This window comes from Lysinibacillus capsici (genome assembly GCF_003367505.1).
GTDB classification, from domain to species: Bacteria; Bacillota; Bacilli; order Bacillales_A; family Planococcaceae; genus Lysinibacillus; species Lysinibacillus capsici.
Map to the genome: position 1 here is coordinate 173015 of NZ_PXXX01000015.1, position 113916 is coordinate 286930.

At 39.8% G+C, this 113916-nt stretch carries 130 protein-coding genes (2 of these 130 only partly in view); 103 read left to right on the forward strand and 27 right to left on the reverse strand.

The window, feature by feature from the left end:
* From C7B89_RS14200 to C7B89_RS14240, 9 genes are all read left to right on the forward strand, one after another.
* A protein-coding gene (locus tag C7B89_RS14200) for an iron-hydroxamate ABC transporter substrate-binding protein (protein ID WP_048390303.1) crosses the window boundary here: on the forward strand, positions 1-407 show its end. It extends 520 nt beyond the left edge of the window; the window shows 407 of its 927 coding nt (coding positions 521-927); the start codon falls outside the window, past its left edge; its stop codon occupies positions 405-407.
* 23 nt (positions 408-430) lie between these two features.
* A complete protein-coding gene (locus tag C7B89_RS14205; protein WP_103117845.1) occupies positions 431-1432 on the forward strand; it encodes a FecCD family ABC transporter permease in 1002 nt (333 codons plus the stop codon).
* The gene (locus tag C7B89_RS14210) at positions 1425-2432 is read left to right on the forward strand and encodes a FecCD family ABC transporter permease (RefSeq protein WP_115673962.1); all 1008 of its coding nucleotides are present in this window, start codon (positions 1425-1427) and stop codon (positions 2430-2432) included. Before C7B89_RS14205 ends, C7B89_RS14210 begins: the two co-directional genes overlap by 8 nt.
* 157 nt (positions 2433-2589) lie before the next feature.
* Positions 2590-3531 carry a nuclease-related domain-containing protein gene (locus tag C7B89_RS14215; protein WP_115673963.1) on the forward strand — a complete coding sequence of 314 codons (942 nt, stop codon included), beginning with the start codon at positions 2590-2592 and terminating at the stop codon, positions 3529-3531.
* Positions 3532-3869: 338 nt separating this feature from the next.
* Positions 3870-4289: a MarR family winged helix-turn-helix transcriptional regulator gene (locus C7B89_RS14220; RefSeq protein WP_054550884.1), complete on the forward strand. Its 420-nt coding sequence runs from the start codon at positions 3870-3872 to the stop codon at positions 4287-4289.
* Between the two features lie 11 nt (positions 4290-4300).
* Positions 4301-5500, forward strand: coding sequence for an MFS transporter (locus C7B89_RS14225; protein ID WP_054550885.1), 1200 nt, complete (start codon positions 4301-4303; stop codon positions 5498-5500).
* Positions 5501-5662: 162 nt separating this feature from the next.
* Positions 5663-6532, forward strand: coding sequence for an iron uptake system protein EfeO (gene efeO / locus C7B89_RS14230; RefSeq protein WP_048390316.1), 870 nt, complete (start codon positions 5663-5665; stop codon positions 6530-6532).
* A gap of 9 nt (positions 6533-6541) precedes the next feature.
* Positions 6542-7801, forward strand: coding sequence for an iron uptake transporter deferrochelatase/peroxidase subunit (gene efeB, locus C7B89_RS14235; protein ID WP_048390318.1), 1260 nt, complete (start codon positions 6542-6544; stop codon positions 7799-7801).
* The gene (locus C7B89_RS14240; protein ID WP_115673964.1) at positions 7776-9491 is read left to right on the forward strand and encodes an FTR1 family iron permease; all 1716 of its coding nucleotides are present in this window, start codon (positions 7776-7778) and stop codon (positions 9489-9491) included. Before efeB ends, C7B89_RS14240 begins: the two co-directional genes overlap by 26 nt.
* A gap of 41 nt (positions 9492-9532) precedes the next feature.
* Here C7B89_RS14240 and C7B89_RS14245 read toward each other — a convergent pair whose 3' ends face one another.
* On the reverse strand, positions 9533-10378 hold the full coding sequence (locus C7B89_RS14245; RefSeq protein WP_115673965.1) for a pentapeptide repeat-containing protein: 846 nt from the start codon (positions 10376-10378) through the stop codon (positions 9533-9535).
* 138 nt (positions 10379-10516) lie between these two features.
* Here C7B89_RS14245 and C7B89_RS14250 point away from each other — a divergent pair, with 138 nt between their 5' ends.
* The 4 genes from C7B89_RS14250 to C7B89_RS14265 all read left to right on the forward strand — a co-directional run bounded on the left by C7B89_RS14250 (position 10517) and on the right by C7B89_RS14265 (position 16162).
* The gene (locus C7B89_RS14250) at positions 10517-12121 is read left to right on the forward strand and encodes a PucR family transcriptional regulator (RefSeq protein WP_115673966.1); all 1605 of its coding nucleotides are present in this window, start codon (positions 10517-10519) and stop codon (positions 12119-12121) included.
* Positions 12122-12250: 129 nt separating this feature from the next.
* Positions 12251-13519 carry a cytosine permease gene (locus tag C7B89_RS14255; RefSeq protein ID WP_112117837.1) on the forward strand — a complete coding sequence of 423 codons (1269 nt, stop codon included), beginning with the start codon at positions 12251-12253 and terminating at the stop codon, positions 13517-13519.
* A complete protein-coding gene (locus tag C7B89_RS14260) occupies positions 13516-14619 on the forward strand; it encodes a DUF917 domain-containing protein (RefSeq protein ID WP_103117851.1) in 1104 nt (367 codons plus the stop codon). The genes C7B89_RS14255 and C7B89_RS14260 overlap by 4 nt, the downstream gene beginning before the upstream one ends.
* Positions 14612-16162 (forward strand): hydantoinase/oxoprolinase N-terminal domain-containing protein, encoded by a 1551-nt coding sequence (locus C7B89_RS14265; protein WP_054550891.1) that lies wholly within the window; start codon positions 14612-14614, stop codon positions 16160-16162. Before C7B89_RS14260 ends, C7B89_RS14265 begins: the two co-directional genes overlap by 8 nt.
* A gap of 17 nt (positions 16163-16179) precedes the next feature.
* Here C7B89_RS14265 and C7B89_RS14270 read toward each other — a convergent pair whose 3' ends face one another.
* Positions 16180-16854 carry an HAD family hydrolase gene (locus C7B89_RS14270; RefSeq protein ID WP_115673967.1) on the reverse strand — a complete coding sequence of 225 codons (675 nt, stop codon included), beginning with the start codon at positions 16852-16854 and terminating at the stop codon, positions 16180-16182.
* 6 nt (positions 16855-16860) lie between these two features.
* The gene (locus C7B89_RS14275; protein ID WP_115673968.1) at positions 16861-17094 is read right to left on the reverse strand and encodes a cyclase; all 234 of its coding nucleotides are present in this window, start codon (positions 17092-17094) and stop codon (positions 16861-16863) included.
* A gap of 190 nt (positions 17095-17284) precedes the next feature.
* Between C7B89_RS14275 and C7B89_RS14280 the strand changes: the two genes are divergently transcribed.
* The 11 genes from C7B89_RS14280 (at position 17285) to ptsP (ending at position 27912) form a co-directional block, all read left to right on the forward strand.
* Positions 17285-18061, forward strand: coding sequence for a hypothetical protein (locus tag C7B89_RS14280; RefSeq protein WP_115673969.1), 777 nt, complete (start codon positions 17285-17287; stop codon positions 18059-18061).
* Entirely contained in the window at positions 18058-18414 is a 357-nt protein-coding gene (locus tag C7B89_RS14285) for a GntR family transcriptional regulator (protein WP_048390347.1), read from the forward strand. Before C7B89_RS14280 ends, C7B89_RS14285 begins: the two co-directional genes overlap by 4 nt.
* Before the next feature lie 9 nt (positions 18415-18423).
* Positions 18424-19131 carry an ABC transporter ATP-binding protein gene (locus C7B89_RS14290; protein WP_066037440.1) on the forward strand — a complete coding sequence of 236 codons (708 nt, stop codon included), beginning with the start codon at positions 18424-18426 and terminating at the stop codon, positions 19129-19131.
* Positions 19132-19218: 87 nt separating this feature from the next.
* Entirely contained in the window at positions 19219-20139 is a 921-nt protein-coding gene (locus C7B89_RS14295; RefSeq protein WP_009370928.1) for an ABC transporter ATP-binding protein, read from the forward strand.
* Positions 20117-21058, forward strand: coding sequence for an ABC transporter permease (locus tag C7B89_RS14300; protein ID WP_115673970.1), 942 nt, complete (start codon positions 20117-20119; stop codon positions 21056-21058). Before C7B89_RS14295 ends, C7B89_RS14300 begins: the two co-directional genes overlap by 23 nt.
* Positions 21059-21236: 178 nt before the next feature.
* Entirely contained in the window at positions 21237-23180 is a 1944-nt protein-coding gene (gene nagE, locus C7B89_RS14305; protein ID WP_115673971.1) for an N-acetylglucosamine-specific PTS transporter subunit IIBC, read from the forward strand.
* Between the two features lie 97 nt (positions 23181-23277).
* On the forward strand, positions 23278-24438 hold the full coding sequence (nagA, locus tag C7B89_RS14310) for an N-acetylglucosamine-6-phosphate deacetylase (RefSeq protein ID WP_115673972.1): 1161 nt from the start codon (positions 23278-23280) through the stop codon (positions 24436-24438).
* A gap of 66 nt (positions 24439-24504) precedes the next feature.
* Positions 24505-25215 (forward strand): sugar isomerase domain-containing protein, encoded by a 711-nt coding sequence (locus C7B89_RS14315; protein WP_103117860.1) that lies wholly within the window; start codon positions 24505-24507, stop codon positions 25213-25215.
* 20 nt (positions 25216-25235) lie between these two features.
* Positions 25236-25940: a glucosamine-6-phosphate deaminase gene (locus tag C7B89_RS14320; protein ID WP_103117861.1), complete on the forward strand. Its 705-nt coding sequence runs from the start codon at positions 25236-25238 to the stop codon at positions 25938-25940.
* The gene (locus C7B89_RS14325; RefSeq protein ID WP_004229305.1) at positions 25937-26203 is read left to right on the forward strand and encodes an HPr family phosphocarrier protein; all 267 of its coding nucleotides are present in this window, start codon (positions 25937-25939) and stop codon (positions 26201-26203) included. Before C7B89_RS14320 ends, C7B89_RS14325 begins: the two co-directional genes overlap by 4 nt.
* Entirely contained in the window at positions 26200-27912 is a 1713-nt protein-coding gene (gene ptsP / locus C7B89_RS14330; RefSeq protein WP_115673973.1) for a phosphoenolpyruvate--protein phosphotransferase, read from the forward strand. The genes C7B89_RS14325 and ptsP overlap by 4 nt, the downstream gene beginning before the upstream one ends.
* A 44-nt stretch (positions 27913-27956) precedes the next feature.
* Here ptsP and C7B89_RS14335 read toward each other — a convergent pair whose 3' ends face one another.
* Positions 27957-28622 (reverse strand): HAD family hydrolase, encoded by a 666-nt coding sequence (locus tag C7B89_RS14335; RefSeq protein WP_115674036.1) that lies wholly within the window; start codon positions 28620-28622, stop codon positions 27957-27959.
* 71 nt (positions 28623-28693) lie between these two features.
* On the reverse strand, positions 28694-29461 hold the full coding sequence (locus C7B89_RS14340) for a sporulation protein (protein ID WP_115673974.1): 768 nt from the start codon (positions 29459-29461) through the stop codon (positions 28694-28696).
* Between the two features lie 111 nt (positions 29462-29572).
* On the opposite strand from C7B89_RS14340, the gene C7B89_RS14345 reads away from it, so the two are divergent.
* From C7B89_RS14345 to C7B89_RS14355, 3 genes are all read left to right on the forward strand, one after another.
* Entirely contained in the window at positions 29573-30427 is an 855-nt protein-coding gene (locus C7B89_RS14345; protein ID WP_115673975.1) for a LysR family transcriptional regulator, read from the forward strand.
* 76 nt (positions 30428-30503) lie between these two features.
* Entirely contained in the window at positions 30504-31238 is a 735-nt protein-coding gene (locus tag C7B89_RS14350) for an urease accessory protein UreH domain-containing protein (RefSeq protein WP_115673976.1), read from the forward strand.
* Positions 31239-31279: 41 nt separating this feature from the next.
* The gene (locus C7B89_RS14355; RefSeq protein ID WP_004229297.1) at positions 31280-31600 is read left to right on the forward strand and encodes a YnfA family protein; all 321 of its coding nucleotides are present in this window, start codon (positions 31280-31282) and stop codon (positions 31598-31600) included.
* Positions 31601-31644: 44 nt separating this feature from the next.
* Here the strand turns inward: C7B89_RS14355 and C7B89_RS14360 are convergent, their stop codons facing one another.
* From C7B89_RS14360 to C7B89_RS14370, 3 genes are all read right to left on the reverse strand, one after another.
* Positions 31645-32409, reverse strand: coding sequence for a class I SAM-dependent methyltransferase (locus tag C7B89_RS14360; RefSeq protein ID WP_066037450.1), 765 nt, complete (start codon positions 32407-32409; stop codon positions 31645-31647).
* Positions 32410-32671: 262 nt separating this feature from the next.
* On the reverse strand, positions 32672-34048 hold the full coding sequence (gene nhaC / locus C7B89_RS14365; RefSeq protein ID WP_115673977.1) for a Na+/H+ antiporter NhaC: 1377 nt from the start codon (positions 34046-34048) through the stop codon (positions 32672-32674).
* Between the two features lie 101 nt (positions 34049-34149).
* Complete coding sequence (locus C7B89_RS14370) at positions 34150-34914, reverse strand: sulfite exporter TauE/SafE family protein (RefSeq protein WP_115673978.1); 765 nt, start codon at positions 34912-34914, stop codon at positions 34150-34152.
* Between the two features lie 390 nt (positions 34915-35304).
* On the opposite strand from C7B89_RS14370, the gene C7B89_RS14375 reads away from it, so the two are divergent.
* The 8 genes from C7B89_RS14375 (at position 35305) to C7B89_RS14410 (ending at position 42994) form a co-directional block, all read left to right on the forward strand.
* Complete coding sequence (locus C7B89_RS14375) at positions 35305-35925, forward strand: DUF47 domain-containing protein (protein WP_004229078.1); 621 nt, start codon at positions 35305-35307, stop codon at positions 35923-35925.
* A 15-nt stretch (positions 35926-35940) separates the two neighbouring features.
* Positions 35941-36957: an inorganic phosphate transporter gene (locus tag C7B89_RS14380; protein ID WP_004229076.1), complete on the forward strand. Its 1017-nt coding sequence runs from the start codon at positions 35941-35943 to the stop codon at positions 36955-36957.
* Positions 36958-37345: 388 nt separating this feature from the next.
* Positions 37346-38044: a response regulator transcription factor gene (locus tag C7B89_RS14385; RefSeq protein WP_054550906.1), complete on the forward strand. Its 699-nt coding sequence runs from the start codon at positions 37346-37348 to the stop codon at positions 38042-38044.
* The gene (locus tag C7B89_RS14390) at positions 38041-39489 is read left to right on the forward strand and encodes a HAMP domain-containing sensor histidine kinase (RefSeq protein ID WP_115673979.1); all 1449 of its coding nucleotides are present in this window, start codon (positions 38041-38043) and stop codon (positions 39487-39489) included. Before C7B89_RS14385 ends, C7B89_RS14390 begins: the two co-directional genes overlap by 4 nt.
* On the forward strand, positions 39489-40559 hold the full coding sequence (locus tag C7B89_RS14395; protein WP_048390502.1) for a LolA family protein: 1071 nt from the start codon (positions 39489-39491) through the stop codon (positions 40557-40559). The genes C7B89_RS14390 and C7B89_RS14395 overlap by 1 nt, the downstream gene beginning before the upstream one ends.
* A 9-nt stretch (positions 40560-40568) precedes the next feature.
* A complete protein-coding gene (locus C7B89_RS14400; RefSeq protein ID WP_004229062.1) occupies positions 40569-40790 on the forward strand; it encodes a hypothetical protein in 222 nt (73 codons plus the stop codon).
* A 109-nt stretch (positions 40791-40899) separates the two neighbouring features.
* On the forward strand, positions 40900-41115 hold the full coding sequence (locus C7B89_RS14405) for a hypothetical protein (RefSeq protein WP_048390387.1): 216 nt from the start codon (positions 40900-40902) through the stop codon (positions 41113-41115).
* 103 nt (positions 41116-41218) lie between these two features.
* Complete coding sequence (locus C7B89_RS14410; RefSeq protein ID WP_115673980.1) at positions 41219-42994, forward strand: cation:proton antiporter; 1776 nt, start codon at positions 41219-41221, stop codon at positions 42992-42994.
* A 232-nt stretch (positions 42995-43226) separates the two neighbouring features.
* Here the strand turns inward: C7B89_RS14410 and C7B89_RS14415 are convergent, their stop codons facing one another.
* Both C7B89_RS14415 and C7B89_RS14420 read right to left on the reverse strand, forming a co-directional pair.
* Positions 43227-43580: a DUF4260 domain-containing protein gene (locus C7B89_RS14415; RefSeq protein WP_048390391.1), complete on the reverse strand. Its 354-nt coding sequence runs from the start codon at positions 43578-43580 to the stop codon at positions 43227-43229.
* Positions 43581-44006, reverse strand: a complete 426-nt coding sequence (locus C7B89_RS14420; RefSeq protein ID WP_048390393.1) for a MerR family transcriptional regulator — start codon at positions 44004-44006, stop codon at positions 43581-43583.
* 123 nt (positions 44007-44129) lie between these two features.
* On the opposite strand from C7B89_RS14420, the gene C7B89_RS14425 reads away from it, so the two are divergent.
* The 3 genes from C7B89_RS14425 to C7B89_RS14435 all read left to right on the forward strand — a co-directional run bounded on the left by C7B89_RS14425 (position 44130) and on the right by C7B89_RS14435 (position 47489).
* Positions 44130-44636, forward strand: coding sequence for a sigma-70 family RNA polymerase sigma factor (locus C7B89_RS14425; RefSeq protein ID WP_115673981.1), 507 nt, complete (start codon positions 44130-44132; stop codon positions 44634-44636).
* Positions 44629-45819, forward strand: a complete 1191-nt coding sequence (locus C7B89_RS14430; protein ID WP_115673982.1) for a hypothetical protein — start codon at positions 44629-44631, stop codon at positions 45817-45819. The genes C7B89_RS14425 and C7B89_RS14430 overlap by 8 nt, the downstream gene beginning before the upstream one ends.
* A gap of 221 nt (positions 45820-46040) precedes the next feature.
* A complete protein-coding gene (locus C7B89_RS14435) occupies positions 46041-47489 on the forward strand; it encodes a tetratricopeptide repeat-containing diguanylate cyclase (protein WP_115673983.1) in 1449 nt (482 codons plus the stop codon).
* 51 nt (positions 47490-47540) lie between these two features.
* Here C7B89_RS14435 and C7B89_RS14440 read toward each other — a convergent pair whose 3' ends face one another.
* Positions 47541-48089 (reverse strand): GNAT family N-acetyltransferase, encoded by a 549-nt coding sequence (locus tag C7B89_RS14440; protein WP_115673984.1) that lies wholly within the window; start codon positions 48087-48089, stop codon positions 47541-47543.
* Positions 48090-48254: 165 nt separating this feature from the next.
* Between C7B89_RS14440 and C7B89_RS14445 the strand changes: the two genes are divergently transcribed.
* From C7B89_RS14445 to C7B89_RS14485, 9 genes are all read left to right on the forward strand, one after another.
* The gene (locus C7B89_RS14445; RefSeq protein ID WP_048390401.1) at positions 48255-48725 is read left to right on the forward strand and encodes a DUF2975 domain-containing protein; all 471 of its coding nucleotides are present in this window, start codon (positions 48255-48257) and stop codon (positions 48723-48725) included.
* A 10-nt stretch (positions 48726-48735) separates the two neighbouring features.
* Positions 48736-48957: a helix-turn-helix domain-containing protein gene (locus C7B89_RS14450; protein ID WP_004229042.1), complete on the forward strand. Its 222-nt coding sequence runs from the start codon at positions 48736-48738 to the stop codon at positions 48955-48957.
* A 118-nt stretch (positions 48958-49075) separates the two neighbouring features.
* On the forward strand, positions 49076-49726 hold the full coding sequence (locus tag C7B89_RS14455; protein WP_115673985.1) for a TetR/AcrR family transcriptional regulator: 651 nt from the start codon (positions 49076-49078) through the stop codon (positions 49724-49726).
* Between the two features lie 56 nt (positions 49727-49782).
* The gene (locus C7B89_RS14460; RefSeq protein WP_115673986.1) at positions 49783-52101 is read left to right on the forward strand and encodes an ABC transporter permease; all 2319 of its coding nucleotides are present in this window, start codon (positions 49783-49785) and stop codon (positions 52099-52101) included.
* 5 nt (positions 52102-52106) lie between these two features.
* Entirely contained in the window at positions 52107-52862 is a 756-nt protein-coding gene (locus C7B89_RS14465) for an ABC transporter ATP-binding protein (protein WP_115673987.1), read from the forward strand.
* 104 nt (positions 52863-52966) lie between these two features.
* The gene (locus C7B89_RS14470; RefSeq protein WP_115673988.1) at positions 52967-53485 is read left to right on the forward strand and encodes a sigma-70 family RNA polymerase sigma factor; all 519 of its coding nucleotides are present in this window, start codon (positions 52967-52969) and stop codon (positions 53483-53485) included.
* Positions 53472-54134, forward strand: a complete 663-nt coding sequence (locus C7B89_RS14475) for a TIGR04104 family putative zinc finger protein (protein ID WP_115673989.1) — start codon at positions 53472-53474, stop codon at positions 54132-54134. The genes C7B89_RS14470 and C7B89_RS14475 overlap by 14 nt, the downstream gene beginning before the upstream one ends.
* Before the next feature lie 141 nt (positions 54135-54275).
* Positions 54276-54827, forward strand: a complete 552-nt coding sequence (locus tag C7B89_RS14480; protein ID WP_004229030.1) for a biotin transporter BioY — start codon at positions 54276-54278, stop codon at positions 54825-54827.
* 18 nt (positions 54828-54845) lie between these two features.
* Positions 54846-56411, forward strand: a complete 1566-nt coding sequence (locus C7B89_RS14485) for an amidohydrolase (RefSeq protein WP_115673990.1) — start codon at positions 54846-54848, stop codon at positions 56409-56411.
* Between the two features lie 34 nt (positions 56412-56445).
* Here the strand turns inward: C7B89_RS14485 and C7B89_RS14490 are convergent, their stop codons facing one another.
* Positions 56446-56655 (reverse strand): hypothetical protein, encoded by a 210-nt coding sequence (locus C7B89_RS14490; protein WP_048390417.1) that lies wholly within the window; start codon positions 56653-56655, stop codon positions 56446-56448.
* Between the two features lie 212 nt (positions 56656-56867).
* Here C7B89_RS14490 and C7B89_RS14495 point away from each other — a divergent pair, with 212 nt between their 5' ends.
* The 23 genes from C7B89_RS14495 to C7B89_RS14605 all read left to right on the forward strand — a co-directional run bounded on the left by C7B89_RS14495 (position 56868) and on the right by C7B89_RS14605 (position 75899).
* A complete protein-coding gene (locus C7B89_RS14495; RefSeq protein WP_115673991.1) occupies positions 56868-58637 on the forward strand; it encodes a glycerophosphoryl diester phosphodiesterase membrane domain-containing protein in 1770 nt (589 codons plus the stop codon).
* A gap of 216 nt (positions 58638-58853) precedes the next feature.
* Positions 58854-59810 (forward strand): stalk domain-containing protein, encoded by a 957-nt coding sequence (locus C7B89_RS14500; RefSeq protein WP_115673992.1) that lies wholly within the window; start codon positions 58854-58856, stop codon positions 59808-59810.
* 318 nt (positions 59811-60128) lie between these two features.
* Positions 60129-60920 carry a DeoR/GlpR family DNA-binding transcription regulator gene (locus C7B89_RS14505; protein WP_004229022.1) on the forward strand — a complete coding sequence of 264 codons (792 nt, stop codon included), beginning with the start codon at positions 60129-60131 and terminating at the stop codon, positions 60918-60920.
* Between the two features lie 13 nt (positions 60921-60933).
* The gene (locus C7B89_RS14510; protein WP_004229019.1) at positions 60934-62199 is read left to right on the forward strand and encodes a class-III pyridoxal-phosphate-dependent aminotransferase; all 1266 of its coding nucleotides are present in this window, start codon (positions 60934-60936) and stop codon (positions 62197-62199) included.
* Positions 62200-62242: 43 nt separating this feature from the next.
* Complete coding sequence (locus C7B89_RS14515) at positions 62243-63262, forward strand: phosphotransferase enzyme family protein (protein WP_054550922.1); 1020 nt, start codon at positions 62243-62245, stop codon at positions 63260-63262.
* Between the two features lie 25 nt (positions 63263-63287).
* Entirely contained in the window at positions 63288-64694 is a 1407-nt protein-coding gene (eat, locus tag C7B89_RS14520) for an ethanolamine permease (RefSeq protein WP_115673993.1), read from the forward strand.
* Between the two features lie 20 nt (positions 64695-64714).
* The gene (locus tag C7B89_RS14525; protein ID WP_115673994.1) at positions 64715-65458 is read left to right on the forward strand and encodes an HAD family hydrolase; all 744 of its coding nucleotides are present in this window, start codon (positions 64715-64717) and stop codon (positions 65456-65458) included.
* Positions 65459-65462: 4 nt separating this feature from the next.
* Positions 65463-65753: a hypothetical protein gene (locus C7B89_RS14530; RefSeq protein WP_004229009.1), complete on the forward strand. Its 291-nt coding sequence runs from the start codon at positions 65463-65465 to the stop codon at positions 65751-65753.
* 15 nt (positions 65754-65768) lie between these two features.
* Complete coding sequence (locus C7B89_RS14535; RefSeq protein WP_115673995.1) at positions 65769-67250, forward strand: aldehyde dehydrogenase family protein; 1482 nt, start codon at positions 65769-65771, stop codon at positions 67248-67250.
* A 14-nt stretch (positions 67251-67264) separates the two neighbouring features.
* The gene (locus C7B89_RS14540; RefSeq protein WP_004229005.1) at positions 67265-67546 is read left to right on the forward strand and encodes a BMC domain-containing protein; all 282 of its coding nucleotides are present in this window, start codon (positions 67265-67267) and stop codon (positions 67544-67546) included.
* A 16-nt stretch (positions 67547-67562) separates the two neighbouring features.
* Entirely contained in the window at positions 67563-68177 is a 615-nt protein-coding gene (gene pduL / locus C7B89_RS14545) for a phosphate propanoyltransferase (protein WP_115673996.1), read from the forward strand.
* 5 nt (positions 68178-68182) lie between these two features.
* Entirely contained in the window at positions 68183-68803 is a 621-nt protein-coding gene (locus tag C7B89_RS14550) for a hypothetical protein (RefSeq protein WP_115673997.1), read from the forward strand.
* A gap of 15 nt (positions 68804-68818) precedes the next feature.
* Complete coding sequence (locus C7B89_RS14555; RefSeq protein WP_112117869.1) at positions 68819-69106, forward strand: BMC domain-containing protein; 288 nt, start codon at positions 68819-68821, stop codon at positions 69104-69106.
* Between the two features lie 30 nt (positions 69107-69136).
* Positions 69137-69907, forward strand: coding sequence for a 3-oxoacyl-ACP reductase FabG (fabG, locus tag C7B89_RS14560; RefSeq protein ID WP_016995121.1), 771 nt, complete (start codon positions 69137-69139; stop codon positions 69905-69907).
* Between the two features lie 18 nt (positions 69908-69925).
* Positions 69926-70201, forward strand: a complete 276-nt coding sequence (locus C7B89_RS14565; protein ID WP_048390439.1) for a BMC domain-containing protein — start codon at positions 69926-69928, stop codon at positions 70199-70201.
* A gap of 16 nt (positions 70202-70217) precedes the next feature.
* The gene (pduL, locus tag C7B89_RS14570; protein ID WP_115673998.1) at positions 70218-71060 is read left to right on the forward strand and encodes a phosphate propanoyltransferase; all 843 of its coding nucleotides are present in this window, start codon (positions 70218-70220) and stop codon (positions 71058-71060) included.
* 6 nt (positions 71061-71066) lie between these two features.
* Positions 71067-71336: a EutN/CcmL family microcompartment protein gene (locus C7B89_RS14575; RefSeq protein ID WP_016995124.1), complete on the forward strand. Its 270-nt coding sequence runs from the start codon at positions 71067-71069 to the stop codon at positions 71334-71336.
* Positions 71326-71718, forward strand: a complete 393-nt coding sequence (locus C7B89_RS14580) for a BMC domain-containing protein (RefSeq protein ID WP_112117870.1) — start codon at positions 71326-71328, stop codon at positions 71716-71718. The genes C7B89_RS14575 and C7B89_RS14580 overlap by 11 nt, the downstream gene beginning before the upstream one ends.
* A 48-nt stretch (positions 71719-71766) precedes the next feature.
* Positions 71767-72705: a malate dehydrogenase gene (gene mdh / locus C7B89_RS14585; RefSeq protein ID WP_115673999.1), complete on the forward strand. Its 939-nt coding sequence runs from the start codon at positions 71767-71769 to the stop codon at positions 72703-72705.
* A 171-nt stretch (positions 72706-72876) separates the two neighbouring features.
* A complete protein-coding gene (locus C7B89_RS14590; protein ID WP_103117891.1) occupies positions 72877-73410 on the forward strand; it encodes a cysteine hydrolase family protein in 534 nt (177 codons plus the stop codon).
* Positions 73400-73945, forward strand: a complete 546-nt coding sequence (locus C7B89_RS14595; protein ID WP_115674000.1) for a GNAT family N-acetyltransferase — start codon at positions 73400-73402, stop codon at positions 73943-73945. Before C7B89_RS14590 ends, C7B89_RS14595 begins: the two co-directional genes overlap by 11 nt.
* A 25-nt stretch (positions 73946-73970) precedes the next feature.
* On the forward strand, positions 73971-74840 hold the full coding sequence (locus C7B89_RS14600) for a DMT family transporter (protein WP_004228976.1): 870 nt from the start codon (positions 73971-73973) through the stop codon (positions 74838-74840).
* 636 nt (positions 74841-75476) lie between these two features.
* A complete protein-coding gene (locus tag C7B89_RS14605) occupies positions 75477-75899 on the forward strand; it encodes a hypothetical protein (protein ID WP_115674001.1) in 423 nt (140 codons plus the stop codon).
* A gap of 33 nt (positions 75900-75932) precedes the next feature.
* On the opposite strand, the gene C7B89_RS23270 is transcribed toward C7B89_RS14605, so the two are convergent.
* Positions 75933-76463 (reverse strand): hypothetical protein, encoded by a 531-nt coding sequence (locus C7B89_RS23270; protein WP_244205682.1) that lies wholly within the window; start codon positions 76461-76463, stop codon positions 75933-75935.
* Between the two features lie 187 nt (positions 76464-76650).
* On the opposite strand from C7B89_RS23270, the gene C7B89_RS14615 reads away from it, so the two are divergent.
* From C7B89_RS14615 to C7B89_RS14625, 3 genes are all read left to right on the forward strand, one after another.
* Positions 76651-77208 carry a GNAT family N-acetyltransferase gene (locus C7B89_RS14615; protein WP_115674002.1) on the forward strand — a complete coding sequence of 186 codons (558 nt, stop codon included), beginning with the start codon at positions 76651-76653 and terminating at the stop codon, positions 77206-77208.
* 176 nt (positions 77209-77384) lie between these two features.
* Positions 77385-77984, forward strand: coding sequence for a hypothetical protein (locus tag C7B89_RS14620; protein ID WP_115674003.1), 600 nt, complete (start codon positions 77385-77387; stop codon positions 77982-77984).
* A 47-nt stretch (positions 77985-78031) separates the two neighbouring features.
* On the forward strand, positions 78032-79015 hold the full coding sequence (locus C7B89_RS14625; protein WP_115674004.1) for a hypothetical protein: 984 nt from the start codon (positions 78032-78034) through the stop codon (positions 79013-79015).
* A gap of 251 nt (positions 79016-79266) precedes the next feature.
* On the opposite strand, the gene fumC is transcribed toward C7B89_RS14625, so the two are convergent.
* Positions 79267-80658: a class II fumarate hydratase gene (gene fumC / locus C7B89_RS14630; RefSeq protein ID WP_115674005.1), complete on the reverse strand. Its 1392-nt coding sequence runs from the start codon at positions 80656-80658 to the stop codon at positions 79267-79269.
* Positions 80659-80936: 278 nt separating this feature from the next.
* The gene (locus tag C7B89_RS14635) at positions 80937-81152 is read right to left on the reverse strand and encodes a hypothetical protein (protein ID WP_115674006.1); all 216 of its coding nucleotides are present in this window, start codon (positions 81150-81152) and stop codon (positions 80937-80939) included.
* 386 nt (positions 81153-81538) lie between these two features.
* On the opposite strand from C7B89_RS14635, the gene C7B89_RS14640 reads away from it, so the two are divergent.
* The 3 genes from C7B89_RS14640 to C7B89_RS14650 all read left to right on the forward strand — a co-directional run bounded on the left by C7B89_RS14640 (position 81539) and on the right by C7B89_RS14650 (position 84496).
* On the forward strand, positions 81539-82096 hold the full coding sequence (locus tag C7B89_RS14640) for a hypothetical protein (RefSeq protein WP_115674007.1): 558 nt from the start codon (positions 81539-81541) through the stop codon (positions 82094-82096).
* A 448-nt stretch (positions 82097-82544) separates the two neighbouring features.
* Positions 82545-83276, forward strand: coding sequence for an AAA family ATPase (locus tag C7B89_RS14645; protein WP_115674008.1), 732 nt, complete (start codon positions 82545-82547; stop codon positions 83274-83276).
* Positions 83273-84496, forward strand: a complete 1224-nt coding sequence (locus tag C7B89_RS14650) for a GNAT family N-acetyltransferase (RefSeq protein ID WP_115674009.1) — start codon at positions 83273-83275, stop codon at positions 84494-84496. Before C7B89_RS14645 ends, C7B89_RS14650 begins: the two co-directional genes overlap by 4 nt.
* Before the next feature lie 30 nt (positions 84497-84526).
* Here C7B89_RS14650 and pdxR read toward each other — a convergent pair whose 3' ends face one another.
* Entirely contained in the window at positions 84527-85909 is a 1383-nt protein-coding gene (gene pdxR / locus C7B89_RS14655; RefSeq protein ID WP_115674010.1) for a MocR-like pyridoxine biosynthesis transcription factor PdxR, read from the reverse strand.
* A gap of 110 nt (positions 85910-86019) precedes the next feature.
* Between pdxR and C7B89_RS14660 the strand changes: the two genes are divergently transcribed.
* Positions 86020-86460, forward strand: a complete 441-nt coding sequence (locus C7B89_RS14660) for a GNAT family N-acetyltransferase (protein WP_115674011.1) — start codon at positions 86020-86022, stop codon at positions 86458-86460.
* Between the two features lie 104 nt (positions 86461-86564).
* Here the strand turns inward: C7B89_RS14660 and C7B89_RS14665 are convergent, their stop codons facing one another.
* Positions 86565-87257, reverse strand: coding sequence for a class I SAM-dependent methyltransferase (locus C7B89_RS14665; protein WP_115674012.1), 693 nt, complete (start codon positions 87255-87257; stop codon positions 86565-86567).
* Between the two features lie 232 nt (positions 87258-87489).
* Between C7B89_RS14665 and C7B89_RS14670 the strand changes: the two genes are divergently transcribed.
* From C7B89_RS14670 to C7B89_RS14690, 6 genes are all read left to right on the forward strand, one after another.
* Positions 87490-88092, forward strand: coding sequence for a CPBP family intramembrane glutamic endopeptidase (locus C7B89_RS14670; protein ID WP_004228915.1), 603 nt, complete (start codon positions 87490-87492; stop codon positions 88090-88092).
* A 72-nt stretch (positions 88093-88164) separates the two neighbouring features.
* The gene (locus C7B89_RS14675) at positions 88165-88350 is read left to right on the forward strand and encodes a helix-hairpin-helix domain-containing protein (protein ID WP_048390683.1); all 186 of its coding nucleotides are present in this window, start codon (positions 88165-88167) and stop codon (positions 88348-88350) included.
* Positions 88343-88510 (forward strand): hypothetical protein, encoded by a 168-nt coding sequence (locus tag C7B89_RS23095; protein ID WP_016993359.1) that lies wholly within the window; start codon positions 88343-88345, stop codon positions 88508-88510. Before C7B89_RS14675 ends, C7B89_RS23095 begins: the two co-directional genes overlap by 8 nt.
* 8 nt (positions 88511-88518) lie before the next feature.
* Positions 88519-89151: a hypothetical protein gene (locus C7B89_RS14680; protein ID WP_115674013.1), complete on the forward strand. Its 633-nt coding sequence runs from the start codon at positions 88519-88521 to the stop codon at positions 89149-89151.
* A gap of 81 nt (positions 89152-89232) precedes the next feature.
* Entirely contained in the window at positions 89233-90219 is a 987-nt protein-coding gene (locus C7B89_RS14685) for a helix-turn-helix transcriptional regulator (protein ID WP_115674014.1), read from the forward strand.
* A gap of 45 nt (positions 90220-90264) precedes the next feature.
* Entirely contained in the window at positions 90265-90894 is a 630-nt protein-coding gene (locus C7B89_RS14690; protein ID WP_115674015.1) for a type 1 glutamine amidotransferase family protein, read from the forward strand.
* Positions 90895-90948: 54 nt separating this feature from the next.
* Here the strand turns inward: C7B89_RS14690 and C7B89_RS14695 are convergent, their stop codons facing one another.
* The gene (locus C7B89_RS14695) at positions 90949-91446 is read right to left on the reverse strand and encodes a hypothetical protein (RefSeq protein WP_009370976.1); all 498 of its coding nucleotides are present in this window, start codon (positions 91444-91446) and stop codon (positions 90949-90951) included.
* Positions 91447-91539: 93 nt separating this feature from the next.
* Here C7B89_RS14695 and C7B89_RS14700 point away from each other — a divergent pair, with 93 nt between their 5' ends.
* Both C7B89_RS14700 and C7B89_RS14705 read left to right on the forward strand, forming a co-directional pair.
* Positions 91540-92280 carry a sulfite exporter TauE/SafE family protein gene (locus tag C7B89_RS14700; RefSeq protein ID WP_115674016.1) on the forward strand — a complete coding sequence of 247 codons (741 nt, stop codon included), beginning with the start codon at positions 91540-91542 and terminating at the stop codon, positions 92278-92280.
* A 12-nt stretch (positions 92281-92292) separates the two neighbouring features.
* Positions 92293-93228 (forward strand): PD-(D/E)XK nuclease family protein, encoded by a 936-nt coding sequence (locus C7B89_RS14705; RefSeq protein ID WP_115674038.1) that lies wholly within the window; start codon positions 92293-92295, stop codon positions 93226-93228.
* A 37-nt stretch (positions 93229-93265) separates the two neighbouring features.
* Here the strand turns inward: C7B89_RS14705 and C7B89_RS14710 are convergent, their stop codons facing one another.
* Complete coding sequence (locus tag C7B89_RS14710; RefSeq protein ID WP_066037514.1) at positions 93266-93499, reverse strand: DUF3923 family protein; 234 nt, start codon at positions 93497-93499, stop codon at positions 93266-93268.
* Between the two features lie 226 nt (positions 93500-93725).
* Here C7B89_RS14710 and C7B89_RS14715 point away from each other — a divergent pair, with 226 nt between their 5' ends.
* The 3 genes from C7B89_RS14715 to C7B89_RS14720 all read left to right on the forward strand — a co-directional run bounded on the left by C7B89_RS14715 (position 93726) and on the right by C7B89_RS14720 (position 95997).
* Positions 93726-94379 (forward strand): hypothetical protein, encoded by a 654-nt coding sequence (locus C7B89_RS14715; RefSeq protein WP_115674017.1) that lies wholly within the window; start codon positions 93726-93728, stop codon positions 94377-94379.
* A gap of 125 nt (positions 94380-94504) precedes the next feature.
* A complete protein-coding gene (locus tag C7B89_RS23100; RefSeq protein ID WP_167444836.1) occupies positions 94505-94657 on the forward strand; it encodes a hypothetical protein in 153 nt (50 codons plus the stop codon).
* A 179-nt stretch (positions 94658-94836) separates the two neighbouring features.
* Positions 94837-95997 carry an MFS transporter gene (locus C7B89_RS14720; protein WP_115674018.1) on the forward strand — a complete coding sequence of 387 codons (1161 nt, stop codon included), beginning with the start codon at positions 94837-94839 and terminating at the stop codon, positions 95995-95997.
* 68 nt (positions 95998-96065) lie between these two features.
* Here C7B89_RS14720 and C7B89_RS14725 read toward each other — a convergent pair whose 3' ends face one another.
* The 4 genes from C7B89_RS14725 to C7B89_RS14740 all read right to left on the reverse strand — a co-directional run bounded on the left by C7B89_RS14725 (position 96066) and on the right by C7B89_RS14740 (position 99125).
* A complete protein-coding gene (locus tag C7B89_RS14725) occupies positions 96066-96413 on the reverse strand; it encodes a VOC family protein (protein WP_048390551.1) in 348 nt (115 codons plus the stop codon).
* A gap of 107 nt (positions 96414-96520) precedes the next feature.
* Positions 96521-97687 (reverse strand): Ger(x)C family spore germination protein, encoded by a 1167-nt coding sequence (locus C7B89_RS14730; RefSeq protein ID WP_054548797.1) that lies wholly within the window; start codon positions 97685-97687, stop codon positions 96521-96523.
* Between the two features lie 130 nt (positions 97688-97817).
* Positions 97818-98063, reverse strand: a complete 246-nt coding sequence (locus C7B89_RS14735; protein ID WP_004228871.1) for a YkuS family protein — start codon at positions 98061-98063, stop codon at positions 97818-97820.
* 81 nt (positions 98064-98144) lie between these two features.
* Positions 98145-99125 (reverse strand): dimethylarginine dimethylaminohydrolase family protein, encoded by a 981-nt coding sequence (locus C7B89_RS14740; RefSeq protein WP_115674019.1) that lies wholly within the window; start codon positions 99123-99125, stop codon positions 98145-98147.
* Between the two features lie 118 nt (positions 99126-99243).
* Between C7B89_RS14740 and C7B89_RS14745 the strand changes: the two genes are divergently transcribed.
* On the forward strand, positions 99244-99441 hold the full coding sequence (locus tag C7B89_RS14745; RefSeq protein ID WP_054548795.1) for a transmembrane Fragile-X-F protein: 198 nt from the start codon (positions 99244-99246) through the stop codon (positions 99439-99441).
* Between the two features lie 137 nt (positions 99442-99578).
* Here C7B89_RS14745 and C7B89_RS14750 read toward each other — a convergent pair whose 3' ends face one another.
* Complete coding sequence (locus C7B89_RS14750; RefSeq protein WP_054548794.1) at positions 99579-100154, reverse strand: LOG family protein; 576 nt, start codon at positions 100152-100154, stop codon at positions 99579-99581.
* 79 nt (positions 100155-100233) lie between these two features.
* Between C7B89_RS14750 and C7B89_RS14755 the strand changes: the two genes are divergently transcribed.
* Genes C7B89_RS14755 through C7B89_RS23280 form a run of 3 tightly spaced genes read left to right on the forward strand, consistent with a single transcriptional unit; the run spans position 100234 to position 101010 of the window.
* Positions 100234-100551, forward strand: coding sequence for a MazG nucleotide pyrophosphohydrolase domain-containing protein (locus C7B89_RS14755; RefSeq protein ID WP_054548807.1), 318 nt, complete (start codon positions 100234-100236; stop codon positions 100549-100551).
* A gap of 10 nt (positions 100552-100561) precedes the next feature.
* Positions 100562-100771: a hypothetical protein gene (locus C7B89_RS23275; protein WP_244205684.1), complete on the forward strand. Its 210-nt coding sequence runs from the start codon at positions 100562-100564 to the stop codon at positions 100769-100771.
* On the forward strand, positions 100729-101010 hold the full coding sequence (locus C7B89_RS23280; protein ID WP_244205685.1) for a GNAT family N-acetyltransferase: 282 nt from the start codon (positions 100729-100731) through the stop codon (positions 101008-101010). The genes C7B89_RS23275 and C7B89_RS23280 overlap by 43 nt, the downstream gene beginning before the upstream one ends.
* Positions 101011-101037: 27 nt before the next feature.
* Here the strand turns inward: C7B89_RS23280 and C7B89_RS14765 are convergent, their stop codons facing one another.
* Entirely contained in the window at positions 101038-101490 is a 453-nt protein-coding gene (locus tag C7B89_RS14765; RefSeq protein WP_054548793.1) for an NUDIX domain-containing protein, read from the reverse strand.
* Positions 101491-101585: 95 nt separating this feature from the next.
* Here C7B89_RS14765 and C7B89_RS14770 point away from each other — a divergent pair, with 95 nt between their 5' ends.
* Positions 101586-102086 (forward strand): hypothetical protein, encoded by a 501-nt coding sequence (locus C7B89_RS14770; protein WP_231595564.1) that lies wholly within the window; start codon positions 101586-101588, stop codon positions 102084-102086.
* A gap of 67 nt (positions 102087-102153) precedes the next feature.
* Here the strand turns inward: C7B89_RS14770 and C7B89_RS14775 are convergent, their stop codons facing one another.
* Positions 102154-103326 (reverse strand): multidrug effflux MFS transporter, encoded by a 1173-nt coding sequence (locus C7B89_RS14775; RefSeq protein WP_208644736.1) that lies wholly within the window; start codon positions 103324-103326, stop codon positions 102154-102156.
* Positions 103327-103602: 276 nt separating this feature from the next.
* Here C7B89_RS14775 and C7B89_RS14780 point away from each other — a divergent pair, with 276 nt between their 5' ends.
* The 4 genes from C7B89_RS14780 (at position 103603) to C7B89_RS14795 (ending at position 106383) form a co-directional block, all read left to right on the forward strand.
* The gene (locus C7B89_RS14780) at positions 103603-104454 is read left to right on the forward strand and encodes a GNAT family N-acetyltransferase (RefSeq protein WP_115674021.1); all 852 of its coding nucleotides are present in this window, start codon (positions 103603-103605) and stop codon (positions 104452-104454) included.
* Between the two features lie 103 nt (positions 104455-104557).
* Positions 104558-105091, forward strand: coding sequence for a GNAT family N-acetyltransferase (locus C7B89_RS14785; RefSeq protein ID WP_066037504.1), 534 nt, complete (start codon positions 104558-104560; stop codon positions 105089-105091).
* 160 nt (positions 105092-105251) lie between these two features.
* The gene (locus C7B89_RS14790; protein ID WP_054548789.1) at positions 105252-105467 is read left to right on the forward strand and encodes a hypothetical protein; all 216 of its coding nucleotides are present in this window, start codon (positions 105252-105254) and stop codon (positions 105465-105467) included.
* Positions 105468-105603: 136 nt separating this feature from the next.
* The gene (locus tag C7B89_RS14795; protein WP_115674022.1) at positions 105604-106383 is read left to right on the forward strand and encodes a class I SAM-dependent methyltransferase; all 780 of its coding nucleotides are present in this window, start codon (positions 105604-105606) and stop codon (positions 106381-106383) included.
* A gap of 209 nt (positions 106384-106592) precedes the next feature.
* Here C7B89_RS14795 and C7B89_RS14800 read toward each other — a convergent pair whose 3' ends face one another.
* On the reverse strand, positions 106593-106988 hold the full coding sequence (locus C7B89_RS14800) for a hypothetical protein (protein WP_048390581.1): 396 nt from the start codon (positions 106986-106988) through the stop codon (positions 106593-106595).
* 192 nt (positions 106989-107180) lie between these two features.
* On the opposite strand from C7B89_RS14800, the gene nagZ reads away from it, so the two are divergent.
* The 6 genes from nagZ to trhO all read left to right on the forward strand — a co-directional run.
* A complete protein-coding gene (gene nagZ, locus C7B89_RS14805) occupies positions 107181-108869 on the forward strand; it encodes a beta-N-acetylhexosaminidase (RefSeq protein ID WP_115674023.1) in 1689 nt (562 codons plus the stop codon).
* Positions 108870-108935: 66 nt separating this feature from the next.
* Entirely contained in the window at positions 108936-110372 is a 1437-nt protein-coding gene (locus C7B89_RS14810; RefSeq protein WP_115674024.1) for an AcpB/EbpR/MafR family transcriptional regulator, read from the forward strand.
* 203 nt (positions 110373-110575) lie between these two features.
* Positions 110576-111283, forward strand: a complete 708-nt coding sequence (gene deoD / locus C7B89_RS14815) for a purine-nucleoside phosphorylase (RefSeq protein WP_115674025.1) — start codon at positions 110576-110578, stop codon at positions 111281-111283.
* Positions 111284-111346: 63 nt separating this feature from the next.
* Positions 111347-112528: a NupC/NupG family nucleoside CNT transporter gene (locus C7B89_RS14820; RefSeq protein WP_115674026.1), complete on the forward strand. Its 1182-nt coding sequence runs from the start codon at positions 111347-111349 to the stop codon at positions 112526-112528.
* Between the two features lie 169 nt (positions 112529-112697).
* Complete coding sequence (locus C7B89_RS14825; RefSeq protein ID WP_244205687.1) at positions 112698-113006, forward strand: hypothetical protein; 309 nt, start codon at positions 112698-112700, stop codon at positions 113004-113006.
* A gap of 285 nt (positions 113007-113291) precedes the next feature.
* Positions 113292-113916, forward strand: the 5' portion of a protein-coding gene (gene trhO / locus C7B89_RS14830) for an oxygen-dependent tRNA uridine(34) hydroxylase TrhO (protein WP_115674027.1). 314 nt of this gene lie beyond the right edge of the window; only the first 625 of its 939 coding nucleotides appear in the window; the start codon lies at positions 113292-113294; its stop codon lies beyond the right edge, outside the window.

Genomic DNA, 113916 nt, shown 5'->3' on the forward strand with positions numbered 1-113916 from the left:
AAGCTGGTAAAAAGATTAAAGAAAAAATCGGTGAAGATGCGACTGTAACAGTAGCAGAGAACTTTAATAAACAGTTCTATATTTATGGCGATAACTGGGGTCGTGGAACAGAGATTTTATATCAAGAAATGGGCTTGAAAATGCCTGAGAAAGTAAAAGAAACAGCGTTAGAGCCTGGCTACTATGCTATTTCTCAAGAAGTTTTAGGGGAATATGCAGGTGACTACGTGATCTTCAGTATGTTCCAAGATCAAGATAATTCCTTTACAGATGCAGCATGGTTTAAAGATTTAGAAGCAGTGAAAAATGGTCATTTATTTGAAGTGAATGCAAATGCCTTTTATTTCAATGACCCTATCACATTAGAACATCAACTGAAGTTCTTTGAAGAGAAATTTTTACAATAATTAGTAGAGAGTAGCGAAGGCGAATGACAAAGTTTCGAAAGCTTCCATTTTGGCTTCAAGTATTGCTTGCATTGATTGTATTAATTGGTACTGCTAGTATCTCGCTGTGCTTAGGGGCAGCGAATACAAGCATTCAAGATGTCTTTCAAGCAATTGTCGGACAAAGTGGAGGTAAACATTACACGATTTTACGTGAAATTCGATTTCCTCGTATCATTGCAGCTATTTTTGTTGGGAGTGCCCTCGCAGTTGCTGGGGCGATTATGCAAGGGGTTACACGGAACCCATTAGCTGATCCAGGGCTGCTTGGTTTAACGGCAGGGGCAAATGCTGCCCTTGCTTTAACAATGGCATTTATCCCTAAATTCTCGTATTATACGTTAATTTTAGCCTGCTTTGTTGGGGCGGGAATCGGTATGATGTTAGTTTATGGGATTGGTGCTTCTACTAAAAAAGGCTTTTCCCCTTTAAAGCTTGTTTTAGCTGGTGCGGCTGTCACAGCCTTATTACAGGCAATCGCTGAAGGGACGGGCATTTTATTTCAAATTTCCAAAGATGTTTCGATGTGGACAAGTGGCGGTTTCATTGGCACAACATGGCAGGCATTATTGATCGTACCCGTTATTATTATTGGCTTACTGCTTTCATTTGCTTTTAGTCGTCAATTAACGATTTTAAGCTTAAATGAAGAAGTAGCAGTGGGTGTCGGACAAAATACTACGCTCGTAAAGGGTGTAATGATGTTCGTTGTGGTTATTCTGGCTGGCTCTGCTGTGGCCCTAGTCGGAAATCTAGCTTTCGTTGGCTTAATGGTACCGCATATTGTCCGCGCGTTTGTTGGGACAGACTATCGTTTTGTCTTACCGATGAGTGCCATTGTTGGTGGCTGGTTCATGGTGTTGGCTGATTTCGCAGGGCGCATGATTAACGCACCTTATGAAACGCCAGTTGTCGCTATTATTTCGATTTTAGGTCTTCCATTCTTCCTATTATTAGTGCGGAAGGGAGGACGTCAATTTGTTTAAAGAAGGTCGCAAAAAACAGCGTAAATGGTTACTCATATGGCTTGTGGTAACCTTGTTCATTTTTATTTTAGGGATTTCATTAGGTGCTGCTTCGGTTTCTATTGACCGAATTCTTCCAACCTTATTGGGCGATGGTAGTTTTAAAGAGTCCTTTGTACTCTTTTCAGTCCGTTTACCTAGAATGTTTGTGCTAGCGGCTGCGGGTATGGCATTAGCACTGGCAGGGGCCGTATTACAGGGCGTAACCCGCAATGATTTAGCAGACCCAGGAATTATAGGTATCAGTGCTGGCGCAGGTGTTGGGATTACTGTCTTTTATTTGCTAGTAGATGGCGACCTTCCTCACTTTGCCTATATTTTACCGATTGTCGGCTTTTGTAGTGCCTTAGTGACAGCACTGGGTATTTACTTTTTCTCTTATCAGCGTAATAAGGGTGTCCATCCCGTACAATTTATTTTAGTAGGGGTAGGCGTAGCATCAGCCTTATCAGGGATCATGATGGTATTAATATCCTCTGCTGAGCGGAGCGATGTACAATTTATTGCACAATGGCTAGCCGGAAATGTATGGGGAACAGATTGGCCATTTTTCTGGGCGCTAATGCCTTGGCTTGTACTGGGCATCCCTTACATTTTCTATAAAGCCAACGTTTTAAATGTCTTGGCCATGACGGAGCAAACAGCAGTCGGTCTTGGTATGAACATTGGGCGAGAACGTTTCCGATTATTAATTGTTGCGGTTGCACTAGCGGCTGCCGCGGTATCCGTAACAGGGGGAGTAGCCTTCATCGGTTTGATGGCTCCCCATATTGCAAAACAGCTCGTTGGTCCACGCTACCAATTCTTTTTACCACTGACGCTATTCATTGGCGCAAGCTTGCTAATGCTTGCTGATACCATTGGACGTGTTGCTATTGCAAGTGCAACGGTTCCTGCTGGGATTGTTGTTGCATTTATTGGCGCACCTTATTTTCTATATTTATTACGGAAGAATGTCTAGAAAAGTACTAATCAAAATTGAATGATGCTCGAAAGAAAAGTCTTTTGTTCTAGCGAAAATAGGGGAATTTTTATTTTAGGCATTATATATGGTAAGTTTTTAGGAACCTCATTCATTGAGGTTCTTTTTTTATATAATCATGGCAGGAGGTGATTAGATGATTTTATTAGAACGTCAAACATCAGAGACGCAAAAGATGCTAGAGGCACTTGTACAAAGACTTCCTATATCCCATAGTAAATACACATTATATTGTGAGCATTTAAGGCGCCTACAAGCAGGATTCGCTGGTGAACAGTTCGTTGATGCAAAATGGCTTGAACTTGACTTACCATTCCCCCACTATTTTCTTCATGACTTTCAAACAATGAATGACTTCGGTTCTACCCATCAAATGGACACCGTCTTTCTCTGTCCTCACTTTTTACTAATCCTAGAAATCAAAAATATTACAGGCAAACTTTCATACGATGCTTCGTTCGCTCAATTAACACGTACGACCGCAGATGATACGGTCGAAGGCATGACGGATCCATTTCTTCAGCTGGAACGGCATGTAGTATGGATGAAGAAGCTATTACAGAAGGAACGCATTGATTTACCAGTTTTGCATGCGGTGGTATTGGCAACGAAAAATGGTATTTTGACAAAGGGATTTGACGGGCTGCCTATCTTTCATGTGGCAGGGTTACGATTTTATTTACAAAAATGGATGGAGCGGCATCAACCTAGAGTAAGAGTAGACCTTTTGCGATTCGCCAACCTTTTATTATCCCTGCAAACTAAGTTGAAAAAAGAGGTAGAGGTACCGTTTAAGGAAATAGTGAAAGGTGTGCTATGTCCACAGTGTGTTAATGGGCAGCGATTATCGTATCACTATAAAAAATGGACGTGCCCACGCTGTGGATTGGTGGACGATGATGCATTGGTTCGAACATTAGAGGACTACAGGTTACTAGTCGGGCAGCAGGTAACCAATCGAAGCTTCCGCGAATTCTTTGGCATTGACTCTCCCGATTTAGCGTACAAGTTGATGCAACAACTCCCTTTGAAAGCGGAGGGTGTCAAAAAGTATCGGAAATATTGGATTAAGGAATAGAGAACTAAGCGTTACAATTCAAGCGGTCTGAATTGTAGCTTTTAGTGCTGTAGAGAGAAAGGGCGCTTGAAGTAGGTGGATAGAACAGAGAAAGTGGAGGATACGCTTCGTGTAAGTGGATAGATTGCTGAAAGTGACGGATAGAACAAGGAAAGTAGCGGATAGAACGCGCAAAGTGGTGGATAGAACAGAGAAAGTGTAGGATACGCCTCGTTTAAGTGGATAGAGCAGGATACCACTCACCCCCAAGAGCGATGTTTCGCTTATTTCCTACTAGACAAATAGAGTTTTTAGGTATATAGTTAGCTAGGCTAACTAATATAAAAGGAAGTGATAGTGTGACAATTGAACAGGAATTTTTTAATCAGTACCGCTTAATGTATCGGCCGTTTATTAATCAGCTGAATGTGCAGCTTGAACCCTATCAGTTATATAGCTCACAGTGGGCAGTGCTTCGTTTCTTGAATGATAAGGGTCCACATTCATTTGTAGATATCGCGAATTTCATGTCTATAGAGAAGCCAAGTGTCACGAAGCTTGTACATAAACTGGTGGAGCTAGGCTATGTGGAAACGATGACGGGCAAGGATAAGCGTGAAAAGCTGGTACACCTATCAAAGCATGGGGAAGAGCTTGTGCTGGAAATAAAGTCGCATCTAAATCCATTTTTTGAGCAGGCTTTGGCAGGCGTGCCAAAACAAGATATTGACATTGCGACACAGGTTTTAGCAAGAATTTGTATGAATATTAATCAATAGGAGAGAGCAACGTGGAAGCAACCAGAAAGAAACTATGGACAAAAGATTTTTTAATTGTCTCACTTATTAATTTTACCATTACGTTAATCTTTTATTTATTAATGGTTACGATAGCAGCATATGCGGTGGAGCATTTTAATGCCTCTACAAGTACAGCGGGGCTTGTATCGAGTATTTTTATTATCGGGACACTATTAGGTCGTCTTGGGACAGGGCGTATTATTGGAGACTGGGGTAGCAAAAAAACATTATTTTGTGGACTATTATTATTTATGTTATCAACAATGTCTTATTTTATAGCAGGCAATTTACCACTGCTGATGATCAATCGTTTAGTACAGGGGATTGCACTAGGGATTGCCAGTACAGCAACAGGTACCATTATTGCGCAAATTTTACCAGCTGAGCGTCGTGGAGAAGGGATTGGTTATTATAGCTTAAGCGCTATTCTAGCCACAGCCATTGGCCCATTCATTGGAATATTATTAACACAGCTATTTGCAGATTATCGTATGATTTTTGCAGTTGATTCTGTGTTAGCGATTATTTGTTTCTTTATGTATTATATTGTGACCGTGCCAGATGCACCGAAAAAAGCGAAGGATACAGCTGTAAAGGCTGGGTTTAAAGTGACGAACTTTATTGAAATGCGTGCAGTACCGATTGCCTTTGTGGCACTTGTAATTGGCTTTGCTTATTCAGGTGTGATGTCGTTTATGACGTTTTATGCAAAGGAGCTAGATTTAGTATCAGCAGGTAGCTACTTCTTTATTATCTATGCTATTGTCATTTTGGCTACACGTCCATTTACAGGGAAATTGCTTGATACAAGAGGGGCAAATATCATTATCTATCCATGCTTAGTGTTGTTTGCAATAGGCATGTATGCCTTTAGCTCAGCAACAACTACGATTGCCTTTTTAATCGCTGCCGCTTGTATCGGGATTGGCTATGGAAACTTCAACTCGGTGGCACAGGCAATTGCCATCAAAGTAACACCAAATGAGCGTTTAGGACTTGCGACATCTACGTATTTTATTTTTTATGATTTAGGCTTAGGTGTCGGGCCTTATTTCTTAGGCTTATTTGTACCATCTATGGGCTACAGCTCGATTTTCTTCTCGATGGTCTTTGTTATTTTAGTGTCGATTGTGCTTTATTACCTTTTACATGGAAAACATGAAAATTTGAAACAAGCAAAAATTTTGTAGATTAGAATCATTATATTGTAGAAAAAACGTCTTTTTTCTAGTTGTTCGTAAAGAATAACTGAAAAATGACGTTTTTTTCTATTTACAAAAATAGTTGTTGCAATAGATGATGATAATCATTATCATCACAATATAAAACAAATTCGGAAGTAGGTACGAAGTATGAAAAACAAATCATTTTTGTCGGTATTAGTAGCAGGAGGCATTTTAATGGCTGGCTGTGGCAATACAGAAGAAGTAAAAAAAGAAGATAAGCCAGCAACAGAACAGGCGGAGCAAGCTACAAAAGAGGTGGATTTATCTTCTGAATTATCAGCCTATCAACAATTTGCGTTAGAGCAAATGGATCAATTTTTACTAGATACAGAGAAATTTGTGAACCTATTCAAAGCAGGCGATATTGAAGGGGCAAAGGCAGCGTATGCGCCAGCACGTATGTATTTTGAACGCTCTGAGCCAATTGCGGAAAGCTTCGGTGATCTTGACCCTCGCATCGATGGACGTTTAGCAGATATTCAAGAAGAAGGTAAAGGTGAGGAAGAATGGTCAGGCTACCATAAGCTTGAGTATGCTCTTTGGGAAGAAAATACAACAAAAGGTTATGAGGCTGTAGCAGATCAGCTTCTTGCAGATGCGAAGGAATTGCATGCGCTTGTGCAAACAGTGGAAGTGACACCTGACTTAATGATTACAGGTGCAGTAGATTTATTAAATGAAGTATCAACATCTAAAATTACAGGTGAGGAAGAAATTTACTCTCATACAGACCTTTATGATTTTAAAGCGAATATTGAAGGCGCAGAAAAAATCTTTGAGATTTTACGCTCAAAATTAGAAGCAAAAGATTCTACATTAGTGGCAACACTTGATGAAAAATTCAAAGCAGTAGATGATTTATTAGCACAGCATACAACGGCTGATGGTGGCTATATATCTTACGAAGAATTAACGGAGGAAAACACAAAAGCACTGGCAGCAGCGGTGAATCAGCTTGGAGAACCATTAAGTCAAATGGGTATCATTTTGGAGTGAACATAAACAATGACAACGTCAAACGAGGAAAAATTTATAAATAAAAAAATTTCTAGACGTGATATGTTAAAGCTAACAGGTATCGGTGTGGCAGGTGTTGCCATCGGTGCCTCTGGCTTGGGTGGTGTCATGAAAGCAATGGGCTATGATGTCTTTGAGCCAGTAGCAGATAGCACGACGGCTAGCAATAAGGTCAATTTCTATGGCAAGCATCAGTCAGGTATTGTGACACCTGTACAGACGAATATTTATTTTGCTTCTTTAGATGTATTAGTGACATCAAAGAAGGAACTACAAGCGTTGTTCCAGCAATGGACACCCCTTGTTGTGCGTTTAATGAATGGTGAAGTCATGGTCGATGTATCGACAAATACAAGAGTGCCAACTGGCGATACTGGAGAGGCAGAGGGCTTAGATGCATCTAATCTATCCATTACCATTGGTGTCGGGCCTTCATTATTTGATAAACTGGGCATCCAGCATTTAAAACCAGCGGAGCTAAAGGATTTACCACATTTCCCTAAAGATCAGCTACAGAAAGAATACACAGGTGGTGATTTGTGTATTCAGGCTTGTGCAGATGATCCGCAGGTAGCCTTCCATGCTGTTCGTAATCTAGTACGAGCTGCTTCAGGTAAAGTAGAAATAAAATGGTCACAGGCGGGCTTTAACTCGTTTCCAGCTAGTGGAGGGACACCACGAAACCTCTTCGCCTTTAAGGACGGTACTGTAAATCCAGCCATTACGGATGAAAAAGACTTAAATGAGGTCGTGTGGGTGGATAAAGGCTGGTTAAAGGGTGGCTCTTATTTAATTGCACGTAAAGTTCAAATGCATCTTGAAACTTGGGATCGTACATCATTGAAAGATCAAGAGGCAACATTTGGCCGTTACCGCGACAGTGGGGCACCTTTTGGCAAAACAAAGGAATTCGATGATTTTGATGTAGAGGCAAAGGATGATAAGGGCAATTATATTATGCCTGATACATCACATGTCCATTTGGCGCGGAAATCAGGTGCGCGTATTTTGCGACGCTCTTATTCTTATGCGTCAGGCGTGATGTCGAATACAGGGACCCATGATGCGGGGCTAATCTTTATTTCTTTTCAAAAAGATCCAGCCCAATTTACAACCATCCAAAATAGCTTAGGGCGTATGGATAAAATGAATGAGTACATTACCCATCGAGGCAGTGCCGTGTTTGCTTGCTTCCCTGGTGTACAAAAGGGGAGTTATTTAGGTGAAGCACTTTTTAACGCGCTGTAGTATCGTGTTTGCCCTTATGCTGACTTTAGCTTTACCTGTGCAAGCTGCGCAGTCCTATAGTCATCTCTATATTGCGATTAGTGATGCACTGATGAATACAAAGCAGGATAAAGAGGCAGAGGCCAAGCAGGCACTTGAACAATTTGCTATTGATTGGGCTAAAGTATCTTCAGAGCAGAAAGAGGCAAAAGCAAAGGTTGATGAAATCCTTGCACAGGCTACTGAGGCAACGTCCAAGGATGAACGTTTAGAGGCGCTATCCGCACTATCCAATGCATTGCGTGCATTAGAAAAGCTTGAAAATCCAGTGGATGAAGCGGCACAGCGAGCAGAGTTTGGACAAAAATTTAAGCCGATAATGGCAGACTTTGAAAAAGCTTTAGCAAGTGGTGATATTCAGGCCATTGATGAAGCCTACAAAGATTTTAATAGTAAATGGAATAAAAATGAGCGACCTGTGCGTGAACAAAGTATCGCAATGTACGGGCAAATCGAAACACAAATGGCATTTCTTCGTATCTCTATTTCTGCTGAGGAGCCTGATGTAGCGCTTATGCAATCTCAATTTGCTGCTTTAAAGCAAACGATTGAGGATTTTGTAGCTGGTAAAGAAACAGCCGAAGTGGTAGAGGGGGAGTATTCATTAGCGACATTAATTGCCTATATAGATGAGGCCAATGATTTTGTCAATGCTGGTGATTACCAGGCGGCTTCAAATAAAATACGTGAGTTTATTACCATTTGGCCAAGCGTAGAAATTGAAATCTCCACACGTAATGGTAGTCTTTACACGAAAATTGAAAGTGATATGCCGATTATCGCGAGTGATTTATTAAAATCCAACGTCGATCAGCAAGCTATTACCAAACAATTAAATACATTCCGTACTGAAATTGAGCTAATTCAAGGGGATACCGATTACACCATTTGGGACGCTGCGTTAATTTTATTACGCGAAGGACTAGAGGCATTACTGATTATTTTAGCCTTAGTGTCATTCCTTAATAAATCAGGACAAAACAACATGCGCAAATGGATTTATGTCGGAGCGTTTGTCGGCGTTCTATTATCCGCCGTAGCTGCCATCCTTATGTCGACGATTTTAAATTCGGCAACGATTGATACGAATCGCGAGTTAATGGAAGGCTATGTAGGGTTAATTGCTGCAGCGATGATGATCGGTGTGGGTATTTGGCTGCATAGTAAATCAAGCGTGGTCAGTTGGAATCGCTATATTTCCAAACAAATGGGTAATGCCATTTCGAGTGGCTCTATTTTTGCGATGGCTATGATTAGCTTTTTATCGGTCTTCCGTGAAGGTGCAGAAACACTAGTCTTTTATGCGGGGATTGCACCTAAAATGGAAACGTCGCAGTTTATACTTGGAATTGTGGTGGCACTGCTCATTCTTGCTGTACTTGCAGTTGTGTTATTTAAAGCAAGTGGCAAAATTCCAATTCACAAATTTTTTGCAGTAGCAACTATTTTAATTTATGTGCTAGCCTTTAAAATTATTGGTGTCAGTCTGCATACTTTGCAGCTGACAGATAATCTGTCCACAACGATTGTTGATGGCTTACCTGTTATTAGCTTGATGGGCTTCTATCCAACGGTGGAAACAATCATAGGACAGTCTATTTTACTTGTGTTAGTGGCGGCTACTGTGCTTTATAAAAAGAAACAAGCCTAATGAAAAAGGGTAGATGAGCGTAAAACGCCATCTACCTTTTTTTATTGCCAATGAGCAGGTCGTTTTATATAGGAAGGTAATTTAGTCGAACGATCCCCCTGTGCGGCGTTGATTTGCATTTGGGTTAAAAACAGACTTGTTGAAAGATCAGCACCTCGTAAATTGGTATCTCGCAAATCAGCCCCGATGAAATCTACTCCCTGTAAATTCGCATCTTGAAGATTAGCTGCGATTAAATAACTCCCCCTTAGATCAGTCGCTCGTAAATCCTTGCCTTTTAAATTTTTGCCCATCCAATTAGCCCCACGCTGATTCAAGTTTCTAGAAGCCTTTCCCTTCACACTTTGCTGGCGAATTTGTTCGCTAGTTTGGAGCAATAGTGCATTGATCGGCATACGAATAGCTACCATATCCAATGCTAATAAGGTATCTGCATCCTGAGCTATTGTCTGCTGTAGGTGCTTCAATTGAGCAATTAGCTGTTCATAAAGCATATTATCCACCTGATAGGACAAAGCCTCCGCCACATATGCAATCATTTCGTAAAGCTGTTCCATAATAGGAAAAACACGAAACATCTTGTCAGCATGCTCACGAGATTGTCGCCAATCCTGTCCATGAAATGTCACCTGTGAAACCTGTTGACCTGCGCCTAGGCAATCAAAAACGGTACAGCCCTTAAAACCTGTCTCTCGTAGCTGACTATGTATGTGACAGCTATAGTTATCCTGCAAATTAGGACATGGCGTGCCTGCGGGTTTATTGATCGCAAAATCACTAGAAGCCACAATATTTAAAGCGGTACAGCACAAGCCAAAACAGCTTTGACAATCTGCCTGTAGACTGTGTCGGATTTTTGTACCAATGGTTTTTGTCTGATTAGACATCCTCATTTTCCTCTCTGATCTTATCCATTTAGTTACTATTTTAACACTAACAAGCTACCAGTTAAAATAGAGAGCAAACTGTATTTTGAAAGATAGTAGGGGATATGGTATTCTTCTTCAAAAGAGTTGTAAAGAAAAGTGGTGGTGGAACATGGGGTAACGGTCAATGAATTATTACAATTGCCATCTTTTCGTGGCGCAGAGGTGTTAACAGGGCGAGATAATCTGCACCGTACCGTATCATCTCTATCTGTATTAGAGGTATCGAATGTTGATTTTTATTCGAAAATTATTAACCGTGTACAGGAGGAATGGTATGCAGAGGAGCTTGTCATTAGCTCCTTTTACTCCATTCGAGATAGTGTGGAGCAGCAATGTGAAACGATACAGCATTTACATGATTTAGGAGAGCTGGGGCTTATTTTATATTATGTCGGCATTGTATTGCCTGATATTCCAGAAGAAGTGCTTGCGTTAGCGGAGGCACAAGGCTTTATTATCATTTGTATGCCGCGAAATGATTATTCACTGCGCTATAACGAGGTTATCTATGAGGTTATGGAAGCGATTGTTAGTAATCAAGGCGTTAATGATCATTTTGTCAAAGAGACATTAGAAAAGGTATCGTTACTACCTGAGCATTTAAGAAGTGTTGAAATTACACTGAAAATGCTTTCAGATCGTTTAAAGGCGAATATTGTGCTCACCAATAGTCATTTTGACATTGTGAACCAAGTGATGTGGCCACGAAATTCATCATTAGATGTAGCGAATGTCATTGAAGAATGCTCCCAATCCAATTTTCAGAGGGAAGCAGGCAAGCTCGAGCTGCTAAGAAGTGATGTCGCCTGTGTCGTAGACTATAAAAGAGTACATCAAAAAAATGGCGAGCCGCTATTTTTATTTCTGATTAAAGAAAATACAAAATTACCTGCTAAGACAATTGAAAAAGTAAGTGAGGTTGTGCAAGTAGCCATAAATTTATGGGGAGACAAGCATGATGAGGTTAGTGAATATGCCTTAGTTAAAGCTATTATCAATGACGAAGGGGAGAAAATGAGAAGATTAGCCAATCTTCTTCATATTGATGTTTCCGCCATTCAAATGATGTGGCTTGTCTACATGCATGATTTAGCAGACGAAAAAAGAATTCGCGATGAATTAGAAGAGCAACTGTCCAAATATTATCAAACAAGAGTCATCCAATGCATTGACCATTGTATGATTGTACTGGTAGGCAATTGCTTTTATAAGTATCATGAGTTTGAGATTGCCATTGAATATAGTGAAACTACTCAGTATGATGCCCAAATCGCAGAAATTGTTTATGCACCTAAAATGAGAAATACAAAGTCTGTTCGTCAAATGTATCAATTGGTCAATCAGGTGGGGGACAAAGCCCATACGATTTATCCGATGCGAAAATTGTTTACTGCAGCGGAAGTGCGCTCCATGAAAAGGGCAATTGATGTCAGTAAGCAGGGCGAGGAAATGATTGAAGAATATTTGTCTGTAATTGAACCCATTATACGTGACCATGATGCCTTGCAGACATTGATAACCTTTTTATTAGATGCAAATGCTAGTGTGGAGCGCTGTGCAGAGCTCCTCTATATCCATAAAAACACGGTGAAATACCGCATCAAAAAAATTAGTGAGCTGATTGGCACAGATGTTACCGTATATTCGGAATTTTATGATGCCTACATGGCTTGCATGCTATATCGATTGATTAATGATTAGAATAATCTGAAATTTTGTCATTTTGAACAAAATTTCAGATTATTTTTTTCATTTGCGCAAAAGACTCAACTCCTACCTATCTTCTATAATTAAAAACATTAATCCATCACCAAATAAGGAGGGAGTCACATGCAAAATGAAAATAAAGGTCAATCTTGGTATAGCTTAGGCATTATTTGGGCTGGTGCCATGATTTGTATTCCCAGTTTATTAGTCGGTAACGCACTGATTACCAATATGAGTTTATCAAAGGCACTGGCTGTTGCTTTTGTAGGCTATGCTATTGTCGTGATCATCATGATTTTGCAAGGCATGCAAAGCAGTGATTTAGGAAAGCCCACTGTCCATATAGCAGGACAAGTGTTTGGAAAAAAGGGCTCTCGTACAATATTATCCATTATCTTAGCTATTGCTTGCTTAGGGTGGTTTGGCATTCAGGCCAATGTTTGTGGCGTAGCCTTAGCAAACTTATTAGCAATCTATCATTTGAATATACCCATTCCAATCGCTTCATTCATTAGTGGTATGGTTATGGTCGTATCCGCACTTTATGGGATGAAGGTGTTGCGTATTTTAAGCTATATCGCCGTACCATTGCTCGTCATCATTTGTCTGTATGGTTTAGGTCAAATATTAACTGGTGAGCAACTACAGCTCGTTCGGGATTATCAGCCACAGGGCAATATGAGCTTTATGGATGGTTTAGCTGTAACGATTGGGTCCTTTGCATTAGGGGCTGTTATCGCGGGTGATTATTCGCAATTTTCAAAAAAGCGTTCAGACGTTTTCAAAGCCGCTACATTAGGGATTATTCCTGCAGGGGTGCTAATGATTGCTGTGGGAGCTGTCTTAACGATTGCCTATCAAACAAGTGATATTACAGCAGTCTTTCTGCATATCGCAACACCCTTTATTGGTGGAGTGGGTCTGATTTTAGCAACATGGAAAACCAATTTGGTCAATGCAATTTCAGGTGGAATTGCCTTAATTAATGTATTTGATGTTGCTAAAAACAAAGAACGATTAGCCATAGGTGTGGCGGGTACAATTGGCACAATCTTAGCCGTTGTAGGGATTTTAAATTATTTTACACCTATCATGTCAATTTTATCGGCGATGATTCCGCCTGTTGCAGGGGTGATGATTGCTTCCTACTGGGTCATTCATAAAGGCAAAACAGATAGCTGGCAGGAAGTTGAAGGGGTCAATCGATTAGGTGTATTTTCTTGGCTAGTAGGTGCTGTAATTGCCTGTATGCCAGTGGTATTTTCCTTATTCCCTGCATTGCCAGCACTACCAAACCAACCGATGATTGGCATCATTATTTCATTCGTGATTTATTATGTTGGGTATCGTGTATCTGTACAAAAAACGGTCATATTGGAGGAACATAGATGAGATATTTAGATCAGGCAGCTATTGAACATATTGCCATAGGGGCAGCATTTTTAGGAACAGGTGGGGGAGGAGATCCCTATATTGGAAAATTAATGGCGCTTTCTGCTATCGAAAAAAATGGCCCTGTAAAATTGTATTCAGTGGATGAAATTGCGGATGATGATTTTTTCATTCCAGCCGCAATGATGGGGGCACCATCAGTTTTAGTAGAAAAATTCCCACGTGGCGATGAGTTTGTTAAGGTTTTCCAAAAGCTTGCCCAATATTTAGGGAAAGAAAAAATTGCAGGTACCTATCCAATGGAAGCAGGTGGGGTCAATTCGATGATTCCTATTGTAGTAGCAGCACAGCTTGGCTTACCATTGATTGATTGTGATGGCATGGGGCGTGCATTTCCGGAATTACAAATGGTGACATTCCACTTAGATGGGATTTCGGCAACGCCAATGGCCATCACTGATGAAAAAGGGAATATTGGTATTTTTGAAACCATTGATAATAAATGGACCGAGCGTATCGCCCGAACAGCAACAGTAGAAATGGGCGCTAGTTCTTTAGTGAGCCTCTACCCAACAACGGGTGCGCAAATTAAACAAAGCGGTGTTCATCATATAGTGACGCTTTCTGAAAAAATTGGTGAAATTATTGCCTCGAAAGACCAAGAGGTGAACGATAAGCTACAAAGCCTTTTAAAGCTTACGGATGGATATGAGCTTTTCCAAGGAAAAATAGTGGATGTTATTCGTGAAACGAAGGGTGGCTTTAACCTAGGTAAAATGAATCTTGAAGGTATTGAATCTTATAAAAATGATCAAATGAAGGTTCATTTCCAAAATGAAAACTTATTAGCTGAGAAAAACGAGCAGGTTATAGCGATGACACCAGACTTAATTTGTTTGGTGGATTATGAAACTTTATTGCCTGTTACAACAGAGAGCTTAAAATATGGTAAACGTGTGCGTGTGATTGGCTTACCAGCACATGAAAAATGGCGTACAGCAAAAGGTATTGAAACAGCTGGACCCAAATACTTTGGCTATGAATATGAGTATACGCCAATTGAGGAATTAGTGAAAAAGGAGGTAGCAGAGCATGTATAAAATTGGAATCGATGTAGGTGGAACAAACACAGATGCCATCCTTTTAGACCATAATAGCCAGCTTATTTACAGTGTGAAATCACCAACAAGCTTAGATATTAAAACAGGGATTGAAAAGTCACTGCAACAATTACTAGAGGGTGCAAATATTGACAAAACAAAAATTACCCATGCGATGTTAGGGACAACACAATGCACCAATGCCATTGTTGAACGTAAAAAGCTAGCAAAGGTTGGTGTCATTCGACTAGGTTATCCAGCGACGGCTTCCGTACTCCCTTATACAGCTTGGCCAGCGGATATGATTGATAAATTATCTGGTAATTATGCCATTGCCCATGGTGGTTATGAATATGACGGCCAATTATTGAGTGCGCTTGATCAACAGGAAATTACAAAACTACTAGAGGAATGGCGTGGTCAAGTAGAATCCATTGCGATTGTTGGTGTCTTTTCCTCTATTAAAAATGATCAAGAATTGCAGGTTCGTGAATGGATTCAAGAAGTCTATGGCGAGGAATTTCCAATTTCCTGCTCCTCATTAATAGGTTCAGTCGGGTTAATAGAACGTGAAAATGCTACGATTCTAAATGCTGCATTATGTAAGGTGATTGAGACAACAACACAGGGCTTTGTACAGGCGTTACAAGCGGAAGGCATTTTTGATGTAGAGGTGTATCTATGCCAGAATGACGGTACATTAATGTCTATCGACTACGCCAAGCAATTCCCAATTTTAACAATTGCCTGTGGACCAACAAATAGTATCCGTGGAGCATCGTATTTATCCCAAATTCAAAACACAATGGTATTGGATGTTGGGGGTACCACTTCAGATATCGGTGTATTACAGGATGGTTTCCCGCGAGAATCCTCGGTCGCAGTTGAAGTGGGAGACATTCGGACAAACTTTAGGATGCCAGATATTATTTCAGTCGGACTTGGCGGGGGAAGTATTGTTCGTGTGAACGGCAACAAAATTACAGTTGGGCCGGATAGTGTAGGCTATAAAATCAGTGAGGAGGCCCTTGTTTTCGGTGGCTCGACCTTAACGACAACAGATATCGCTGTCCGTTTAGGCTTAGCAGATGTAGGTGATTCCACGTTAGTGGCACATATTGATGAAGCCTTTGCCAAAGCCGTTCAAGAAGAAATTTCTTCGTTACTAGAACAGGCGATTGATAAGATGAAAACTTCCTCAGAGGATGTGTCACTAGTCTTAGTAGGGGGTGGTGGTATCATTGTGCCAGAAAAGATTCGGGGCGTTTCCACAATTGTAAAATCTGAATACGGTGGTGTTGCGAATGCCATCGGAGCCTCGATTGCACAAATTAGTGGTCAATATGAGCAAATTTATATTTATTCCAAAGAACCGCGTGAGGAATCCTTAAAGGATGCACAAAACAAGGCTGTGAAACAAGCCGTATTAGCAGGTGCTCTTGAGGATACCATTGAGCTAGTGGAAGTAGAAGAAACACCTCTCGCGTATCATCCAGAAAATGCAACAAGATTGAAGGTAAAAGTAGTAGGGAAAATGGTGTAACAGTCAAAGGAAGAGTCCTAGTTAAACAGGGCTCTTCCTTTTATTAATTGCTCAAATGAATGAATCACTGCATCAGGTTTAATGTCAGTAGAATTCGTGAGCCGATGAGGATTGTACCATATGCCCTTCATCCTTGCTTGCTGACAACCAGCAATATCTTTTGCTAAGTCATCCCCAACGAATAAGGCTTCATTTGGCTGAACTTGGAGCTGATGTAGAGCTAATTCAAATATGCGTTTGTCAGGCTTAGTTAAGCCTACTTCCTCAGAAATAAGAATAATATCAAAATAGCTAGCTAAACCTGTATGTGTGATTTTAGCCTTTTGTCGCTGTGTAGAGCCGTTTGTGATAATGCCAACTTGTACTTGCTTCTTAATCGTTTGGAGAACCTTCAACATATGTTGATCGATAGAAAAGCAATATGGAAACTGCTGATCCCAAAAATCTTGCATGTCATGGCGAGGTAATTGAAAGGTTGATGGAAACGCATCAAAAAACGATGATAAAACATTGGTTTTATCGGCAATCCCATAGTCTCTTTTATCGTATTCCTTAAATTTTTCCAGCATGTCCTTTTTGAGCATACCCTGAATAGCACCATAGTATTTTTCCAAAATAATATAAAACAGGTTATCGACAGCATGATCTCGATTAAGTAAGGTATCATCTAAATCAAATAGTATCGCTTTCAACGAGCTTCATGTCCTTTCTTGCTCATCAAGAGGTTTTCGTTTATGTTTTTCATTAATAATTTTTTTGTTTAGGATCGTAACCTTGCCAACCATGAGCAACCTCATATCTTCCACAATATACTTAGCTAGCTCTTCGTCCGATATGTCATCTCCATCAATATCAAGGCGAAAATCCTGCCCTTGTATGCCACCACCATTGGTAAATTCAATTTCAAAATCAAAGACAACTTTTTTATCCATTCAAGTACCACCTTACGCTTAGTGTTAGAGTGCTATCCATATATTCTGTGTTTAATAGGTGAATACCTTCTTTGAGCATAAGCGTAATTGTTGAGTAAACAAAATTTCCTTTTTCTTGTATTTACCACTTGCCAACAAAAAAGTCATAGTGTAATATGTGACTAGTACACTATGACACGAGGTGTTGTGATTGAAAAGCTTTACAGGACTTTTAAAAAAAGAATGGGTACTTTATCGCTCATGGTTTCTAGTAGGGATATTTATGGGACTTATGCTATCTTGGATCGTTCCATATATCTTACATCAGTATGTCGATCTCTTTGCACATGAGCATCAGCTAGCATTTGCATTTACGATGCTCGTCCTTTTTCTAGGTGGATTCTATTCTATCTTACAATTTTTAGCATCGATGCGTTTGGATATTAAAGCAAAGGAGAGCTGGCTCCATTCAACAAGCTCTATCACAAAGCTTATCGGAGCAAAATTGGTTTGCTCATTAGTAGGTTATGTCCTCTTCACTATCCTTTTCACGAGTATAGCCATTTTCAATATTAAGGATGAGCTGATCGCGAGCGCTGGACAAATTTTATTAGTTTTGGTAATAATTGTTATTATATTGGCGATTTTACAATTAATGCTATTTATCGTTCTTTTATTCTTTTTAGCTTTTTATTTGCAATTGAAGCGCATAATAGGTCGTTTTTCAATTGTGCTGACAATGATTGTGTTTTATGTAACCACAGCTGGTTGGGCGCGGGTAACGGAGAGTCAGCTGTATCGAACGATCTTCCTCCATGGAGAAGTTTCGCTTCAAAACATCGAACACTATCTACCAAAAGCGAAAGAAATGACGATGGAATGGATGCTTGGCTCGATATATGTCGTTGAGGAAATAGCCATTACGTTATTATTACTACTGCTGTTTTTAGCAGCATCGAAGTGGCTTGAAAGGGTGGTTTTACGATGACGATGGATTTTTCGCGTGACAAACCCATTTATAGCCAGCTTGTCGATCGAATTTGTGGAGACATTTTGAAGGGGAAGTTGGAGCTAGGTGATCGACTTCCCTCTGTTCGAGAATATGCAGTAGAAACAGGTGTCAATGTCAATACGGTGCAACGTGTATACAAGGAGTTAGAGGCAATGAATATAACGGAAACCAAACGAGGACAGGGTACATTTATTACGAGCAATGAGGAGCGCATTGAGTTATTGCGGGAAGAGATGAAAAATCAGCTGGCTGAAAATTTTTTAACATCGATTGAGGCATTAGGCTTTTCGAAGGAAGAGATGCTTGTGGTTTTGAAAAATAAAGCGTGAGGTGAAGGGATGTTACAGCTATCAAATGTATCTTTTCAATATAAGAAAAAGCCAGTTTTACAGGATCTATCCTTCTCCTTTCCGATTGGACAAATCATTGGACTAGTTGGAGAAAATGGTAGTGGTAAATCTACGCTTATGAAAGTTTTAGCTGGTTTACTGCGACCCACTGCTGGTGAGATCACACTAGAGGGTAAGCCAGTCACACGTAGAAGTGCTGACAAAATTGCTTATTTACCAGATACAGATTTGTTTTTTGAGTACTACACGGGTGAACAGCTTTTCCAGCATTATGCTTCGCAATTTGAAGATTTTTCCTATGACAAAGCCTGTATCGTCGCACAATTTTTACAGGTAGATACGCGCACAAAGCTACGCCAATTATCAAAGGGTAATCGTGGTCGTATGAAAATGGCTGCCACCCTTGGACGAGAGGTTCCTTATTATGTCATGGACGAACCATTTGCTGGGCTAGACCCAATTGTGAGAGAGCAGCTGATTAAAGGCTTAATTCAATTTACGGACATCGAAAATCAAACGATTTTGCTATCCACACATGAATTATATGAGGTAGAGCCTATTTTAGATCAAATTATTTTATTGCAGGCAGGATCAATCATGGCCTACGAGAATGTGGAAACATTACGCGATGTGGCTAATAAGGATGCAGTTGAGTGGATGAAAGGGTTTTATCGTCCTTCAGTAAAAGACAGCTAAAGGTGAAGAAAGAATCGTCAATAAAGCAATGTTGTCGTGCCAGACTGCATAATGCTCAGGCGAAATAGATTAGAAAGGGTGAAAAATATGACAGAACCGATTGTACAATTGCAAAATTTATCGAAAACTATTCGAGGAAAGCAATTAATTCAACAGTTAAACATTGATTTATATCCAGGCCAAATTACAGGATTTTTAGGACCGAATGGAGCGGGGAAAACAACAACAATCCGAATGATGACAGGGCTTATGCATCCAACAGAGGGCAATGTCATCATCGACGGGCTTTCACTGAAGGAGCATTACGAGGAAGCCATTAGTAAGGTTGGTGTGATTGTTGAAAATCCAGAAATGTATAAATTTATGTCAGGCTATAAAAATTTACTACATTTTGCACGTATGCATAAAAATGTAACAAAGGAACGAATTCAGGAGGTCATTCAACAGGTTGGGCTCGAAAATCGTATACATGAAAAGGTCTCTACATATTCACTTGGTATGAGACAACGACTAGGATTAGCCCAGGCGTTATTGCACAGACCGAAATTTTTGATTTTAGATGAGCCGACGAATGGCTTAGACCCTGCTGGTATTCGTGAGTTTCGTATGTACCTGCGTAAGATTGCTTCAGAAGAGGGCGTATCCGTCTTTGTCTCAAGTCACTTGTTATCAGAAATTGAATTGATGTGTGATCGAGTGGCTGTGATTCAAAATGGGCAGCTGATTGATCTGCGCGATATTCATAATGAAAGCTCATCGTTTTATTATGTGGAGGCACAGCCAAAAGAGCAGGTGTCTGCTTATCTGGAACAGTGTGACTTTAACTTTGTAGCAGAGAATCAAGGCTATGTGGTGGAAATGAAGAAAGAGGATGTCCCAGCTATGACTACACAACTAGTCCAAGCGGGTATTCAATTATTTGCTGTACAGCCACATCAAAAAACATTAGAGGATCAATTCTTAGAAATGACTGGAGGCGGACAAATTGCTGAAGCTAATTCAAAATGAGTGGATGAAATTATGGCATAAAAAAGGAACATGGGCAATGGTGGCCATGCTGATTCTTGTCATTCTTGTTCCTGCTGGAATCACCAAATATTATGAAGTAAAATCCCCGACGGAAGGCTCTTGGCAGGACATAGAGCAGGATGCCATTCAATCTTATAAAGAGACGCTAGCAGGTGAAGATTTAACGGAGGAAGATAAGGCATACTTTCAAGAGCAGATGGCTATTTCTGAATATCGTTTAGCGAATGATGCACCAAGTCAAAAAGATAGTAGTCTTGCAAGCTTTATGTCCTTTACAAGTGGTATGCTTACGCTTGTTACTTTATTTACAGTCATTACCGCAGCTAGTATTGTATCGAGCGAATTTTCAGCAGGGACGATTAAAATGCTCTTAACGCGTCCAATGTCCCGTGCAAAAGTGTTAACGTCTAAATTACTGACAACATTCCTTTTTGGTTTGTTATTGTATGTGGTCAATGTTGTGGTAAGTGCCCTTATCGGCTTAGTCTTGTTCGGCATGGGAACAGGTGTGGAATTAGAAATGGTCAATGGACAGGTCGTTGAAAAGGCTGTATGGAGAGATTTAGCCTATCATTACCTATTATCTGGTGGCGATTTTGTGATGTCTACATTATTTGCCTTTTTGATTGGCTCAGTATTCCGTTCAAGCTCATTAGCAATCGGTTTAACGATGTTCCTTTCTTTTACAGGCGGCATGATAGTTATGTTTTTAAGCCGATACGACATCGTCAAATATATTTGGCTCACACATTCTGATTTAACACAGTATGAGCATGGTGGTGGCTCCATGATTGCTGATGTGACGTTGCCCTTCTCATTAACAGTACTTGCTATATACGCAGTAGTTTTCCTTGTCATTAGTTATTCAACCTTTATGAAACGTGATGTCACGGCATAAGCTAAAGAAGAACTGTGCCCTAATTTTGGATTAGGGTGCGTTTTTTTTGTTTAACATCACGAAATATTAAAAAAGTATTTATTTTTTTTTGAATTGCGCCTATAATAATAGCAACTTAGTGAAAACGCTTTTTTTTTACTAAAGTGGTCTAGACAACTATACCAAAGGGGGATAATGAATGTTTGCTTTCTTACAAAAAATCGGTAAGTCGCTCATGTTTCCAATCGCAACATTACCAGCAGCAGCATTACTATTGCGTTTAGGTTCAGCGGATATGCTTGGGGCCGTACCGAATGAAGCCATCCAGTACATTGCTAGTATTATGGCCGCTTCTGGTAATGCTATACTAGGGAATTTACCAATTATTTTTGCTATCGGTATTGCGATGGGGTTTGCACATGATAGCAGTGGTGGCGCAGCTCTAGCAGGTGCGATTGCGCATCTTGTTTTAGTCGCCGTTTTAGGGACTGTTAACGAAGAATTAAATATGGGTGTGTTTGGTGGTATTATTGCCGGTATTACGGCAGGCTTATTATATAACAAATATTATAATGTGAAATTTCCAGAATGGTTATCATTCTTCGGTGGACGGCGCTTTGTACCGATTATTACGTCCATCACCATGGCAATTTTAGGTAGTATTTTAGCGTTTGTTTGGGGACCAATTCAAGGTGGTATTGATGCTGTCGGTAATTGGATGATCGGTGCAGGATCACTTGGCGTAGGGATGTATGGCTTCTTCAACCGTCTATTAATTCCAGTGGGTCTCCACCATGTAATCAATACAATTATTTGGTTTGATTTCGGTGAATTTACAAATGCAGCAGGCGAAATCGTGAAAGGGGATATCAACCGCTTCCTTGCAGGAGACACAACAGCTGGACATTTCCAAGCGGGTTTCTTCCCAATTATGATGTTTGGCTTACCAGCAGCCTGTCTAGCAATGTATTTTGCGGCGAAAAAAGAAAAGCGTCCAATCGTTGGAGGGATGTTCGTTTCTATCGCTTTAACAGCCTTTTTAACGGGTGTTACAGAGCCTATTGAATTTTCCTTTATGTTCTTATCACCAGTTCTTTATGGTATTCATGCTGTATTAACAGGTATTTCTTTGGCTGTGGCCTATCTCGTTGGATTCCGTGACGGCTTTGGGTTCTCTGCAGGCTTAATTGACTACTTACTCAACCTTGGTCTGGCAGATAAACCATGGCTCTTATTACCTTTAGGTTTAGGCTTTGGGGCGATTTACTTTGTGGTATTCTATTTCTTAATCAAAAAATTAGACTTAAAAACACCAGGACGTGAAGACGATGAGGATGAGGATGGCGAAGTAAATGCTATTGCTGATGATGTCGATTTACGTGCATATTATACAATTGAAGCATTAGGTGGAAAAGACAATATTAAGCAAGTGGATTATTGTACAACTCGCCTACGATTATTAGTACAGGATTCTGCTAGCGTCGATGAAAAAACATTGAAGCAAACAGGTGCAAGAGGAGTTATGCGTATTAGTAAAACCAATGTCCAAGTAATCATTGGGACATCCGTGGAGTTTTTAGCTGAAGCCATAAAAGAACGTTTGAAAAAAGGCAATCCAGCACCAGCCAATGTAGGACTTCCATCAGCTCAGCCTGTCATGGAAGAAACGGTGAAGAATGACACGATGACATTCCGTGATTTCGAAATGCCAATGACGGGTGATTTATTGCCTTTAACAGAAGTGCCTGATGAGGCATTTTCAGCAGGCTTGATGGGCCCAGGTTTCGGGATACGTCCGACAGATGGAGCAGTCTATGCACCATTTGATGGTCAAGTAGTGATGGTGTTCCCAACAAAGCATGCAATTGGCTTAAAATCTGATACGGGCATTGAAGTATTAATTCATGTAGGCTTAGATACGGTCAAACTAAATGGTGATGGTTTTGAACTGTTCGTTACAGATGGTCAAAAAGTTAAGCGTGGGGATACGTTATTAAAAGCAGACCTTGTACAGATTGAAGGGCAAGTACCTTCTGTCATCACACCAGTTGTCTTTACAAGCTTAATGGGGCAAGAGATTACACTTGAAAAGACTGGCTATCAACGAGCAGGCTCAACGAATATTATTACAATGAAGAAGTAACAACTAATGGGGCTGTTAGCGAAGGTATACAGAGGCAATGAGCTATTGCACACGGATGCCCTTTCGACAGCCCTTGTTCAAGAAGGAGATGTTTTTCTTGAGTTTACTCATTCGAAATATCACAGTAGTGAATGGCAAGGGACGAGATGAACAGGTAGATGTATGGATGAAGGATGGTAAAATTGCGCAAATTGCTCCTCAGCTTGATATCCACGATGTAGAACAGCTTGATGGTTCAGGGAAATTTTTATTGCCAGGATTTATTGATATGCACATTCATGGATCCGCTCAAATGGATACGATGGATGCTTCTGATGAAGGGCTTCATACGATGGCTCAATCCCTTTTAAAAGAAGGAACAACAAGCTTTTTAGCTACAACGATGACACAAAGCTATGACAACATTGAACGAGCTATTGAAAATGTAGCACAGTTCCAGCCACAGCCAGATGAAGCAGAGGTACTTGGTATTCATATCGAAGGGCCATTTGTTTCAAAGCAGCGAGCAGGGGCACAGCCTCTTGAATATATTGTCGAGCTAGATTTAGATATATGGACAAAATGGCAGCAACTAAGTGGCCATAAAATTAAGCAAATTACGCTAGCACCAGAAGAGCCGAATGGCATGGCAGCTGTGCAAAGTATTTCTGCTAGCGGTGTCATTGTTTCAATTGGTCATTCGGATGCTACCTTTGAGCAAATGCAACAAGCGGCTCAATTAGGTGCCACACAGGGGACACACTTATACAACCAGATGCGTCCATTCCACCATCGAGATCCAGGTGTAGTTGGCGGTGTCCTGCTGCTAGATGCGATTAAGGCAGAACTGATTGTTGACTTTATCCATATGCATGAAGGCGCGGTGGAAATGGCTTATCGCTTAAAGGGAGCAGACGGGCTTATTTTAATTACAGATGCGATGCGCGCAAAGGGAATGCCCTACGGAGCATATGATTTAGGCGGTCAAACAGTTCATGTGACAGAAGCAGGTGCCCATTTGTCAAATGGATCGTTAGCAGGCAGTATTTTAAAAATGGATCAGGCTGTACGGAATATGCATCACATTACGAATTGTACGCTGGAGGAGCTTGTCAAAATGTCCAGCTTTAATGCTGCCGAACAATTGAAGCTAGGTAATAAGGGTCAGCTTATACAAGGCTTTGATGCGGATGCAGTGATTTTAGATGAACAATTAAAGCTCCACCAAACGATTAAGGCGGGCAAGGTCTTATATGATGCAAATTCAAGTGGACAATAGTTACTAATATGCAGCAGGTATACAAACATCTTGCATGAAACGATGGAAATGAAAAGGTGATAGAACATGAATACCTATTTTCAACAAGTAAATCGATATTTAACAATGGTGGCACAGCAGGAAAGCAACCAACTTATGCATATTGCCAAGCAAATTGTTAAACGTCTCACAAAGGGAGGCATTATCCAGCTCTTTGGCTCTGGTCATTCCATGCTATTAGCACAGGAATGTTACTATAGAGCAGGTGGCTTAGTGCCTGTCAAACCGATACACATAGAATCGTTAATGCTACATCAGGGTGCACGGCAATCCTCACAAAATGAAAAAAAACAGGCTTTTTTAGCCACCTATAAGGATCAGCTGCAATTTGATGACCAAGATGTTTGTATCATCATTTCAACCTCTGCCAATAATCCAGTGCCCATTGATATGGCTATCTATGCAAAGGAAGCGGGCGCTTTGACTATTTCACTCCAATCACTGGAATATCAGCACCAGCCGTCGCGCCATCCGTCAGGCAAGCGTTTAGAGCAAGTAGTAGATGAAGTATTGAATACGCATGTGCCATTAGGTGATGGTGTGTTAACCGTTGACCAATTGCAATATGCCCCTGTATCAACGGTGTTAGGTGCGACTTTATTAAATGCTTTATTCGCTCAAATCATTGAGCTTATGCATGCACAGGGCACTAGTGTACCAGTGTTTGGTAGCAGTAATTTAGGGGAAACTAATAACGATGCGCTCATTGATCAGTATGGTCAGCGTATTCATTTCTAGGATACAAAGGAGGATATGTGGTGAAAGTAAAAAGATTTTCCTCAATGGATGATTTATATTCACATGCAGTAGCGACCATCGTGGAAGCCAAAAATAATGGCGCCACAACGTTCGGGTTAGCTACTGGTGGAACAATGGAACCACTATATGCTAAAATCTGTAAAACAGATATTGATTTTTCACATTGTATTAGCTTTAATTTGGATGAGTATGTTGGGCTTGAGGCAACTCATCAGCAAAGCTACGCCTATTATATGAACAAACATTTATTTAACCAAAAACCATTTTTAGCATCGTATTTACCAGATGGATTAGCAGTAGATCCTTTAGTGGAAACAGCTCGCTATGAAGGATTACTGCAACAATATCCCTTAGATTTCCAACTGCTTGGTATCGGTCAAAATGGTCATATCGGCTTCAATGAGCCTGGTACGTCATTTGCTTCTTTAACACATCTTGTAACACTCGAAGAATCTACTCGTCAAGCTAACGCGCGTTTCTTTTCATCCATTGACGAAGTGCCAACACAGGCATACACGATGGGTATTCAATCGATTATGCGGGCAAAATGCATTTTGTTACTCGCAGTGGGAGAAGCTAAGCGTGAGGTGTTAGAGCGTTTACTGGCATCTGATTATACAGAAGACGTACCTGCAACTGCTTTATCGAAACATCCAAATGTAATGGTTTTAACAGACTTACAAGAAGAGGAGAATAAATTATGAAAACACAACAATTTACAGTAGTCGATCCTTTAGGTATTCATGCACGACCAGCGAGCCAGCTTGTGGCAAAAGCAACACCATTTGCTTCATCTATAGAAATACGTACAGAAGAAAAAGCAGCTAACTTGAAATCAATCTTAGGTGTGATGGGATTAGCCTTAAAGCAAGGTTCACAATTTACACTTGTTGTAGAGGGGGAAGACGAAGAGCAAGCATTAGCAGCACTAACGACACTCATCACGGAAATGGGGCTTGCACAATGACACGACTCACTGGTATTGCCGCTTCAGACGGCATTGCCATTGCGAAAGCATATCGTTTCGTCCAACCAGATTTAACATTCGCTAAAACAACTGTTCATGATATCGAGGCAGAGCAGAAACGTTTAGCAGCCGCTCTTGCCAAAGCAGAGCAAGAACTGATTGTCATTCGACAGCAAACATTAGAAAAATTTAGTGCAGAAGAAGCCGCAATTTTTGAGGCACATTTATTAGTGGTTCATGATCCCGAATTAATTGGGCCTATCAATCAAAAAATTGCAGACGAAGCGGTAAATGCGGAGTATGCATTGCATGAAGTAACCTCTATGTTTGTGGCATTATTTGAAGGTATGGATGACGAATACATGAGTGCCCGTGCATCAGATATTAAGGATGTGACAAATCGCATATTAGCACATTTACTCGGAGTACATATTCCAAATCCAAGCAATATTAACGAACAGGTAATTATCGTAGCGAATGATTTGACACCTTCAGAGACAGCCCAATTAGATCGCAACTATGTTCTCGGTTTTATTACCGATATTGGTGGGCGTACATCCCATTCAGCCATCATGGCTCGTAGCTTAGAAATCCCAGCAGTCGTAGGGGCAGGGGTTGCTACGACAACAATTCAGGATGGCGATACTATAATTGTTGACGGTTTGACGGGTCAAGTCCTAGTGAATCCAAGTGCCGATGTGATTGCAGACTATCAGGAAAAGGCACAAAAATATCGGGTACAGCAGGCGGAATGGTCTACTTTAGTGAATGAGCAAACCGTTTCTAAAGATGGCGTGCATGTTGAGCTAGCGGCTAATATTGGATCGCCAAATGATTTGGATGGTGTATTGCGTCATGGAGCAGAGGGAATTGGCTTATATCGAACAGAGTTTTTATATATGGGCAGAGAAAATTTACCCTCTGAGGAAGAACAATTTACAGCGTATAAAACAGTCTTGGAAGGAATGAAGGGCAAGCCCGTTGTTATTCGAACACTCGATATTGGTGGCGACAAGCACCTGCCATATTTACCTTTGCAAGAAGAAATGAATCCATTCCTTGGTCACCGTGCCATTCGTCTATGTCTTGACCAGCAGGAGTTATTCCGCACACAATTGCGAGCACTACTGCGAGCATCTGTCTACGGAAACTTAAAAATTATGTTCCCCATGATAGCGACCATTCAAGAATTCCGTGCGGCTAAAGCCATTTTGCTTGAGGAAAAGGAAAAGCTGATAGCTGGAGGGATTGCAGTAGGCTCTTCCATCGAGGTCGGGATGATGGTTGAAATTCCCTCGACAGCCGTAATGGCAGATATTTTTGCCAAAGAAGTGGATTTCTTCTCCATCGGGACAAATGATTTAATTCAATATACAATGGCGGCAGATCGGATGAATGAAAAAGTTTCCTATTTATATCAACCATATAACCCAGCCATATTACGTTTAATTCAAATGGTCATTAAAGCTGCCCATCAAGAAAAGAAATGGGTAGGAATGTGTGGAGAAATGGCTGGCGATGAGCATGCTGTTCCACTATTGCTAGGCCTAGGCTTAGATGAGTTCTCTATGAGTGCTACGTCTATTTTAAAAACGAGGGCCTTGCTAAAGCAATTATCTGTCCCAGAGATGCAGACTTTAGCAACAGAGGCATTACAGCTAGCGACAGCTGAAGAAGTGCTGGAAAAAGTAAAGCAAGCTGTGAAATAGGATAAAACAAAAACCCATCTACCAACAAGTAGATGGGTTATTTATTATTGGCTGAAAGAGTCAATGAATATCGGTATTTCTAATAAATCCTCCACGATGGCATCCGCTTGAACATGTTGCCATTGTTTATCTTTTTTCCAAATGCCCTTCATTCCCACATGTTGAGCACCTTTGACATCATTCACAGGATGGTCGCCGATAAAAACACATTCATGAGGAAGGACATTCAGCTTTTCGATGGCATTTAAAAACAGTTGAGGATCGGGTTTTTTCATTCCTGCCCATTCCGAAACTAAAATGACATCAAAATAATGTTCAATTGCTAATGCCTTTATATTGTCCATCTGAAAATGCCCATAGCCATTCGTAATCATGCCTAAAGCCAACTGATCCCTTTTCAATTGTTCTAGCATAGGGATAAGGTTAGGAAAAGGGACACAGCTATATTTAAATTCGTTTAGGTAATCTTGAAGAAGTTCTTCCCACGTAATATGAACAAGGTGAAATTCTTCTACCAATTGCTGATAGACATGGTCCTTCCAAACGTAGCCCCGCTTATCTAATTGGATAAAACGAGCTATATATTGTTCTTTTGGAATGGAACCTAGTACTCCCTTTAATCGCTCATATTGCTGCTTAATGAAGAGTTCGACAGATGCATCTCTATTTAATAATGTTCCGTCTAAATCAAATAATGCCGCTTTCATCATCATCCTTTTCGCCCTCCTATTTGATCATAAAAAAAGTAGCTGAAGTTAGGCTTCAACTACTTTTTAGTTCATTAGGCATGTTTTGAAATGATTTGCTGAAGCTTTGTTTGTAGTGTCGGTAGGTCATGCATCGTAATCGTTGTGCGAACATAGCTTTCATCCATATCTAATGCTTCAGCAAAAAAGCTACCAATGCCTTTTACTTTGCGATCAATTTGCATGAAAATCTCTGCAGAATGGTTGGATTGAGAAAGGAAAACTAATTCAAGCTCATCTAAATGGCCTCTATATTGTCCAGTGGTTACAAATTCAAATTCCTGGACAAATGGATAGTAGCCGCGGAAGCGTGAAGGAGCTTGTTCACATTCAGCTTCACGTAAACGGAAACCTAATCCACGAATTGCATCTAATATATGACCTGCTAGTGCTGTTGGCTCGACACGAATATAATCCTTATCACTCGGATCGACCGCATTTTTAATATCAAGACCCGTTTGAATCCATACCTGTGTTTTACCTGCACTAATCGGTGTTTCAAATGGCAATGTTAATGAAATAGGGAAGATTTTTTCCTCGCCGGCGCCCAGTGTGAAAGGCTCTGTTACTTTGACCTTCTGCAGTGCGGCAACCTCTGTATGTTTGTGATCATTCGACTCACGGATATAGGTCGTATTGACGGATAGGTAAATCGTGTCGACCTGTTGCTCAACTTGACCGCCACGCACAATGATTTCACCCTGCATGACCTCTCCAGCACGATAAGTATCCTTCTCCAATCTTGTATCCACTGTCGCTGAACCTATACCAATACTTGCTAATGCTTTATGAAAAAAAGACATCTTTCATTCCTCCTACTGACATCGTTAGCTATACATACGCTTATGTTGAAAAAAGGTTTCAAGACTTACAAATTTTTCGTTATACTAGTTGAAAACGAAAGAGGGATGGCGATGGAGACAGAGTGGCTACGCACATTTATAGTGGCAGCACAAACTGAAAACTTTCGAGAAACAGCTGAAAAACGATTTATTACACAATCGACTGTAACGAAGCATATCCAGCATTTAGAAAGGACATTGCAAACCCCATTATTTAATCGACAGAGCAAACAGGTGACGTTAAATCAGCAGGGTGCTTATTTTCGTCTGCAGGCACAAAAAATCCTGTCCGCTTTAGATGAAGGGCTACAACAAATGGATTCCTTTGTAAAAGGCTACACCGCTAAGCTTACGATTGGCGTTGCTCCGCAAATAGCGAATTCAACATTACCAGCTATTATTACAGCATTCCAGCATCGAAAGCCCTCTACTCAGGTAGTGATAGAACTTTTAAAATCCAATGAAATTGGGGAAGCGGTATTTACTGGTGTAATCGATATGGGCTTATCCAAATTAACCTCAACTCGTGAGCTTCACACGGTAATGCTTGCACAAGAACCATTGCATTTAATTGCTCCTATTGCTAAAAAGGAATATGATGCTTTCACCCTTTTACAGCAGGAAACGCTTTTCACACATGAATATGCGCCCTATTGGCAGGAAGTACAACAGGTGCTACAGCAATTTACTAGCCATCAAACAATGCATATTAATCAAACAGAGGTAATCAAGCATTTCGTCAAGCATGGTCTTGGTATTGCCTTGCTGCCTAAGAGTGTAATTGAACCAGATTGTCAGCAAAATCTTCTACATAGCTATTCAGTAAAAGAATTTTCTCACATTGTATCGGATACTTACTTGCTTACAAAGTATGTCTCGGCTGATTATGATGATTTTTTAGTAGCGTGTAATAGCGTGTATGGGTAAAGCCGTTTTCTGCACTGTTTATTCATAATGTTCCTTTATACTATTTTAGTATAAATAATAGATAGAGGGTGTTTAGATGTATAGTATATTGTCCACCATTAGTCAGTTTATTAGTGAACCGCTTACGCAATTTGTACAGGGCTATGAGCATTCTGCCCTGATGATGGCCATTCTTCTTGGCTTGATAGGTGCCTTTGCTCCATGTCAGTTAACAGGTAATATGAGTGCCATTACATTTTACGGCAATCGAACACTTCAAAAGAGCAGTAATTGGCAAGAAATTATGTTTTTTATAGTGGGGAAAGTGGTTGTTTTTAGTGTGCTTGGCTTTTGTGCTTGGCTTTTTGGGCAATCATTTGAAACAAAGATGACCGGTTATTTTCCAATCTTTCGTCAGGCTATTGGGCCGATGATGCTGCTAACAGGGCTGGTGCTAATCGGTTTATTCAAATTAACCTTTCTACAACGTTTAACATCGCTGCTGCCGCCTGTAGTAAAAGAGGGGAAATTTGGCTCGTTCTTAATGGGTGCTAGTTTTTCTATTGCCTTTTGTCCCACTATGTTTGTTCTATTTTTTGTATGGTTAATGCCCCTTGTGGCGAGCACTTCCTATGGGCTGCTTCTACCTAGTATTTTTGGCGTAGCGACCGCTGTACCGCTCATCATCATGCTTCTGTTGATCTATGTCTTTGATGCCAAGCGTATTATCCTACGAAAAAGTATGAAAATGGGAAGAGCTATTCAAATGACAGCAGGTATCCTATTAATTTTAATCGGAATAACGGACACCATTACATATTGGAGTATGTAGGACATGTATAATAGAGTGAAAATGAGAAAGAGAGATACAGTATGATCGCTATATTATTATTTATTCTTGCGGGAATTGGTGAAATAGGTGGGGGCTATTTAATTTGGCTTTGGTTACGAGAGGGTAAACCTTTTTATTGGGGCATTATTGGCGGTATTGCACTTGCTCTGTACGGCGTTGTTGCAACATTCCAGTCCTTCCCTACCTTTGGCAGAGTTTATGCAGCCTATGGTGGGGTATTCATCGTGTTGTCTATTTTATGGGGGTGGGGCATTGATGGCAAAAAGCCCGATCATTTAGACTTTATTGGCGCAGGGATATGCTTAATAGGCGTCATTGTAATATTGCTGCCTCGCTCTTAGCATTGAAAAAAGGTTACTACAACAGAATAGTAACCTTTTGTAATCTATTTTTTACGAGCAATAAAGCGCAGACGATAATAATCAATGACCCATTCATTCTGTTGGAAACAAGTTGGCTTTAATAATTCCTCACATGTCGCATAAACCTGCTCTTTCTCATCAGCCTTTAAGTGCTGTAGAAGATTTTCACTAAACATGACCAACCAGTTGCGAAGCCCATCCTGCCCTTGAAGTGGTGTAGGGCGTTTATAGAGTGTGATATTCTCGACCTGAAAGCCTGCCTTTTCTAATTTTGATTGATATTCCTCGACGCTTGGAAAATACCAAGGGAAATAGTGGTCGATATAGGGAAATTGTAAAGATTCCATACTTTTTTGCAGAGCCCAAATGATAGATGCAATATTGCCTTGTCCACCCATTTCAGCAACAAAGCGTCCACCGTTCTTCAGTGCACCATAGACATTTTCGATAACTACATCAGGTTCCTTCATCCAATGAAGTGCGGCATTGGAGAAAACGGCATCAAATTGCTGAGAAAAGTGCATCGCTGTAGCTTCCATCGTTTGAAAGTTAATGGCAGGATATTTTTGCTGAGCAGCTAAAATCATTGTAGCCGACGCATCTACTCCGAGCACAGAAGCTCCAAGTGCTGATATGTCATTAGCCAAATCTCCTGTACCACAACCCACATCTAAAATATGTTCATTTTTTTGCGGCGCTAGTAGATTGACTAAGCTTGTACCCAATTTTGACACGAAATCATGCTTTTCATCATATAAATGAGCATTCCATTTTGTTTTTGTTGTCATCCTCTTTCATCTCCTTTAGTAGAGCATAGCAAAGGAGGTCATCCAACAGAAATGCGAAAAATCATGAATTTTGATTCCAAATTGGAATGATAGCTTTCTCTCCAACAGCTAGCTTTACACGCTATCAAATTTCCGAGCCGATAAGGGATTAAAATTATTTTATACAACACATAGTCAAGGTAGTAAGAAATGGTGTTTCCACAAAAATTTTGAGTAAAATAAAAAGGTAGCTGATGTTGTTTTCAGCTACCTTTTGTTATGGTTAAAGCTTTGTTAATGTTTTGCCACTCCAGCCAAACAAGATCGTAAGAATTGGTCCAAGTAAACAGAAGAAGGTGAATGGTAGGTAATCCAGTGTGGAAATACCGAGAACACTTGCGATAAAAATACCACAAACACTCCAAGGCACAAGAGGGTTGACAACCGTACCAGCATCCTCCATGACGCGTGAAAGGTTTTTTGGTGCAAGCCCAACCTTTGCAAATTGTGCCTTAAAGGCCTCCCCAGTTAATAGAATGGATAAGTACTGTTCACCGATCAATGTATTGACACCGATGCCCGTGATGGCAGCACCCGTAATAACAGAACCAGCACTTTTAAATAAGCTTTCGACCTTCGTTAAAATGCTTTGAATAATGCCTAGTGTGAATAAAAGGCCACCCATTGTTAAAGCAAGTAAGACAAGCGCGATTGTAAATAGCATACTATTCATCCCACCACGAGTGAGCAAGGCATCTACCTCTTTATTACCAGTTTGAGAGACATAGCCATCAAACAGAATTTTGAAGACATCTGAAGCGGGAACTGGGTCAAGTAGAGAGCCAAGACCTACTCCAATAATGGACACAACAGCCAATGTAATGACTGCAGGTGCCTTGTAAAAAGTCATGATTACGAGAACAACAATTGGCAATAATGTATACCAATGAATAAGTCCTGTAGACAGTAAACCCCCTTTAAATTGCTCCACTGTCTCAAAGGATGTAGCAGCTCCTGTTGGGGAGATAATAGCATAGAGCACAAAGGAGATAAGAAAAGCAGGGATGGTTGTCCAGCCCATATTTTTAATATGCTCAAAAAGGTCTACACCAACTGTACCAGAAGCAAGATTGGTTGTATCGGATAATGGAGACATTTTATCTCCAAAGAAGGCCCCAGAAACAATCGCTCCAGCTGTAATGGTTAGCGAGATATCCATAGCTCCGGCAATGCCCATAAATGCTACACCAACCGTTGCGACAGTTGTCAGAGAGCTTCCAATTGAAATACCAACGATACTACAAATTAAAAACACGATAGCAAAGAAAAAGTTTGGCGACACAGTTAAAAAGCCATAATAGATAAGGGTTGGGATCGTTCCACCCATAATCCAGCTGGAAATTAAAATGCCAATAAAAAAGAAAATAAAAACGGCGCCAAGTCCAGCGCTAGCACCAGCAATCATACCACCCTCAAGATCGCGAAAGGGTACTTTTTTCAGTAATCCATAAGCCAGTAAAAGGGCAATCACAAGAAAAATCGGGATATGCGGCGTAGCCTTTAAATAGCCAATACTATAAGCCATTATGGCGATAATTAAAATAGTGATAAAGCTTGCCTCAAGAAATCGAGGGTTACTCTTTGCTTCTATTCGAAACATGTGAATCCTCCTAATAAATACTTCTGCGCTTCAATGCGGTGAAGCCCAAAAGTATTATAGCACGCTAATATTTTTTGTCAATTGACTGAAAATTGGCGGTCTCAATGAAAGAAATTATCCCAGGCATTTTTCAAAATCAATAAACATGTCATGACAATAAAGATGACACGCATCATGCTCGTTCCACGCTTCAGCGCAAATTTGGATCCAAGGATTGCCCCAAAGATCATGACAAAGCCCATCGAAAAACCATAGAGAAAATGAACTTCTCCTAAAACTAAAAACATGATTAATGCCGCTAAATTTGAGGTGAAATTAAAAGCTTTCGCATTACCAGCAGCTTGGAGAAAATCATAGCCCATCATTAATAGAATAAAAATAAAAAATGAACCCGTACCTGGTCCAAAAAAGCCATCGTAAAAGCCAATAGCCGCAAATGCACCTATATAGGCTAAATGTTTGGCTGTACTAAGTACACGCTCTTGATATTGCTGTCCCCAATCTTTTTTAAACATTGTATAAGCAGCTACAAGGACGAGCATAACAAGCATAAGTGGTTTTAAAATAGCAGGGGACACAAGATGGACAGTAAAGGCACCGAGTAAAGACCCTACAAAGATAAAGGGGAGGATTTTTCCGATTTTCTTGATATCAACTTTACCTGCACGTAAAAAAGTTAGCATACTTGTACCATTACTAATGGTATTGGCCAGTTTATTTGTGGCAATGGCTGTACTTGGAGGTAAACCAACAGCCATTAATGCAGGTAAGGAGATGAGCCCACCACCTCCAACAATCGCATTTAAAAAAGATGCGATAAAAGCAAGTAGTAATAATATTGTGAGTGAAAGTAAATCAATATCCATAAATATACTCCCATCTTTCCTCATTGCGTTTTAACATAGCGTACTGCGGAAGTCAAAAAATAACAATGAAATTCCAGCATTTTCATGTAAATTTCGTTTACAATTCCTTAACATTTCACAAGACAAACAAATAAGCAGAAAAAAGTTTATTTCAAGTATTTTTATAAAAATAAAAGAAAAAAGGGTCATTTTTAAAGAAAAAATAGTGATTTTTAATATTTGATTTCCAACGTTTACAACTTGCGAAATAGCTTAAAAATAAATGTGGCAAATTTTATATTACAGTTTTGTAAAATCAACATCTTAGTGTTTAAAATTTTGTAGAATTGTGTAAATGTTTTGTTATGATGGTTCAGAAATTGACAATATTTTTTCAACAGGAGGAACAGGATGTTCAACTCAAATAAGCAAGATCCATTTTTTCAGTCACTATTAAAAATCGCGAAAAACGTGAATGAGGGTATCTATTATGCTCATAATGCCCGTATTCAAGATATAGATGCGCTAAAAGAAATTGCAGATACAATGAAGCAATACGAAACAAGTGGCGATAAATTAATCCATGAGCTAATCGTTATGCTGAATAAATCCTTTATGACGCCAATTGAGCGTGAAGATATTTTAGCATTAGCCAATAAATTAGATGATGTGATTGATGGAATGGAAGGCTGTATTGCGCACTTCAATATGTACAACCTAACAGAAGTAACAGAGCCAATGCGTCAATTCCTCACATATATTGCGAAAAGCACGGACGAAATGGTACAAGCCATGGAACTGTTAAATAGTAAAAAGCTTGTGGAAATGCGTAAACATGCTATTCAAATTAAGGACAATGAACGTGAATGTGATGAAATTTTCCGTTCTTCAATGAAGCAATTATTCATCCAAGAAAAAGACCCAATGCGTTTGATTGTTTTCAAGGATATTTATGAGCAATTTGAAGACATTGCGGACAGCTGTCAAACAGTAGCAAACACAATTGAAACAATAATTATGCGTAATGCATAAGATGGAGTGTACGAAATGGATACGATCTTATTAATCACCATATTAGTCGTTATTTTCGCACTTGTGTTCGACTTTATTAACGGCTTCCATGATACAGCCAATGCGATTGCTACCTCTGTATCGACCCGTGCCTTAAAGCCACGTACTGCGGTTTATATGGCAGCAGTAATGAACTTCGTCGGAGCGATTACATTCGTTGGGGTAGCCAAAGCCCTAACAAAAGATATTGTGGACCCATTTTCTTTAAATGCCTATGATGGCGATATTACAGGTTCTGTTGTTATTTTAGCAGCCTTATTATCTGCCATTACATGGAATTTATTAACATGGTATTTTGGGATTCCATCAAGTTCTTCTCATACATTAATAGGTTCGGTTGCAGGGGCAGCTATTGCCGCAGCAGGATTTGATATTTTGAACTATGCTGGGTTTATTAAAATTCTTCAAGCACTTATTTTTTCACCATTACTAGCGTTCGCAGCTGGTTTCCTGATGATGACATTATTAAAAGTCATCTTCAAAGATATGAATTTATATCGAACGAATAAAGGCTTCCGTACAATGCAAATTGGGACAGCAGCCTTACAATCCTTTACACACGGGACAAATGATGCGCAGAAGGCAATGGGTATTATTACCTTGGCGCTAATCGCCGGCGGCCTACACCAAGGAGATGATATTCCTTTCTGGGTACGTTTTGCTGCAGCAACTGCGATGGGTCTTGGTACATCTGTCGGAGGCTATAAAATTATCAAAACGGTTGGCGGTAAAATCATGAAAATCCGCCCAGTAAATGGGGTAGCAGCAGACTTAGCTTCTGCATCGATTATCTTTGGTGCCACATTAATCCATTTACCAGTTTCTACAACACATGTTATTTCTTCATCCATCATGGGTGTCGGAACAGCACACCGTGTTAAAGGCGTTAAATGGGGGATGGCACGTAAAATCGTTACAACATGGGTCATCACGATGCCAATCTCTGCTGTCATGGCAGCATTGATTTACTATATTCTAAGTTTATTTTTCTAGTTCGCTAAGGAATGCACAATCACAGTGCATTCCTTTTTTAATGGGATAAAAATGAAGGATGTAGCGGATAGAACCGGCAAAGTGGCGGATAACCCGGTTAAAGTAGTGGATAGAACGGCAAAATTGGCGGATAGCCCGGTTAAAGTAGTGGATAGAACCGGTAAAGCTGAAGGATAGCCCGGTTAAAGTAGCGGATAGAACCGGCAAAGTGAAGGATAGCCCCACAAAATTGGCGGATAGCCCAGGCAGGAAGAAAACTGCTTCGATGAAATCGGTAGCCTCCTCCCCTTGTATAAAGTGCGGATACGCTCTAAGGTAATTATAAAGAAAGTGTAAAGTTCGGAGAAAATCGTTTTTTCCGTAGTAAGGTGAATGCAGGAGGAAAATGATGAAGGAAAAATTACTACTGATTGAGGATGATACAGCGATTGGGCGCATTGTGAAGGATACGCTAGAACAGGAGGGCTATTGTGTGACATGGGCTACTACGGGCCTTGAGGGACTGGAAGATTTTCAAACGCAACCTTTCGATTTAGTGCTAGTGGATTGGATGCTGCCAGAAATGGATGGGTTAACGGTTTGTCAAAATATCCGTTGGGAGAGTGATGTGCCAATCCTAATGATGAGTGCCCGCAAGGAAGATGCGGATAAGGTGGAGGGCTTGCAGGGGGCAGACGATTATATCGCTAAACCATTTAGCTTAGAAGAATTAAAGGCACGAGTTGCCTCTCATCTTAGACGCTGGCGACGCTACCACAAACAAGACGTGATAGAAGAGCATACTGCCTATGCGAATGGTTTAACAATAGATTGGCAACGACAAATAGTATGTGTTTATCAGCAAGAAATTGCATTAACTCAAAAGGAGTTTGCCCTTGTTAGGCTGCTAGCTAAAAATCCGAGTCAAACCTTTACAAAAGAAGAACTGTATCAGCATATTTGGCAGCAAGCAACGTTAGAGGACACTCATACTGTCACAGTGCATATCAAGGCACTGCGCGAAAAGCTCAAGGATTCTGTGAAAAACCCAAATTTCATTCAAACTGTGTGGGGTAAGGGCTACCGTTTTATTGGTGAACCATTATGAAAATAAAAGCGTGGTTACTAATTATGTTTTTTATTGTAATGGTCATACCCATAGTAGGAGCTTATAGCCTTTATGTGTGGATTAATGCTTATTACCAAGATAAAAATGTGGCGGAGTACTTTGACAAGTGGACAGAGCTAAATCAGGTAAAAGATGTCGTTGACAATCCAGTGCTTTATCAAAAAAATGCCGATTTTGAGGAGATAGAGGAACTTACCAATGAGAAGCTGGCGATTACCCTCTATACGAAATCTGGCTATGTTTTATTTTCCTCCAACCCTTTGCTAACGGGCTATGTAGGGAAAGAGCGCATGTTAAATGGTTTATTTGATTTACAGCAAGCATACAACGCCTTTACATACAAGGAGCCTGTATATCTAAAAGGTGATTTGCTTGGCATCTATGAAATTCAATTAATACGAACAGATTGGGTAAAGGGTGTAGAAAAGCGTTCATGGCTTGTCATCGCAAGCACGATCCTGTTGTTTCTTATCATTTATTTAACTGTCATCTTGTTGCTTCATCGGAAACTGAATCGGCCATTAGGTGAACTGATGCAGCACATGCGTCATTTTGCGAAAGGTCAGCATGTTAAATCAACTCTAAGCGTAAGAAAAGATGAGATTGGGGCACTCGCCAAAACATTTGAGGCGATGCAGGTTGAAATTGAAAAGACTCGGGCTTCCTTAAAAGCGGAACAACAGCAAAAAGAAATGATGATTGCAAGTATTTCCCATGATTTGAAAACACCCCTTACAGCCATCCAAGCCTATGCGGAATCTTTACAAAATAAAGGCTTATCAGAACAGCAGGTGGCAGAATATCAGCAGGTCATCGTTACGAAGGCAGATCGGATGAAGCATATGCTAGAGGATTTAATGATGTTTACCTTACTTCAATCAACGAACTATACATTAGAGCTCATTGCTGTGGATGGAGAAGAATTTTTTGACATGGCCTTGTCTGACTATGAACCGTTATGTGAGGAAGAAGGATTTACATTAAAAGTCTTCTGTGCCGTGGATGGACTCTATGCTGTGCATCCTAAACAACTTCAGCGTGTCATTGATAATTTATTGAGCAACGCCTGGCGTTATGGGGAAAAGGGGACAACAATAGGCTTAGCGGCAGTCAATGCTGGAAATGATCCCGAATGGGGCTTTGATTTCTTGAAGTCTGCTTTAAACAAGCAAGAAGGTATGTATATAATTGTGCAAAATCACGGAAGAGGCATACCACAACAGGACATTGTTAAATTATTCGAGCCAATGTATCAAGCAGATTATGCGAGATCAAAGGCTGGTGAACGAGGAACAGGACTAGGCTTAAATATTACAAAACAAATTATTGAAAAACATGGGGGTACTGTCGAACTGCTTTCTAGAGAGAACATTGGAACAGCGGTAATTTGCTGGCTACCACCTTATAAAGGAGTAAATGAATGATGAATTGGAAAAGATCTTGCCGAGCAGCAGGCTTAATTGCTGTTATGACATTTAGCTTGGTGGGCTGTAATTCAGAGGCAACTTATACACCTCAGGAAATTATCGACCAAGCCCTTCAAGAATCGAAAGAGCCACTCACTTATTATGGCGAATATACGTTAGATATGGGAGAGCTAGGTGGTAAAGCTCAAGTGAAGGAATGGGTAAAGGATAGCAATAGACGGATAGAAATGACAGGCGATAATGGTGAACATGTTATCACAGTTAAAAATGATGCTAAAGTGATTAGCTATGATGTCACTGAAAAGACAGCCTACACAATGGATTATTCACAACCTGAATTAGACAGCTTGCAATCACCTAAAGATCAGGTACAGCTTATTTTTAATATGGTTAAAGATACGCATGATATTAAGATAGCAGGAGAAGAGAAGGTTGCAGGTAGAGATACCTATAAAATCGTCGCAAAAACGAAGAAAACGGAATCGTTATTTGGCGATATCGAAGCATGGATTGACAAAAAAACTTGGCTGACATTAAAAATGAAGACAGATAGTGCAGGGACTCATATGCTCACTGAATATTCTAAGATTAATTTTGGTGAAAAAATAGATGCTCAACAATTTACACTAGATTTACCAAAGGATGTAACGATTCAGGAAATTAGCGGACAGGATACTTCTGAATCCATTTCATTGGACGACGTAAAGCAGCAGCTTGAAAAATTTTTATTAGTACCAGAAGTAAATGGTCTAACGTTAGACAACATATCCATGGTTAAAGGGATAGAGGAACGACCAGAATACTCTTTCGATTATGTTTTAGATGGAGAGCTAGCCTTTTTTGTCACGATTTTTAAAGCAGATGCTAGTGTTGCAGATATTGGTCCCATTTTAAATGAAAAAGAAATAGATATTCGAGGACAAAAAGGCACTGTTATGGATGGTGAAAATTTCCGTTCCCTTGCTTGGCAAGAAAACGGCTACCAATATAGTATGGTTGGACAAAATCCAGAATTAACAGTTGAGGATCTTTTAAGCTATGCGCAACAAATGACCGTTGTACAATGAGGTGATACTATGAAAAAAGCGCAAGGACTAAAATGTCTGGCATTATTTTTATTTACCACTATTTTCTTATATGGGGTAGGAGAAACATATGAGGTGTCTTGGCTACAATTTCACTTTACGGGACAATATCAGGATGTAGGCTTTTATTTCAGTTTTACATCCCTCATTCCAATATTAATTGGATTGTTAATGGTGGGTCTATATGAATCATTGTTAAAAAGATTCATCTAAATAATTTGGAGCAGGATCAGAGTGGAGGATCCTGCTTTTTTTATGGTAGAAATAGAGTTGGTATATTACAATATTTATGTAAAGAGGATATTAATAGGAGGTTTCTTCAATGGCTACATTTCTACATGGCTTTGCTCAACAACTCATTTTCCCCTTGTTTATGATTTTATGCTTTTATTTCACATTAACTTATTTTCATCATCTAAAGACAGGCGATGATCGTGGTATTAAGAACACAAAATGGGCTGCAGTGGTATGTTTAGCTTTCGCTTTGGTTGCACCAGCGCTTTATAATGTGATTACGTTTATGGTCATGATGAGGTAAAGTGATAATTTTGGCACAATACGTACATAATGTAAGGTAACAGGTTTAGTCCTTCTAAAATGAGGGAATATACATTCATCCTAGGATATTGTAGGTGGTACATATGTTTGACAATTTACTATTTCAGTTACCTTTTATTATTTTTATCGGTTTGTTTTCACAGTGGTTAGCATGGCGTTTTCGCATGCCTGCCATTGTCATTATGAGTATCGCTGGGCTAATTATTGGTCCGTTTACAGGGTTAGTGTCTCCAAAAGAGACATTTGGCCCTATTTTTCATACCATTATTTCTCTGGCAGTAGCCGTTATATTATTTGAAGGAAGTTTAAGCCTTGATTTTCGAGAAATACGTGGCTTTAAGAAGTCCATATTGCGTATTTCCACAGTAGGGGCAGCCATCGCTTGGATTGCAGGCTCTACTGCCGCGCATTTTGTTGCAGGGCTATCATGGCCAGTCTCTTTTGTCATTGGTGGATTATTTATTGTGACAGGTCCAACCGTTATTTTGCCTTTATTGAGACAAGCAAAATTGAAGGAGCGACCAGCAGCTATCTTAAAGTGGGAAGGCATCGTTGTAGATCCTTTTGGCGCATTGTTAGCGCTATTTGCGTATCAGGTCGTTTTGGGTATATATCATTTAGAAGGTGGGACATCTCTAACCGTTTTCTTTGTTTCCGCCTTTTTAGCCGCCCTGTTAGGAGGGGTCGTCGGTTATGTAATGGGGCAATGCTTGGAGCGTGGTTTAATTCCAGAGTTTTTGAAATCACCTCTGTTACTTGCTACTATTTTACTTGTTTTTGCCCTAAGCGATGCCATCATGCATGAGACGGGCTTATTGGCTGTGACAGTGATGGGGCTTGTGATGGCAAATATGCATTTAACAAGTCATCATGAGCTGTTGCATTTTAAAGAAAATATTTCGGTTATTTTAATTTCAAGTGTCTTTATTATGCTGACGTCGTCTTTAACCATCGATACGTTATGGCAAATCGTTGATTGGCGTATGCTACTATTCGTGCTAGCAATGATGTTTATTGTTCGACCGTTATCGATTTGGATTGCGACCATTAATACGGGCTTAACATTTGAAGAACGGGCCTTAATTGGGTGGATTGCACCGAGAGGGATTGTAGCATTAACCGTTTCAGGTTACTTTACAACGGCACTACAAGACGTAGGTTTTCAAAGTGCACAATTATTAACAGCGCTCACATTAGCACTTGTTTTTGCGACAGTGGTTGCCCATGGCTTTAGCATTGGCTGGCTTGCGAAAAAATTAGATCTACAAGCTTCCACTGGGAAAGGTATTGTGATTGTAGGCGCTTCTCCATTTACAACACAGCTCGCAACGTCCCTGCAAAATAACGGAATTGATGTGTTGATGATGGATCGTGCATGGGAAGATTTATCTGCTGCTCGACAAAATGGTATTAAGACGGAAACAGGTGATATTTTAAGCGAGCATACTGAGTTTTATGTTGATTTAACCCCATATGATCAATTAATTGTAGCAACAAAGCAGGACGCCTATAATGTCCTTGTTTGTGCAGACTTTGTTCCAGAATTAGGGCGTCTCAATATTTTTCAAACGGCTTTACATTCTACAGACCCCAAAAATTACTCACGGAAGTACGGGGGACAGCTTCTTGTCGATGCACAGCATGATATTCATCAGCTCAATGAACTGATAGAGCAAGGTGCACAACTTCGTCAAACGAAAATTACAGAAGTATTTACATGGAAGGATTATGTAGAACAAAATCCTCATGCCGTCTGGGTGTATGCTATAACACAGGATGGAGCTATCGTGTTGGATATGGTCAATAAATATGACGATATAAAACATGAACCACATACTATTATTAGTTTAATTCGCTAAAACCAGCCACCTGTTTGTGCAGGGCGGCTGGTTTTTTGATGCAAGAGAAAGGAGACTAGTTGACTGAAAATGACCATGCTTGGAATTAGTGTTCTGCCTGTTTTATACAAAACAAGAACAGCTAGCTTAAAGAGAGAATCCTACCCCAAGAGAGCATTTAATTAGGAGATTTTTCTAACCCATTTCTACTAAAAATCGCAGTGTTAAATGGCTAGCCATACTTTCCTCCTCATTACGCAATCTGCTGTAAATGTGTCTTCTTAAAAGCGTCATCATATTTTAAACCATAGCCAAGTGCGCGATCTAAGAAAATATGTGCGAGCCAAATCAGGGCAGCCATCAGAGGTATTGATGTAGTCGTTAGTAAACCAATCACCATCAACATGGCAGGTAGCACAAAACTATGCCCCATATTATAGAAAAGAGCGCCTATTTTTGTATTGATGAGATAGCCAACCATGGTGATGTCTGGGAGCAATAAAAACACAATAAAATAAAGCCATGGAAAATTTAGATGACCATAGAAAGAAGCTGTGATGATGAAAGCAAGGATATATTCGATTGAGATGATTTTACGTAGTGACATTTAACCACGACCTTCCAGTAAATTTTGATACATATCCTCAATGAGTAAGGCAATTTTTTCTTGATTTTCTTCAAATTGTCCGTCAGCCATTAACGTTTTTGTCAGTTGTAACGAATGAAGCGCATGCTGATAGAATCGTAGTTGCTGCTCAATTTGGGCAATCTTTGTGGAAAATAGCTGTACCGTTTCTTCATTACATGCTGTTGAAATAGGCTTTTGTTCGAGTGTCAGTAAATGTTTAATTTCTTGAAGCGTAAAGCCTAGCTGTCGTAAAACGATAATAAATTTCATTGTATGTTCACACATGGCATCATACACACGGTAGCCATTGTCTTGTTTTTGCGGCTGTAAGAGTCCCTCTTTTTCATAGTAGCGAACGGTATCAGTTGTTAATTGAAATTTCTCGGCGAATTGTTTAATTTTCATGTAAGTACCTCCTAAATTCATCCTAACATTGGAGTATGCTCCAAGGTCAAGGTGCTTGAGGAAAAAATTTAAAAAAATGAAACGGTCATTCAGTGGCAGTCGTTTATAGTGTAAGAAGGGGAGGTGGACGGCATACTTGAGGAAATGATCGAAGAACATGCAGCACATTTATTACGTCTCGCCTATTTTTATGTAAAAAACCGACAAACCGCAGAGGATATTGTGCAAGAGGTCTTTATTAAATTTTCTCAGCGTGGTTATGAAGAACGTGGGCAGTTGCGTGCGTATTTATCCACTCTAACGATTAATCAAAGCAAGGATTATTTAAAAAGCTGGCATTATAAGAAATTACTATTACTAGAAAAAATATTTCCTATTCAGGGGAATAGACAACGAGATGAGCTTGTGGCAGCAGAGGAACGGTCACACATTGGTGCAGCTATTTTAAAGCTTTCACTTACCTATCGGGAGCCTATTATCCTTTATTATTTTGAAGAAATGAAAATTCGTGATATTGCCCAGCTACTTGGCATTGCGGAGAATACGGTGAAAACAAGACTGAAGCGGGCAAGAGAAGCATTAAAGCCTCATCTAAAGCAGGAGGAATGGGAGGTGCTTAGACATGAATGAGATACAGAAGGAATTACTCAATGTCGCTGGTGATATGACAGCAAGCAAAGAACGAGTCAAAAAACAAGTACTACAACAGTCTATCAATAGAAGGAAGCCTTTTCGTTTCACTCTATTAACCATCCTACTGACACTTTGTGTGGTGGGGTTTATGATGGTGCAGCTTCTTACGAACGAAACAGAGCAAACAACCTCACTATTTCATGAAAGACAGCTTGAGCATTTCGAACGTATTAATCGGCTAATGTGGCCAGGGAAAGAGCAGGAATTTTATAAAGAGGAAGCCTATCTATCGTATGAGAAGCTCGTTGCCGCCTACTATTTTGCGAAATCATTAGGGATTGATTATTCTAAGGCAGAGCTCGAGGCGGAGAGAAAGAAGCAGGTAGAACAGTTGGAAATGCTTTATCAAGCATCTGAATACGAAGCACTATTTCAGGGATTAGCACCGAAACAGTATGTTGAAACATATCTCGAGCCCCTTCTGCCGATGTATACAACGCGAACAAAGCTATATGCTCTCTATAAAGAAAAATATCCAACTTTTTATGCTTACCAAGAAGTAGCCAATATTGATGCCAAACGATATTTCCAAGCGCACTATACTGATCAGGCAACAGCCTTTCAGGAGGAGCATAACATCGTATTACGGACCAGTTCACATGGCTCTTCGATGGTCGGAACAGTTGCAAAGGTTGAATCGAATGTTTTCTTATTTATTGAAGGAGCGATTCCTGAGGACCTTGATCATATGACGGAAGAACAGCTTGCTGAAAAATATGAACAGGCCAATTGGTATCCTGTGCTGGATGATTTTCCTGTCAAGCAGGGGGATTATATTACTTTAACTTCTATGGGAACAGGCAGTATAGAGGAAAACGGGGTCGTAAGAAAATATGGTTTATTATCTAAACTGGAAAAGCTAGAGCCGACCATTACAAAAAAGCTTGAGCTAGAAAATGACAAAGAGGTCGCTCAGTTTTTACAGGATATCCCTTGGCAGCCCGCAAATTATATGAAAAGGCCACCCGAATATTCATTTGAAGTAGAAGGCGTCCGTATTGAAATGTGGAAGGGCTATGGCGGTTCAATTTATCTCCAAAAGGCTGGAAGCGGAGAAATTCACCTTAGTGCCAACAGAGCGAAGGCATTAATAGCCATCCTAGGCATAGAAGAATCTTAACAAGTCTCTTGAAAGAGGCTTGTTTTTTGTTTAGGGGAAAATTATAGTGAAAGTACCATATTAAAATAACCTTTAATTGAATGTAGGAAAAAATACACAGTGATTTTCTTTATTAGGCTGAATTACTTAATGTTGAAAAAATAAATGAGTCCAAAGAATTGTAATATTTTGAGGTCAAAGGTAGTATTAAAGAAGTAAGGATGAAGAAAAGGAGGGGCGGTATGAACGCACAAGAATTTGAAGAACTATGGATTACGCTTAATGAGTTATATAATGCGGATCGTTTTTTAGAATATATAGAAATAAGTAGTGCCGCAATTGAAAGTGCCATTAAGCTTGAAATGTACGATAAGGCTATCCTTCTATTACGTTATAGCTGTGCCAGTTATTTTCAAACGGGTGATTTACAGCTTTCTATAAGTGTTCTTGAACAATATCGTGAGTTAACCTTTCAACATGGCAACGATATTGATGTAATTCAATATTACAATTTAGCAGCCATTTATTGGGGAACATTTGGTCATTTAAAGAAATCAGAAGAGTTGATGCTGAAAGGCTTAAAAATTGCTGAAGCAATCCAGCACGTGGAGAGCATGGGGAAAATCTATAACAATCTGAGCGACTTAGAAATATCCATGGGAAGCTATCGGACAGCTAAGGAATTTGCCTTAAAAAGTTTATATTATGCGAATGCGTTTGAAATGAAGCATAAAGAGCCTTATACAGGGATTATCCATCCGAAGACAAACCTAGCTGTTGCACTTATTTGGCTTGAAGAATTTGAGGAAGCCAATACGATATTACAAGAATTAATGGCAACGATTCATCATCCACCCTATTCGAAAGTACAACTTGAGGTACTCAATGCCTATGCCTTCCTGTGTGAAAGACAGGGACGTATAAGTGAGGCCATAGATTTATATCAAAAGACAAAGCATTATGCTTTACAAAACAATGACCTTTCTCTACTTCAACTAATTTATAATTCTTTAGTGAAGCTAATTGAGGAGCAAGGCAATAAAATTGTATTATGTGCGATACAAAAGGAATATATAAATATTTTGTTAGAAATCCAGCGTGAAAACTATTCACATGTATTGTTTGAAATGGAATATAACGATCATAAGAAGCAGTTTGAAAAAAATGCCTATATTGATCCTCTGACGAATATTTACAATCGTCGCTATTTTGATGAACAGGCCAAAAAGATGGTCGAAAAGGCGGCTGAAAAACATCAGCAATTGGCCTTGATGATGGTGGATTTAGACCATTTTAAAGAAATCAATGACATGAATGGTCATTTATTTGGCGATGATGCTTTGACGAATACAGCCAAAACTTTACAGGACTATTTTCAGCCCTTTGAGTCCATTGTTGCCCGTTTTGGTGGGGATGAATTCATTGTGTTGAGTCAAGTAAAGGAAGGTGAATCAGTGCAAACATTGGCTGACAACCTGTATCAAACCTTAACGGCACTGTCACTAACAGTGAATAATCAAACGGTTCAGTTGGAATTTAGTATTGGTGTCAGTACGAATGATCATGGCAAAATTCAGAAAGTAGAAGAGCTTATCCAGCATGCGGATGAAGCGCTCTATAAATCAAAGCGTAACGGCCGCAACCAAATTACGCACTATAATCATTATTGCGATGTGGGAAATGGTATTTAAAAGAGAGAGAGGCATATCTACGAGGGAAGTGCCTCTTTCGTAAACGTGTTGCTAGTGTGATGGATTAAGCAAGCCATAAAACACAATATCTTCAAAAGTCCCGTTTTTATAAATATGATCCTTTAAGGTTCCCTCATAGCGCATGCCACATTTCTCCATAATTTTCCCAGAGGCGGGATTGGAATGGAAATACCGGGCATAAATACGATGATACTGTTTCTCCTGAAAGGCAAATTCTATCATCGCTTGAGCAGCTTCTGTTCCGTAGCCATTACCCCAATAAGGCTCTCCAATCCAATAAGCGATTTCTCCTCTTTGATGTTGGGATTGATTTGACAGTCCTATCGCTCCATATAATTGTCCACTTTGTTTGTCTGTTATCGCGAATTCGTAACTTCGATTTTCCTCAAAGTTTTGTTGATGCGTGGAAATCCATGATAATGCACATTCTAATGTATAAGGATAAGGTAAACTCAATGTGCTTTTATAGATCGCATAATTGTTACATAAAACACTTACTTCCTGTGCATCTGCATTCGTAAAAAGTCGAAGTATTAAACGTGTCGTTTCTATCGTCTTTTCGGTTGGCGAATAAATCATCGAATACCCCCTTTTCAATGGTTGGATTGATTATAGCACAATAAAAAGTAAAGTAAACCAAATAATGGGTGTTATAACGCATCTTGAATTGGAATAAAAATTTATTGAAAAACGATAAACTATATGATAAATTAAACAGGAGAATAAATAAAAGAGGTGCGTAAGATGAAACGAGAAACGCTCTTTTTAAAGATAGCTGTTTTTCTAATAGGTATACCCGTTCTTGCCTTATGTGTATGGGTGGTGCCTCGTGTTGCTTTGAATACAGTGGAGCATTCTCCCATTTTAACCATTGTTGCTTTAATTGGCGTCTATGCAACGGCTATTGCTTATTTTGTTGCGCTATTTACGACGATCAAACTATTAAGCTATATTGACCAAAACATTGCATTTTCAGAGCTGTCTGTCAAAGCTTTAATCAAGATCAAATATTGTGCAATTATTATTAGTAGTGTTTACGTGGTTGGCATGCCACTGATATACTATGCTGCGGAAGTAGACGATGCCCCAGGTCTTATACTTATTGGAATGGTCATTATTTTTGCTTCCTTTGTCGTGGCAGTATTTGCTGCTGTGCTGCAAAAGCTTCTAAAAAATGCCATCGATATCAAATCAGAAAATGATCTAACGGTTTGAGGTGAATACTATGGCAATGATCATTAACATTGATGTAATGCTGGCGAAACGAAAAATGAGTGTCACAGAGCTTTCAGAAAAAGTTGGCATCACGATGGCGAACCTTTCGATTTTAAAAAACGGCAAGGCCAAAGCCATCCGCTTTTCAACATTAGAGGCTATTTGTGAGGCATTGGATTGCCAGCCTGGCGATATTTTGGAATATCGGAAGAACGAGGAACTACAAAAATAAGGATCTGCGTAAAGCAGATTCTTTTTTTGTAGAAATTATTGCCAACAGAAGTAGTCCTATGCTAGGATAAAGAAAAGATATATCGACAGGCAGTCGGTCAATTATAAGGAGTTGTCTTATGAGAGAAATAAAAAAAGCGCAAGAACGCAGAAATGAAATATTAGATGCAGCGGATGAATTATTTGCACAGAAGGGATTTGATGGCACTAGTACGAGTAATATTTTGGAAAAAGTAGGCATTGCTCGAGGCACCCTCTATTATCACTTTAAATCTAAGGAAGATATTATGGATGCGCTCATTGAGCGTTATACAAGCACGATGCTAGCAAAGGCAAAAAACGTTGCAGCAGACAAGACTATAGCTGTAAATGAGCGGATATTGCGCGTTGTCATGGCATTGAATATGCAAAATGAACAGGGCGGACAGGAAATGATGGAGCATGTTCATAGGCCGCAAAATGCTTTGATGCACCGTAAAATACAGCAAGTGGTCATCAATCAAGTACCACCAATCCTCACTGCCATTATTCGTGAGGGCATTGAGCAAGGTATTTACCAAACGCCTTATCCCTATGAGTGTATGGAAATGATTATTGCTTATACCAATACGGTGTTCGATGATGATCTCGTCTTGATGACAGATGATGAAAGAGCTGCCCGTATTCCGGCATTGATTTTTAATATTGAACGAATGCTAGGGGTGGAGAATGGTAGCTTATTGTATATGATGCAAATGTTTGGAAATAAAGAAGAAGGCAGTACGAACTAAGTTTTTTAGGTCTTGTTAGGTTTGATGGCGATTAACAATATACAAAGAGGTGACTTATGTATTGGAAAATTGTTCGAAATGATATGGCGAATAGCAAGCTAATTACAGGTATGACCATGCTATTTGTGGCGGTAGCAGCTTTACTTGTCACACTATCAGCAGTACTTATTGTCCATTTGACAAGTGCAATTGACACGCTGATGAAACAAGCAGAAACGTCTCATTTTCTTCAGATGCATGCAGGGGAAATCGATCAAGTGCGGCTGACTGAATTTGCAGAGCAAAATAAATATGTAGATGAATATCAAATGAATGAATTTCTAAATGTGGAGGGCACGAAGATCAATATTGCGGGTACCACCTTGGCACATAGTGTGCAGGACAATGGTTTCAGCACACAAAGTGAGAAATTTGATTATTTACTTGATCTTGATGGTCATGTGATTGAAGTGGCAAATGGTGATATTTATGTACCTGTAAGCTATTGGAAGGACGGTATTGCCGACTTGGGGGATACTGTCATCGTTCAAGATCAAACCTTTACAATAGCTGGATTTCTAAGGGATTCACAGATGAACTCAATGCTGGCTTCCTCCAAACGCTTTCTTGTCAGTGAACAAGATTATGCAGCAATCCAGGAAGCGGGAACAGTTGAATATTTAATTGAGTTTCGTTTGAAAAATTTGGCGGATTTAAAGAATTTTGAGGAAGCCTATACAAGTGCAGGGTTAGAAGCAAATGGACCAACCATTACCTATAAGCTTTTTCAAATGCTGAATGCCATATCAGATGGGCTTATGATTGCTGTGATCTTGCTCATCAGTGTCCTTGTAGTCGCTATTGCGTTTATGTGTATTCGATTTACATTGCTCACTAAAATTGAAGAGGATACTCGAGAAATCGGTGTGATGAAAGCAATTGGCCTACGAGTGGCAGATATTCAGAAAATGTATTTAGCCAAATATGGCGTTATAGCTGTGATTGGTTGTATGCTCGGTTTTGCCTGTTCCTTCTTCCTTCGAGATATTCTATTAGAAAATATCCGTCTGTTCATGGGAGAAACAGACAAAGTTTCACTCATTTGGTTGTTCACGGGTCTGGGGTTGTTGCTCGTGTTTATCGTGATTATGGGCTATGTACAATCGGTACTGAAACAGTTTCGCAAGCTATCAGCCACGCAGGCTCTGCGCTTTGGCACAATGCAAGGAAAAGGGCAACATGCAAAATTATTGAACCTCAGCGCCAATAAAAGGCTACCGATTAATCTTTTCCTTGGCATAAAGGATGTGCTATCAAGAAAAACACTTTATGCGACAATGCTCGCAGTATTAGTATTGGCAACATTTATTATCATCGTCCCTCAAAACTTACACAACACAATTGCAGCTAAAAGCTTTATTACGTATATGGGTATTGGGAACAGTGACATCCGAATTGATATCCCACAAGGCAAGCAAAATGAACAACAGGTTTCAGCGGTGATGGATAGGCTTGAGCATGACACAGCCATTAAGAATTACACTGTTTTGACAACAAAAAAATTCACAACGATTGCTGAGGACGGAACAGCGCAAAACCTAAAAATAGAGCTGGGTGACCATACGATTTTCCCCTTAGAATATGCACACGGAGAGGCTCCAGTTGCTCCTAATGAAGTGGCACTTTCGGTGCTCAATGCAGAGGAGCTTCAAAAAAAGGTTGGCGATAGTTTAGCAGTGGTCATTAATGGACAGAAGAAAAATTTGAGGATTAGCGGTATTTATTCAGATATTACCAATGGAGGCAAGACTGCGAAGGCAGCTTTCTCTGACCATTCTACGGATAGCATGTGGAGTGTCGTCTATAGTACGATGGCAGATCCATCTCTTGTTGCAGATAAAAGGGCGGAATATGCAAAAACCTTCTCATTTGCCAAAGTGTCAGGTATTGATGATTATATTTATCAAACTTTTGGTACGACGATTCATGCCATCGAAAAGGCAGCTCGTGCAGCACTCGTCATTGCCTTATTGCTGTGTGTGCTCGTGACATTATTATTTATGAATATGCTGATTGCGAAGGATCAAGCGCCCATCGCTATCATGAAGGCATTGGGATTCACGAATGTCGATATAGCTACACAATATGCTGCACGTTCGATTTTTGTATTACTGCTTGCTATCTCGATGGGGACGTTGCTCGCAAACACGTTAGGTGAATATTTAACTAGTACGGTCATTGCCTCATTCGGGGCGGCTTCCTTTGATTTTATGATTAATCCACTAGCAGCGTATGTTTTTTGCCCACTAGCGCTTACAAGCGTTGTTCTGCTAGCTACGCTATTTGGTACGTCAAGGGCAGGGCAGGTAAAAATTATTGAGCATATAAAGGAGTAGAACCTATGAATATCGTAAGTGGTGAGCAAATAGCAAAGACGTTTCAGGTAGGTAAAGAACAGCATCCCGTTTTACTGGATGTATCAGTTGCCATCAATCAAGGGGAGTTTATTTCCATCATGGGCCCATCAGGCTGTGGTAAATCGACACTGTTGTATGCCCTTAGCGGGATGGACAGTATTGATCAAGGTCAGGTCATCTTTGATGGAATGGACTTAACGACATTAAGTGACAAAGAACTGGCTGATTTGCGTAGAACGAAAATGGGCTTTGTCTTTCAGCAGCCGACCTTTCTAAAAAGCTTAAATATCCTTGATAATATCCTGTTACCTGCGATGCGTGATGGGCGAAAAAATGTCAGGGCCTTGACAGAAAGGGCACTACAGATCATGAACAAAATGGGGATTGCAGACTTGGCAAAGCGAGATATTACACAAGTGTCTGGTGGGCAGCTTCAACGGGCAGGCATCTGCCGCGCCTTGATTAGCAACCCGCAGGTGATCTTTGGAGATGAACCCACAGGCGCATTGAATTCAACGTCTGCTCAGGAAATCATGGATTTATTAGCCTCCATCAATAGTGAAGGCACAACGGTGATGCTTGTGACCCATGATCCAAAGATTGCCGCAAGAACAGAGCGTATCCTTTTTATGTCTGATGGTGCTATCGTGAATGAATTGAGATTGCCTCGATTCACAGGCGCCGATTTAGACGATCGAATGGTCAAAGTTGTCTCTACTATGCAAAAAATAGGTATTTAGCTTGAAGAAATCCGTAATGATTTAAAAATTACGGATTTTTTTTTGATAAAATGAATCGCATTCGTTATGGCGACCGTCAGTAGTGTAGAAAGTAGGTGAGGGCAATGATGGCTATTGAACAGATAATCGAGGAGCACGGTGATTACTTATTGAAGGTCGCCTATCTATATGTAAAAAATAAGGCAACGGCGGAGGACATCGTGCAGGATGTGTTCATCGCCTTTTATCAAAAGCAGGGACAGTTTCGTCAGGAAGCATCCTTACGTACATATTTAGTGAAAATGACGGTTAATCGAAGTCACGATTATCTACGAAGTTGGAAAAGTAAACGACTGACATTGTTTGAAAAGATCACGGGGCGCACAACAGCTATGACACCTGAAAAGGAGATACTAGAGAAAACTGTAAAAAAAGAGCTGGTGGAAGCACTGTTTACATTATCAGTTGCCTATCGAGAGGTCTTGATTTTGTATTATTTTGAGGAGATGTCGACAGTGGAAATTGCACAGCTTGTACAATGTCCGGAAGCAACGATTCGCACAAGATTACAGCGAGCTCGTAAACAATTAGCAACAGCAATGGGTGACTTTGATTGGGAGGTGCTACGCCATGAATCAATTTAAAGAGGAACTATTAAAGGAGCTACAAGATGTCAAGCTCTCACAGCAGCGCAAACAGGTAATCGCGGAGAAAGCACGACGAAAAGTTCAACGTAAAGCAGATGGTCAATGGACGTATCGCATCGTGTTCGCAACCTTTACTATTTTTGTTATCGGTTTTAGCTATATCCTGACACAACAGAAGGGGCAACAGAGTTCAGGCCATCAGGCGGCTAGCCTACAGTCGGATAATTGGCATTGGTGGTCACTATTTGCTTCGGATTATATAAGAGGAATGATTTTACTGAGCATTTTTATAGGCGCTACATTTATTGTCAAACGCTATCTATTGAAAAAGGGGTATGGTTTACCTGTTTGTATTGAATGTGGGGAGAGTTGGTCTGAGAAGGATGCACGTAAATTATATCGTAAAAATAGTGAAATTGTGTGCCCTCATTGTGGACAAAAACAATACCGCACAAAAAAATCCATGCAAATCAGTGGTGTAATAACGATGCCAGTGCCGCTGCTGATTATGCTGCAGCATGTTTTCCATCATTTTGTTATCGGTCTCATTTTCTTTTTAGTGGGCATGTTCTTCTACCATTATCAAATTGCGCCATATGTGTTTAAGCTACAAGAGAAAGACCCGATGAATGAACCTTTATGGTAATGATTTTGGCAAGAAATTGCTAGGCTAATCTAGCAATTTCTTTTTTTATTCTAAAATAGATTGACAATGGTTTTCATTTGCTTTATCTTTGTGTTAACTTATTTTTATTATTAGTTAACGCACAAGGGGAGGCTTTTTACATTGAAAAAAGGAAGTACATATCAATATGTGTTAGCAGCATTTGGGGCAGCAATAATCGCAGTTTTAGCACAGGTAACAATCCCACTACCACTTATCCCGATTACAGGTCAAACGTTAGCGGTTGGAATTATCGTGACGATTTTAGGGACAAGATTAGGCACGTTATCTGTTCTATTATATATTTTACTAGGGGCAGCAGGTTTACCTGTATTTAGCGGTATGTCAGGTGGACTAGGAATTTTAGTTGGTCCAACAGGTGGATATATTGTAGGCTTCCTTGCCACAGCCATTATTATGGGCTTATACTTAGATAAATTTGGTATTACATTTACTCAAGCTATTATTGCGAATATCATTGGGATGATTGTTACATTAGCGTTTGGGACAGTGTGGTTAAAAATTGTAGCAGATTATACATGGACAGCTGCCTTTATGGGTGGTGTTGCACCATTTATCGTGGTTGGTATCGTCAAAGCGGTACTTGCAGCATGGATTGGTGTGATCGTTCGACGTCGCTTAGAAAGAGCGCACTTAATTGAAGCAATAGCATAGGACATGGGAGGAATTGTTTTGGCAACATTATGGACAGGTGGTAAGATTTACACGATGGCTCAGGTTGGTGAAACAGTGGATGCAGTCCTTGTTGAAGATGGAAAAATTGTGGCGACAGGCTCAGTGGAGAGCTTGTCGCCACTAGCTGCTTCTATCCAACATTTAGAGGGTAATATCATGTATCCAGGCTTTGTCGACAGCCATTTACATATTATTGGCTACGGAGAAAAACTCAAGCATCTTGATGTATCGGCGGTTACGAGTAAAGAGGCGTTACTTGTGAAGCTTCAGGAGCGAATGGCTGAGGCGTCAGCACATGAATGGGTCATTGCGATTGGACTAAATGAAAACCAATTTGAGGAGCCCGTTTTTCCGACCTTAGCAGAGCTAGATGCCCTTGGAGATGCTCATTTAATCATTAAACGGAGCTGTCATCATTTGATTCTAGCCAATTCCAAGGCACTCGCTTTTGCAGGAATTACAAATAGGACTCCTTCGCCAGAGGGGGGTGTCATTGACAAAGTAGATGGTAAGCTCACAGGGATCCTAAAGGATGCTGCATTATATTTAATTGTTAACCAGATGCCACATATTACACCTGCTTATATTGAGGATGCACTGACAAAGGCGGTGACCTCATTGCAATCCTATGGTTTAGTAGGGGGACATTCAGAGGATTTAAGCTATTATGGACCGCCAAGCCAGCCGATTCAGGCTTATCGCAAAATAGTAGAGGCACAGCAATCCTTTAAGGTGCATGTATTACAGCATCATACAGTCTTTGAAGAGGTTGCGAAGATGGATTTATCTTCCTCACCATTTTTGGAGTTTGGTGCGATGAAAATTTTTATTGATGGAGCCTTTGGAGGTCGTACGGCTGCACTACGTCAGCCTTACTGCGATGATTCGGACAATGCAGGGATGCTTATTCATACAACTGAGCAATTAACAAGCTATGTTCAGCTGGCACGTCAATATGGACAAACCGTTGCCGTGCATGCCATTGGGGATTTAGCAATCGACACGATTTTAGACGTTTTTGCGGCATATCCTCCTCAGGAAGGTCAGCTTGATCGCGTAATTCACTGTAGCTTAGTCGATGAGGAACTATTAGCCAAGCTAGCTGCATTACCAGTGGCAGTGGATATGCAGCCGCAGTTTGTACAGGGAGAATACCAAGCAGAGCTATCGAGACTTGGAGAGGAGCGCGCACAGGGCTTACATCCTTTAAAATCGCTTCTTGACAGAGGGCTGATTGTTGCAGGCGGCAGTGATGCGCCAATTGAAGTGCCAAACCCGTTGCATGGTATTTATGCGGCTGTCACTAGAAGAAATTTTGAGGAAACACATGATGGCTATAACCCTCATGAGAAAATTTCCCGATTTGAGGCAGTCCGTTTGTATACAGTAGGAGCGGCTGAAATCATTGGACAGCAATTGATGCGTGGCAAAATTGCAGAAGGCTTTGCTGCAGACTTTACGATTTTACAAGAAGACGTTTTTACGGTAGAGATGGAGCAGCTTCCACACATTCAAGTCGCATGTACGGTTGTGAATGGTCAGATAGTATATGAAAATCGCTGAGAAGGTTATCCTTCCCAGCGATTTTTTTATGGGACTATTGTTTGTCAGTTAATTGTTTTACTTGTTGTTCTAGGGTCGACACACGTTTTGATAAGTCCTCTACTTGCTGTTGCATGGTTGGTGGAGGAGACACAGGGGCAGTGGATTTCATTTTTTTGATCATATGGATCATTACGAAAAAGATCGCTAGAAACATACATAAAAGAACGGTTGTACTAATGATATCACCAAGGTTGAATTTCATGTTTGCGCTCCTTTCTGTAGCGGGTATCTAGTTATATACAGGGTAGCCTGCTAAAAAGTTTCAAAAAAATGGTGAATGTCACGATTAATACAAAAATTGACGCCTACTTTGGTGTAGAGGAGTGCTATTTTATTGGCTTCGAGGAATGGGTCATAGCAGTCAAAACATACGTTAGTAGTGAGCGATTTTAACAGCATGATAGGGGTGAGTATGTGCACAAGGCAGGACAAGTAATGCGACAGGCTGTCCATAATATTTATGTTTATCGATTCGATTATGTACAGGTTTTCGCATTAATTAGAATCTTTCAGTTTTTATTAATGATCCCTGTAACCTCTATCGTTTTGAAGCTCATGCTACGAGTAACAGGGTTTACACATATTACTGAGCAAAATTGGCAAAGCTTTGTGACGCATCCCTTTGTGATGATAATGATTTGTCTATTAATTTTGCTGTTTTTATTATTTGTATATTATGAGATGGGCTTTCTATTTCTCATGGCCTTTCATCAGCAACGAGGACTTCGCTACCGATTTCTTCCTTTATGGCAACAATTAAATCGCAAGGTTGTCTATTTTTTTAGTGTGCAAGTTCTATTTCTCATCGTCTATTTAGCACTATTAATGCCACTAGCTTCCTTTATGCTACCCCTTACATTGACTCAATCCATCTCCCTACCACATTTTCTAACTGAAGAAATCATGAGTAGTCGAGCGGGTAGGCTAGCATATGCTGCGGTGGCAAGCATTATCGTGATGATAGGTATTCGAAGCATCTTAACGTTACCTATCTTTACAATCCAGCCGAACATCTCTATTTTGCGTTCTTTTAAGCAAAGCTGGCGATTTTCCAAGCGTGGTTTATTTGAACTAGTCGTGCTACTAGCTATGCTTTTAACAGGTCATCTGTTGATGATGCTTGGTATCACAGTGGTGGCTACGTTTCCGCTCTATCTAATTGAACGTTTAATGCCAAGTGCAGCCTTGGTTACGGCTGGGCTGACACTAGCCTTTTTAGAAATGGTCTTTGTGGTGCTATTTAGTTTATTACAGGCGATGTTTTCACAAGTTATGGTCGCCATTACGTATAATACGCTAGTTATAGGCAAAGTGAGCGGGACTACACATCGGAAGCGGCGCTATAAGCCATTACTATTGATCAGTGGCATTGTGTTTCTCGTATTAAGTATGATGAATATCAATTCATTAGAGAAAAGTGTCTATGCGCCAGATACCAAAATTATTGCCCACCGCGGCTATGTAGCAGGCAATGTAGAAAATACAATTAGTGGATTGGTGAGTGCAGCCAATGCGGGGGCAGATTTAATTGAAATCGACATTCAACAAACGGTGGATGGGGAATTCGTCGTCTTCCATGATCGAACATTACGAAGGTTAGCAGGTAAAAATGGTGTTATTGCGAATATGACCCTGAGCGAACTAAAAACGTTAACCATTCATCAAAATGGCTTTAGCGATAAAATTGCTTCATTAGATGATTGTATTGAAATTGCCAAAGCGTTAGATGTGGCGCTTCTAATCGAATTAAAGGTGCATGGTCAAGAAACAGAAGATGTTTTACCTAAATTAGTAGAGAAGCTACGAAAATACAAGGTGCTAGATTCCTATTATGTGCAATCCGCTGATGGACAGAAAATGACGCAATTAAAAAAATTGGTGCCGAATTTGCGAGTCGGTATTGTCTATGCACTCAATATTGGACCGATGGAGGAAAATGTTGATTTTATCGCACTGGAGGAATCCTGGGTAACGGAGCAGCTTATCGAAGAATTGAAGCAACATCCGACCGATTTATTTGTTTGGACACTCAATGACGACCGCTCCCTGCAAACCTTTATCGAAAAAAATGTCAGCGGCGTCATCACTGACCACCCCGACGTCGCCCGTGAGCTAAGAACCCAGCAAAGCGAAAACCAGTATTTCTTACAGCGCATCCTGAATCGTCTGAGATTTATCTTTTGATCGGGGGAGAATAAAATTGCGAAGAAGCGAATATCCGCGAAAGCAAAGCACCGCCATCTAGTAAATCGAATATTCAAGAGAAGTCGCTCGCAAATCGCTATCGCTCAAAATGAGGAAGCAAAGCTCTAGCCATAAAAATGGAGACAGTTTGTAACCTTTTTCGTGTGAACACGACTACTTTATTGAATTCGGGAAAATGAAGGAGATGCTTTTTGTATGAAAATGACGAAAGTCGTACCATTTGCTATGTCAGCATTATTATTAGGGGGCGCGATTGGAGCTCCAACTGCATCAGCGAACGAAGGAGAGGCTACTGTGATTAACGCAGAAACTTCGGAGCAACAAGTGCAGCCTATTTTTATTAAAGTGACAGGTACAGTTGAAAACGTAGAAGTACGTGAAAATGCCACATACTATACAGTGGTTGATGGTGACAATACAAATATTGTGATTGCCAATAAAGACTCATTAGTTTTTGACAATATGGGAAAAGAAGCCAAGCTTCAAAAAGGAGATAAGGTGTCAGCTTACTCATATGCCAAGAAGCCGATGCTTGCGATTTATCCACCACAATACAACCCAGAAGTAATCATTGTAGAAACAGAAGAAATGGGTAGCGTGGAAGTGGATTTCTTCAATAAAGATTTAGTGGATACTGAAAATAACCTCAAGTTAAATGTTGGGGAAGACACGAAGCTAGCAAGTGCTACTGGCAAAGCTGTGAAAGTGGACGATTTAAAAGAGCAACATTTAGTGGTGTTCTACACAATCGCAACGATGAGCATCCCTGCTCAAACACCGCCATCAAAAGTGATAGTATTAGATACAATTGAGAAGGAAGAGCCTGTTGAAGTGGATCCAACACCAGAACCAGAACCAGCTCCAGCTCCAGTTGATTCAGCGGTTCAAGAAATTATCAATAAAGACTTTTACGAAGTAGATGGGACAAAAATGGTGCCGCTACGCTTAATCGCTGAAAAGCTAGGCTTTAAAGTAGAAGTAACGCCAAAAGGTGCCATTGTTTCAAAAGGAGCCCTTGCGTATACAATTACGCGAGGTCAAAAAGAATATGGTTATAATAAAGCGCTTCGCCAATTTAAAGTAGCCCCTGCTTTATTAGAATCTGGCAAAACATACGTACCTGTTGAATTTGTAGAGGAATTAACAAAATAATCTCGTCATCTCCCTTTATGGTTTCTACCATAAAGGGGGATTTTTTATGGGAAAAAATAGTTGTAGAAAAATATTTTAAAAAAGGTTTTAGAGAGCAGTTGGAGACAACTGAAATTGGTTTTTTGTGGAGTTTTCATTTTACGCTTAAGAGAAATAAGTGGCTTTAGAGAGAAAAATTCATACAGAAAATAAAATTCAGAGTATTGACAATTGTTAAACTATTATTTAAAATTCAAAACAAATCCACATAAATACAGAAATAAAGTGTTGGATTTGTGGATTTTGTTGGATTTAACTTTGTGTTTGGAGTGATGATGTATGTCTCTTTCGTTTGAGGAACGTAAAAAAGTGATTTTAGATATTTTAGATTTAGAAGGAAAAGTGAAGGTAAGTGATGCAGAGCAGCTATTAAATGTATCAGGCGAGACTATACGTAGAGATATGGATCGATTGGAGAAGGAAGGGCTTCTACACAAAGTCTATGGGGGGGCTGTTAAGGCAAAGGAAAAGTATGAGAGGACCTTTGAACAGAAAACGTCACTTAACAATATAGAGAAGAGAAGGATTTGTAAGGCTGCTGCAAGTATTGTGGAAGACGGTGATGTTATTTTTATCGGTCATGGTACAACAGCCTATGAAATCGTTCGTTATTTAGGTGATAAGCCCAACGTCATTGTCGTCACAAATTCACTCCCAGTTTTATCATTAGCCGCAGAATGCTTTCAAGGGAAGGTGCTCTTTGCGGGAGGAGAATATGAACATCGACAAAAATTTATGGGAGGTCCATTAGCTGATTTATTTTTTAATCAACTAAAGGCAAATAAAGCCTTTGTTGCTGCAGGCGGAATTTCGTTAGCAGATGGTATTACCGACTATGATATTACGGGCGCAGCGATTTCAAAGAAATTAATAGAGCGGGCAGAAAATACGATTATTTTAGCAGACCATACGAAATTTGGTGTCTCTACATTTGCGCATATTTGTCATTTAGAGGACGTTTCGATGGTGATTACAGATCAAAAGAGCTCCACACAATGGCAGGAACGATTACAGCAGAAAAAAGTGGAATTATTCATTGCAGGTGAAATGTTGGATGACGTCAATGTATAGGAAGGTGGAAACTATGGACTATTTTGCAAATAAACAGGCAACCTTACAAAAATCAATTGACTGGTGGAATCCAGGAAAAACGAAACAGTGGCAAATCGATGGTGTCGATGTCGTTATCGGGAAACGAGAGGGCTATTATTTCTACGATGTGGATGGCAAAAAATTAATGAATGCGCATCTCAATGGCGGAACATATAACCTTGGCCATCGTAATCCAGAAGTCATTGCTGCATTAGTGGAAGGAACCAATTATTTTGACATTGGTAATCATCATTTTCCATCTACTGCACGTGCACAGTTAGCTGAAAAATTAGCAGCCTGCACACCAGAAGGCTTAACATATTCTATTTTCTCTAGTGGTGGAAGTGAAGCAATTGATGTGGCTCTAAAGTGTGCGCGTTATGCTACAAAACGTAAAAAAACGATTTCCATTAAAAATGGATATCATGGACACACAGGTCTTGCAGTTTCGCTTGGCAATGAACGCTATTCAAAACCATTTTTAAGTGAGGGCAGTCCCCATGAATTTGTGCACGTACCTTTCAATGATCTGGCGGCAATGGAACGAGAGCTTGCTAGAGGGGATGTAGCTAGCGTAATTATCGAGACTATTCCTGCGACATATGGTTTCCCCTTGCCCACTGCTAATTACTTGGCTGATGTCAAATCACTTTGTGAACGATACGGGGCATTATATATTGCAGATGAGGTGCAAACGGGCTTGATGAGAACAGGTAAGCTGTGGGGAATTGAGCATTATGGCGTGAAACCGGATATTCTGGTGACAGCAAAGGGGCTAAGTGGCGGTATCTATCCAATTGCAGCTACAGTGGTCAATGAACGAGCAGGCGGCTGGATGGAAGAAGATGGACTAGCCCATATTTCTACATTTGGTGGAGCAGAACTAGGTTGTGTAGTGGCGATGAAAGTATTAGAAATCTCCCAACGTCCTGAAGTAGTAAAGAATGTAGAATATGTTGCTCGTTATCTACGAAGTGGTTTAGAGCGTATTCAACAACAATATCCTGATTTCTTTGTGGGCATTCGTCAGCTTGGCGTTGTTATGGGCCTAGAATTTAATCATCCTGAAGGGGCTAAATATGTGATGAGCTCCTTGTACAAACATGGTGTATGGGCCATTTATTCAATGCTGGATACACGTGTGTTGCAATTTAAGCCAGGGCTATTATGTGATAAAGCGTACTGTGATGAATTGCTTGAAAAATGTGAGGCGGGCATAAAAGAAGCAGCGCAGCTTGTAAAATTTGCACGCTATTAAAGGAAAGAAAGCTTGTCAATTTAGTAAACAGGGGGTTTTCTAGATGGGTCAAATGGATTTCATAGATTTAGAATTGGTCCTTTCCAACTTTCATCAAGCAGCAAATGATGCATTAAAGGAGTTTAGTTGTTTACTAGAAGCATCTTGTAAAATGATTGATTATTCCGAAAATGCGACGTATCTCGTAGAAGATGGGCAGGGCAAAAAATATATTCTGAGGATCAGCCGACCAAATTACCATAAAAAAGAGGAGATCGAAGCGGAGATTGCCTGGTTAAACTCGCTCCATGAGCAATCTCCTATTGATGTATCACTACCGATGCGAGCAGATGACGGTGACTACGTACATGCTCATTCGTATAATGACACGATATATTATAGCACATTATTTACATTTTTGGAGGGCAATGCTCCTGATGAGAATAATGAAGATGACTTAATTCAGCAATTTGAAACATTAGGCGAAATTACAGCCATGTTCCATAAACACACAATCGAGCAGCATGATTATTACCAAGCCTTTCAGCGCATGACATGGGACTATGACACGATTCTAGGTCAATCTCCAAAATGGGCGAGATGGCAGGATGGACTAGGAATGACCCCTGCACGAATCGCTTTATATGAGGAAGCATCACATATCATTCAAAAGAAGCTTGAGGCATTTGGGAAAGATAAAACACGATTTGGTCTTATCCATGCGGATTTACGCTTAGCTAATTTACTCATCTATGGGGACGAAATTAAAGTGATTGATTTTGATGATTGTGGTTTTGGGTGGTTTTTATATGATTTAGCAACATCGGTGAGCTTTATTGAGCATATGCCTTATCTTGATGAGTTGATCGCTTCATGGGTTAAGGGCTATAGCAAAATTCGATTATTAACAGACGCAGAAAAAGAAATGATTCCAACTTTTATATTAATGAGAAGACTACAGCTTATTTCGTGGATTGGAAGTCGTGATAATGAGACAACGCGCTTACTTGGTGAAAATTACACGCTTCAGAGTGATGATTTAGTGAAAGCCTATGTAGAAAAGTATCAAGACTGTACCAACTAAATAACGATAAAAGGTGGCGAATAACATGTCTTCGAAAAAGGATGAAATCATCGTATTAAAGAAAGCCCTTACACCCATCCATTTATGGACAATTGGCGTCGGCATTGTGATTTCTGGGAACTACTTTGGCTGGAATTTTGGTTTAAGTCAATCTGGTTTTTTAGGAATGCTCATTGCCACATTATTTATGGCGATTATGTATTTAACGATGACCTTAGGTATTTCTGAATTATCGACGATGTTACCTTATGCAGGAGGACCTTACTCCTTTGCTCGACGGGCGATGGGGCGTTATATCGGTTTTATTACAGGAGTTGGTGTCGTGCTGCAATATGTCATTGCCGCACCAATTATCGCGATTGGTATTGGGGGCTATATCAGCTTTTTGTTTCCAGCCGTACCGACAGTGGTGGCAGCTGCCTTTATGTATGCTCTGTTCATGGGGGTTCATATTATTGGCATTAAAGAATATGCCACGATCGAAATGGTGCTTGTTTTTATTGCTTTAGGCTTACTAGTCTTAATGTATTTCGTTGGTTTACCGCAAATTAATGTGGGCCATTTATTCCCTGAGAATGGCGATCTTATACCAGGTGGATTTAAAGGCATCTGGTCAGCATTGCCCTATGCGATGTGGCTATTCCTAGCAATCGAGATGTTGCCTATGTTATCGGAGGAGACGAGAGATGTGCAGAAGGACATGCCGAAGGGGTTAATTTCAGGTATGGTGACCTTGCTGATTTTATCCATTTTGACAACAACTGTTGCCATTGGGCTAGCTGGCATCGATGTCATGACGGTTGCTGAAGATCCATTGCCAGCAGCGATTGCCGCTGTTTTTGGAAATACGTATTGGTTGGCGCAGATTTTAGCATCTGTTGGCTTAGTAGGACTAATTGCAAGCTTTTCGGGTGTGATTTTGGCTTACTCTCGTCAGGTCTATGCTTTATCACGTGCAGGCTATTTGCCAAGCATGTTATCGAAGATGCATAAAAAGCGTCAGACACCATATATGGCCATTATTTTGCCAGGCTTTATCGGGTTAGTGTTAGTCATTTTATTTAATCCAGATGATTTAATTTTAATTTCTACATTTGGGGCATTAGTATCGTATATTACGATGAATTTATCGGTGTTGATTTTGCGTAAAAAAGAACCTCATTTAGTACGTACCTTTAAGACACCGCTGTATCCATTTACGCCTATTGTCTCACTTGCGCTAGCCGTCATTGCTATCTTTGCGAGCTTCTTTGCGAATTTGACTTTTTTCATCGTTTGTTTGGCTGTTTTTGCTGTGGCAACGATCTATTATTGGGTGTGGGCAAGACACCATATTAACGAGGATGCACCAGAGGAACGCTTTGCGAAGGACGCTACAGTGCAGGTAGAGGTGCAAGCACCAGTATCGCCAATAGAGGCTATACGAGAATAAATAAAGGGATGGGTTTTTCTATGACAAAAGTGGAATGGGTCATTTTTGATAAGGATGGAACAATCATAGAAATGGATTCTTTATGGATTGCCTGGGCCAAAAATTTATATGCTAATTTAACTGAAAATTCAGACTTAGAGATCTATTTTTCCTTACAAACTTTTTTAAGAAACATAGGGGTTAATGACAATGGAACAACGATTGACCCAACGAGTCCTCTAGCTATTGGAAGTATACAAGAAGCTGAGACGATCGTGGCGTTCTTACTCTATCAGCAGGGAATCCCATGGAGCAGAGGGGTAACACTTGCGAGAGCAGCTTCCAACTTAGCCACATCGCAGCAGGAAAATAGCAAGGTACAGGCATTACCAGGTATTCGTAATCTCTTAATAACCTTAAAAAATAAAGGGATGAAATTAGGGGTGATTACAGCTGATCAAACGGCACGAGCCAAATCACATTTACAACAGCTAGAGTTATTAGCTTTGTTTGATTTCGTTCTAGGAAGTGACCAAGCTACATCCAGTAAGCCCTTCCCAGACTTAGCATATGTGGCAAAGGAACAATTTCAAGTATCGCTTGAGAAAGCAGTGATGATTGGCGATTCGAATGCAGATATGCTCTTTGCTAAAAATGCTGGCATGTGCTTTTCCATTGGCATCATTCCTAGTGCCACATACCCAAAGGATTATTTACCTGATGCAACCGTAATTATTGAAGCGTATGACGAATCTGTTCTCACCATGCTAATCGAAAAGGAGTGAGCATATGGACAATCAGCTAATTGCCAAGATTACTGAATTGGTATTGGAAAAACTAACGCAAGGCTCTCAGCCTGAACAAGCTTCTAAAACGTTATCAAATGAGGAATTACAGGAATGGCAATCATTTCGATTAATAAAAGAAAACCAACATCAGACGCAGCAAACAACTGCCCCTGCATATGTAGCATTATCTACGCATGAATTACAGCATTGGCAAAGTCTGCACCAGCAATCATCAGGCACTGTCTCTGTAGCTAATTCGAGCGACTTAATTGCCCTAAAAAAATTTACATGACGGGAGGTTCGTCATATGGTGAGAGACCAAGATTTGGTTTCGATACAAGAGGCAAGAGACGGAATAGCAGCCGCTTCGATTGCGCAAAAAATGTATGCCAGCTTTACGCAAGAGCAGGTCGATCGAATTGTAGAGGCCATTGCCCAAGCTGCTTATAAACAGGCAGAAAATCTTGCTGTATTAGCTGTTACGGAAACAAAGATGGGCATTATTGAACATAAAAAAATAAAAAATGAGTTGGCTTCTCAAGGTGTCTATGAAGCCATTCGGCATGAAAAGACAATTGGCGTTATACACGAGGATAGGGTAGCAAGGCAGGTGGAAATTGCTTATCCATTCGGTGTTATTGCGGCAGTTACACCTGTCACGAACCCGACTGCTACAGCCATTTTTAAAACGCTAATTGCCCTAAAGGCGCAAAATGCCATTGTCTTTAGTCCTCATCCAACAGCAGTCAACTGCACCATCGAGGCATTGAAAATTTGTCAGCAGGCAGCCGTTCATGCAGGAGCGCCAGAGGGACTTATTCAATGGATTAGCCATCCAACAATAAAAGGAACAGAGGAACTTATGCATCATCGTGATGTACAGCTAATTTTAGCAACTGGTGGAGCAGGGCTTGTCAAAGCTGCCTATAGCTCAGGGAAACCAGCCTATGGTGTTGGCCCTGGGAATGTTCCTGTCTATATAGATCGCACAGCAAATGTGAACGAGGCAATGAAGCAAATTATCGATAGTAAATCATTTGATAATAGTACGATCTGTGCCACAGAACAAGCTATTGTCGTACATCAGGAGGTCAAAGCACAGGTGATGGCTGCTTTAGCAGAAAATGGGGCCATCCTTCTAAGTGGGCAGGATAAGGAAAAATTAGCAAAGGTGATTTCACCAGTAGCTTGTACATTAAATAGCCAAATTGTCGGGAAGCCAGCAACCGTAATAGCCCAAATGGCTAATATTGATGTCCCTCGACATACACGCGTATTAGTCGCGGAGGAACAGGAGATTGGGAAGGAGTATCCATTTTCCATGGAGAAGCTTTCTCCCATCCTAGGTCTTTATACGGCTCGTTCTCAGGAAGAAGCCGTAAAGATTTGCCGTCGCTTGCTTGACGTTGGAGGGAGAGGACATAGCCTGGCTATTCATGCACAGGATGAACATTTTGTTAAGCAGTTTGCCGCTCAAATGCCCGTGTCCAGAATATTAGTCAATACTTTAGCATCTGTTGGGGCTGCAGGCGGTACGACAAGTTTAACGCCTTCCTTTACATTGGGCTGTGGGGCCTATGGGGGAAATATTACGAGTGATAATATTTCTGCACATCATTTATTAAATAAAAAAAGAGTGGCCTATGGTGTGAAGGCACTAACGATTCCACCCCCACAGCATCCACAAAATATACAGGCTCCAGCGATGCAAGCAATTGAAGGGGTGTCTATTGACAGGTTGTCCATTGAAAAGATTGTAGAGGAAGTACTCACAAAGCTAAGTAATTAGAGGAGGAAAAGGAAATGAGCGTAGAGATAAATGGAGCTTTAGGCATGATTGAAACAAGAGGCTTAATCGGATCAATTGAGGCGGCAGATGCCATGGTGAAGGCAGCAAACGTCAATATTGTAGGGAAAGTACATGTTGGTGGCGGCATTGTGACGGTGCTGGTGACAGGTGATGTCGGGGCAGTCAAGGCAGCGACGGATGCAGGCTCTGAGGCCGCACGTCGAGTAGGTGAGCTATTATCGGTACATGTTATTCCACGCCCTCATTCGGAATTATACGCAATTTTACCTAAGTGAAAAGTGAGGGATTGTGATGATAAACAATCAAAAACATGTCACTGAAGTTACAAATCAAAGTATCCCGATTGCGATTTCTGCCCGTCATTGTCATGTTAATGAGGAGGATTTCTATTATTTATTTGGTAGAGACGCAGCGTTACAGAAATGGAAGGAACTTTCCCAGCCAGGTCAATTTGCTTCACAGCATGTTCTAACGATTAAGGGACCCAAAGGCCAAATTGACAAGGTTCGGGTTTTAGGCCCATTTCGCACTGCAACCCAAGTCGAAATCAGTCAAACGGATGCCATCAAGCTTGGTGTAACACCACCGATTCGTATGTCAGGCGACTTAGAAAAATCTGAATCAATCACATTGATTGGACCTCATGGAACTCTCCATAAAACACAAGGATTGATTATTGCACAAGCACATATTCATATGGCTGTATCCAATGCTGCTGCCTTCAATGTCCAAGATAAGGAAATCGTGACGGTTGAAATCTGTGGGGATGGACGTCAGCTCCGATTAATGAATGTGGTTGTGCGTGTCTCCTCAGCATTCGTCCTTGAGATGCATGTAGATACAGATGAAGCGAATGCCGCCGCTCTTCAACAGCATACAATTGGCAAGCTTATCAAAATGGAGTGACAGGTATGGATATAAAAGAATTACAGAGAATCATCGAAGAAGTAGTCATATCGATGATGGATAAAAAGCATAAAAGACTTTTGCTTGTCCATTCTCATACGACCATTTCTAAGAAACAGGTGGACGTATTACAAAGCTATTGCCATGTTGAGGAGTGGCAGGCAAATGAAACCACAAGTCCCACTCAGCTATTCTACGATGCTATTGTTTTTCTCGAAGTGGATCAAGCATTTATCGTCAGCAGTGCCCAAGGCTTGCCTACTACACCGGCAGCCTTGTACCTGTCTGAGTTGCTGGTTAGCAATCAAACAGCAATTTTAATTCCAAATGAAAAATTATCTGCTGTTGTCACAGCAAAGGAACCGAATCCTTACATGAAAATGTTGCTGCATCATATAGAGCGCTTAAAGGAGTTTGGCTGTGACATTCAGTTATTTGCACAGCTTATTCGATTTTTAAAGCAGCAAGAGGAACCGGCTCGTTCGACTATAGTGGCAAACTATTTGACAGCAGAGATGCTTCAATCGTACAAGGGGCAACGGCTGACACTACCTGCCCACACAAAACTTACAGCACTAGCACAAGAAATGATTCAGGAAAAAGGGATGACGATACAAAGATATTAGCAGGAGTGTTGTTACATGAAATCGATTGGTATTGTGGAGACAAGAGGACTTGCGATTTCAATACGAATCGCAGATGCTATGCTTAAAGCAGCGGATATTCGAATACTTCGACAAGAAACCATCGATTTGGCTCTAGTAACCATTGCCATTGAAGGGGACACAGCGGCCATTCAGGAAGCGATAGCCATTGGTACACAACTAGCTAAAGCAGCCAACCAATGGATTGCCTCTTCAACTATTTTAAGGCCAGATATCGCGGTGAATGGATTAGTAACAGAAATTGCGAAAAAGCCAAGTACTTAAAATGAATAAAAGGAAAGGTGGAGGAACGAGTTGAAGGTCGATTTAACGGGGAAGGTTGTCATAGTTACTGGTGGTAGTAAAGGAATTGGGAAGGGGATTGCTACCGTATTTGCTGAACAGGGTGCTCATGTGGTGATTGCAGCAAGAGGTATGGAAGCTGCCACAGATGTAGCAAATCAATTACAAGCGCAAGGATTCTCCGCTTCTGCTGCCACTGTTGATGTTGAAAACTATGAATCTGTTGAAAGCATGGCTACGGAGGTTGCTAGCTCTTTTGGTTCCATCGATATTTTATGTGCCAATGCTGGTATTTTTCCCTCGATGAAACTAGAGGACATGACGACGGACCATTGGGATCAGGTATTAAATGTCAATGCCAGAGGAACGATGTTTGCTGTCAAAGCTTGCGTGCCCCATTTAAAGAAAGCGAATGCTGGCAGGGTCATTATTACCTCGTCGATAACGGGTCCAGTGACTGGCTATGCTGGATGGACACATTATGCCGCAAGTAAGGCAGCTCAATTAGGGTTTATGCGAACTGCGGCTCTTGAATTAGCACCCTATCATATTACGGTCAATGCCGTGTTACCAGGAAATATCGCAACAGAAGGCTTAGATGGTCTTGGTGACACCTATCTACAGAAGATGGCGAAGGCGATTCCATTTGGCAGCCTTGGTCGTGTGGAGGATATAGCGTATGCTGCATTGTTCCTTAGTAGTAAGGAGGCAGGCTTTATTACGGGTCAATCGATCATTATTGATGGTGGCCAAACATTACCTGAAGATGCAGAGGCATTTTAATAGAAGGAGGGATACGAAATGAATTTAGGCGCATTAGGAATGATTGAAACAAAGGGCTTAGTGGGCTCTATTGAAGCAGCTGATGCAATGGTCAAGGCTGCCAACGTGAATATTGTTGGTAAAGTCCATGTGGGTGGCGGTATTGTCACGGTGCTTGTTCGTGGGGATGTAGGGGCTGTGAAAGCCGCAACAGATGCAGGAGCAGCAGCTGCACAACGTGTTGGAGAGCTATTATCTGTACATGTGATTCCGCGACCACATGCAGAATTGGAAGCGATTTTAAAAATGCAATAATGAGTGAGGTGGCTATATGAATGAACAAGCAATAATAAAAATTGTTAATGATGTCATAGCCGAATTACTACCTAAAAAAGAAGCAGCTCCTACACCCAATGAAATTCCTATAGGTATCTCAGCAAGGCATATTCATTTACAACAAGAGCATGTCGAGCAGCTATTTGGCAAAGGTGCTACGCTGAGTGTAAAAAAAATGTTAGCTCAACCCGGTCAGTTTGCAGCACATGAAACGCTACAGGTGGTGGGACCAAAAGGAAGCATCCAAAATGTACGTGTATTAGGTCCAGCTCGCACCTTCACACAAATTGAAATTAGTCAAACAGATGCCATTGCCCTAGGAATTCAACCACCTTTGCGTGAATCGGGAGAAATTGCTGGCTCAGCTAGCTGTATACTGGTAGGACCTAGAGGAAGTTTGATTTTACAAGAAGGGGTCATTATCGCACAAGCACATATTCATATGGCACCTGCTGATGCACAGCAGTTAGGGGTTCAGAACGGTCAATACGTCTCCGTTAAGGTGCAAGGGCGACGTCCCATTACCTTTGAGCAAGTGAAAATTCGTGTGGCTGATCACTATCATTTAGAAATGCATATTGATACAGATGAAGCAAACGCAGGCTTCATCCAACAGGGTGAAACGGGTACAATTATAACAGGCAAGATGGCAGGAGAGCCTTACAATAACTTCGTTAGTCCTCCAATTGAAATTAACCACAAGATTATAACGGCAAATGATGTAAGCCGTTATCAAGGTGAGACAGTGATAGTCCCCAAAGAGGCAAGGTTGACGGCACTGGCGAAGGAGGCCGTGGAAAAATTAGAAATTGAACTTCAGTTTCACGAAAAAGGATGAGGATGCATGCGGATAGGAACAGTGGTCGGAAATATCTGGGCAACACGTAAAGAGGAAGGGCTACAGGGATTGAAATTACTCATTATCCAGCCAATAAAGCTGGATGGTCAACTGAGTGATGAACAAATTGTTGCGGCAGATCGTATAGGTGCAGGTGTTGGAGATAACGTCATTTTAACAATGGGCAGTGCTGCTGTACGAAGTTTTTCTACGTCCAGTATTTGTCCAATTGATGCCATTGTTGTTGGCATTATAGATGGCACAGATGAATCGTGAGGTGAGCACAGTGACAGAAGCGATAGGAATGATCGAAACGTATGGCTTGATTGGCTCCATTGAAGCTGCAGACGCCATGCTAAAAGCAGCCAATGTCCAATTAGTGAAACAGGAGCTAGTAGACGGTGGTATCGTAACCATTATTGTCGAGGGAGATGTTGGTGCAGTACAGGCTGCGGTTGATGCTGGTAAAGCGGCAGCAACGCGAACGAGCAAGCTACTAAGCGCACATGTAATTCCACGAGCAGCCAATGAAGTATTCACAGCGATTATTGATGAAACACAGCCGATAAAAGCGACGGAGGCAGCAGCCAAAAAAACAAGCACTCGCCAGAAGCCTCAACAAACAAAACTTGTAGAGGATGAGCAGGCAGATAAATAGTCGATGGATCTTTAGTAATGAATCTATGTCGTTAGGAGGGGGAGGCAGATGAGCTTTAGGCGACCCAAAATCGCCATCATTGGCGCTGGACATACAGGTGCAACCGTAGCGTTAATGGTCGCACAGAAACAGATCGGGGATATTGTGCTTATCGATTTACCAGACTTCGAAAATGCTGCGAAAGGGAAGGCATTAGATATTCTCCAAGCTGGACCAATAGAAAGATTTAACGTACAGGTGACGGCTACTTCAAAGTATCAGGAAATAGCTCATGCTGATATTGTGGTTATCACGGCAGGTATTGCAAGAAAGCCTGGCATGACACGGCAGGCTTTAATTCATACAAATGCGGCAATCATCCGCACGGTAAGCGAACAAATCAAACGTTATGCGCCAACTAGCTATATTATCGTCTTAAGTAACCCTGTCGATGCTATGACCTATGTTTGTCTGGAAACAACGGGTTTTCCCAAAAATCGTGTCATGGGACAATCAGGTGTTTTAGATACAGCGCGCTTTAATACCTTTATCGCACAGGCTCTTCAGCTTGCTGTCGAGGATATATCGAGCTTCGTCTTGGGTGGACATGGCGATGAAATGGTGCCACTCGTTCGCTATACGTATGTCGGAGGAATACCATTAGAAAAATTAATGCCACAAGCACAGATTGAGCAATTAGTGGAGCGAACGCGAAAAGGTGGAGGCGAAATTGTCGCCCTACTTGGCAATGGCAGTGCTTATTATGCCCCAGCTGCCGCCATTGTCCAAATGATTGAAGCGATTGTGAAGGATCAACGGAAAGTAATGCCCATCATTACGTATTTACAGGGCGAATATCAAGTAGACAATGCCTGCATTGGTGTCCCTGTTGTTTTAGGGGGAGCTGGTATTGAAAGTGTAATTGAATTGCATTTAAACGAAGAGGAACAGCAAGCATTTAATCATTCGCTTCACCAAGTTTATCAAACATTAGCCTATATCAAATGATGCGAGCGCATGACACCATCTAATAGTGGCATGTATTAGATGGTAGTGTACATAGTTGAGGCACCTTACGATGTTGTAAAGGTGCTTTTTGTTGTGCAAAATTTTCTTTTAATGGAAGATCGTTTTCTGTACAATTAAAAAAGTTACTACTGATGCACAAAGGAGGATACGATGAAACAAGCACTCATCATTATCGATATACAGGAGGCTTTCTTTCTAGATGGCCAGCAAAATCTTTGGAACAGTGAAGCTATTATCAAAAATATTAATGCCTCCATTACATGGGCACGGCGCAACGAAGTACCCGTTATTTTTATTCAGCATACAGACGCAGATGATGTGGATTTTGCATTAGGTCAACCAGGCTGGGAACTGTATCATGGATTACTTAGACAGGCGGAGGATCAAGTGATTCAAAAAACAACGTGGGACGCTTTCTATCAAACGGAGCTTGCAGCTTATTTACAAGCGCATCACATCGACCAATTGATTTTCGCGGGTGCTCAAACAGAGTTTTGTCTTGATACAACAATCCGTAGTGCTTTTAGTCATGGCTACCATCATAATATTTTAATAGAAGATGCACATAGCACCTTAGATAGTAATGTACTGGCAGCACCACAAATTATTCAACATCACGAATCCATTTGGCATAATCGTTTTGTGCGGATTCAGTCAATTGGAGGATTCCAACATGCTGATTGATCAGAAAGAGCTCCAGATAAAAGAGCTATCCTATACAATTCGCTGTGCCCGACGCGAAGATGCCCAAGCCTTATCAGATTTACGCTTGCAATTAGACGGTGAAACGGAAAACTTCGATCGTGAACAGGGCGAGGCATTGATTGATCGAGCAGGCTTTGAGCAGCTTATTCAACAGGATAGCGAAAGCTCAAAAAATTTATGTTTAGTAGCGGTTGTCGGTGATCGGATCGTTGGGTTCTCAAGATGTGAGGGCTCTCCACTCAAAAGGCTTGCCCATAAAGTAACCTTTGGTGTTGGAGTCAGTAAAGAGTTTTGGGGCTATGGCATAGGAAAAGCCTTGCTGCAAGAATCCATTGATTGGGCAGATACCAATGGTGTTCGCAAAATAGCACTAGAAGTGTTAGAAACCAATGAGAAAGCGATACAGCTCTATAAAAAAATGGGCTTTTTAGTGGAAGGCATTCTGAAAAATGATAAATGCCTTGCAGATGGCAGGTTCTATCACACGATCATTATGGGAAGATGGCAGGAATAGCATCGGAGAAGGAATTTAAAACAGCATGACAAATTTTATGTATATCTTTTGTTTGATTGTCTGGGGTCTTAATTTTATTGCAGTCAAAATTCAAGGAACGCCAGTCAGTTTAGAATTATCTTTAACCTATCGTTTAGTCATGACAGCCCTTTTATTTTTCATCCTTGCTTGGTTCTTGAAACCACAGGGTAAACCACAACAGGGCGATGTACCTTTTATCATCGTTTTTGGCGTTTGTAATTTTGCATTCAGCTATTTAGCGCTGTATTATGCGACGATATGGAGCTCGGCTGCTATTGTCACATTAATTTTTTCATTAAAAGTCATACTAACACCCATCGCCCTACGGATATTTCTCAAGGAGCCATTGCATCGTCGTGTTTTAATTGGCGGTATTTTAGGCGTCATCGGCGTGGGGGTGCTGATTTATCCATCTTTACATAATATGGAGTTAAAAGGAGTGTTAATTGCCTTCGTAGGGACTGTCCTAACAGCCATTGGGGATGCAAGCTCTGCCCGAAATGCCAAGCATCAAATCAACCCGATTTATGCGAATGCCATTGGTTTTGCAGTGGGCAGTGCAGTCATGTGTGCCATTGTTTGGCTACAGGGACAAACAGTCGTAATACCAAAATCCTTTACCTACTTATCGGCGCTCTTGTATTTAACACTTATTGCATCCTTTTTCGCATGGTTATTTTACTTAAAGCTAGTCGAACGAATTGGAGGGGCAAAAAGTGGCTATATGGTTGCATTATTCCCCGTGATTGGCGGTATTGCGTCTGTTGTCATCGGCGAATCAACACTCAGTATTTATTTAATCTTAGGCTGTCTTTTTAGCTGCATTGGAGCTGCGATTGCCTTAGGCTTTAAAATTAAGCCTATTTTACGATGAACGAAAACCCCTTTCCCTTCATAAACTAGAGAAGAACGCTTGAAAAGGGTGAGGGACAAAATGTCATTCGTTCCATTGAATGCAATGGGTATTTTGAGAGAAAAAGATGAGGATCACTGGGACATTGATCGCTGGGAAAATGATGGTGGCAGAAGCCTAGAGGCGTAAGGGAGACAGAAATTTGTCTCCCTTTAAATATTTTTGAAACCTTTTGATCAATTGCTCGTATGATAAGTAGACAAGTTTTCGTTGTCAGCTATAAAAAAGGGAGAAATGATTTTTTTGAACCATTGAACAAAACGATTACTATTCATTATTTACGTGATTGTCATTGCGGATGCGTATTACACAACGCTCTATATTGAACCAAAAACACCGCCGCAACACCAAACCATCAAAGCAACAGCCATCACGGTAGACCAACTACGGTAGCAAGCCTCACAAAAGGAAGCGGACAACCCGTCGTTTGAAGCCTTTTTGCTTCAAGCAATTTCTTCAAAGCGTGGTCCAGGAATTGGTGATGCAAGAAATATTCGTAGAAGCACGAACTCCAAAGCGTGTCTATTTACATTATCAACAGCTACGTTGCTGACACCCTGTACATTTACAGGGTTTTTTTAATAGGAGGAGCAAAATATGAGTATGGCAACCTATATAGGCTTCAATTTTCCAGTTGAAATACAGGATGACTATACAGAAAATGAAGTTGACATAAATTATTTTTTCTCGGTAAAAGAGAATCGCCAAATTGTACAGGCAAAGCATTTTACAACACCCTATGTATATGAAATCGAAACAAAGGGAGAGCCCATTTGGCAAATGCATAACGAAAATAAAGTGTATTCCCCCCATAACTATGAAAAAGCCAAAAGAACTTTTCACCATGTATGTGACTTTCTAAAAAAATTCCTTCCCAAAGGAGATTATTGCGAAATCTACATTTGCTGGATAGGAGAAGAAGGAGAGGAACATGAGAAAAAACTTGCACTGCTGTTAGACCAACTGTCAGTAGATGAGGTAGCAATAGTTGAGAAATGTTTGCTGATGGTGAGAAACTAATAAAGTCTCCTATAAAATGTAATATGCTAACTTTTATTGATTAAATTCTATAGCTAACGATTTATCAAGTTGTTCCCATTGTTTTACGATTGTGTTCCAAATTTGTTTAGGGAAACTATTAGTTGTATAGTTAGACAAACTTAAAACTTTTCCGATCCTTATGATATATTCTGTATCTGCTTCATCCCATTCTTCTACCTCGAATAAATCGGTTTTAGGTAAAGGTTCTAAAAAAATAAATATACGCCGAAGCATCTCTTTTTCTCCATTATTTAATACGCTACTTGCAAAATTATTTGTGATGACAGAGTCAACGATAACAACTCTTATCTTCTCTATCTGATTGATTAAAACTTGAGGATCTTGCCAATCGTTTTCTTTTTGTTTATTTATAGCTAAATTTAATTCATACAATTTTTGGTTAAGGTTATAAATAAAATATTCTTGTTTCCTTGCATTATTGCTTGCCCATGACGCTACAAAAAATATATTCAGGAGTATGCTAATGATTAAAAATATAAATACGGCTTTATTTAACTTTGATTTTCTAATTGTTCTTTTCAACTCCTTTAAATTCCAATATTAAACTAATTATCTAAATGCTATCAATTGTTGGGATTTCTATCAATAATATGTTAACGTTTTTGCGGAGAGATAAGAGAAAGAGGTCAAATTAGGAAAAAATACTAAAACTAATATGTTATTATTTTAAAGAGTAAAATGCTAATAAATGGTGAAAAAGGGGAGTAGTATGCATACACAATTCGAATTTACGGTTTTTCCTCAATTGGAAACAGAACGTTTTATTTTACGAAAAGGGATAATGGGTGATTGCCAAGATATTTTGAGACTTTATTCTAATGAAAATGTAGTGAAGTACCTGCCATTACCATTGTTTGCTTCAGTTGAAGATGCTATTGATGAAATCAATTGGTATGAGAAAATTTTTAAAGAACAAAAAGGCTTAAGATGGGTAATCGAGGAAATTCAGACCAACAAGGTGATTGGCACATGTGGCTATTTGAATTATGAAAAAGAGCATAATCGTATAGAAATTGGCTATGATTTAAACCCTGACTATTGGGGGAAGGGTGTGATGCAAGAGGCTTTAAGTTCGATCATCCACTTTGCCTTTACATCCATGGGAATCAATAAAATCGAAGCAAAAATAGAGCCAGAAAACACAGCATCTATCAAACTATTGGAAAAATTAAACTTTTCTCAAGAAGGTCTTTTGAGGCAACATGAATTTGAAAAAGGGAAGTATGTGGATCTCGCTATCTTTTCCCTATTGAAAAGTGAATATTAGGAGGTTAGGAAAGTCGCTCTCATCATGAGGGTGGCTTTTAATTTTGCTATTACTGCGAGATACATAGAGAATCAGCCATGTTAAACGTAATTATTAAATGGAAAATATTATAAAAATTAACTAGTGTAAGGTATTATTATAATAAATGGCTAACCTTCTAAAGAGGAGTGAGAGAGATGAAGCTCGTAAATGTTGTATTGACAGGACTATTGATAAGTGGATTGTTAATAGGTTGTACCGAGGAAGGAGAAACGAAAGGGGAACAGGTAAAAACAGAAGAAACAACAATCAAACAAGTAGCAGCAGTAAACTCTTCGAAAATCTGGAATGATGTATCAACCCCTGAAGGCTTCAATAACTATGAGATTGAACCAACGTTGGAAGCATGGATTGCCTATCATGCCCAAGATATTAACAAAACAACAGACGTAGACGAATATTATCTAAGGGCAGATCGTCTCACGAAGGAAATGCTATATTTTAGGGTTCAAGGGGAAGACCTTCAGAAGGATTTTGAAAATTTAAATGTACTGCAGATTTTGATGGGACATCTGGATTATGTAATATCGGTTGAGAAACAGCAAGGTCTTGATACAGCTGAGTCCTATGGAGAATTAACTAAGTGTTTTACGTATTTCACTGAATTACTTCACGATCTCAACGTAATCATCAATAACGATGGCAAGGGTGAAACATATGGGCTCACACACCAATTAGACGGGAGCAAGGTGGACGAACTCGAAAAACTTCTTTATACAGAGGCCAGAAAGGAGTAAAAGCTCAAAGTGAAATATTTATTAGCAATATTGAAGGGGGAATATTTTTGAATAATAAACAACTAATTCCTACAAATGAAATTAAAGAAGAGTTTGAGGCTATTTTATTAGAACATGCTAGTATTGCGCATTGTGAGATTAATTTAAAAAACGGCACGATCAAAAATATACAACGATTAGACACCCGCTATGACGAATTTGCTTTGGATATTATGAATAATGAATTTTGTTTTAGTCTAAAAGAAAAAAATAACATAAACTTTTATAGAATTAATCTTGAAACATTTAATCAAATACATGCTATCACATTAAATTTAAATAATTATTTTTCTTCTGAAGAAATTAAGGATGAAAGCTATTATTCCAAGTTAATTTATCTTAATCCTCAATATTTATTGTATTTTATTACGAAAAGAGAAATTAACTATGGACATCCCTTTTATCAATGTATTTTTTTAGTAAACACTTCAACAGGAGAGATAAAACGATTAAATCCATTACTTCCAAACGGAGATAATTTACTTAGATTAGATACTTCCAAAAACATCTATCTAAGCAATCATAATCACTTATTACTATTAAAAACCGGGAGAATAAGACCCTTTGAGAAACAAGCAATGTATAATGGAGTAGATATTGAAAATCCTTATCATGACCACCTAGAATCGATTTACTTAATGGAGATTTCATCTTTAACTAACCAACAGAATTTTAATAATGCGAAATTACTATCTTTATTAAATTATTCAGGTGCCTCTGAAAACTTACGATATGAGAACAATGTTCTTTCATACGTAGTATCTGATTTTACGAACAACACTAAAGAGTTAATAAAACATGATTTGTTAGACGGGGATGTTTCAAAATTTCAAGATGACCAATTAATACGAGATTATTTAAATTATGATTTTGAATTATTACCAAACTACTATCATTATATCTCTAAATTATCTAAACAAGATAAAGCTGATACGTTTAATCTAATTGACGATGAATTGTCGTTTAATGTAAAGCTGGATAAAATAAGCTGAGAGAATTTTAACTAGTTATAAGCATCTGTAATGGAGTTATGGATTACATAGGAGGCAGAATAAACCACTCTCCGATGAAGTGACTGCATAGGATAGATACAATTATTTTCATTAGGAAGCTATTTGGCATGGATTCGATAGTCTATCGAGATTCATGTCTTTTAATTTTGCTTTCATCCATGCTAAAGATATTTCTCATAAACAAAAAAGATTGAAGCCCATTAGCCTCAATCTTTTTATGGTCGCTTTCATTATTTTACGTTCGGATAAATCATTGTTGCTGGGTCTACATATTCATCGAACTGTTCTTCTGTAAGTAAGCCACTTGCGATGGCTGCTGCCTTTAAGGTCGTGCCTTCTTTGTGGGCCTGTTTTGCGATTTTTGCTGCGTTTTCATAGCCAATATATGGGTTTAACGCTGTTACAAGCATTAATGAATTTTGTAAATGATAATCGAGTACCTCTTTGTTTGGCTCAATGCCTACTGCACAATGGTCGTTAAATGATTTCATTGTATCCGCTAATAGGCGAGTTGATTGCAAGAAGTTGTAAATGATGACTGGTTTAAAGACGTTTAATTCAAAGTTACCTTGAGAAGCGGCGAAGGCAATTGTTGCGTCATTTCCAACTACTTGTGTGACAACCATTGTCATTGCTTCACTTTGGGTAGGGTTTACTTTACCTGGCATAATGGAAGAGCCTGGTTCGTTTTCTGGGATCGTAATTTCCCCAATACCTGAACGAGGGCCACTTGCTAGCCAGCGAACGTCATTGGCAATTTTCATTAAATCAGCCGCTAAAGCCTTTAATGCACCGTGTGCTACAACTGCTTCATCATGACTTGTTAGGGCATGGAATTTATTTGCAGCTGATGTGAATTGTTTGCCTGTTAGCTCACTAATTTCCTCAGCCACACGATCACCAAATTCAGGGTGAGCATTGATTCCTGTACCGACTGCTGTTCCACCAATTGCAAGCTCCTTCATATAGTCAATATTTTGGATAATCATATGCTCTGATTTTGAGAGCATGGCTGCCCAACCACTAATTTCTTGACCTAATGTGAGAGGTGTCGCGTCCTGTAAATGCGTACGACCAATTTTAATAATGTCCTTAAATTGAGCTGCTTTATCTTCCAAAGTTGCTTTTAATAAACGTAGTCTTGGTAATAAATAATCTTCCACTTTTAAAACAGCCGCAATATGCAATGCTGTTGGGAATGTATCATTTGAGCTTTGTGATTTATTGACATCATCATTTGGATGAATACGGTCCGCTTCACCTGCATCCTCTAATAGTTGATTCGCACGGTGAGCAATGACTTCATTCACATTCATATTGGATTGTGTACCACTACCAGTTTGCCAAACCACAAGAGGAAATTGATCGTCCCATTGACCATTTAAAATTTCATCTGCAGCCTGCACGATGGCATTTGCTTTAATATCAGAAAGTTTGCCTAGTTTATTATTCGCAATCGCCGCACTTTTCTTTAGGATTGTCATAGCTTGCACAAGCTCGATTGGCATTTGTTCTGTACCAATTTGGAAATTTTCTTTACTGCGCTGTGTTTGCGCGCCCCAAATTTTATTAGCAGGTACTTTAATTTCACCCATAGTGTCTTTTTCAATACGATAATCCATGTCAAAACAGCTCCTTTAGTATGTAAAGTTCTCCTCATGTACAGATAAAAACGGATACTCTTAGTCTGATGTAAGAATATCCGTTTGATACATGCTTATTCAAAAAAGAGGGGGATTCTGAATGAAGCAATTTGGAGAAAGAAATAATCTATTGATAATGATAATTGTTATCAATTAAAAAGTCAACGGTTTTGCTTGAAGAAATTTAAAGTGAATGATTCGCAATCATTACCTATTTTATTCCCGAAAATTAAGGGAATAAACCATGTTTTAGTTGATTATCTCTTTTTCTTTCCAAGCTCTTTAAGAGGCTGCTTTTTAGGGATTTTTTCGAATAATATCTTCACATGAAAATTGTTGTCATCAACTTGAAGTACCTCCAACACCTTTGCCTTGCGCCCTTTAATGCGAATATCATCATCCACAGTAGGTAGCTTGACGAGCAATTGACTTAAAACGGACGTCTTGTTTTCGTAGTAATGCGTCACAAACATCGCGATTCTCCTTCTGACTTTTGATTGTTACTCAATTTATGAGCGAAAGATAATAGTTAGAACTTTGGAGATGGTGAGCAAAGAATGAATGAAACCGTTCGAAAAGCCGTTAGAGGTGATCATAAAGAGAGGAAACCCGCTCATCGAGTTACTGAAGGTAATCATAAAATGAGAGAGCCAAGCACAGAGGAAAACTAGTAATTAGTTTCCTATAGAAGTTTATAACTTAGTGAGGGGAAAGAGGCGTAGAATCCCATACAATACTTAATAGTCATATTGTGGGTGAATGGAATAAATATATTTTACATTTCCGGTTGGTTAATTATGTTAATATCACGTTATATTAACATGATTAGATAGTAAAGAAAAGGAGGCGAGTAAGTAGAATGACAAATAATATCATTGAACAAGCAAAACGAGGGTTGGAGGGTTTTGCTATTGGGGGTTATCATACTAGCGGAAATTTTAGTAAGTATCGGGAGGATTACTATAAATATTTTGGAGATCCAGATGATGAAACAAGAAGATACGCTATAGCTGCATTTACTTGTATGCTGGGTACTTGGGAAACGGGTTCTCTTCAGATATTTCAGCCCATACAAGAGTGGGAGGAAAATAAAAAATGGAGCTCCAATCCATTAGACCAGAAGCGATTTTATCGTTTTAAAGATTATCTTTATGCACTGTTAGCACATCATGAGCAGATAGAGAAAGAATTCCCCTATATGTATGAAGATATTGTTTTATTTTTAATAAAAATAGAATTAAATCAAGGGATCAGATATGAGGAATGGTTTCCAGAGCATAACCCGAATTTGTTTCAGCGATTAAGAGAAGAAATTTTAATACCTAAACAACATTTGGTAGATAAAAGAAGTCATCGGAAATTCTTATTAAAAGAAATAGGTATTGAACCTTTTTTCGAATCGGATCAATTTAGGTAATGAAAGTAATCCAAAAGTGGATGGAATCGCTCAGAAAGGGTTCCAAGGTAATCGAAAAGAGAGACACCCCGCTTATTAGAGACAATCATTCAGCAAGCCACTGCGAAATAAAATTGCAATGGAAAACACTACTGCATGTTGCAGGGAAATCATTCACTTAATCAGTTAGAGAGGAGGTCAATGTCCACTTTTTTTATAAAAAAATCAAAAATATGACATGATACTACAGGTAGTAATTGCAACTTTCGACATGTTTTTTATTTATTTCTCGGGAAATATCTCATAGCGAGTTGTGAAAATGGTAGGGACTTCGTCAGCTGTTTTAGGCTATTTATGTTGGGCTGGCTTGGGTGGATACATAAAAAGGTAACATTTCAATCAAACAGGTGGGTGGATTACGTTTCAGCTTGAGGGATGTTCGCTATAATAAGAGTAAGGAGGAAATGAAATGTATTTAAAGTCATGTAAGGTGTTACAGGATACGATTCCCAATAAACAGGAGTATCCTTTTAATATTCCAAGCTTGCAGGATTTGCATGAGCTGGAGTTCCCAACGAATGTGACGTTCTTTGTTGGGGAAAATGGTTCGGGGAAATCAACATTACTGGAGGCGATTGCTGATCGCTGCGATTTCAATACGGCTGGTGGCGGTCGTCAAAATTTATATGAAGTACATAAGGCGGAATCTTCATTGGGGGAATATATCCGTTTGTCGTGGCTGCCGAAAATATCGAATGGGTTTTTTCTTCGATCAGAAACATTTTATCAATTTGCCAGTCATATTGATTTGTTAGAGCGCCATCCAAACAAATATGCTGCTTTTGGTGGGAAATCACTACACCATCAATCTCATGGTGAATCCTTTCTTGCGTTATTTATGAATCGTTTTAAGGGTAAAGCCATTTATTTATTGGATGAGCCTGAGGCGGCATTGTCACCAACGAGGCAGCTGAGCTTGCTGAAAATAATGAAGGACCTTGAGCATGAGGCACAATTTATTATTGCTACACACTCACCCATTTTGCTTGGCTATCCGAATGCAACGATTTATAGTTTTGATCAAGGAGAAATTGAATCCATTCGCTATGAGGATACCATTCACTACATCGTGACCAAACGTTTTTTGGATGCACCACAGTCGATATTAAGAGAGTTATTTGATGAGGAGAGGGAATCATGAATCAACGAAAAGGCTTAATCATGCGAGAAATTCGATTGGATGAAATGGCACAGTCCATTGATTTACTGAATTATGTCTTTCAAATGTCAATGTCCATTCACAAGGATCGTCGCTTTGTGAATGCTAAGAGTAGGCAATTTAATGAAGGGCATGCTATCGGGTGGTTTGATGGTTCACAGCTTGTATCGCAAATTTTAAGTTTGCCTTTTGAGGTGAATGTGCATGGCAAGATTTATGAAATGGGTGGCATCACAGCAGTTGGGACATACCCTGAATATTCAGGGCATGGCTTAATGGAGAGCTTGATAATTGAAAGTCTGCAAAGTATGCGAAATGAAGGACAGTATATATCCTATTTATTTCCATATTCTATTCCTTATTACCGCAAAAAGGGATGGGAAATTATGAGTGATATTGTGGAATTTCAAGTGAAGGATACACAGCTTCCTCATTATGCTGGGCTTAATGGGAAAATTCGCCGTGTTGATCCCAAGCATGAGGATGTGGTGGCTATCTACGCACGCTATGCGCAGAAAACGCATGGGGTAATGGTGCGCAATAGTATTGCCTGGAACGAGAAATTTCAGGAGGATTTCTGGGAGGAGAAATTTATAGATAGTGATGTGAACCTTCAGGCGGCGGTCTACTATGATGAAGAAGATGTGGCACAGGGCTACATGTTCTATCGTATTATGGAGGAAAATTATTACATTGATGAAATCGTCTATTTGCAGGAAGAGGCTCGTAAAGGTTTATGGAATTTCGTCTCGGCTCACAGCTCAATGGTCTACAATGTCTACGGGAAAACAACTGGTAATGAAGCGGTAGCCTTTCTATTAGAGGACAGTGAGATCATTCAAAAGGTATCGCCTTATTTCATGGCAAGAATCGTCGATGTCAAAGAATTTTTACTGCGCTATCCATTTATTGGTCAGAATTTCGAGCTTCAGCTAGCTGTCAGTGATCGCACTGTGGCGTGGAATAATGGCACCTACATCATCAAAATGAAAGATGGAAACCTTTCTGTGCAGAAGGTAAGTGAGACGTTGGACATGAATGCTGTGCATTTAACAGTGCAAACACTGGCTACTATGCTGTTAGGCTACAAACGTCCAACCTATTTAGAAAGAATTGAACGATTACAGGGACGTACAGAGGAAATTGCATTGCTCGAGGCGGTTTTACCAGTAGGTATCCCAACATTTATTGATTATTTTTAAGTGGTATGGTAAGAGCCATAACGTTGAAGGTTATGGCTGCCACGCCTCTTTTAACAGCTCGATGCCCAGCTTGATTTCTTCCAACGCTAATTTACTAAAGCCTAATTGCAGCATTGGTTCCTCATTTTTTTGATGGATAAAAAAGGGGCTTGTCGGATAAACCTTCACACCGTAAGTCGCCGCCTGTTGGATCAGCTGCTGCTCAGAAAGTGGAGACTTTATCTTCACTAATACATAGAGTCCTGATTGCTCGCCTAACACGGTTATTTGCTGACCGAAATGTCGTTGTAGCTCCTGTACAAGGTGCTGCATTTTTTGTTTATAGGTCAAACGCATTCGTTTAATATGGCGTGACCATTCTCCCTGCGCCATAAATTGGGCCATTGTGCGTTGATGGAGGGACGAAGCATTTTGTTCAAATTGAGCAAAACGCTCTTTATAGGGCTGAACAAGTGCATTTGGTAGCACCATATAGCTTAAACGCACACCTGGTAAAAACGATTTAGAGAAGGTGCCGAGATAGATTACCCTTGATGAGTCGATGGAAGCAAGGGCAGGAAATGGCTGTTGCGTATAGCGAAACTCTCCATCATAATCATCCTCTAGAATATAACCATCGACTTGTTGAGCCCATTGTATTAAGGTCTGTCGCTGCTGAATAGACATGGACACACCGTATGGGAAATGATGTGACGGGGTGACATACATTAAGCGTGATTGACAGTTTTGGAGTATGTCAAGTTGAGCTCCTGTTTCCATTACAGGTAGTGGCTCTATTTCGAAGTGATGTAACTGGAAGGCTTCCCGTGCACCATCATAGCCAGGGTCTTCCAAAAGAATGCTTGGGAAAGATTCTTTTAGTAAAAAGCCAAGATACAAGAGCATTTGCTGTGTGCTACTACCAATAACGATATTGTCACTCGTTGTATAAACCCCTCTTGCTTGCAATAAATACGGCACAAGCTGCTCCTTTAGCACTGATTCTCCAAACAGTTCTCCATATTCGTAACAGGTTGATTCCTGTAATACTTGATTGGCAATTTGGCGCCATGTTTTCATAGGAAAATGTTGCTGATCGACAGCCCCAGCGCGAAAATCTACAAGATAGGATGCAGCCTTCTTTTTTGGCTGTGTCATAGGGGACTGTTCCTGCTCCTTTAGAAAAACCTGCTCTAGCGCATTGACGAAATAGCCTTTTCGTCCCTCCCCACGTATGTATCCTTCTGCCACAAGCTGTTCATAAGCGGTTAATGTAGTATTACGACTGACCTGTAAAGTTTCTGCAAGTTTTCGTATGGAGGGCAAGGAATCATCTGTTTGAAGTGTACCTTGCGTAATAAGTACTTTAATTTGCTGGTACACTTGCTTATACTTTGCCTCTTTTTCTGTTAATAGAAAGATTAAATCGTCCATAAGGCACCACCTTGACATGTTAAAATGTTTGGAACTGTTTCTTTTGAAATGTCAGATTATTTACTACCATCATACTAGAAGGACAATCAAAAAGAAATGGAGATTAAAATATGAAAATTTGTATGGTGACACAGCAAACGATGGGAGACGTAGTCCCATTATTTAATGCCTATCGTGAATTTTATGGACAATCATCTGATTTACAGCAAGCTGAGCAGTTTATACAGGAGCGAGTAATGGGAGCAGAGTCTATTATTTTCCTGGCATATTTGGAGGAGGAGCCAGTTGGATTTGCACAATTGTTTCCAGTCTTTTCATCCGTCGCTATGAAACGAGCGTTTCTCTTAAATGATTTATTTGTGGCGAAACAAGCCAGAAAACAAGGTGTAGCACAGGCGTTGATGGAGCAATGCTTTATCTATTGTCAGCAGGAAGATGCGCGTTACATGATGCTAGAAACTGCCAGAGATAATGTCCAAGCACAGAAGCTCTATGAAAAAATGGGCATGACGATTGATGAAACTGTTTATTATTACAGTATTTATTGGTAATTTTTTTCGATGTGATGGATGTTGGTGGAGAGCCTGCTCAATACCACTATAAATCTAAGTTTCAGCCCCCACCATTGATTTTTACTATGGTGGGGGCTTTGTGGTTAGGCGTGGCTCATCCATCCTGCGAAGAGACCTGAGGAGAAAAAGCGGGTAATATTTTGAAAGCCCGCTTCACTTAATAGCTGTTGGATTTCTTGATCGGAGAGGAAGGAAATATTCATGATGCCCTTGCCCATGCTATCTACCTTTTCTTTTGTATAGCCGGCATCTAAAAAGTAGCTTTGCCATATTTTGATGCGATCTTGTAGCTCGTCACTTTCTCGTTCTCCGTAGGCACAAGCGAGGACAAAGGGCTTTCCAGGTTTTAATTGCTTGTGAATATTTTGCAGTAGATGGAGTTTCTCCTGTCGATCTTCAATAAAATGAAGAACGAGGATACAGCTTGCCGCATCGAATTTCGGTGTTGATTGGGGTAAGCGCTCAATTGTTCCTTGTAGTAGCTGAACGCGACTTTCAATATCCAGTTGCACGGCTTTATGTTGTGCAATTTGGAGCATTTCCTCAGATGGATCAACCCCAGTGAACATCCATTTAGGGTTTGTTGGTCCCCATGCAGAAAGCTCGTTGCCCCCACCAGCTCCTACAACAAGCAGGGATGCTTCTTGTTCTCCTAAATGCATGCGGAAATAGGCATGTGTCACGGCAAATAATGTGTCATAGGCAGGCACTGAAATTCTTGTGCTGTGCTCATATGTTTGTGCCTTTTCTAATAAATGTGTAGGTAATGTACGCATTGTGATAGCCTCCAGTGTTTTATCATATCTATTACAGACCTTTAATATCTGTAATAGAGTATAAATGAAAATAACTGAAAAGACAAAGGAGAAGCCCTTTGACATCGTTTTTTTATTGTAAAACATTTAATAATTAACAATAAAGATAAAAAAATTAATGTTTATCGTTAAATAACTATTGAAAAAAATGGCACTTTCTTCTATGCTTGTAGTAAACAGGAGGGGAAATAAGATGATGAATAGTTTAATCAGTGCCATTTTGCAAGTGATGTTATTTTCAGTGATTCCGTTTATTTGGTGGCTTTGTACAGCGAGAAAAAAACAGCCCTTTTTAACGTGGATAGGATTGCAAAAGCCTATTATTGTGCACAAGGGAAGGTATGCTATGTACATTGTACTTTCTACTTTCACGATGTTAATACCGAGCTTTGCGCTAGTCTTTTTCTATATTGATCGCTCCTTGCTAGCGGCGAATCAATTCGCGGGACTTGGAGCTGCTGCCGTCATTCCAGCACTTTTCTACGCTATTATTCAAACAGGTTTATCAGAGGAGCTATTATTTCGCGGCTTTTTATTAAAGAGATTGATGAAGATTTTTGATTTTCAAGTAGCAAATCTCTTGCAAAGTATTGTTTTTGGCTGTGTTCATGGGGCCATGCTATGGTCGGTGCTTCCGCTTCATGTAATCTTATTAGTTGTGCTTACTACAGCGCTTGCTGGCTATGTGATGGGCTGGGTGAACGAACGAATTGCTGGAGGTTCCATTGTCACTAGCTGGAGTATCCATAGTATTGTAAATTTCATAGCGGCGTGCTTGTATATGTTTAAATTTTGACTTATTTGCATTTCTTTGCTGTCACTTGCATAATAGGGCAGAGAAGATTTTTTCGTGAAGGGACGTGCAAGCATGACAGAGTGGCCTAAGGGAGTAGCAAAACCAGCAATTCGCGCATTACATGCAGCGGGCTATACAGAATTGAAGCAGCTAGAAAGAGTTGAGCTTTCTACATTAGCTCATCTTCATGGAATGGGTCCAAAAGCTTTAGCAGCGATTGAGGCGGCACTAAAGGAAAGTAGGGAACTTCGTGAATAAGCTGACATTGTTTTTACTGGCGATGGTTGTCTATTATATCCTCGTTGTAGTCGTTATTAGCAAGCTGTTTATTATTCCTATTATGAAAGTGATGGCTCTTATCTTTTTTATAGGGGCAGGCTATATCTTTTCTCGTAAAATGCGTAGGAAATTACAGTAGGAGGTAATATGAAAATTGTTAAATTAACATTCTTTTATTTAGCTATTATTTTATTGGCATTGACGCTGTCCTTAGCGGGTGTTCGTCTATCCATCTCTCTTGGGATATTTGCATTAATTGCGGTAGGGATGATTTATCGCCATATACATATTTTATATCGCACAAACAATATGGAGCAGGTGGATAAATGGGTTAAAAATCACCGAAAAGAGCCTATATTTGCTGCTCTCTATACATCAGCTTACGGGACAAAAGAGGAACAGATTCAGGCAATCGATGTCATCATCCATCATTATAAGCAGCCAGCCATTAAGTACAATTACCTCTTTATTAAGGCCATTATGGAGGAGAATCTTGGTGCTGCTAAAGTAGCCGCAAGACAAATTGATAAGGAGTCTTTAACTAGCTATGCACTATGCTATATTGCTGCGCTGGAAGGTCGAGCGGCCGATATGAGAAGTGATAAACTAACACAGCCGTGGATGCAACCTGCAATTGAAGCGGTCTATGCCTGTACAATAAAGGATCAGGCTAATTTCCGCCAATTCGCGGATGCCAGCATCCAACAAGCACGTGGCATACAGAAATACGGTTTAATACATAATTTTAAGCAAATGGAAGATGAATTGGTAAAGGCATAATGGAAGGGCTACTTGATAACAGTATCAGGTAGCCTGATTTTGTGTCAGAAATCATAAATTAATTCAATGAGGTGAAAATGCTTGTCTAAAATGGATCAAATGATGCAGATTTTATGGATGTTGAATTCAGGTAGGAAAATTACCGCGAAAGAAATCGCTGAAAAATTAGAGATTAATATCAGATCCGTTTACCGCTATATTAACTCACTTTCTGCCAGCGGTGTGCCGATTATAGCTGAAACAGGTCATCATGGAGGATATACCCTGTTGAATAATTTTATTAAAAGTCCTCTTATTTTTGATGTTGATGAGAAAGCGGCATTACTTCATGCTTCTATTTTTGCAAAAGAAGCTGGCTATTTTTTAGATGAGGCATTAAACAGTGCAACAGCAAAGCTTACAATGTATTCAAATCAAGAGCAAGAAAAAATGATTCAACAGCATTTACAAGGTTTCGAGATAATCGGTCCAGATGAATCCTCCTTGGAGCCACTGTTAAAAAAATTAGAAGAGAGTATAGTAAAGAGAACATCTATAGAAATGGAATACCATACTAATAATGAAGAGCAATCTAAGTCTAGGGTGGTTAATCCATATGGTTTGGTTTATTGGAAACAAAACTGGTATGTCGTTGCATTTTGTCATGTAAGAAATGAAATCCGTACTTTTAAAGTAGGCCGAATTAGTAGTCTGCATCAAACAGGCATTCCCTTCCAACGACCACAATCTTTCTCTGCCAGTGATTTTTTTATGAAAAGCCTTTTTCCCCAAGCCGAACATAAACAGAACCTTGTGCCCTTCATCATTTGTGGAAAGACAAGTGCTGTGGATGCGATCAGTCAGCATTGGTTTTTAAAGTATCACCTCCAAGAACGCACCAATAAGAACGCAATATTTTTAGTAGATGAGGAAGCACTACATACATATGTACCCTATTTACTTTTTCCCTATGGAAAATCAATCCAAGTAGTAGAACCAATAAGTCTAAAGCAAAAGATAATTGACGTTCTATATGAGCTCATCCATTTTTATGAAAATGAAAACTTTACTGACGGAGAATGTCAGTAAAGTTTTTTTATACTAAGCATAGTTTCAATAAAAGGAGTGTTTATTATGCAGACAAGAAAAGTGTATCTTTATGTATTTGATACGATGGCAGATTGGGAGATAGGGTATTTAATGGCCGAATTAAATACAGGTAGATATTTTAAAAAGGGGTTAGAGCCTTTAGAGGTGATGACAGTAGGGATTGATAGAAGTCCAGTTACGACGATGGGTGGCATCACCATACTTCCAACGATGGCCGTTGCTGAATGTCACTTGAAAAGCATGGATGTCTTGATTCTCCCAGGAGGCAATACATGGCTAGAATCTATTCATGAGCCTGTATTGAATAAAGTCTCAAAAGCGTTGAATGAAGATGTTTTCGTAGCTGCAATTTGTGGTGCAACGTTTGGTCTTGCAAAGGTTGGTTTGCTTGATACAAGGCAACATACGAGCAACGATCTCGAATACTTGAAGATGCTTTGTCCACATTATATTGGGGATGAACATTTTAAACAGAAGCCAGCCGTAACTGAAGGGAATTTAGTAACGGCATCTGGCATTGCACCATTGTATTTTGCCTACCATGTTTTGAGGCTGCTCGATGTTTTTACACCTGAAACATTACATGCTTGGTATAAGCTTTATGAGACGCAGGAGAAAAAATATTTTTATGAATTAATGACATCCATTGAATAATAATTAGTCTAAGAAGAGCATGTTCATTGTTAAAACATGCTCTCTTTTTTTACATTAACTTTTTTTAGCCAACAAAATGCCTCGCACAATCCCTATCATGAAGATGCCAAATAACAGCAGTAAAAATAAGTAAGCATGCCATTGTTGTAAAATACGTTCACGACCTAGAGCTACCGTCAGGTCATTGAATAGGGAGTAGGTAAAATACAATAGAATACTATTTTTGATGAGACAAAACGTAAGGATGCCATTTTGTCGCTGTTTATGGGAGAGAGGTGCTTTATTTTTACGCATCACAGGATAAGCTGCCTTTATCTCTAAATAGTGTAAAAGTAGAAAGAGCATAAGAGCGACAAAGGGTAAATAAAAAATAGCAATTTTCGGACCGAATTGGGCATGGTCACTCGTGAAGCTTTGCAAGACAGGAATCATGGCAGGGAGCTTGCCGTATTGAATGAGTGTCGCTGTAATGCCGGCTAGAAAAATAGTCGCCACAATAACCGTTAGCTGGTGACAAAAGCGTGGTGTGGGTGTTTTTTGTTGTATATGCATCCTTGCTCCTCATTTCCATCATCATTGATAATAACAATCTGTTATACTGTATCATAGAATGATTGCTTTTTGTGTTAGGGAAAGAAGGATATTATGGAATACTTGTTGTTTTTACTTATTGGCATCATTGGGAATGTCATTGGTACGTTAGTTGGGGGTGGTGGCTTAATTACCTTGCCAACGATGATGCTAATGGGTGTACCCGTCCATTCGGCTATTGGCGCAAATAAAGTGTCCAATATGGTGAGTGCTTTTTCAAGCTTTTATACAATTTATCAACGTAAGGAATTAGCATGGAACGAAATGCGGTCGGTGTTACTTGTCTCTTTAATCGGAGGTACATTGGGGGGACTTTTCGCTTCATTAATGAGTAGTCAATCATTAACGTTCATTGCTATTATTTTACTTGGCTTTGCGCTTGTCATGTCCTTTATGGGTGGAGCTGATTTTGGCGACAAGGAACGTTTTACGATGAATCGAAAAAACGGTCCTATCCTTCTTGGAGTTGGCTTTTATGACGGTATGTTTGGTCCGGGCAGTAGTACATTGGCGCTTTATACATATGCACATGAGAAGATTTCCTATATTAAAGCCGTGGGGCTATCACGGGTAGGGGTATTTGCAATGTGCTCAGGAGCAGCGATTACCTATATTGCTACAGGGAAAATCGAATGGCCGTTAACGCTTATTTTAATGATTGGCTCGACGATTGGTGCACAAATTGGGCTTGTGCTAGCCAGAAAAGTGAAAGCACATCAGGTAAAGCTTTTACTGCGTATTGTAACGATTGTGCTGATTATACAGCTTGTTTATGATTTCATCCATCAGCTTTAGGAGGTGATTGTCCTGTTTGAAATTTCACCCTATCCAACCTTTTCGTGGTCGTTATCGCGTCATAAAACATTGACAAGCTGTGCCCGCAAATACGGCTATGAATATTACTTTTCACATAACGGGTGGCTCAGTTACAATGTGGAGCCATATCATCAACAGGTGTATCGCTTAAAAAAGCTGCAATCGATGCCTATTTTATTTGGGCAAATTGTCCATCGATACATTGAGCAGGCCATTAATGATTATTTACAAACAGGAAAAGCTCCAACAGTAGAGGAGCTAATTCAATTGGGGCGCGGGCAGCTGAATGCAGCCTTTATTGACTCCACTCGTCGTCTTGAATTTTGGAGGCAAAAACCAAATAAGTATTATATGATGCAGGAAATCTATTATCATGGCACCCTTTCTCCTGAGCTTGTGCAAGACTATAAAGAACGTTTACGACTTGTTTTTAATCATTTTTTAATGAGTGAAACATTCCAGCAAATCACCTCACAAAAAGGCTCTCTCCGTATCGGAGAACCAGAGCAATTCCGCTCCATGAAAATAGACGATGTCCAGGTATTTGTTGTTATGGACTTTCATTATTATGATGAACTGAGGGATAAATGGATTATTGTTGACTGGAAGACCGGTGGAGAATCTGATGATGACCGTCAGCAATTAGCCCTCTACGCTTACTATGTTCAGCAAAAATACCGTGTGTCTCTAGCGCAAATCGAGGTCTATAATGAATATTTATTAACAGGCAAGCGCAAGAAATATAGTTTTACAGACATGGATATGGAGAACATTTTGTATACGTTCCAGCGCAGTGTTTTAGAAATGAAAAAGTATCAGGCTGATATTTTTTCCAACGAGCCCGTGGACATCGAGGACTTTGAACAAACACAAGAAAAATGGCATTGTCGTGGCTGTAATTTTAGGGAGCTATGTGCATCAAGGTGAAAAAGAAGCGAGTGCTAATATAGCCTCTCGCTTCTTTTTAAGTGATTTTCGTAAAGTGAGCTTTTGTGCTTTTTTTAATAAAGTAAAGAAAAATTAATTGCACAAGTAAAACGATTAGAAACATGATGCCCAAAATAATGAATGAAACCATTTTCACTTCAGGTGTTTGCACAATCCCTGCACCATCAACATTTCTTGCCCCAATAAATACGGCGATGCCAGAAAAGATCAATAACCATACAATATTTACAGCCCACCAGAATATTTTCATACCCAATATGAACACCTCTTTCTTCATGTAATTCCCTCGCATTTCTTAATTATAGCAATTTACCTTAAATTTGGAAATGTCCGATAGACGGTGCTACATCTCAGCCTACAGACGGATTGACTATTTTAAAAATAGAAGTTTTTCATAGGCTTCATTCCTTGTTTAGGGTATATATGGTAAATTTAGTATGTGCATATTATGTATTACCTAAGAAAGGAGGCAGCATATGATGAACAATAAAAAGACGTTTATAGGATCAATCGTTATGTTGGGTATTTGTATGTGTCTATTTTTTCCATATCCTTACAATGAAGCAAGTATGGCACATACTACATTCATGTCAATTCCTGTCGAAACACAAGATGGATACGTGTTACTTGGCATCTTTGGCTCGATTTTATTTATAATTGCTATGATTTTACTACTTAGGAGTATCAACAAATATCATTTTCGAACATTTGTTATTGTAGTATTACTTTATTCATTTTTACCTCATTTGCTTATCGTGGCGTATCAAGAAACCTTTGCTAGTGGCATTATGGCCATTTCATACAAAGGGGATGGAGAATGTCGGTTTGATATGGTGGAAAAAGACTTAATGAATGGGGAATGTACCATTGTCTTACATAATCGAAGCAATGAAGCTGTGTCCTTTGATTTACAATTTATCGATACGAATTTTTTTAAAGGCGATAAGCGGATGAATTCACTTATGAATATAGCAGGGCCATATCATGTGACCATCGAGGCCAATCGTGAAAAAGCTATTCATCTAAAGGAATTACTCAATTTAACAAATGTTCCTAATCATATAGAGGGAGGTGGCTCCTCCAAGGTGCATGTTCAATTAATAGACGGTGACAAGGAAAGAACTTTATAAATAGTCCATGCGTGGAAAATATGTTGCGTCTTATACATAGTTCAACATTGTATTTGCTTTTGTGGTAAACTTGTATTAAATTATAGTAAGCTATGAATTGATCTTGAGAGAGGAGGCAAAAAGTCATGGAAACTATTTTCAGAAGAACGGCGATTGAGGTAAAGACATTTTTACAATTAGATGATTTAGGCTCAAAGGGACCAGTCTGTGGTTTTTTAAGAAAACAGCATAGTGAAAGTAGTAACCGGAAGCTTTTTGCTTTTGTCAGTCATGTGTGAAAAATGACTTTTTAACCATACAAAGTAATTGGTAGACGCCGGTTTTATGGCGTCTTTTTTGTTGTGATAAAACTGAGAGAGGGTGAGTGAATTGCTAAAAAAACTAAGACAATTAAGGAATGTTGCAGTGTTCCAAGCGCTTCTAATTTAGAAAAATAATTAGAAGCGAGGAATTTACTATGAAAAAACAACCAATTTTTACTTCATCATTTCTTTTTCTATTCATAAGTAATTTTTTTATTTTTATAGGATTTGAAATGCTATTGCCTATTTTACCAGCCTATTTATTAAGCATAAACGCCAATCCGATGCAAGTAGGCTTGGTGACGACGGTATTTACACTAGGTGCCATCACGATAAGACCTTTTGTAGGGTACTATTTAATGGATCATAAGCGGAAAAAACTAGCGATTGTGGCAAGTATAGCCTTACTCATAATTACAATGCTGTATCCATTGCTTAACACGATTTGGATTTTCCTATTACTCCGACTTTTCCATGGAACAGCGTGGGGTGTATCCACGACAGCCAATAGTACAATGGCTGTAGATAGTATCCCTAAAGCTCGATTAGGAGAGGGAATGGGCTATTTCTCGGTATCCACAACCGTGGGAGCGATTGTTGCACCAAGTCTCGGTATCCTTATTTACAGTACCTTTTCTTTTCACACGCTGATTTGGTCGTCAGCCTTCCTAAGCCTATTTGCGATCATAATGCTTTCCTTTGTGCATGCAACGACACCTATTCAAAATGACAAGCAGCCATTTCGGTTTATGGAAGCGATATTTGAAAAAGAAGTAAGGTTTCAGGCAGTATTGACTGTTGTGACGACGCTTGGTTTTGGCGCTATTATTACATTCTTAGTTCTTTTTGGTGAACAAAAGGGATTAAAGGATATTTTTCTATTCTTTCTTATCAACGCAATTGTTTCCACCTTAATACGTCCTTTTACAGGGAAATGGTTTGATAAGCATGGACCATGGTCGATCATTATTGTGTCAGCGATTTTCGGTTTTCTATCTTTAATCGTGTTATCCTATACTACAAATAATTTCACATTGATTATCGCCGCGATTTTATTTGGTGCAGGCTATGGCACCGTTATGCCGTGCCTACAAACCTGGGCTGTTCAAAAAGTAAGTGAAGCCAAAAGTGGTGCAGCCAATGCCACTTTTCTTTCCAGCTTTGATGTTGGAGTTGGTATGAGCGCATTTATCTTAGGAATTTTAGCTGAATGGATAAGTATAGAAATGATTTTCCGACTTGTTAGCCTTAGCTTTCTTCTTGTCGCTCTGTTAGTCTATCGGGATTATATTGTTAATAAGAAAACAAACCATTAATATAGGAAGAAGGACCAGTCTCAAGTGTCTGGTCCTTTTTTCTTTGACTTATATAACGCAAGGGTAAACTATTTTTCCCAAAGCTCAATCAGTCGACCTTCTGGATCTTTAATCCAAATAAACTTTCCAAATTCGTTACACTCTAGAGGTTTTGCGAGTGGGACATCAAGATGTTCAAGATGCTTTATCATCTCGTTTACATCATGAACTTGGAAATTTAACATCACTTGCTGTTCTGCTGGAAAATAATTGTCCTGTTCAGTGAAAAAAGAAAAGATCGTTTCATTGCCTTCTTGGGGTTTAATGATTGTCCCATTCCAATCGTTTATTTCTAGCATCAAGGTTTCGCTATACCACTTTTTTACAGAATCTAGATTCTTTGTTCGCCAAAATATACCTCCAAAGCCTTTTATCATTGTCTCGATCTCCTGTCTGTTTAACGTTTCCTCATCTTTTCCATTACTATAGCATGACAAGATGGCCATAAGAAAGAGACCATGCCATTTTGGATGGTCTCTACCTATTATTCGGTAATCGTTTCTGCAAATGTTTTACGGCCAGGGCTTACTTTATTAATATGAATATCGATTTTACTGATGGAATCTTTGCTTAAAGGAATTTTGCCATCCTTCTCTAATCTCTTCCAAGCCTTTACATTACTACGATAGAGATATTCGGATAGACGAAAGACATCCGCATCCATTTTTAGTCCTTCCTCAAAGGTAGTTAGGATTTCTTCCTTGACGGCTTTTTCTACTTTTTTTCTTACCTGATTGGGTGTCAGCTTTCCTTTAAAACCATTTAAAATCGTATCGAATTTTAAATTTACCTCAAACTTTACATCATTACCTTTCACAATTGGCTTGACTTTAACATCTAGCTTTTTAATATCGACGGTTAAGTAATCACTTTTTTCATTATTTTCTAATTCGACGGTGATTTCTCCTTGCTTTGTTTCATCATTCATCCACTCTATTCCACGTGCAGATTTGCCTTTAATATAGCCTTTAAAACTATCCTTTGAAAGAATACCAACGCCAGCAAAAAAGGTTTCTGTTTTGGGGCCATCCATTGTCTCCCAGTTTTCGTTGACGGTTACATAAGGAATTTTCATTTCGTGGTTGGGCTCATTTAAGCCAATGACGAGCTGTCTTAAATTAACAGGCTCTACAAATGACTCCTGCTTCGCTGTATTTTTAGGATTACTTAATTTGGTGGCAGTTGGTGATTTCTCTAACAATGGAGAAACTAATAAAACATCCTCGATAGGATCTTGGGTACAGTAAACCCAAATATGATATCTTGTCTCTCGAAAGCGTAGAAAAGTATCAATAACCGCAATCGCATGTTCAGCTTTCATGGCACTCTCTGAGAAGAGAAGAAAGGTCATATGTCCCCAAAATACTTCTTGGTCCATTGAACGATACAATTTGTAAATGGCTTCTTCTATTGTCTTACCCTTCGCTTGACCAATTTCGGTAGGCGCTGCATTAGGGTTAGCTGATTCTGTTTTCGCTACGTTAGCAAAGTTGATAATTTGTAAGTATGCTGTATATTCATTATCCTTGTAGTCAACCCCCACACCTTGTACGTAATACATGCGTTGCGGCTCTGTTACATCCCAACAGCCTGATAGCAGTAGTGTAGTCGTCAGCATTAAAATAACAATCGCAATTTGTTTTTGGCTCATATATCTCCCTACTTTTTGAAGTTCGTGTATATTAGTTTGTACAAGAACGCAAGGTATTATAAGTAGAGACCATTTGTATGTATGAAAGTGCTGCTCTCGTCAAAATGACGTAGAGACAGCACTAATGATTTTAGTGGAAATATTTTTGGACGCGTTCAACGACCTCGTTTGCCGATAGTCCATTCGCATCAATCACAGGACCTTCCATAACTGGATCACTAATTCCCATGACATCGCGATCCTGACCTGTAATAATACAAGCATCACATTTTTTCGCATCCTCTTCATTGCGAAGCTGGATGACTTCAAAGCCTTGTGCTTTTAAAGCATCTTCGATATTCGTTAATGATTGTTCCACACCAATAATTCTAGACATTTCTTGTCCACCTCCTACAAATAATGTGCCATTTCAGGTTGCTCATTATTCATACTATTTTTTAGTGGGGAGAGATAATTTCTAGAGATCCGTGCGTAATAGGGGTTGTGTACTACATCTAAAAGAACCGCCAAAGCTTCGAGAAATCGTAAAATCAACATATTCTACGGTGATACCTCTCTTCGCTAGTTGCTCGCCAATCCATGTAAATTCTTTGTCTGTAATATAGACTTCTTCATTAATAGGTAAGCCGTTAGTAGCAAGTTTTGCGGCATCCTCTAGGGAAACGTGAATTTTATCCCAATCTTTTAGCTGTTTGGGAATACCATCAATGAGTGCTTCCTCGCAGACAATCATTAGACCCTCTCTAACGAGGCTAAGCGCACAGTCGAGATGAAGAATGGTTGGATGAAGCGGCACTTCGACCACCGTATAATCAAAGTTACTCGCTAAATTACGCAGCCACTGCACACCATTTTTATTGGAGGCTAGTCCTGAATTCCCGACAAAAATCGTTTTATCTAACACTAACACATCGCCGCCCTCTAAGAACGGGCCAACTTCAGAATCTAAACCATCTGCCATATCAGGCTTTGGAATGGAGACATAGAAGCATTGATTTTCATTTGCTTCCTGTGCTAAAAGATTACGTACGGGCAAAACTTCGTTGCGTCTATGTGGGAATCGAAGGGAGCCCTCGATTAAAAAATGGCCGATAGTGAAAAAGGGATCGCGAACGAAGAAATTGCTATAGCCATCTTCTTTTCCTACTTCTTTTTCATAGTCTGTTAAACGTCTTGGTACTTGTACTTCTACCCCGTATCTTTCTAATACTTTTTTTAAATTTGCTCGTTCCAATTCCCATTGCTGCTGTCTTTCTGGAAAGACATCTTTAAAATTTTTACCGAGTGTATCTACGCTTGCATAAAGTGCTAGTGTTTCTTCTGTTAAAAATTCATCATCATCTGTTGGAGCCTCCTTAGCTGGAAAAGCAAATTCCGATTGCGCCATGACAACTCGTTTTAAAGGAGCAAACTCGCTTTTTACAAAAATATTCGTCATCTTACTGCCTCCTGTTGTATGATTTAGAAAAAGTAGTGAAAATTTTTCCTGTGATGTTCCTTATCGTAAGATATATAGTTACTATATAGTCAAGGATGGGCTGTAAGGTGGTGAAATGATGGGCATTGCAGAAGTGCTGACCATTGTCTTTGTCGTATTAAAGCTAACAAATGTCATTACATGGTCGTGGTGGCTGGTATTATTACCAGCGATTCTTTCATTTAGTCTGTATGCCATTATTGGGCTGGTGAAGCTTGGGATGGTATTGATTGCTGTGGTAGCAGTGAAAAGGCGGGAAAAGAAAGCAGAATTATGAAATCATAGTAGCCAAATTACTAGTAATCAGAACAATCAGGTCCTTCTTTTGTTTCGCATAGTCATGTAGGATCGTATTGGAGATTAGAGCATGAAAAAGGTGAGGATAGTCCAATTAGGTCCACCCTCACCATTTTATTATTTGCTTAATTCATAAGTTTTCACAGCTGGAGGAACAAAGCTTTCACATTTATCTAATAGTGCTGCTGCGTCCTCATCAACAATAAGTGCATCACGATATTGTGCTTTTAAAAATTGTTCATTTTGCATATGGTCAAAGAAAGATATTAATAAATCAAAATAGTTTTCCATATTGAAAATAGCACAAGGTTTTTGAAGCAGCCCGATTTGATTCCACGTAAATACTTCAAAAAATTCCTCTAATGTTCCAGGTCCACCAGGAAGGGCAATAAAGCCATCTGCTAATTCCATCATTTTACTTTTACGTTCATGCATTGTCTTTACAACAATCAGCTCTGTCAGCTGTTGATGCGCAATTTCACGTTCTTCTAATAATGTCGGAATCACCCCAATGACCTTGCCGCCTTCTTCTAGCACTGTATTCGCTACTGTTGCCATGATGCCTACAGAAGCACCACCATAAATAAGAGTAATTTGTCTTTTGGCTAATTCTTTTCCTAGTAAAATCGCTCCTTGACGATAAGCATCGGAAGCGCCTAGACTGGATCCGCAAAATACGGCAATACTTTTCATAGCTGATTTCCTCCATATCTGATCGAATTCTTTTATAGTATAATTTATTTTGAAGAGGAAGGAAATGGAGGAAACTGAATTGGAACTAAATGAATTTCAACGCTGGGTAAAGGATTACTATGAAGCACGTGGCTGGTCAGAGCTTAATATTTTTACACGTATTGGCTTCTTGGCAGAAGAAACAGGTGAGGTAGCCAGGGCGATTCGAGCAATCGAGATTGGTAGAGATCGACCAGATGAAAAAACACCATCCTTTGAAGAAAATAAGCAGGAGCTAATTGAAGAGCTAGGGGATGTCTTAGGAAATCTTATAGTGATTGCCAATCAGTACGATATTCCATTAGAAGAAATATTTGCAGCTCATCAAGACAAGCTGATAAAGCGTTACCAGGAATAGGAGGAGCGAGATGCAATATCAAGTAGAGGTTTTACGGGGACAGCATGAGGATTTTACAAATTTTTTAAGCGAAAAAATTCGTGCCTATAATAATGAGCAATCTCCTTATCATCGCGAAAGTAGAAAGAAGGGTGCATTTCTTCCTTTAGAGTTAATCGTCACAGATCAACAGCAGCAATGGATAGGTGGTATAACAGTGAAGTCTACTGGGGGTGGATAGAAATACATAAATTTTGGTTAAGTGAAGAATATCGTGGAAAGGGAATTGGCACAAAGCTCTTAGCACAGGCAGAGTTAGTAGCCAAGGACATGGGCGCAACAAAAGCCCTACTGACAACCTACGAGTTTCAAGCGCGTACCTTTTATGAGGCACATGGCTATAAAGTAGTGGGAGAAATTAAAGATTATCCACCAGGCAGTAGCTACTATACCATGGTGAAAGTGCTTCCTCAAGAATAGGCTGTCTAAGGAGATAGACAGCCTATTTTAATTGACATCGCCCAAATAGATTGTTGTTTGTTGTCCTCGTATAAATTTCTGTAATGGTTGGGTAAGCGCTTTGGGGTAAAGTCTATATGTATGAAGCTTTTCAATCGGTATCCATTGTGTCCCAATTTGAAGACTATCAGGATTTGTTGGTTGACAAGTTTGCGTATTTACCTGACAGAGGAAATAATATTCTACCTGATGTACATCAGCGTCAAAGGCGGCATGCTCATGATTTTGTCCGATGTATTCACGGATAAATAACAGCTCTCCAATGTGAACGGAGGAGCCAATTTCCTCCAGGCATTCCCTTTGCAACGTCTTGTGAAAGGTCTCTCCATGCTCCTGTCCACCACCTGGACAAAGGTAAAAGTAGCCCTCTATATCTTGATTTTTTGTTAGCAATAGTTTCCCATCCACGATGATGATGGCTTTGACAGAATTTCTAATCATGGACTTCTCCTTTTAATTGTTATTTTTCGTGATCATGACTAAAACGCTTCATGAATGTCTACCTTAGTAAAAAGGGGAGATGAAGCGTGTATTCAATGTCCAATTTTAAATTACTTGTCGAAAAACAGACCGAAATTGATACCATTTATCAGAAATGTAATGATTTAATTCAATCAACTGTTACACCAAAGCTAGATGCAGAGGTCGAGCAGTTTTTAAAGCTGGTTGAACAGCATTTGACACAGCAAGGCTTTACAATTACGAATACATCAACAGGGTTAATCGCCAATTATCAAGAGGCTGTCATTAATGTAGATAAACATTCAAAGCATTTGGAAGAATGCTTTTTTATCAATTTAAATAGTTATGCTGAGGATCAAGTCTCTATTGTACTCGATATCTCACCAACGATGCTACCGAAAATTTCAAACCAGCTCGATGGCTACACAGATATTATTGAGCAAATGACGGATAAGCTAAAGCAAGCAAAAAGTCTAGAGAAAGCCTGTACGAATCCCAAATTTCTTTATAAAACGCAAAGCAACAAAGTTTTTCATACCCCTCAGGAAGTGTTGGATTATTATTTTCAAGGATAGGAGAAGCCACCCTAAAATTTTAGGGTGGCTCAACTATTTTATAGGATTGGAAGCCCGCTTTCTTCCATTATCGAATAAACTTTCTTCCGCAAAGCCACATTATCAAGGTTAGACCTAAGAAATAAAGTGGCATTGTCAGTAAAGAACCGTTATGCAGTAAGCTCATACCAGATGTGATGGCACTGACGAGTAAGTAATAGCCGAGACTAAAGATAGCGCCTGCTGTGCCAATCACATCCTGAAAATCTACTAACGCTAAACTTAAGCAATTAGGAAGTGCGATGCCCGAGCCTAGCAGTGTGATAAAAATAGTAATCAGCATACCAATGGCCATCATGCTCGCGTGCAATGGCAGGGTACAAACGATGGTTAAAAGCAAAGTGCCACCAAGCATTACCAAACAGCCAACATGGATGATTTTTTGTGGTGAATGGCTGATGACGAGTCGCTTTGAAATCATAGCCCCTATTATGGAAGCAAGGGCAACGATAATGCCAAGAAATCCGTACAGGCCAGGTGACAGCTGGAAATGCTCGATGAATATAAAGGGTGCTTCGGCATAGTAGCTAAATAGAACACCATTAATGCCTCCTATTAGTAGCCCATAGACAAGCACGATGGGTGAAGCAAAAATGCGTTTGACGACAGGCCAAATCGCTGTTCTTTGTCTTGTTGCAGGATTGGTTGTTTCTGGAAGTCTGCAATAAGCATAGATAAACAACAGGATACTCATGATGACAAGGACAAAAAACACGGCTCGAAAGCCCAGTGCTTGATCCACCCAACCACCAATTAACGGCCCTATAGCTGGGGTAAAGGCAATGACGGCTGAAATTTGAGCAAACATAGCATGGCGTTGACTTCCCGTCACACTTTCACGCAAAATGGTTTGCGTAATAATGGAGCCAGTTGCAGCGCCGAATGCTTGTAGCAATCGACTTGCTAATAGAAAAGGGATTGTCTCTGCGTAAAAGCAGAGTAGGCTACCTATTCCATAAAAAATTAAACCACCTAGCATGGCAGGTCTACGGCCAATAAAATCAGAAATCCATCCCCAGCAGAAAACGCCGAACGCAAAGCCAATAAAATAGATACTTAATGTTAATTGGACAGAGCTATTGGCTACATCAAGTGCAGCGGCAATATCCGGAAGTGATGGTGTGTATATTGTTTCACTAATTTGTGGAAAAGCCACAAGAACAATCATTAATAATAAAGATGGTACTGCCTGTTTTTTCAACATATTGCCCTCCTACACGCAAAATTCTACTTTGTTAGTTACAAGTAGATTGCGTAGCTAGGGAAACGGCGGGACCATTATAAGAATACGTTCATAGGATGTCATGTTGAAATCACCTTTATATGCTTGAAGTAGGAGTGCATAGTCTAGCAACTATTATAGGCTATTTTACAATAATTATATAGTAATAATTGCTAAAGCTAAGAGATATTGCTTGTATATGGAAGGGGGATTTTGTAAAATGGAACATATGTTCTTTTGAGAGGGTGTATCTAATTGAATTTTGAGCTAACTTTATTTACTTCTAGTGATATTCAGGGATTAATCGAGCTATCAGCTTCCGTTGGATGGGATTACGATGCCTACGAAATTGAAACGATTATGGCAGCAGGTAGAATAGTTGGACATAAAAATATGGAAGGAAAAATTGTTTCCTGTGCAGCTATTATTCCCTACGACACAAATGTAGCTTCCATTGGCATGGTGATTGTGCATGAGCAATGCAGAGGTTTTGGCTTAGGTAGAATTGTTACACAAGCCTGTATCGATAGTGTTTCAGCGGAAACAGCGATTATGCTCGTAGCTACAATAGAAGGACAACCTTTATATCAAAAAATGGGCTTCACGACTGTTGAGCATGTACATAAATATTTAGCAGACAAATATGTTGAGACGACCAGCAAAGCCGATTTTTTAGGCACTATCAAAGAATTTCAAGAACAGGATTTTGAACAGCTGGCCCAACTTGATGCAACAGCCTTTGGGGATAGTAGAAGAATCTTTTTGCGTAAAAGAATACAGCAGTCACAGCGCTGTGTTGTTGTCAAAAATCAAGACAACCAAATGATTGGCTATGGCTTAACAATCGCGGGGCCAATTTATCTACTTTTAGGACCAATTGTCGCGCCAAGTAAAGAAATAGCGCATCATATTATCAATGAATTGGCTAAGGGCTATCAGGGAAAATTACGTATCGACTGTCCATCTGTTCAAAAGGAGCTTGGTCCAATTTTACAACAAAGTGGCTTTACGATGGCTGCCACGCCACCTGTCATGATCCGTAATGCCAAAAAAATACCTCCAAGAAATCAAACATTATATGCTCTAGCAGCACAAGCTTTCGGGTAATCAAACGTGCAAGCCTACTTTGGGGTTTGCACGTTTGTATTGTCAAAAAAGGATTTTGAAGGAAGAGTAGAGAATGATATGGATGGTAGAGGAGGGGAACAGCATGTTTCCAGAATTAGAAACAGCAAGACTTAGGTTAAGAGAACTCACAGAGGAGGATGTTCCTGCGATTTTTCGTTGCTTTTCCAATGAGGCTTTAACACGCTATTATGGGCAGGAGCCTTTTGCTGACACACAGCAGGCTGAGCAGTTAATTAAGCAATTTGCTAAAAATTTTGAGGAAAAGCGTGGGATTCGTTGGGGAATTGAACGAAAAGATTCGAATGAAGTGATTGGTACAGTTGGCTTCCATTTATGGTCGGCGGCACATCAACGAGCAGAAATTGGCTATGAAATTCATCCTGATTACTGGCGGCAGGGTTATACAAAAGAAGCTGTGCAGAAAGTAATTGCATATGGTTTTGGGGATATGAACTTAAACCGGATTGGAGCCGTTGTTTTTTTAGAGAATGAGGCATCTTCCAAGCTTTTAATTCAGCTTGGATTCCAACAGGAAGGCATATTGAGGGACTATATGTATCAAAAGGGACAAGCACATGATACATTTATCTATTCTTTGTTAAAAAAAGATGAATAACATAGCTTTAGCGCTTTTATAGAATAATCATTTACTTGGAAATGGATAATAAATAATAATTTAGATGGAGTTTTGAGGCTGCTTTTTTCGGTTATAGTTCTTATATGAACAACAATTCATAAGTTCGTGTAAAAAAGTAACAGATGAGGGGCTGGGTGTTATGGAGCAATATAGCACAGCTTATTTTCAAAAGCTAGATTTACTGTCAAGCTTATACGCGGGACAGGCTGCTTTAAAGGATTCCCTTCCAACAGAGAAGGTCAAGCGGATGGAGCGCTATCAACAAATTGAAGCGGCGATTACAAAACTAAATAACGAAATTAGAATAATTGAACGGACCATATTAAAGTCCTCCCATCCTACTAGAAATAGTTAATGGTAGCTCAACCCATGCATATCCCAGCATGGGTTTTTCGTTTGATAAGGTAAGCTTATGTATTTTTATAATAATTATAGATTTTTCTTATGGGTGATCTACTAGTACACTAAAATAAAAGGGGAGGGTGAAGAGAATGGGGATTGATTTTCATAGTCAGCAACAACGTACGTCTTATACAACTAGACAGGCAGATAGCTCATGGAAGGCAGCGTTAGCGAAACATATTCCTTTTCATAGTATGGGAAAGGCAGTAGATATCGGCTGTGGCGGAGGGATTTATGCCAAGGCACTTGTCGATATGGGGGTGGCATCTGTAACAGGTGTAGACTTTTCACTAGCCATGCTAGACGGAGCGAAAGAAAATTGTCGAGCATATCCGCAAATCACATTTGTGCAAGGAAATGCTTTCAATACAGGGCTTGCAGGGGATACTTTTGATATCGTGCTTGAACGAGCCTTAATTCATCATATACAAGATGTCAAAGCATGCTTTCAAGAGGCATTTCGGCTTTTACAGCAAGGTGGTTATTTTATCGTACAGGATCGCACCCCAGAGGATTGCTTACTTCCAGGGGATGCTCATCATATAAGGGGCTATTTCTTTGAAAGTTATCCTTCGCTTATTCAAAAGGAAGTAGAGCGCAGACACACTAGTCAGTTGGTGACAGAAAGCTTACAAGAAGTAGGCTTTCAAGAAATTAGTGAACTCAAACTATGGGAGACGAGACAGGTCTATGCCAATAAGGAGCAATTATTGGCTGATTTACAAGGTAGAGTGGGGCGTAGTCTATTGCATGAATTGAATGACAACCAATTATCGACTCTTCTTGAACATATAAGGAATGCAATTACCACTGAAGGTTCCATCATTGAAAAGGATCGATGGACGATTTGGATCGCCAAGAAAAAATAATAACCACCTTCTGGAGAGGATCAACCCTCTCCATTTTTATTCGATTGCAGCATCAAAATCTTACTCCGCTTTCTCAGAGCTATCCGTCAATTTACAGGATCTATCCGCCACTTTTAACTTTCTATCCGTCACTTTAGAGTTGCTATCCACTACTTTGCACATTTTATCCGCTTTCCCAGAGAAAACCCTCATAGCATCACTATAAGGGATTATTTAGCAAGTGCTAGCAAAAATTCATCGCGGTCTGCTTCTTCCTGCATTTTACTATCGACAAGCATTGCACCTGATTGAACACTTGTGATGTCGTTGTCTACCAGAAACTGTACATTGACCTTGGCTACTTCATTGTTCACCGTGCAATCACCCTCAAACTCTACAACATCCTGTCCCTTTTGTGTTTCAAAATAGACCCAATATGGATTTTCACAGGCAGAGGCAAAGGCACTCTCCAAAGTTTTTGCGCTATTTTCATAGGAATAGTTTTTTACGTATGTAATATATTCATTGTCTGTAATATCCTTTTGTGGACCATAGAAGTACCAAAATACCGCTAAGATACCGATTGGCACAATCCACAGTATATTTCTTTTACTTAATTTCCCCATGTGTTATATCCCCCTTTATGTGAATATTTTAACATCTTCTTTTGCATTTTTGCTAGCTTACGATAATATTTTCTATTGAAGGCTGCGATTCTGTTCACAGCGTGAGCTTTGAATTCAGGTGGCAGTTATGATAACGTTAGTTGATAGATTTGTTTCGATGTCGCCAAATGGCTTGGTGAAGGAGGTTTTTACATGCATAAAAGAAGACGTGGTGTGCTGCTAGTTCTTGTGCTGATGTTAATGGGTCTAGCCTTTTTTATCGGCATGAAAGTGAGGCCAGTCACACTACCGACTAGAAATCCTGAGACAACGCCCGTTCAAGAGGATGCGTCTGAACAGGAAGGTGGTTCAGACAATATAGAGGTCCTCATTCAGGATATTGCTCAATTAGCACGAGAAGGAAAAGTACCTGATGTGCCATTTGCAGCAGGAGATACAGAACAACAAGCGGTTCGTGAGCAATGGGGAGAACCACAGCAGGTCACGGAATCCGCCAATGGACAATATGAAGATTACGAGGATGTGACGATTGGTTATCGAGGTTCACAGGCCTTCGATATCCGTTCATCGAAAGAGAATATCAAAAGCATTCGTTTAGCAGATATTAAAAATAAGTTGGGCGAACCTGATGAAGTTCGTTACTATCAGGATCCTTCAACCGATCAAATTATTCTTGTCTACCAAGTAAATGCCAGCTATCAATTAAAGTGGATTTTACCGAAACCGATTGACAGTGATGCCAATCCTACTGTTCATCATATTTCGGTCTATACGGAACTGAAGCCACAAGCGCCAGATACGGTGGAACAAATGACATTGGACGAGAAAATCGGTCAAATGATGTTTGCAGGTGTTTCAGGTACGACGCTTCAGCAGGAGACAATAAGCCTTATTCAAAAGGCTAAAGTAGGTGGTTTAATTCTTTATGGCAATAATCTTGAAACACCCCAGCAAACGGTCACATTGATGAATGACTTAATGGCTGCCAATTCGAATAATCAGCTACCACTTTTCCTTGGCACCGACCAAGAGGGTGGAAAAGTAGTCAGATTACCAGGCGCTTTAAAAAATTTCCCAACGAACCAAAAAATTGGGGACATTAACCAATCCAAGTTTTCATTTGAAGTAGGCCAATTATTAGGGGAGCAATTAAAGGTATTTGGCTTCAATCTGAACTTTGCGCCTGTATTAGATGTCAATAGCAATCCGAATAATCCAATTATCGGGGATCGTTCGTTTTCCAATGATCCAGCTATCGTCAGCAAATTGGGCATTCAAACAATGAAGGGTCTGGAGTCGGAGCAGGTTATTCCTGTCGTGAAGCATTTCCCTGGGCATGGTGACACATCTGTGGATTCCCACTTAGAATTGCCAAAGGTGACAAAAAGCTTGAACGATTTGAATCAGCTAGAGCTTGTCCCATTTAAAGAGGCCATTAACAATGGTGCAGATGTCGTCATGGTCGCACATATTTTATTGCCAAAAATTGATCCACAGTATCCTTCCTCCATGTCGAAGGAAATTATCACGGGTATGCTAAGAAAGCAGCTGGGCTTTGACGGTGTTGTGATGACTGATGATATGACGATGAAGGCCATCACGAATCATTATGCGATCGGGCAAGCAGCTGTCGATTCAATCAAGGCTGGTAGTGATATTATTTTAATCGCTCATGAATATGCCAATATTACAGCAGCGATAGAAGCGGTGAAGGTAGCCGTCAGCAATGGGGAAATAACAGAGGAAAGCATCAATGAAAGTGTCCAAAGAATCCTAAAACTAAAAGAAAAATATCAGCTTGTCAATCAGCCCGTGCCAGCAGTTGATATCAACAAGCTTAATACGGACATCGAAAAAGTTTTGAATACGTATATGAAATAAACGCAAAAAGGGACATACAGCTACCAGTGTATGTTCCTTTTTGTGAATGATGGATAGGGTGAGAACGTGGATAAGGAATTCAAATTAGCTAGTCAGTTATTACTGTTACTAGATTCTGAACAAAGATGGTTTACTTTAGGGGAGGTTGAAAAAAGCTTACATATTTCAGATAAGACCATACGGAAGCTCGTAGAAGAGATCAATCGGCAATTACCAGCAACAATGACGATTGACGTATCTAGAGGAAAGGGAATTTTTCTACAACGAGATGGGCGAAGTACAACCGTTAGTGAAGTGCTTTCGAGCATGTTCAGGCAAACCATCTTCTATCGCTTCATGCACTTATTGTTTATCAATGGGCAACCTTATTCGATGGAGGAGCTAGCAGAGGCGATGTTTATGAGCACTTCCTCGTTGAAGAAGCTGATTACGCAACTAAATAATCATGATTTGAAGCCGTATAAGCTACGCATTACATACTCGACGCCCGCCGTAAAGGGAAATGAATTGAATATCCGCTATTTTTATTGGAAATTATATGGTGATGCCTATGAGTATACAGGATGGCCATTTACCAATAGTGACTTTGATTTTATCAATCAATGCATCACGCAAATAGAGCATGAGCAAAACATTGTTTATTTTATTAACTCCAAAAGGAAATTATCCTTTTTAGTGGCGATTGTCTTGGAAAGAGTACGAAAGGGGAACTATGTCAAAATTACGGAGGATGATTACGCTTGGGAAAGAGGAATGTTCTATTTGCCAGTAAAAGACTTTGCACAGGCACTGGAAGAAAAATTTTCGATTGAATTACCAAAGCGTGAATTGTTTTTTATGCAATCTCTATTTAGTCTAAGCCAATATCATTATTATGAAGGATCAGACATGACGCCAATGAAGGAAATCGAATTATATAAAAATAAAGAAATTGATCAAATGGCGCAGCAGTTATTCACCTTATTGGCAAAGGCTTACCCTCATCTACATATGAATGAGCGGTTTAGCTTGGAGGTATATGAGTTTTTAGACAAGCTTTTAATCGATAATGCCATCCCTGAATGGCTGATGATTTCAAAAAGTAATTTAACAAACTATGTTCAAATTGAATGTCAGCAAATTTACCAAGATATGCAGATCTGTATGCAAACATGGAAAAAAGCGTACCCTTCTATCCTGTATAATGACTTTCATTTAACCAAGCTTACCTTGCTTGTTCGTTCAGGGCTACGTTATAAAAGTAAACGAGCCTTCTTGGTTATTGGAGAGGAATTTTCAATCCGCCATTATATCGCCAATTTAATCAAGAATGAAATTGGAGACCAGCTGATTATTAATACCTCTATTATGAAGGGATTAACGGATGAGATGGTACAGCAGCATCACATTGATTTTGTCATAAGTAATTTTCCCGTTGCCTTGACGACAGTGCCGGTTGTTATTATATCTACGATTCCTACCAAAAGGGACTTAGATAATATTCGTCAAGAATTACTTCGGTAATTTGGTCAATTATTTCCCGTACACAACGTAACAATCTGGTCTAGTTTGTCAGGTTTATTAAACCTTATACTCATAGTAGTTTCTGAACAGATTTCTTGTAAAAGAAGTAGTTTCGGAAATGGCTGTGGGTATTTTTTATTGGTAAATGAAAACGGTTACCTAATTGGATTGGAGATAAATGACAAGTTTTTGGAGGAATGAAAATGAGTAGACATTTAGGAGCAAAAAAGGGAGAAATAGCTGAGCGTGTCTTGCTGCCTGGAGACCCTTTACGTGCAAGATTTGTAGCAGAGCATTTTTTAGAGAATGTCTATTGCTATAACGAAGTAAGAGGAATGTATGGGTATACAGGAACGTTCAAAGGTGTACCGATTTCCGTGCAGGGGACGGGCATGGGGAATCCATCGATGAGTATTTACGGTACTGAATTGGTCAACGATTATGGCGTGAAAAAATTGATTCGTATTGGCACATGTGGCGCGATGCAAAAGGACATTCAAATCCGCGATATCATTCTAGCCCAAGCAGTGTCTTCAGACAGCAATTTGACGGAGAAAATTTTCTACGGCAATAATTACGCACCAATTGCGGATTTTTCCTTATTAATGAAAGCGTTTCAACTAGCGCAAGGGAAAAAAGGCAATGTGTTTGTTGGCAATATTTATAATTCAGATGAATTTTATCGTGAAACATTAGACAGGCTTCATAAGTTTATGGAATTCGGTGTTTTAGGGGTAGAAATGGAAAGCACCGCCCTCTATACGTTAGCCGCAAAATATGGGGTAATGGCATTGTCTATTTTGACGGTAGGTAGTCAACTATTAACAAATGAAAGCTTAACGCACGAGGAAAGTGAAAAATCCTTTTTTGATATGGTGGACATTGCTCTTCATACAATCATCGATGCGTAAGGGATTGCATGGGATGGGAAGAAAAAGCATTTGAAAACATTGTTTTGTTACGGAGGGGACAACATGCATTATATTATTTCGATAGTAGGTTTACTACTCGTGCTATTTTTAGCATGGCTTGCAAGTAATAATAAGAAAAATATTAAATATCGCCCAATCATTGTGATGATTGTTATCCAGCTTGTTTTAGGGTTTCTATTACTGAAGACAGGTATTGGGGAATTTTTAATTAAAGGATTTGCTGATAGCTTTGCAAAACTACTTGAATATGCCAATGAGGGCACAAATTTTGTATTTGGTGGGATGGCGAATGAGGGTGCACATACATTTTTCCTCTATGTTTTAATGCCAATCGTATTTATGTCAGCCATCATCGGCATATTGCAACATTATAAAATTCTACCGTTTATGATTAAATATATAGGTTTCGTATTAAGTAAAATCAATGGCATGGGAAAACTAGAATCCTATAATGCGGTTGCAGCGGCAATCGTAGGGCAAAATGAAGTATTCATTTCAGTGAAAAATCAAATGGGCTTTTTACCAAAGCATCGGCTTTATACCTTATGTGCTTCTGCGATGTCAACGGTATCGATGTCCATTGTGGGCTCCTATATGACGATGCTAGAGCCAAAGTATGTAGTGGCAGCTCTCATATTAAACTTGTTTGGTGGTTTTATCGTGGCCTCAATCATTAACCCGTATGAAGTACAAGCGGAGGAAGATATAATCGAAGTGCAAGAAGGTGAAAAGCAAACGTTTTTTGAAATGCTAGGCGAATACATTATGGACGGTTTTAAGGTAGCCATCATCGTAGGGGTTATGTTAGTAGGCTTTGTTGGGTTAATTGCCCTCATTAATGGTGTGTTTAATGGCATTTTCGGTATCACATTCCAAGGTTTCCTAGGCTATGTCTTTGCCCCAATTGCGTTTGTCATGGGTGTACCTTGGTATGAAGCTGTGAATGCAGGGAGTATCATGGCGACAAAGCTTGTGGCAAATGAATTCGTTGCCATGCTGGACTTCGTTAAAATCCAAGATAGCTTCAGTGAGCGTACAGCAGCGATTGTCTCTGTATTCCTCATATCCTTTGCTAACTTTGGCTCAATTGGTACCATTGTAGGTGCCGTAAAAGGGTTAAATGAAAAGCAAGGCAATGTAGTGGCACGCTTTGGATTAAAATTGCTATACGGTGCCTCACTTGTAAGTGTTCTATCAGCCATCATTATTGGGATTGTGTTTTAAAGAGAAGAAATGAGAGGTGCATATTTTAGGCGTATCAATCCCTAAAATATGCTTTTTTTTGATCTTTTGTCAGATGAGAAACATTGTAACTTTCTTCCATGATTTTCGTTGGATCTATTAAGAGGTTGAATTGTACCAATAGTAAAAATTTATAAGGGGAAGGATAAGAATGAAAACTTTCTATCATTGTTTAATCATGTGGATACCTTTTATAGTGCTATTTGCCTTAGCTGGATTTGGCTTAGAAGTTTTAGAAGGAAGAAAAATCAGGACATCAGAATATATGACGGGATTTCGTGATTTAGGCGTTGGTTATATGTTCTTAATGGGCTCTTTTTGCTTTTATTCTCTATCCGATTTCGTTTTTACCGTTAACATTTATTTTGAGTCGTTTTATGAAAAATTGGCTGTTCAAAGTGGTTACCTTCACTTTATTTGGTGGGGCAATAGGGGCTTTTTCTTTCGTAATCATTTATGATTCGCGATTTATAGAAGAATATAATTTAAGTACTATCAATTCGATGCTTATTTTTGGTATTGCGAGTTTACTCTATGCTTTAGTAGAAAATGCGGTGAAGAAAAATATAAAATTTGTTTAACGAATGAATGTGTCTTTTTTATCTAGCGGCATATGGAAAATTATTTCTACTCATTTCAGTCTAATTACCGATAGCATATTAACGGATTATCCTTTATGGTTAATAGGTCGTAAAAGACACTATCAGGAATATCCTGCAAATATTGAAATGATAGGTGGAAAACAATGAATTATCGAGTTCTATTATATTACCATTACACGAAGATTGAAGACCCAGAGACGTTTTCAGCAACGCACTTAGAAATGTGTAAAGAAATCGGTTTAAAAGGTCGTATTTTAGTAGCCAATGAGGGCATCAACGGGACTGTTTCGGGGACGATTGAGCAAACAGAGCAATATATGGCTAACATGCAAGCAGACCCATTATTCGAAGGCATTGTCTTTAAAATTGATGCGGCAGAAGGACATGCATTCAAAAAAATGCACGTTCGCCCACGTCCTGAGTTAGTCAACTTAGGCCTAGAAGAAGACGTCAACCCACATGAATTAACAGGTCGCTACCTGTCACCAGAACAATTCCTTGCTGAAATGCAAGATGAAAATACAGTAGTATTAGATGTGCGTAACACGTATGAATACGATGTCGGCCATTTTCGTGGCGCGATTCGACCAGAGGTGAAAAATTTCCGTGATACACCAGAATGGGTCCGTGCAAACCGTGAGCTCTTCGAAGGGAAAAATGTTTTAACATATTGCACGGGTGGTATTCGTTGTGAGAAGTTTTCGGGTTGGATGAAACGTGAAGGCTTTGGCGATGTCGGTCAATTACATGGTGGTGTAGCAACATATG

What these genes read in the sequence shown, in the direction of transcription:
- C7B89_RS14205 (WP_103117845.1), top strand. Translation starts at nt 431, where the DNA reads ATGACAAAGTTTCGAAAGCTTCCATTTTGGCTTCAAGTATTGCTTGCA.
- C7B89_RS14215 (WP_115673963.1), top strand. Translation starts at nt 2,590, where the DNA reads ATGATTTTATTAGAACGTCAAACATCAGAGACGCAAAAGATGCTAGAG.
- efeO (WP_048390316.1), top strand. Translation starts at nt 5,663, where the DNA reads ATGAAAAACAAATCATTTTTGTCGGTATTAGTAGCAGGAGGCATTTTA.
- efeB (WP_048390318.1), top strand. Translation starts at nt 6,542, where the DNA reads ATGACAACGTCAAACGAGGAAAAATTTATAAATAAAAAAATTTCTAGA.
- C7B89_RS14245 (WP_115673965.1), bottom strand. Translation starts at nt 10,378, where the DNA reads ATGTCTAATCAGACAAAAACCATTGGTACAAAAATCCGACACAGTCTA.
- C7B89_RS14255 (WP_112117837.1), top strand. Translation starts at nt 12,251, where the DNA reads ATGCAAAATGAAAATAAAGGTCAATCTTGGTATAGCTTAGGCATTATT.
- C7B89_RS14260 (WP_103117851.1), top strand. Translation starts at nt 13,516, where the DNA reads ATGAGATATTTAGATCAGGCAGCTATTGAACATATTGCCATAGGGGCA.
- C7B89_RS14265 (WP_054550891.1), top strand. Translation starts at nt 14,612, where the DNA reads ATGTATAAAATTGGAATCGATGTAGGTGGAACAAACACAGATGCCATC.
- C7B89_RS14275 (WP_115673968.1), bottom strand. Translation starts at nt 17,094, where the DNA reads ATGGATAAAAAAGTTGTCTTTGATTTTGAAATTGAATTTACCAATGGT.
- C7B89_RS14285 (WP_048390347.1), top strand. Translation starts at nt 18,058, where the DNA reads ATGACGATGGATTTTTCGCGTGACAAACCCATTTATAGCCAGCTTGTC.
- C7B89_RS14290 (WP_066037440.1), top strand. Translation starts at nt 18,424, where the DNA reads ATGTTACAGCTATCAAATGTATCTTTTCAATATAAGAAAAAGCCAGTT.
- C7B89_RS14295 (WP_009370928.1), top strand. Translation starts at nt 19,219, where the DNA reads ATGACAGAACCGATTGTACAATTGCAAAATTTATCGAAAACTATTCGA.
- nagE (WP_115673971.1), top strand. Translation starts at nt 21,237, where the DNA reads ATGTTTGCTTTCTTACAAAAAATCGGTAAGTCGCTCATGTTTCCAATC.
- C7B89_RS14315 (WP_103117860.1), top strand. Translation starts at nt 24,505, where the DNA reads ATGAATACCTATTTTCAACAAGTAAATCGATATTTAACAATGGTGGCA.
- C7B89_RS14325 (WP_004229305.1), top strand. Translation starts at nt 25,937, where the DNA reads ATGAAAACACAACAATTTACAGTAGTCGATCCTTTAGGTATTCATGCA.
- ptsP (WP_115673973.1), top strand. Translation starts at nt 26,200, where the DNA reads ATGACACGACTCACTGGTATTGCCGCTTCAGACGGCATTGCCATTGCG.
- C7B89_RS14335 (WP_115674036.1), bottom strand. Translation starts at nt 28,622, where the DNA reads ATGATGAAAGCGGCATTATTTGATTTAGACGGAACATTATTAAATAGA.
- C7B89_RS14340 (WP_115673974.1), bottom strand. Translation starts at nt 29,461, where the DNA reads ATGTCTTTTTTTCATAAAGCATTAGCAAGTATTGGTATAGGTTCAGCG.
- C7B89_RS14345 (WP_115673975.1), top strand. Translation starts at nt 29,573, where the DNA reads ATGGAGACAGAGTGGCTACGCACATTTATAGTGGCAGCACAAACTGAA.
- C7B89_RS14350 (WP_115673976.1), top strand. Translation starts at nt 30,504, where the DNA reads ATGTATAGTATATTGTCCACCATTAGTCAGTTTATTAGTGAACCGCTT.
- C7B89_RS14355 (WP_004229297.1), top strand. Translation starts at nt 31,280, where the DNA reads ATGATCGCTATATTATTATTTATTCTTGCGGGAATTGGTGAAATAGGT.
- C7B89_RS14360 (WP_066037450.1), bottom strand. Translation starts at nt 32,409, where the DNA reads ATGACAACAAAAACAAAATGGAATGCTCATTTATATGATGAAAAGCAT.
- nhaC (WP_115673977.1), bottom strand. Translation starts at nt 34,048, where the DNA reads ATGTTTCGAATAGAAGCAAAGAGTAACCCTCGATTTCTTGAGGCAAGC.
- C7B89_RS14370 (WP_115673978.1), bottom strand. Translation starts at nt 34,914, where the DNA reads ATGGATATTGATTTACTTTCACTCACAATATTATTACTACTTGCTTTT.
- C7B89_RS14375 (WP_004229078.1), top strand. Translation starts at nt 35,305, where the DNA reads ATGTTCAACTCAAATAAGCAAGATCCATTTTTTCAGTCACTATTAAAA.
- C7B89_RS14380 (WP_004229076.1), top strand. Translation starts at nt 35,941, where the DNA reads ATGGATACGATCTTATTAATCACCATATTAGTCGTTATTTTCGCACTT.
- C7B89_RS14385 (WP_054550906.1), top strand. Translation starts at nt 37,346, where the DNA reads ATGAAGGAAAAATTACTACTGATTGAGGATGATACAGCGATTGGGCGC.
- C7B89_RS14390 (WP_115673979.1), top strand. Translation starts at nt 38,041, where the DNA reads ATGAAAATAAAAGCGTGGTTACTAATTATGTTTTTTATTGTAATGGTC.
- C7B89_RS14395 (WP_048390502.1), top strand. Translation starts at nt 39,489, where the DNA reads ATGAATTGGAAAAGATCTTGCCGAGCAGCAGGCTTAATTGCTGTTATG.
- C7B89_RS14400 (WP_004229062.1), top strand. Translation starts at nt 40,569, where the DNA reads ATGAAAAAAGCGCAAGGACTAAAATGTCTGGCATTATTTTTATTTACC.
- C7B89_RS14405 (WP_048390387.1), top strand. Translation starts at nt 40,900, where the DNA reads ATGGCTACATTTCTACATGGCTTTGCTCAACAACTCATTTTCCCCTTG.
- C7B89_RS14410 (WP_115673980.1), top strand. Translation starts at nt 41,219, where the DNA reads ATGTTTGACAATTTACTATTTCAGTTACCTTTTATTATTTTTATCGGT.
- C7B89_RS14415 (WP_048390391.1), bottom strand. Translation starts at nt 43,580, where the DNA reads ATGTCACTACGTAAAATCATCTCAATCGAATATATCCTTGCTTTCATC.
- C7B89_RS14420 (WP_048390393.1), bottom strand. Translation starts at nt 44,006, where the DNA reads ATGAAAATTAAACAATTCGCCGAGAAATTTCAATTAACAACTGATACC.
- C7B89_RS14430 (WP_115673982.1), top strand. Translation starts at nt 44,629, where the DNA reads ATGAATGAGATACAGAAGGAATTACTCAATGTCGCTGGTGATATGACA.
- C7B89_RS14435 (WP_115673983.1), top strand. Translation starts at nt 46,041, where the DNA reads ATGAACGCACAAGAATTTGAAGAACTATGGATTACGCTTAATGAGTTA.
- C7B89_RS14440 (WP_115673984.1), bottom strand. Translation starts at nt 48,089, where the DNA reads ATGATTTATTCGCCAACCGAAAAGACGATAGAAACGACACGTTTAATA.
- C7B89_RS14445 (WP_048390401.1), top strand. Translation starts at nt 48,255, where the DNA reads ATGAAACGAGAAACGCTCTTTTTAAAGATAGCTGTTTTTCTAATAGGT.
- C7B89_RS14450 (WP_004229042.1), top strand. Translation starts at nt 48,736, where the DNA reads ATGGCAATGATCATTAACATTGATGTAATGCTGGCGAAACGAAAAATG.
- C7B89_RS14455 (WP_115673985.1), top strand. Translation starts at nt 49,076, where the DNA reads ATGAGAGAAATAAAAAAAGCGCAAGAACGCAGAAATGAAATATTAGAT.
- C7B89_RS14460 (WP_115673986.1), top strand. Translation starts at nt 49,783, where the DNA reads ATGTATTGGAAAATTGTTCGAAATGATATGGCGAATAGCAAGCTAATT.
- C7B89_RS14465 (WP_115673987.1), top strand. Translation starts at nt 52,107, where the DNA reads ATGAATATCGTAAGTGGTGAGCAAATAGCAAAGACGTTTCAGGTAGGT.
- C7B89_RS14470 (WP_115673988.1), top strand. Translation starts at nt 52,967, where the DNA reads ATGATGGCTATTGAACAGATAATCGAGGAGCACGGTGATTACTTATTG.
- C7B89_RS14475 (WP_115673989.1), top strand. Translation starts at nt 53,472, where the DNA reads ATGAATCAATTTAAAGAGGAACTATTAAAGGAGCTACAAGATGTCAAG.
- C7B89_RS14490 (WP_048390417.1), bottom strand. Translation starts at nt 56,655, where the DNA reads ATGAAATTCAACCTTGGTGATATCATTAGTACAACCGTTCTTTTATGT.
- C7B89_RS14500 (WP_115673992.1), top strand. Translation starts at nt 58,854, where the DNA reads ATGAAAATGACGAAAGTCGTACCATTTGCTATGTCAGCATTATTATTA.
- C7B89_RS14505 (WP_004229022.1), top strand. Translation starts at nt 60,129, where the DNA reads ATGTCTCTTTCGTTTGAGGAACGTAAAAAAGTGATTTTAGATATTTTA.
- C7B89_RS14510 (WP_004229019.1), top strand. Translation starts at nt 60,934, where the DNA reads ATGGACTATTTTGCAAATAAACAGGCAACCTTACAAAAATCAATTGAC.
- C7B89_RS14515 (WP_054550922.1), top strand. Translation starts at nt 62,243, where the DNA reads ATGGGTCAAATGGATTTCATAGATTTAGAATTGGTCCTTTCCAACTTT.
- eat (WP_115673993.1), top strand. Translation starts at nt 63,288, where the DNA reads ATGTCTTCGAAAAAGGATGAAATCATCGTATTAAAGAAAGCCCTTACA.
- C7B89_RS14525 (WP_115673994.1), top strand. Translation starts at nt 64,715, where the DNA reads ATGACAAAAGTGGAATGGGTCATTTTTGATAAGGATGGAACAATCATA.
- C7B89_RS14530 (WP_004229009.1), top strand. Translation starts at nt 65,463, where the DNA reads ATGGACAATCAGCTAATTGCCAAGATTACTGAATTGGTATTGGAAAAA.
- C7B89_RS14535 (WP_115673995.1), top strand. Translation starts at nt 65,769, where the DNA reads ATGGTGAGAGACCAAGATTTGGTTTCGATACAAGAGGCAAGAGACGGA.
- C7B89_RS14540 (WP_004229005.1), top strand. Translation starts at nt 67,265, where the DNA reads ATGAGCGTAGAGATAAATGGAGCTTTAGGCATGATTGAAACAAGAGGC.
- pduL (WP_115673996.1), top strand. Translation starts at nt 67,563, where the DNA reads ATGATAAACAATCAAAAACATGTCACTGAAGTTACAAATCAAAGTATC.
- C7B89_RS14550 (WP_115673997.1), top strand. Translation starts at nt 68,183, where the DNA reads ATGGATATAAAAGAATTACAGAGAATCATCGAAGAAGTAGTCATATCG.
- C7B89_RS14555 (WP_112117869.1), top strand. Translation starts at nt 68,819, where the DNA reads ATGAAATCGATTGGTATTGTGGAGACAAGAGGACTTGCGATTTCAATA.
- C7B89_RS14565 (WP_048390439.1), top strand. Translation starts at nt 69,926, where the DNA reads ATGAATTTAGGCGCATTAGGAATGATTGAAACAAAGGGCTTAGTGGGC.
- pduL (WP_115673998.1), top strand. Translation starts at nt 70,218, where the DNA reads ATGAATGAACAAGCAATAATAAAAATTGTTAATGATGTCATAGCCGAA.
- C7B89_RS14575 (WP_016995124.1), top strand. Translation starts at nt 71,067, where the DNA reads ATGCGGATAGGAACAGTGGTCGGAAATATCTGGGCAACACGTAAAGAG.
- C7B89_RS14580 (WP_112117870.1), top strand. Translation starts at nt 71,326, where the DNA reads ATGAATCGTGAGGTGAGCACAGTGACAGAAGCGATAGGAATGATCGAA.
- mdh (WP_115673999.1), top strand. Translation starts at nt 71,767, where the DNA reads ATGAGCTTTAGGCGACCCAAAATCGCCATCATTGGCGCTGGACATACA.
- C7B89_RS14590 (WP_103117891.1), top strand. Translation starts at nt 72,877, where the DNA reads ATGAAACAAGCACTCATCATTATCGATATACAGGAGGCTTTCTTTCTA.
- C7B89_RS14595 (WP_115674000.1), top strand. Translation starts at nt 73,400, where the DNA reads ATGCTGATTGATCAGAAAGAGCTCCAGATAAAAGAGCTATCCTATACA.
- C7B89_RS14600 (WP_004228976.1), top strand. Translation starts at nt 73,971, where the DNA reads ATGACAAATTTTATGTATATCTTTTGTTTGATTGTCTGGGGTCTTAAT.
- C7B89_RS14605 (WP_115674001.1), top strand. Translation starts at nt 75,477, where the DNA reads ATGAGTATGGCAACCTATATAGGCTTCAATTTTCCAGTTGAAATACAG.
- C7B89_RS14615 (WP_115674002.1), top strand. Translation starts at nt 76,651, where the DNA reads ATGCATACACAATTCGAATTTACGGTTTTTCCTCAATTGGAAACAGAA.
- C7B89_RS14620 (WP_115674003.1), top strand. Translation starts at nt 77,385, where the DNA reads ATGAAGCTCGTAAATGTTGTATTGACAGGACTATTGATAAGTGGATTG.
- fumC (WP_115674005.1), bottom strand. Translation starts at nt 80,658, where the DNA reads ATGGATTATCGTATTGAAAAAGACACTATGGGTGAAATTAAAGTACCT.
- C7B89_RS14635 (WP_115674006.1), bottom strand. Translation starts at nt 81,152, where the DNA reads ATGTTTGTGACGCATTACTACGAAAACAAGACGTCCGTTTTAAGTCAA.
- C7B89_RS14640 (WP_115674007.1), top strand. Translation starts at nt 81,539, where the DNA reads ATGACAAATAATATCATTGAACAAGCAAAACGAGGGTTGGAGGGTTTT.
- C7B89_RS14645 (WP_115674008.1), top strand. Translation starts at nt 82,545, where the DNA reads ATGTATTTAAAGTCATGTAAGGTGTTACAGGATACGATTCCCAATAAA.
- C7B89_RS14650 (WP_115674009.1), top strand. Translation starts at nt 83,273, where the DNA reads ATGAATCAACGAAAAGGCTTAATCATGCGAGAAATTCGATTGGATGAA.
- pdxR (WP_115674010.1), bottom strand. Translation starts at nt 85,909, where the DNA reads ATGGACGATTTAATCTTTCTATTAACAGAAAAAGAGGCAAAGTATAAG.
- C7B89_RS14660 (WP_115674011.1), top strand. Translation starts at nt 86,020, where the DNA reads ATGAAAATTTGTATGGTGACACAGCAAACGATGGGAGACGTAGTCCCA.
- C7B89_RS14665 (WP_115674012.1), bottom strand. Translation starts at nt 87,257, where the DNA reads ATGCGTACATTACCTACACATTTATTAGAAAAGGCACAAACATATGAG.
- C7B89_RS14670 (WP_004228915.1), top strand. Translation starts at nt 87,490, where the DNA reads ATGATGAATAGTTTAATCAGTGCCATTTTGCAAGTGATGTTATTTTCA.
- C7B89_RS14675 (WP_048390683.1), top strand. Translation starts at nt 88,165, where the DNA reads ATGACAGAGTGGCCTAAGGGAGTAGCAAAACCAGCAATTCGCGCATTA.
- C7B89_RS14680 (WP_115674013.1), top strand. Translation starts at nt 88,519, where the DNA reads ATGAAAATTGTTAAATTAACATTCTTTTATTTAGCTATTATTTTATTG.
- C7B89_RS14690 (WP_115674015.1), top strand. Translation starts at nt 90,265, where the DNA reads ATGCAGACAAGAAAAGTGTATCTTTATGTATTTGATACGATGGCAGAT.
- C7B89_RS14695 (WP_009370976.1), bottom strand. Translation starts at nt 91,446, where the DNA reads ATGCATATACAACAAAAAACACCCACACCACGCTTTTGTCACCAGCTA.
- C7B89_RS14700 (WP_115674016.1), top strand. Translation starts at nt 91,540, where the DNA reads ATGGAATACTTGTTGTTTTTACTTATTGGCATCATTGGGAATGTCATT.
- C7B89_RS14710 (WP_066037514.1), bottom strand. Translation starts at nt 93,499, where the DNA reads ATGAAAATATTCTGGTGGGCTGTAAATATTGTATGGTTATTGATCTTT.
- C7B89_RS14715 (WP_115674017.1), top strand. Translation starts at nt 93,726, where the DNA reads ATGATGAACAATAAAAAGACGTTTATAGGATCAATCGTTATGTTGGGT.
- C7B89_RS23100 (WP_167444836.1), top strand. Translation starts at nt 94,505, where the DNA reads ATGGAAACTATTTTCAGAAGAACGGCGATTGAGGTAAAGACATTTTTA.
- C7B89_RS14720 (WP_115674018.1), top strand. Translation starts at nt 94,837, where the DNA reads ATGAAAAAACAACCAATTTTTACTTCATCATTTCTTTTTCTATTCATA.
- C7B89_RS14725 (WP_048390551.1), bottom strand. Translation starts at nt 96,413, where the DNA reads ATGATAAAAGGCTTTGGAGGTATATTTTGGCGAACAAAGAATCTAGAT.
- C7B89_RS14730 (WP_054548797.1), bottom strand. Translation starts at nt 97,687, where the DNA reads ATGAGCCAAAAACAAATTGCGATTGTTATTTTAATGCTGACGACTACA.
- C7B89_RS14735 (WP_004228871.1), bottom strand. Translation starts at nt 98,063, where the DNA reads ATGTCTAGAATTATTGGTGTGGAACAATCATTAACGAATATCGAAGAT.
- C7B89_RS14740 (WP_115674019.1), bottom strand. Translation starts at nt 99,125, where the DNA reads ATGACGAATATTTTTGTAAAAAGCGAGTTTGCTCCTTTAAAACGAGTT.
- C7B89_RS14745 (WP_054548795.1), top strand. Translation starts at nt 99,244, where the DNA reads ATGGGCATTGCAGAAGTGCTGACCATTGTCTTTGTCGTATTAAAGCTA.
- C7B89_RS14750 (WP_054548794.1), bottom strand. Translation starts at nt 100,154, where the DNA reads ATGAAAAGTATTGCCGTATTTTGCGGATCCAGTCTAGGCGCTTCCGAT.
- C7B89_RS23275 (WP_244205684.1), top strand. Translation starts at nt 100,562, where the DNA reads ATGCAATATCAAGTAGAGGTTTTACGGGGACAGCATGAGGATTTTACA.
- C7B89_RS23280 (WP_244205685.1), top strand. Translation starts at nt 100,729, where the DNA reads ATGGATAGGTGGTATAACAGTGAAGTCTACTGGGGGTGGATAGAAATA.
- C7B89_RS14765 (WP_054548793.1), bottom strand. Translation starts at nt 101,490, where the DNA reads ATGATTAGAAATTCTGTCAAAGCCATCATCATCGTGGATGGGAAACTA.
- C7B89_RS14770 (WP_231595564.1), top strand. Translation starts at nt 101,586, where the DNA reads ATGTCCAATTTTAAATTACTTGTCGAAAAACAGACCGAAATTGATACC.
- C7B89_RS14785 (WP_066037504.1), top strand. Translation starts at nt 104,558, where the DNA reads ATGTTTCCAGAATTAGAAACAGCAAGACTTAGGTTAAGAGAACTCACA.
- C7B89_RS14790 (WP_054548789.1), top strand. Translation starts at nt 105,252, where the DNA reads ATGGAGCAATATAGCACAGCTTATTTTCAAAAGCTAGATTTACTGTCA.
- C7B89_RS14795 (WP_115674022.1), top strand. Translation starts at nt 105,604, where the DNA reads ATGGGGATTGATTTTCATAGTCAGCAACAACGTACGTCTTATACAACT.
- C7B89_RS14800 (WP_048390581.1), bottom strand. Translation starts at nt 106,988, where the DNA reads ATGGGGAAATTAAGTAAAAGAAATATACTGTGGATTGTGCCAATCGGT.
- nagZ (WP_115674023.1), top strand. Translation starts at nt 107,181, where the DNA reads ATGCATAAAAGAAGACGTGGTGTGCTGCTAGTTCTTGTGCTGATGTTA.
- deoD (WP_115674025.1), top strand. Translation starts at nt 110,576, where the DNA reads ATGAGTAGACATTTAGGAGCAAAAAAGGGAGAAATAGCTGAGCGTGTC.
- C7B89_RS14820 (WP_115674026.1), top strand. Translation starts at nt 111,347, where the DNA reads ATGCATTATATTATTTCGATAGTAGGTTTACTACTCGTGCTATTTTTA.
- C7B89_RS14825 (WP_244205687.1), top strand. Translation starts at nt 112,698, where the DNA reads ATGAAAACTTTCTATCATTGTTTAATCATGTGGATACCTTTTATAGTG.